This is a genomic window from Pseudarthrobacter sp. NamE2, assembly GCF_005796205.1.
Taxonomy (GTDB): Bacteria; Actinomycetota; Actinomycetes; order Actinomycetales; family Micrococcaceae; genus Arthrobacter.
The window spans coordinates 1-111,808 of record NZ_VAHN01000009.1 but is presented as its reverse complement, the minus strand read 5'-3'; the positions used below and the strand labels follow the sequence as shown (position 1 = coordinate 111,808).

The following is a 111,808-nucleotide window of genomic DNA, read 5'->3' as shown; positions in this document are numbered from 1 at the left end:
CACCCCAGCGGCGCAGCGGGGAATAGGTGGTGATGCCGGCGCACAGCAGCGGCGCGGCGACGTCGAGCTCGAGGCCCTCCGGGATGCTGAGCACGAAGTGCTCGGTGACCACAACGTGGGTGGAGTAGCCACCCTGGGTGATGGTGCCGTCGCGGTCAACCGCACCGTAGGTGCCCACCATGCCCTTGACGCAGTACTGCTCGTCGCCCTTCAGGCAGTTGGCGCACTCGCGGCAGGAGTTGACCATGCAGCCGACGCCCACGCGGTCGCCCACCTTGTGCTTTGTCACCTCGGAGCCAACCTCGGTGACGATGCCGGCGATCTCGTGGCCGGGCACCAGCGGGTACTGCTGCGGGCCCCAGTCGCCGCGGACAGTGTGGATGTCCGAGTGGCAGATGCCGGCGTACTTGATCTCGATCAGGACATCGTGCGGGCCCACTTCGCGGCGCTCGATGGTGGTGGAGACGAGGTCCTCGGTTGCTGACGGGGATGCATAAGCCTTGACGGTGGTCATGGTTCTCCTGTGGATCTCTTTGGGGGTCACTAGAAATGCTACCGGGAGGTAAACCCCGCAAAACCGGCGTTCATGCCGCTAGCGGTGGCCCTGTTGTAACTGGTTCTGGCAGTACCACCCTTGGCTTCTGCGATCCGTCGTAACGTTTTTCCTATGGATAACCGAGCCGAGATACGGCAGTTCCTCTCCACCCGCCGCGGCCGCATCACACCGGAGCAGGCCGGGCTGGAGCCGTACGGCGGCCGGCGCCGGGTGCCCGGGCTGCGCCGTGAAGAGGTGGCCCGGCTGGCCGGCGTCAGCGTTGACTACTACACGCGGCTGGAACGCGGGAACCTTTCCGGTGTTTCGGACAGCGTACTGGACGCTATCGCGCGGGCGCTGGAGCTGGACCGCGCGGAGCATGACCACCTCTACGACCTGGCGCGGGCAGCCAACACCTCCGGCAGGAAGCGGACGGCAACTCCCGCCGCCACACGTGTACGCCCCGAGCTCCAGTACCTCCTGGACACTATTACCGGCGCGCCCGCCTTCATCGGGAACAACCGGATGGACATTGTGGCCGCCAACACCCTGGGCTACGCCCTGTATTCGGACATGTACCGCGGACCGGCCCGCCCGGCCAACCATTCGCGTTTCATCTTCCTGGATCCCCGCGCGCACAACTTCTACACAGAGTGGGAACGCGCCGCGAACACCAACGTGGCCATCCTCCGCCGTGAGGCTGGCCGCAACCCCCACGACAAGGGCATCGCCGAACTCATCGGCGAGCTGTCGATGCGCAGTGACGATTTCCGGACCCTCTGGGCGGCGCACAACGTCCGGCGGCACTACGCGGGGACCAAGGTCTTCCGCCACCCGGTGGTGGGGCTCCTCGAGCTGAATTACCAGGTCCTGGGGCTGGAGGAGGACCCTGGCCATTCCCTGACGGTTTTTCCGCCGACCCCCGGCAGCCCCACCGAGGAATCGCTCAAGCTCCTCGCGTCCTGGGCTGCCACCGAGAACATCGTGGAGCTGGCCCTGGCGGGCACGCGGGGCTAAACCACGGGCCTATCCCAGGGGGACCTCGAGGATCCGGTCGTCGCCTGGCTCGGGGTCGCCGCGGCCGTCCGTGTTGTTGGTCAGGAACCACAGCCTGCCGTCCGGTGACACTGTTACATCCCGGATGCGGCCGTACTCCCGGTTGTAGTGCTCGGTGGATGTTGAGGGATCGGACACCGGGACGGACCGCAGTACCTGCCCGCGCAGGTTGGCGATGAACAGCGTGCCGCCGGCATGGGCCATGCCGCTGGGACTTGCTCCGCCCGGCTGCCACTGCTGCACGGGATCCACGAACCCTTCCCGGCCCGAAATCCCTTCCACCGTGGGCCAGCCGTAGTTGGCGCCGGCTTCAATGATGTTGAGCTCGTCCCACGTGTTCTGGCCGAACTCGGTGGCGAACATGGTGCCGTCGTCCGCCCAGGCCAGGCCCTGCGGGTTGCGGTGCCCGTAGCTGTAGACAAGCGATCCCGGGAACGGGTTGTCGGCGGGCACTTCACCGTCGGGAGTCATGCGCAGGATCTTGCCCGCCAGCGATTCCCGGTCCTGCGCACTGTCGCGCCGGCTTGCGTCCCCGGCCGTCACGTACAGCATGCCGTCGGGACCAAAGGCGATCCGGCCGCCGTCGTGGATACTCGCTGACGGGATGCGGTCAAGGAGGGTTTCCGGGTCTCCCAGCGACAGGGAACCCTGGGCGCCGGCGACGGAATAGCGTTGGACGCGGTTGCCGTCCTGCCCGGTGGAATAGACGTAGAGGTCCCCGTCTGTGCCTGCCGCCAGGCCCAGGAGCCCGGATTCCCCGCGGGCTGCCACACCTTGTACTGTGCCGATGGACCGGGAGGAGCCGTCCGGGGCGAGCTCAAGGATCTGCCCGCTGTTCCGCTCGCTCACCAGCGGAACCCCGTCGCGGAAGACCACGGACCACGGCGCGTCCAGGTCCGCCGCGACTTGCCGGGGCGTTCCGGCGATGGTGGCTGCAACGGTCGGCGATGGTTCAGCGGCAGGAGCGGACGTTGCCGGGGCTGACGCAGTGGGCGCCGGCTGCGTTGCGGAAGGGGAGCCGCTGGACGAGGGTTCGGGGGCCGGGTCGGCGGTGCAGCCCGCCAGCAGGATTGTTGCCCCGATGGCAGCTGCTGCAAGAACCGGTCCACGCACGTGTTTCCCCCTCCATTGCCGTCCTTCGAATCATCTTCCCGCACTTTCAAGCCACGTTATCGTCCGGTGTTGAGACGACGGCGGGACCTCCCGCCGTCGCCCGCTCCCTCTAAAGCGGCGCGTGGTCCGGGACCTGGACCCCAAACTTTCCTAGACTGGCGGGTGGACGCTAAGCCAAGACGGAAGGATTGCAGGATGAGCGGAGTAGTTGTCGTAGGCGTGGACGCCAGCGCATCAGCCCGGAAAGCCGCGGAAGTTGCCCTCGGCCTGGCGGAGTCGCTGGGCGCCTCGCTGCACGTGGTGACGGCCTTCGAGGCCGAGAATGCCGAGACTTTCGGCGTGGGCTCGGACCAGGTGACGGTCTACAGCGCGGACAGCGCCCAGCATGTCGCCGAGTCACTGGCAGCGTCGAAGCCGAATGTGGAAGTCACGCACTTCGCCGCCCGCGGCAAGCCGGCCGACTCCCTGATCAAGGAAGCCATCCGCCTGGATGCCCGGCTGATCGTGGTGGGGAACCGCAGGATGCGCGGCATCGGCCGGCTCCTGGGCAGCGTTGCCAACAGCGTGGCGCATAACGCCCCCTGCGACGTCTACATCGCCAACACCTACGACGAGTAGTCCCCAACTAACCCCCTCGAGTTTTTGTCCAGATATGCAGGGCAAAAGTGCCCGGAAGCCTGCATATCTGGACAAAAACTCCGTTGGGTTAAGGGAGACTGGCTCTCCGCCGGACCGGTTCGCGGTTCTCGCGGAGCTCCTTGTCGAGCTCGCTGAGGCAGTAATCCTTGAACCAGTGGCGGATGGCCCGCGGCAGTTTGGGGTACACGACGGCCAGGACCCGCAATGTGCGGTCGAAGCGGCGCTGCCGGCGTTCGTTCCACGGCAGGCCGAAGTCCTTCCGCAGCTGCTCCGGAAGGAACCCGGCGGTCAGGAACCGGGCCGGCGGGATGATAACGCGGTACCAGAGTGCCGTGTGCTTGGGGTAGAGCAGTCCGCGGCCCACGAGCACTCCTTCGTCCTCCGCCCGCAGCGTGGCGATGCGCCCGTCCCAGTAGCGGCGGAACGCGGCCCGGTCCTCGGGCCACAGCCCCGGCGGAAGCTGCAGGACGGTCCCGATCCGGGCATAGTCCCGGTACATTGCATCGGCGGACTCGTCGTCGAGCGGACCGTAAATCTTCTCGATGATGGTGACGGCGGTGTCGTAGAGCGTGGCCACCACCCACAGCTGCAGCTGAGGATCGTAGGCGTTGTAGCCGGGCGTTGTGTCGTTGTCGCCCCTGCGGACCGGCACGTGCGCCCGGTTCACCTTCCGCCGGACCGCCTTCACTTGTTCCTCGGTACCGTAGACGACGGCGTAGACGTAGGTCAGCGTCCCCATAAGCCGATTGATCGTCCGGCCAGCGTAAGTGCTGTGCTCATGCACTCCCCGGCCCACCGCCGGGTCGGCGAGCTGCAGCAGCAGGGCCCGTCCGGCCCCGGCAAGCAGGATGCCTTCCGCGCCGTAATCAGCCATTCGCCGAACCATTCCAACAGGGTACCGGAGCACAGCAGAAGCGGACGACGGCGGGACCCCCCTCCGTCGTCCGCCTGCCATGTATCGGGCTACTTCAGCGCGCCCTCGCGCACCTGCGCGGGCTCAAACCGGGCACCGGCGCCCGGGAATGAGGGCACCTCGATCCGGGCATGCGTGTGGATCTCCGTGGCAGTGGCTTTGATGTGCTGCGCGATGTGCTCCATGGTGGTGACCCACATGCCGTCCATGCCCTTCACCCGCTCGATCAGCTGCTCCAGGGCGACCGCCTTGGACGGCCGGCCGGAGATGAACGGGTGGTTGGTCAGGACGAAGCAGCTGCCCTGGGAATGGTGCGCCTCGGCCTCCAAGGTCCACATCTCCAGCACCTTCGCCGGGCTCTCAATGACGCCGCTGCCGGTCACGCCGGGGTAGAACGCGTACTGCTCCCAGTCATCCAGGGTCCAGTCCACCGGGATCTCAACGATGTCCCGCGGGTCATCGGCGGCCACTGCGAAGCGGTAGGGGGCGTCGCCGTCGAGCAGGCTCGAGTCGTAGAGGAAGCCGCGGTCCGCCAGCAGCCCCGGCGAATGCCAGTTCAGCTCCCACCACGGTGCCCGGTAGCCCACCGGGCGGACGCCGGCCACCTTTGCCAGGGCCTCCAGCCCGCGGTCAATGTAGCTGGCCTCGGTGGCGGCGCCGATGCCCTGCATCGGCTCGTGCAGGTAACCGTGGTGCGCCACCTCGTGCCCGCCGTCCACGATCCGGCGGACCACATCGGGATAGGACTCGGCAGTGAAGCCCGGGATGAAGAAGGTGGCCTGGATGTCCTGGCGCTCCAGGATCTTCAGCAGCCGCGGCACGGCCACCCTGGGGCCGTAGGACTGGTGCGTCATCAGCGACATCCGCCGCGTGCTGGCGGCATCGTGCGCGATGGTGCAGGATTCCGCGTCCACGTCGAAGGTAAAGGATGCGGCTGCCTTGTAGCCATGGGGCCAGATGATGGGGTGCAGGAGGTCAGCGATGGCGGGCTGGTTCACAGGAAAGTCCTTTCGGCGGGCGCCTCGGGGCGCCCGCCTGGAGTGAGTGGAAGGAAGGGGTTAGAGGACCGGGATGACCGTGGTGGTGCCGGAGCCTTCAGGCTGCGCGGCAACACGGTTCTTGGAGCCGACGTACCGGATGTGGGCGCGCGGGCCAAGGACCGCGTAGACGCCGGCGCTGGTCAGGCCGCCTGCCAGCCAGGACAGGTCCCAGCCGCCCAGGGCCACGGCGATGGGGCCCTGCATGACGGGAATCAGGCCGTACATAAACAGCCAGGTGGCGAAGATGCCGGCCAGGAGGGAGGTGACGCCCGCCCAGTTGACGCCGGGAAGCCGGGCGGTGCCGACGCCGTCGAACAGCCGCTGCGGATCGCCGGGCCAGCGCTTTTCCAGCCAGAAGTAGTGCACCAGCATGACCCCGCCCCAAGCGGCCACCCAGGCCACCAGGCCGATCAGCCAGGCGTCCAGGACAGCCGCGAAGTCCTCCTGGAAGATGAAGAATACGACGGCGGCGAGCGAGAAGACGCCGACGAACAGGTTCAGCTTGCGGCGGTTGATGGAGATGTCCAGCGCCTGGGTAGCGACGGAGAACGTGTAGATGTTCAGGATGTTGGTGGCGATGGGGCCGTGCAGGACCATGAGCAGCACCGGCAGGGCGAGGACACCGAAGTTCTGCACGATCAGCTTGCCGGGGTCAACCTCGCCGCTGTTCGTTGCAAGGCTGGCGCCGAGGATGCCCAGCCAGACCACGGGAATGAACTGGCCCAGGACCGAGGCCAGGTAGACCTTCTTCCGCGGGACCGAGGTGCTGACGAAGCGTGAGTAATCCGCGGCGTAGGTGAACCAGGTGATGCCCCAGCCGATGCCGATGGCGGTCATCACGGCGCTCATGGCGGCGATCCGCTCCGAGCCTTCGAGGATGGCGCCGGCAGGGCCTGCGTAGGCCCAGTCGATTTCCATGCCGAACCAGGCGACGGCGGACATGACGGCCAGGATGAGGATGGTGGGCGGCACGGTCCACTTTTCGAACGCGGCAATGGCCTTGTAGCCGAACCAGGCGATGGCCACCTGCGCGGCCATGATGCCGGTGGCGACGGCGATCTTCCAGCCGTAGTTCTGCGCGTTCGGGTCCACCCAGCCGAGGGTGCCGAACAGTGCCATCACCAGGTCCAGGATGATCCAGGTGTTGACGGCGCACCAGCCGATGACCAGCAGTGCCTGGATGGCGGCCGGGAGGTAGTTGCCGCGCCGGCCGAAGGCTGCGCGGGCCAGGACCATGCCGGTGGCGCCGGTTTTCTGGCCGAGGAGAACGAAGCAGCCGAAGAGGAGCATGCCGATCAGGTTGCCGAGGACCAGGACGGTGACGGTGTCCGCGAAGCCGAGGCCAAGGTGGATACCAAGTGCCCCGAGCACCCAGTTGATGGGGGCCAGGTTGGCGCCGGCCCAGATCCAGAACTGGCCGGAGACCTTGCGGGTGCGGGCGGATTCGGGGATGGGCTGGAGCCAGGCCTCGTGGTCCGTGTGGTCGGGGTGGTCTGCGTGGCCGTTTGCGTCAGCGGCAGTGCGCCCTTGCGCTGCCGCAGAAAGCTTGTCTTGCATGGGGAGCCTCCATGAGGTGGATGGATACCCAAAAGGCTATGTGGCCCCCGTCACAAGGAACAAGATACTATGTGTCGGATACATCGCGCTACTACTTTACGGACTGTCATGTCAGTGTTCCTTGGCCAAATACTCGCCCACCCCGCCCTGGCCGCCGCCGATCCGGTGGTCCATCCGCCGGGCGCACACACGGATGCCCGTCCGGTGCGCTGGGTGCACTCGAGCGAGGTGCTGGACATCGCTCCCCTGCTCCGCGGCGGTGAGCTGCTGCTCTGCGGCGGCATCACTCTGGCCTCGGCCACCCCTGAGAAACGAGAGGAGTATGTCAGCGCCCTGGCCCAGCGCGGCATTGCTGCTCTCGCCATTGAAACCGGGGGTGTCCTGCCCGAAATCCCGGCCGCCATGCTGGAGAAGGCCGAGGAATGCGGGCTTCCGGTGGTGGAGCTCCGCAAGGTGGTGCCGTTCGTTGGGGTCATGCAGGCCATCAATTCGATCCTGGTGAGCGAATCCGTGGGCCACCTCCAGCAGGCGGACGCGGCCACCCGGGCCATGGCCGCCGAGCTGGCCCACGGTGCTTCCCTGGACAAGATCCTTGGCGTGCTCGCGGGCACCACCGGCTCGGCGGTGCGGCTCACGTCCCCGTGGGGTGTTGCCCTGGGCAGCGCTGTGCCCGAGAGCTGGGAGGACGACGGCGGCGCGCGCGGCCCTGAAGGGGAGGCTGAAGGGCAGGGTGGGGTACTGATCAGGGTGGACATTCCGGTGCGCGGGGTACTGATGGCCCGGCTTGAGATCCAGTTGAAGGAGGGCGCTGACACGGCGCTCGCCCACGTGGCGGGGGAACGCGCCGTCGACATCCTGGGCCTGGCGCTGCTGCAGCACACCCCTCCCGGCCTGCATGCCCTGGCGGGTGCCGAGCTGATGCGCGCGGTGCTCACCTCGGCACCGGCGTGGCGCCTCGAGCAGCTGGCGCCGGGCGCCGGCTTCCCGGTGGACTCCCCCGCCGTGGTTGCGGCGATCCACGCCGCGTCGCCGCAAAAGCTGCGCGGCGCCGTCGAGACATTTTTGAACTCAAGCCGGATTCCGAGCGCCGCGTACCAGGACGACGCGGAGCTGGTGGTGATGATCGGACTGCATCCGGTTGATGCCGTGGGCCAGCGGCGGAAGCTGCTCGAGTCCCTGCAGGGGCTGGAAGGTGACCATGACGCGTCGCTGGCGGTGGGGCCGGTTGCCGGCAGGGTGGCGGAGGCCGCCTGGTCCCTGGCGGAAGCGCGCCGGGCCCTGGATGTGCGCCAGATCCGGCGCCGGAATGCGTCGCCGCGCAGGCGTCACCCGGACCACGGGCTGGTGGTGGTTGACGCGGAGGACACCGCCGTGGAGAGCCTCGCCCTGTCCGCCGTTGATGCGTCCGCCCGGGAGGCATTCGTGAACCGCCAGCTGCGCGCGGTCCTGGATCACGATGCGCAGCGCCAGTCCCAGCTGCTGGAGACGCTGCAGGTGTGGCTGGACTCGGGCTGCAACACCGCCCAGTCCGCGCGGGAACTGCACCTGGAGCGACAGTCCATGCACCACCGGCTGCAGCGGATCTTTGACCTGTGCGGCGGCGACCCGCGGGGCACGGGCAGGCTGGCTGCCCTGCACCTGGCGGTGCGGATGGCAGGCCTTTCCTGAGCGGTGGGTTACGACGACTTTGTGATGCGGTCCTTTCATGGCGGTGGGTTGCTCCCTGCCGGTGCCTGTTGCGTGCCTCTGGAGACCCCGTGATCGCACTGTTGGCCGGTGCGAAAATGCGCCTGGCGAGTAAACATCAGGGCTGGCCCCAACATGTCTCATAACTAACAGTTGCTACGCGGATTCGACCAGTTGGTTTCATGACATAGTTATGACAATCACTCTTGCCATTGCACGTCCCGAATTCCGCCGAAAATTGCGACGGTCCGAGTGAGAGGCTTTTTCGCTTGTTGAATTGTTGAGACGTCTCGTTTCCCAAGGGTTTCGGTACGATTTGGCGCGTAGCGTTTTAGGCACCCATACCGGAAGTTTTTGCGGGCGCGTCATACGGAATCCAGGAGCTTCCCGCCGTGGGCAGTTGGAGAGCGCAAGCGGTGCTTAGGTGGTGGCTGGCAAAGGGACCGGTTCATGGGCACCCTGCCCGTCTCGGAACAGCGTGAGTGCAGCCGATTCGGCCAGCCGGTCGCTCTTTTAGCGCAGCACGAACTCGTACCAGTCGTGACCGTCGCGAGTTTTGGCAGCAGGTTCCACGAGCCTGAAGCCGGCCCGAAGGGCTACTGCTGCGGATGACACGTTCGCCGGGTCGGCCCGAATCAGAGCCGAATGGACACTGGCCTCGGGCCGCAAGAACTTCAGGGCGAGGCGAACTGCCCGGGTGGCGAAACCATGTCCGCGCCATGCAGGATACAGCCCGTAGGCAATATTGGCTTGATCAGGGCGGTAAGCATCCTGGCAGAGTTGGACGTCTATGGTTCCGATGAGGATGTCTTCGGCCAGGAGCCGGACCGCGAAAGTAAATACGGGTCCGCCGTCCTGCCACATCTTCTCAACGCGCTCGATGTGCCTTAGAACTGACTCTTTAGTGCCAGGCCCTCCGTTCAGCCAACGCACCAGGTCAGCATCCTCCCCGGCAAGATGGTCGCCTGCATCCCCCATGTTTAGAGGGCGAAGCACAATGACTTCATCGCTGATTTCGATCTTGCCGGTCCCCAACATGGCTCAGATTCTAGATCCGCAGCAGCCGGTGTTGGTCTTAGCTAAAAACGTGTGCCACGGAGCCGGTTATTCTGGCCGGTGCAGTCGCCCTACGGAGATTCGATAAGCGGGCCGGCGTGGCCTGCAACGAGTTTCCAGGTTCCCTCGTGAACCCAGACTTGGGTCATCGGCATGCGGTAGTGCCTTCGCCCGGCACTGTTCGATACATCGTCTTTTACGGTGCAGGTAAGCACGGCCGCGGTTCCCAGGATCGTGATTTCCGGCTCTTCAAGAATCTGAGCGTGCCACGTGTTTTGGCCTTCGGTGTTGGATTTGAGGTACGAGTCGCGGTCAAAGTGGTCTCCTTTATGTGAAACCCATCGAAACTGCGGGTGCAGCAAGCGGCGTAACTGCTCACCATCTCGCCTCCTCAGAGCGTCGGCTCGCGCCAGCGCAGCGTCCAAGACTTCCTGTTTGAGCATGCTCACAGTGTGTCAGGCATAAGGCACCTCTAAAACGATCAAGGTGCCTTCCGACCATGCTGCGTCGTTGGCCCGGCGATACATTTCATGTTGACCAAAGTGCAGGCGGGTACGCGTGCAGAGACCGCTAACCTGTTCAGGTGGGACAAAAGCGTGAGGTCCGAATCAACCGGAGTACTGTTGAGCGACCGGCGAAGCCATGGACATCGACGGTGCACGCCCTGCTCAGGCATTTGCGTGGTTCGGGATTGCCCGTTCCCGAACCAATTAACATCCGTGCCGGCCTGGAGTATGTGACACTCATCCCCGGCGAGGCCGGCTCGGATGCATGGGACCACCAGCTCAGTCACGAGTCGGTTCGTTCTGCGGGTCAGCTGCTGCGCAGGGTGCACGATGCAACAGTCGGCTGGGAACCTCCCGCAGATGTGAAGTGGGCGGTGCCCTTCTCGCCCGGCGACGTGATTTGTCATGGCGACCCGCAGCCTGCGAACTTTGCGTGGCGCGACGGTGTTGCCGTCGGTCTGTTCGATTGGGACGTCGCCCGCCCCGGTGACAGGCTCAGCGATGTCGCATATGCCCTTGAATGGTTCACGCCGTTTGAGGACGACCCAACAGAGCTCCGAACCCGCGGATTCGATGAAACCTTGAACCGGGTAGCCAGGATCAGGGCGTTTCTTGATGGATACGGTTGGGACGGACCGCTTGATGTGGTGTCAGCAGTTACGGCCCGACAAAAGACAGCCATAGATGAGGTTGTTTATCTCGGCGGGCTGGGACACCAGCCCCAAGCGGAGTGGGTCGCGGCAAGCTGGCCGGATCGGTGGACTGCAAAGCTGGCCACCACTCGACGCGTGGGGACAAAACTCGGCGTCTAGCCATCAAGGGATCCTCTCGAAACAGCTGAACCCCCGTGTCTCATAACCTGCCCGCCTCGAATCCCTAGGGTTTCGAGACACCTGAGGTTTGAGGCAGGGCCTCAGAGCATTCCCTGTTAGAAGACTGGAGCTAGACGATGGCTCCATTATTGTGCTGTGAACGCCGGAAATGGCGTGGGGACTTCCAGGCCCAGTATGTGATCATGAGTCCAGCCGTCGCGGCCCCGCCTGCGTACATCCAGGGCGGGGACCATGACCCTTCGGGGGTGGGAATAGCAAAAGCAACCAGGACGGCAGCCAAGGCCAGAACGACCTCCACGGCCGCCTGTAGAAGCCTTGCCCGGTACTCGGGGTAGGCCAGCCGGACCAGAACAATGACCGGGAGCAGGAAAAGGCCGAGGCTGAAAATCACCCAGATGCTGTTCAACGTGAACACAGCAATGCCGAGTACCAGCAGCCCAAGGAATTTCAACACGTCCACAGCCCGGAGCGCATTCGCTGACGTCCATCGGTTCAGCATCAGCCCCCAGGCCGGAAGCCCGAGCAGCCAGCCGCCACACCAGAAACCCAGGTTCAGCAACGCCAGGACCACGAACAGGGCACCGGGAAGCAGGAACGACATGGCCTGCCGGAGTGACGGGAGTTTGCCGGTCGGGCCGAAGATACAGACCCCGATCAGCATGTAGGTGGCTACGTACCCGGGTGCTAGCTCAATCACGGGTACCTGCGTCAGGCCGAACACCAAAAGGGTCAGCGAGGTCACCATCACGCAGACCGCGGCGAACGTCCATGGCCGGTGGGCCGGCCGTTGCTGAATCACGGCAGTGACGCCAGGATGTCATGTGGCCATTCCCTGGTTAGCACCTCGTTCAGTTCCTTGCTCGAGTTGGAAACACAGTAAGGCGTCTGGTCCACGTTGAGGACGGCCAAATTACTGGCACAGCGAACAGACCCCCGGGCTGGATCCCACTAGCCAGCCAGGTACCCGGTGGGGTTTCAAGTCAGCGTACTGGGGCACGTTCCAGACCCTGCAGGCGTGCTGGAGGTCATAAGAATGGATGGCGACCCAGACCGAACCGGAACTCGTGGCCGCCCTCCAGCTTGATAGGAAGAAGGCAGGCGCGGGGATGCCCACGCTCGTGATGAATCTCGACCACACACTTGACCTCGTTAACCAAGACAAGCCTCAAGACTTCTGATAAAGCTATGGGCACGTCCACACTGTTTTGCCTGACCCGGCAGCGTCAAGTCGCTGTCCGGCCGCCGAGGCGTGTGGTCACCTGTGCGGCCGCGGCCACGCAGGCTTCACCCAGGGTCTCCAGCCGCTCCCGGGAAACGCGGAAGCGCGGGGCGGAGATAAGCACGACGGCGGCCACGTCGCCGCGGTGGTCACAGACGGGCGCGGCAACCCCCACCTCGTCGATGGAGGATTCGCCGTAGTTTTCCGCCCAACCCCGGCTGCTTACGTCCCGGAGCCTTGCCTCGTAAGCCTCGAGTCCGGCGTCATCCAGGCCGGGGAAACTGATGGAGCCGCTGCGCAACAGCTCGCGGACGCGTTCGGCGGGCTGGGCCGCCAGGAACACCTGCACGGAGGCGCTGACCGCGTCCCGGTACCGGGCGCCAAGGGGCGTGGTGTGCTTGATCTGATGGTGGCTGGCGATCTGCTCCACGCACACGGCTTCGCCGCCGCTCCACACCATCAGGGCGCTGGTCTCCCCCGTCTGCTCGGTGAGCTGCCGCAGCACGGGATAGGCCACGCGGCGCTCGTCCATCTCGGCCAGCAGCGGCCCGGCCACCGCGATCAGCCCCAGCCCCAGGCGGAAACGGCGCGTTTCCGGGTCCCGCTCCACCAGGTTCTCCTGCTCCAGGGTGGCAAGGATCCGCGAGACGCTGCTTTTGTGCATGCCCACCCGGCCGGCGATTTCGGTGACGCCCAGCAGGGGTTCTTCCGGAGTGAAGCTGCGCAGGACGGCTATGGCGTTGACGACGACGGAGGCGCCCTTCGCGTCAGCGGCACCATTCGTGCCGGTTCCGTTGGTCTCTTTGTCTGCAGCTGGAGTCATGGTAGCCATCATCTTTCCCTATCTTCGGTGCAGACGCCGAAAGCGGCGCCACGGATCGAAGTGCTCAATTCCGCGGCGCCGCTTCCTGCCTCTGGGTCCCTTAGGCGCCGATGATGTTGTGCTCGGGGCCGAACGGGAACTTGGTGATGTTCTCCACCTTGTCCTCGCCGATCACCAGGATGTCGTGCTCGCGGTACCCGCCGGCACCCGGCTGGCCGTCCGCGACCGTGATCATCGGTTCCATGGAAACCACCATGCCCGGCTCAAGCACGGTCTCGATGTCCTCGCGGAGCTCGAGTCCGGCCTCGCGGCCGTAATAGTGGCTGAGGACGCCAAAGGAGTGGCCGTAGCCGAACGTGCGGTTGGCCAGCAGTCCGTGGCTGATGTAGATCTCGTTCAGTTCCGCTGCGATGTCCTTGCAGACCGCCCCCGGCTTGATGAGCTCCAGGCCGCGCTTGTGGACCTCGACGTTGATGTTCCACAGTTCCAGCGAGCGCTCGTCCGGCTGGCCCAGGAAGAGGGTGCGCTCCAAAGCGGTGTAGTAGCCGGAGGTCATCGGGAAGCAGTTGAGCGAGAGGATGTCGCCCTGCTGCAGCTTGCGGGTGGTGGCCCAGTTGTGGGCGCCGTCGGTGTTGATGCCGGACTGGAACCACACCCAGGTGTCACGGACCTCCCGGTGCGGAAATGTCCTGGCGATCTCGTGCACCATCGCCTCCGTGCCGGCCAGCGCCACCTCGTATTCGGTGATGCCCTCGCGAATCGCGGCCCGGATCGCCTCGCCGCCAAGGTCGCCGATGCGGGCGCCCTGCTTGATAACCTCGATTTCCTCGGCCGATTTGATCATGCGCTGCCGCATGGCGTCCTGGGAGACGTCGAGGAGTTCGGCGCCCGGGAAGGCGGCGGCGATCTTCTCGCGGGTCAGGCCCGGAAGGAAATCGTCCTCGACGCCGAGCCGGGCGGCCTTGACGCCGCGCTGTCGCAGCGCCTCCTGCAGGCCGAAGTAGAAGTTGTCACGGCGCCAGTCCGTGTACACGATGTTCTCACCGTAGGAGGTGCGCCAGGGCATGCCGGCGTCGATGTTCGCAGTGATGGTGACCGAGTCGTCGGCGGTGACGACCAGGGCGTAGTTGCGGCCGAACGTGGTGTACAGGAAATCGGAGTAGTACTTGATGCCGTGGTAGCTGGTCAGGATGACCGCGTCCAGGTCCTTGGCGGCCATGATCTTGCGGAGGCCGCCGAGCCGGCGATCGAATTCCGCGTCGGAGAAGGTCAGCTTCTCCTTCTTGCCGTTGTGCAGGACCTTCAGCCGTTCGAGTTCGGCGATGGAGGAGGCGGTTTCGACTGTGGTGGTCATGGGTGGTGCCTTTCGTTAGTACGGTTTGTGGGGAAGGAAGTCAGTGCTAGTCGTGGCGCAGTGGTTCCTTGCAGGTCTCCCTGGAAAGGGACACGGCAACAAGGGAAACCAGGGCGGCAAGCGCGAGGTACCAGGCCGGTGCCAGGTTGTTGGCTGTGATTCCAATGAGAAGGGTTGCCACGAACGGTGCGGTCCCGCCGAACAGTGCGTTAGACAGGTTGAAGCTCACGGCGAAGCCGCTGTAGCGGACCCTGGTGGGAAACATTTCTGCAAGGAAACTGGGGAGCGTCCCGTCATTAAGCGTGAGCATGGCGCCTAGAAGGATCTGGACCAGGACGATGACCAGGAAGTTTCCGGTTCCCAGGAGTGCGAAGGCGGGCACTGTCAACAGGATGAAGCTCACGGAAGCAGCGATCAGGACCTTCTTCCGGCCGTACCGGTCCGAAAGCATCCCGGTCAGGAAAATGAACCCGATGTAGGTGGTCAAGGCAACGGTTGTGGCGAGGAATGATTCCGTTTCGCCCAGGCCCAGCTCCGAGGAGAGGTACGTGGGCATGTAGCTGAGGATCACATAGAAGCCGACGGCGTTGAGCAGCACGGCTCCGACGGCCTGGAGCAGTTGCCGCCAGTGGTTCCGGAAGAGGCTGGAGACTGGCGCCTTGTCCGCGTGGTCCTCGGCTTCCAGTTCCCGGAACACCGGAGTGTCTTCGAGCTTGGTCCGAATGTACCTGCCGATCAAACCCATGGGCGCGGCCAGCAGGAATGGCAGCCGCCAACCCCAGCTGTGCAGCGCTTCCGGACTGAGCAGGCCCGTCAGAAGTGCGGCGATCAGGGAACCGAGGAGGAGGCCGGCGGCGGTGCTCGCCGGGACCACGGCGGCGTACAGGCCCCGCCGGTTGCCGGGTGCGTATTCCACCAGGAACGCGGAGGCTCCCGCATACTCACCTGAGGCGGAGAAGCCCTGAACCACCCTGATCATCAGGAGCAGGACGGGGGCCCAGATGCCGATCGTGTCGTAGCCGGGGATAAGCGCTATGCAGAACGTTGCTGCGGACATGATGAGGATCGAGAGCGAGAGCGCTGTCCGCCGCCCCACTTTGTCGCCGATGTGGCCCCAGATGAATCCGCCGAGCGGCCGCACCAGGAATGAGATGGCGAAGAGCGCGAATGTCAGCAGTAGACCGGTCTGCGGATCGGATTCCGGGAAAAAGACGGTGGCAATCGTGACGGCAAGGTAGCCGTAGACGGCGTAATCAAACCATTCCACGAAGTTGCCGATGAAGCTCGCCGCAATCACCCTGCGGCGCGTGTCCTTGTCGGCTCCATTGCCGGCAGGGACGGAAGTGTGGCCGTTCATCGTTGTGCGGCCGGCGCGGGTCTTGTCATGGGTGCCATGCTGTTCCACGCCTGGGCCCGCAAAGGCGGGAGAGGGTGTTTCGTGATTCATGTTTCCACCAATGTCCTTGCGTTGCTTTTACTGCAACGCTGTTGCATTCAACAGTAAGGGTGACGCAGGGCACAGTCAACGGTATTTGCAAAGGGGATTGCGCGGTAGCACGCCAGTCGGAACTTTGGCGCAGGAACCGCACTGCAGGCATCGACAAGGTGCCCATACGTTGCGTGAAATGGTTGAGGGTTGCAGGAGAAGCTACACCTGCTGGAATCGTGGCATTCTCTGCCCAGGTGCCCGCGGCCAGCGGACGGCCGTTTCTACGAGTAGGCCGGAAACGGGCTAAGGGCACCGCCGCTTAACTAAAACGAACGACGGCGGGTGCGTCCCGCCGTCGTTCGCTTTACTGTGGATTGTTGTCCTGCCCGGGATCCCCGTCGTCCGGATGGCTCCGGTTGTGGGCTTCCTGGAGGTGCTGGTCCAGCTTTTCCTCCGCCTCGCGGCGGCGCTGGCCAATCGTGCGCATCTGCCCGGTGGTAATCGCCGAGTGTGCATGCAGATGCGGGCCTGGATCGTGCGGGTTGCCGCCTTTGCTTTCTTGCATAGTCACATCGTCCCACCCCGCAGGGTCCGCGGGAAGGCTGGATCGAGCCTGGCGGCTCAGCTCGAGGCGTCCTTCTCAATCTCCTCTGCGAGCTCGTCAACATCCTCGGGACGCATGTCAATGCTTTCTTCCTCGAGGCGTTCCTCGAGGACGTGGCTGACGTCGTCCTGGACGTGGCCCAGGAGGATCTCGCCGCGGATTTCATCGGCAATACTGTCCACGGTCTCGGCGGGTCCGCCCCCCGAGGTCATGTCGCCGTCGGAAGGGAGGCCTGTGGCATCGGCTGAATCAGTCATACCTTCCCGTTACCCCCTCCGCCGGACTGGCAAACAAGGGCGCGGGCCACCTGGACCATTGGTATTGCCCGGGTGGGCCATGCGCCCAACACGGCCAGCGCACTGGTCCAGGTTGTTACCTGCCGTTTCAGGCCCGCACATATCCACTGTAGGCGCACGACGGCGGGACCTCCCGCCGCCGTGCGCCTCCCAGACTTGTGGCTAGGTTGCCGCCTCCGCCTCCGCCAGCCGGATCATTCGGAGCTCATCGGCCACGGCGTGTGAAGGCCAGTGGTTGGCGGCCATCTCCCGGGCCAGGCTTTCGTCGGCCTCCGGAAACAGCTTTCGCAGCAGCCCCGCGGCATGGAGCAAGGAAATTAGTGCGGCAATTCTGGCATCCGGGGCCTCCCCGGACAACGCGCCCTCAATCCGCTTCCTGAGCGCCGCCTCCGGCGCATGGTCCTTTTCCGGGTACCGCACGGCGGTGAACAGGCCCAGGTGCTTCTCCCCCACATGCTCAACGATTTCCTGCGCAACCATTCCCTCGTAGATGCGGCGCACCTCGGCCCGGCTCTCGAATATGGAGACCCACCGCTTGGGGGTGTGGGGCCTGGACTTGTGCCGGATTGCATCAAGTTGGTGCCCGAAGTCCGATTCCGGAGCGGCGCCGGTGGCCTGCACGTTCTTGCCCTGCAGCTCGACGGCGCCCAGCAGTTCCAGCTCGGCCAGGATGGCTCCTGCAACGCCGGCCTGCAGGACGGGCTGCGGCACTTCCGGTCCGCCGTCCTCGTCATTCGTTGCCAAAAGGAGGAACGCTTGGGGCAGGTTCAGCTCCCGGCGGCCATGGAATTCAACGTCCATACCACCATGGTCCCGCTGCCGGCCGGGCTGCACAACGAGGATTTACATCCCGGAAACGAAAAGCGCTAGCAGCAAGAGAAATTGCAGAGTACATTTAATGCAATTCAACTTGCAGAGTGATCTGCGTTACAGAACGGGCATCCCTGTGAACACGAACGCTGCCGAGGTTGAAGCCGAATCCCCAGGGCAGGACTCTGCCTGGGATTCGTCCATGGCCTGGCTAGGCGACTCCTTGCCGGACGTCCCGCTGACAAAGGCGCAGAGCCGGGTTGTGGAGGTCATCGCCCGGAACCCGCAGCTCTCCTCCTACGCGGACATCGCGGAAATCGCCAAGCGCGCTGACGTCAACAGCTCCACGGTGGTCCGCGCGGCCCAGCATCTGGGCTACCGCGGCTGGCCGGACCTGCAGCGGGAACTGCGGTCGAAGTACCTGGTGATGATCTCCACCGAGGACACGCTGACCGAACACGGGGAACACCGGAGCCCGCTCCACGATGCCCTGAACCACGACATCGACAACCTGCGCCTGACACTGGAATCCAACACGGCCGGCGACGCAGAAGCTGCAATCGCGGCGATGGCTGCCGCCAGGTCAATCACCGTTGTGGGGATCGGATCCTTCGCCGGTCCGGCCAGCGTGATGGCACACCTGGGCTCCACCATGGGATACCCCATCAGCCTGGAGAACCGGGGCGGGGTGCATCTCGCCTCCAGCACCAACAGCCTGGGGCCCGGGGATGTCCTGGTTGTCATCAACATGTGGCGCTCGGTCCGTCAGATCATCGTGGCGGCAGAAGCCGCCAAACAGGCAGGGGCAACGGTGATCGCCATCAGCGACATGCGCCGCGGCCGCCTGGCAGCCGTCGCCGACCACCTCCTGGTGGTCGCCTCCGAAGGCATCTCCTTCTTCCAGTCCGTGACAGCCGCGAACTCCCTGGTCTACGGGCTGCTGGCGGGCATGGAAGCAGCGCACCCAGAGCGCAGCCGCGCCGCCATCCGCCGCACCCAGCAGCTCTGGAAAGACCTGGACATCTACCTCGACTGACCGCCAACACCCCCAGCACACCAACGGAGTACTTCATGAATGACAAGATCGACCGCCGCGTAGCCGTGATCGGCCTCGGCGCCATGGGCGGAGCAATGGCCGCCACCCTGCACAGGGCCGGCTGGGAGGTCACCGGCTTCGACCCGTCAGAGGCAGCCCGGACGGCCGCAGAAAAGGCCGGCATCAAGACCACCGCCGACCTCGCGGACGTGGCCGGATCACCCTACGCCGTCCTCTCCCTGCCGGCAGCGGGCATCGTGGAAACCACCGTGCCCCGGCTGCTCGGCACGCCCGGCACGGTGGCCATCATCGACACCACCACCTCGGAACCGGGAACCAGCAAGGCCATGGCGGAGCTCGCACAGGCACAGGGGGCAGCGTTCGTGGACGCACCGGTTTCGGGCGGCCGTGACGGCGCAGCCACCGGTTCGCTCAGCGCCTTTGTCGGCGCCACCGACGAGGCGCTCGCTGCTGCCGAGCCCGTCCTGTTGGCCCTGACCGGCGGCAAGTACAGCCACATCGGCGGCCCCGGCAGCGGCAACGTGGTCAAGCTCCTCAACAACGTCCTGGCGGCGGCAAACCTGGTCTCGGTCGGCGAGGCCCTCGGCGTCGCCAAGGCCTACGGCATCGACCCGGCCAAGGCAGCAGCCAGCATCAGCGAGGCCTCCGGCGGCAGCAAGGTCTCGGCAGCCATGTACCCCAACTGGGTGCTCACCGGCAGCCACGATTCCGGCTTCTCGATGGGTCTGATGGCGCGTGACGCTGCCCTCGCCGTGGACGTGGCCGCCCGGATCGGGGAACACCCGGCGCTCCTGGCGGCAGCGGCGAACCAGTGGCAGGACGCCCTGGCCGCCCTCGGACCGGCGGCTGACTTCACCGAGATTGCCCGCACCGTCGCCCCCGCCATCACGCCGGCCGGCGCTCCCACCTCACCCGTCGCCTGACCATTCCTGAAGGAACACCAGATTGAGCATCACCACAGCACCTACCTCATCCTCCGCGGCCACCGCCAAGGCAGTCCTGGCCGCCGCCTTTCCGTCCGGCCTGGGCAGCTTCCTTGACGGCCGCACCATCACCGGCACCGGCGAAACCATCACCCTTACCGCAGCCGCCACCGGCGAGCCCTTCGCCACCTACGCCGACGCCGGCGCCGAGGGTGCCGGCGCCATCCTGGAAAGCTCGACGGCGGGCGCCGCAAATTGGGGAGCGATGAACGGCTTCGAACGGGCGGCGGTCCTGCGCAACGTCAGCCGCGCGGTGGAACAGCATGCCGAAGAACTGGCCATCCTCGAGTCTGCCACCACCGGCAAGCCCATCCGCGACGCCCGCGCTGAAGCAGCCAAGGTGGCGGAAATGTTCGGCTACTACGCCGGCTGGGCGGACAAGCTGACGGGGCAGACCATTCCCGTCCCGGGCGCCTGGCACACCTACACCGAGCGCGTGCCGTGGGGTGTCGTCGTCGCGATCACCCCCTGGAACGCACCAATGTTCACGGCCGGCTGGAACTCCGCCGCACCCCTGGCCGCCGGCAATGCCGTGATCATCAAGCCCAGCGAATTCACCCCGGCCTCCTCCGTCCGGCTCGCCCAGATCGCCCACGAGGCGGGCCTGCCGGCCGGCGTCTTCAACGTGGCCGCGGGGCTGGGCCAGACGGTGGGCGCCACCCTCACCACGGACCGGCGGGTGGGCAAGGTCAGCTTCATCGGGTCCGTCCCCACCGGCCGCCGCGTGGCGGTGGCCGCCGCCCAGGCCGGGATCCCGGCACTGCTGGAGCTCGGCGGCAAGAGCGCGAACATCGTGTTCGCGGACGCGGACCTGGACCGCGCCGCCGACGGCGCCATCGCGGCAATTTTCTCCGGCGCCGGCCAGTCCTGCGTGGCAGGGTCGCGCCTCCTGGTGGAACGGAGCGTGCACGCGGAGTTCGTCGAAATGGTCGCGGCAAAGGCCGCCCGGCTCCGGGTGGGCGACCCGCTCAGCGCGGACACCGAAGTGGGCCCCATCATCACCGCACAGCAGTTCGCCACCGTGAACACGCTCATCGAGGCGGGAATGGACGACGGCGGCCGCCGGGTCACGCAGTCCGCGTTGCCGGAGTCACTGGCCGGCACGGCGCTGGCCGGCGGGCACTGGGTCATGCCAACCCTCCTGGACGGCGTCACCCCGGCGAACCGCCTGGAAACCACCGAGGTGTTCGGCCCGGTAGTGGGCGCGGACGCGTTCGACACGGAAGCCGAGGCCATCGCCCGCGCCAACAACACCAACTTCGGCCTGGCCGGCGCCGTCTGGACCTCGGAGGTGTCCCGTGCCCACCACGTGGCCCGGGAAGTGAAGGCCGGCACGTTCTGGATCAACTCCTACAAGACCATCCACGTGGCGGTCCCGTTCGGCGGCTTCGGGGATTCCGGCCACGGCCGCTCCTCCGGCCCGGGGGTGCTGGACGAGTACACGCAGACCAAGGCCATCTGGGTGCCCACCCACGCGGCCGGCGCCCCGTTCCCGTCGTTGTCCTACTAGGCCGGGGAGAAGAGAGACAGCATGGAACTGACAAACACAACCCCGGCGCTGGCGGCCCTCCGCAGCGCCCTGGCTGACGGCGTCGAGCACTGGAAGCCCCAGGTTACGGCGCTGTCCAAGGCCATCCACGGCTTCAAGGAAATCTCGTTCGAGGAGGTGCGCTCCGCCGAGGCCGTCGCCACCCTGCTCCAGGAAGGTGGCTTCGAGGTGGAACGCGGCACCAGCGGGCTGCCCACGGCCTTTACGGCGAGCGCCGGCTCTGGCGAACTGACCGTGGCGCTGTGCGTGGAGTACGACGCGCTGCCGGAGATCGGGCACGCCTGCGGGCACAACCTGATCGCCGGCGCCTCCGTGGCTGCCGCGCTTGCGCTGCGGCCACTGGCGGACGAGCTGGGCATCACGCTCAAGGCCATCGGCACGCCGGCGGAGGAGCACGGCGGCGGCAAGGCGCTGATGCTGGAGCGGGGAGCTTTCGACGGCGTCGGGCTGGCCCTGATGGTCCACCCCGTCCAGGACGGCATCACCTACAACCCCGCGGGCACCAGCGCCCAGGCCGTGGGCCGGTACAAGGCGACGTTCACCGGCAAGGCGGCGCATGCTGCAGCGGCCCCGCACCAGGGCGTGAACGCCGCGGACGCCGCGGTGCTCAGCCAGGTGGCCATCGGCCTGCTCCGCCAGCAGATCCCGGGCGACCACCGGATTGCCTGCTACGTGGCCGAGGCAGGGCACGTCACCAACATCATTCCGGAGAAGGCGGTGGTCGAGTTCGAATGCCGGGCCTTCACGCTGCCCGAGTACCAGGCCCTGCTGGAGCGGGTCCGCCGCTGCTTCGAGGGCGCCGCCCTGGCCACCGGCACCACACTGGTGATCGAGGAAGCCGAACCACTCTACGAACCGCTCCTGCAGGACGACGCCTTGGCCGCGCACTGGACCGAGGCCATGGACGCGTTCGGCAAAGACACATCACCCTCCGCCGGACTGGGCGGCGGCTCCACGGACATGGGCAACATCTCCCAAGTCATCCCCTCCCTGCACCCCTGGCTCAGCATTCCGGGTGCGGACGTCCCCATCCATTCGCATGCATTCGCAGCGCTTGCCGACACCCCGGAGGCCTACGCCGTGATGTTCGAGGCAGCCGCCGCGCTGGCCTGGACCGTTGCCGCGGCTGCCTCGACCCCCGCTGAGCGGGACCGCTTCATCAGCGCGGCGTACCGCCGTCGTACTTTCACCCAGGAAGGCACCTCATGAGCACCACCAAAGCAGCTCCGGTTGAGAAGGCCGGCCCCAGGCTGACAATCCCCATCGCCGCGCTGGCGCTGGTGATCGCCGTCGCCGTCCAGTTCATTGGGCAGGCGAAAATCGATCTGGGCATCGGCGCCATCATCATCTTCCCCATGGTGTGGGGCCTGATCCTGGGCCTGCTGGTGTCCGTCCAGAAGTTCAAGCCCCTGGGCCTTGACCTGCAGCGCGTTGCCGCCGCCCTGGTGGGCGTGGCCGTCCTGCTCCTGGTGGCGCGGCTGGCCTTCAACATCGGACCCAGCCTGCCCACCCTGCTCAAGGCCGGCCCTGCGCTGCTCCTGCAGGAGGTGGGGCACCTGCTGGGCACCATCGCGCTGGCGCTGCCCCTGGCCGTGCTGCTGCGGATGGGCAAGGCGACCGTTGGCGCCACGTTCTCGCTGGACCGTGAGCCGTCCTTCGCCATGGTGTCCGAGAAGTACGGGCCGGATTCGGACCAGTACCGCGGCGTCCTGGCCATGTACGTGTTCGGCACGCTGTTCGGCGCCGTGTTCATCACGCTCCTGACCTCCTTGGTGGCCAACTGGAAGATCTTCGATCCGCTGGCCCTGGCCATGGGCGCCGGCGTGGGCTCGGGTTCCATGATGGCCGCCTCCGCCGCCAGCATCGTCGCCGCCTACCCCGGCGACGAAGAAGCGATCCTGGGCATGGCCGCCGTCTCCAACCTGATCACCACGGTCCTTGGCGTCTACGTGGGCATCTACATCGCCCTGCCGCTGGCGGACAAGTTCTACAGGGCCCTTACCCGCAAGCAGACGGCCCGCGAAAATGCCGCCGTCACCACCGGCGCCCCTGCCCGAACGGCTGCCGACCTGGACCGTGACGCAGCGCAGGCCGAGGAGAACCGGCTGTTTCGCGAGCGCGTCGCCGAATCCTCCGCAGCCATCAGGCTGCCGCTATGGCTCTCGCTGTCAGTCCTCACGGTGCTGGGCATCGGCACGGCGTCGGTGGCGGCGAAGGGCTTCAGCCTTTCCATCGTGGCCGGGTACGCCGTCATGCTGGCGCTGGTGCTGGTCAGCATCGCGCTGGCCAAGGCCACCCGCAAGATCTCGGCGATCGTCTTCGTCACCACCATCGGCGCGTACATCTCCAGCCCCTGGTTCTTCGGCGCCGAGCCGCTGAACGCAGCTGTCAAGACCGTGGATTTCCTGTCCATCGCCACGGTGATGCTGACCCTGGCAGGCCTGTCGCTGGGCAAGGACATCCCGCTGCTGAAGAACATCGGCTGGAAGATCATTCCCGTGGGCCTGGTGGCCATCACGGCGTCCTTCCTGCTCTCCACGGTGATCGCGGAGTTCGCCCTGGGGCTCTGGAACTAGCCACACCTTCACCTTTTGGCACCAAAGGAAAGCGGACGACGGCGGGGCCTCCCGCCGTCGTCCGCTTTCGTTTTTGGGCGCCCGCGGCCCGTGAGCGCTTTACTGAGTGCGCTTGTTGCTTCTGCGTCCAATCGACAGGCCCGCCCAGAACGCCAGGACCAGCAGTCCGGCGACGGCGATGGCCAGGCCGGTCTGGGTTCCCGGGCTCAGGAACACCAGGCCTGTGCCGGAAAAGGGCTGGTTGCTCAGCGGTGCGTAGGCGAACCAGCCAAAGCTGATTTCATGGCTTTTGGTCCATGCAATCAGGCCCCCGACCAGCACCGCGACGATACCCAGCAAAGGCACGACGGCGGCGCGGGCCCGGGTGCGCCTGGAAGGTTGGTGTTCCTCAGGTGTGTTGTTGTCCCCCATGCAGGCGAGTCTAGCCTTCCCCGCCCGCCCCTTTTCGCGGCTGCCGGCCCGGTCTAGGCTGGGCGGATGCTGACCATCGGAACCATCGTCCTCGGCGTCAACCACGTCGCCCGCGCCACCGAGTTCTGGCACGCCGCCCTGGGCTACGTCCCGCGGGAACCCGGCGACGAGACGTGGGTGACCCTGGTGTCGGCGTCGGGATCCGGAGCCCAGTTGTCCCTCATGCTGAGCGAGACGCCGACGCAGGACCATCCGCGCATCCACCTGGACCTGTATGCGGATGACCAGGCCGCGGAGGTGGAGCGGCTCGTCTCGCTCGGCGCCCGGCACGTGGACTGGGACCTGTATCCGGAGGACCCGGACTTCATCGTCCTGGAAGACCCGGACGGCAACCGGTTCTGCGTCATCGACAAAAGCCCGGGATAGCGCCGCCAATAAACGCCCTGCCCTCTTCTGCCCCCCCCAATGCCCCGCATGCTAAGCGTGCTTAGTATATTGGAGTGACCTGTCCGAAACGACGGCCGGAGGATTCCGGTGGGAAGAGGTAACCATGGCCACGAATCCAGTTGTTGCGCCGAAGGGGACGGGGGAAGCATGGGCTCCGTAGTGATTTTTGCCCCGTCCCCGGTCCTGACCGTCACGGTAGAGGACGTGGAAGGCACCGCCGACATCCACCTTCACGCCGGGGGCCAGGGCGTGTGGCAGGCGCGTATGCTGAAAACGCTCGGCGCGGAAGTGACAATGTGCGCCGTGTTCTCCGGTGAAACCGGAAGTGTGCTGCAGCATCTGATCGAGGATGAGGGCGTGATGTTGTTGTCCGTTGCGGGCGAAGGGAGCAGCGGTGCCTATATCCACGACCGGCGCAGCGGCGAGCGGGACGTGGTGGCGGAATCGGCCGGCCACCGGCTCACCCGGCACGAGCTGGACGAGCTCTACGGGCTGACCCTGCAGGCAGGCATGAAGGCACGCACCGTGATCCTCAGCGGCACCGGCCGGGAGGATGCGGTCCCGCCAGACACGTACCGCCGGCTGACCGCGGACCTGCGCACCGCCGGCTGCACCGTCATCGCGGACCTGGCCGGCGAGCGGCTGAAGGGCATCCTGGAGGGCAAGCCGACCGTGGTGAAGATGTCCGACTCCGAAGTTGTCGAGAGCGGCCGTGCCAAAGAATCCGAAACCGGCCAGCTGGTTGATGCGATGCACGCCCTCAACAGGGAGGGCGCGGAAACGGTGATCATCACCCGCGCCCACGAGCCCTCCCTGCTCCTGCACGATGGCGAGGTCAGCGAAATCCACGTCCCGCAGTTCGAGACGGTGGAAACCAGCGGCGCCGGTGATTCCCTCACCGCCGGGGTTGCCGCGGTCCTGGCCGAGGGCGGCACCCTGCACGACGCCGTCGTCATGGGCACGGCCGCCGGCGCGCACAACGTGACGCGCCACGGTCTGGGTTCCGGCGAGGCATCAGTCATCCATGAGGTGGCCAAGCTCGTCAAGATCGTTCCCCTGGACACCAGCGGGACCGAACCTGCGCAGCAGGTCAGCCCGGATGAGCTGGCACGGAAGCTGAGGACATCATGAACCAGCGCACGCGTGTTTTGATCACCAATGACGACGGCATCGCCTCCCCCGGCCTGCACGCCTTGGCTGCCGCGGCAGTCCGCGCGGGCTTGGATGTTGTGGTGGCGGCGCCGGCCTCCGAGGCCAGCGGCAGCAGTTCCTCGATCACCGCGGTGGAGGAGGATGGCAGGATTTCGGTTGAAGAACGCGAACTGGAGGACCTGGACGGGGTGAAGGCCTTCGCCGTCCACGGTGCGCCCGCGTTCATCACCATGATCGCCACCCACGGCGCCTTCGGGCCCCCGCCGGACATCGTGCTGTCCGGGGTGAACCGCGGCGCGAACGTGGGCCGCGCGATCCTGCATTCCGGCACGGTGGGCGCGGCGCTGACGGCCGGCGTCAATGACGGCCGCGGAATGGCGGTCTCCCTGGATACCGGCCTCAATCCGGATGCACTCCACTGGGACACGGCCGCGCAGCTTGCCACCGGGCTGCTGCCGTTTTTGATGGAGCAGGACCCGGGGTGCGTGCTGAACCTGAACGTGCCCAACAGCGCCGGGCCTGACCTGCCCGAGTACCGGACGGCAACGCTGACCCGGTTCGGCATCGTGCAGACCACCCTGGCCGAACGGGGGCAGCAGCACGTTCGGCTGGCAATAGCGGATACGGCCGAGAAGCCTGATCCGGACAGCGATGCGGCGCTGCTGGCGGCCGGGTACGCCACGGTGACCGCGCTGCAGCCGGTCACCGGGACCACGCTCCCGTCCCTGGACTCGCTGCCGCGCGCCGCGTCAGGGGCTTAGGGCGGAAGGCTCCCCAACGGAAGAGGACGACGGCGGGACCTCCCGTCGTCGTCCGCTTTCTTCTTGTTTTGCTTGCTTCCGTTAAGCAGCGGGCCGCTCACAGCGTGGCGGCTTCTTCCTCGCCCAGCCTGGTCAGGCGGAGTTCGTCCTCCACGGCACGGGCCGGCCAGTAGTCCTTGGCCAGCTCATCTGCCCACACCCGGTCCGCGTCCGGGAAAAGCTTGGGGAGCAGCCCGGCTGCCTGCAGCAGGGCGATCAGGGCGAGTGTCCTGGTGTCCGGCCCCTTGGGTTTGCTGGAGCCGGGGGTGGCGGCGGGAGTTCCGGCGCCGGTGGCCTCCGCAGCCGGCTCATCGGCTACCCCGGTTTCGGGTGGGGCAGTGAAGACGGCCCGGATCCTGTCGAGGAGTGCTGCTTCGGGAGCGTGGTCCTTCTCCGGGTACCGCACACTCCGGAACAGGCCCAGGTGCTTGTCGCCGGTGCGTTCCACAATGCCCCGGGACACCATCCCCTCGTAAATGCGCTGCACCGGAGCATGGCCTTCCAGGATGGAAACCCACCGCTGCGGAGTGTGGGGACGCGATTTGCCGCGGATCACTTCCAGCTCGTGTTCGAGGTCGGTTTGCGGGGTGGTCCCGGTGGCCCTCACGTGCTTGCCCTGCAGTTCGATCGCGCCGAGCATGTCCAGCTCGGCCAGGATTGCCCCTGCCACCGCGGTCCTGAGGGCGAACACCGGCACCTCGGGCTTGCCGTCCCTGTCATTTGTCGCCAGGAGCAGGAGGGCCTGGGGAAGGCTCAGTTCCACAGGCTTCGGTAATTCCGTGTTCATAGCAATATGGTGCGCCGGTGGGGCGGCCACCACAATGGCCCGCATTATTCATCAGTTTTCCTGATCTGTATTGTGCAGAAAACATTGCTTTTGCATACGCCTGCTGAACGACATACTGGGAGGCATGGCCCACACCGGCCGATGCACGCGTCCCTGCCACACGAGCTCACGGAGTCACAAAGAAGTGATGAAGAACCGCACCCTCCGCCACCCGTTCCTCAGCAACACACGCTCATCGAGAAACCGGGAGGCGAGAACAGGCGAACATTGCCCCCTCACCGGCTGGTGGGCTCCGGGCGGCGACGAAGCAGAAGCGCTTTTTGTGGCGGAGGGAAGCATCATGCCGTCCCGGCTGGGGCACTCGACGTCCTGGTCTCTGGTGTCCGGCGGGCTGGCGTCGGGACAGCTGGCGTCCGCATCAGCCGGAGGAGCCCAGTGAACCCGTTTCGCCCTGACTCGAACCTGGACGGCTGCGAGGAAGGCTGCCACTTCTGCGACGGCCCGGAGACGGATTAGTCCCCTGCACAGACTCTGCGTGAGGTGGCCGCGGGTTGCCGGTAGATTTGTGGCGATGATTTCCATTGCCCGGGACGACCCCGCACGCGCCGATGTCCACCAGCTCCTGAACGAGCACCTGGCGGACATGTACGCCACATCGCCGGCCGAAAGCGTCCACGCCCTGGACCACTCAGCGTTGTCCGCTCCGTCCATCTCCTTCTGGACCGCCCGCCAGAACGGCGGCCTGCTGGGGTGCGGCGCGCTCAAGCTCCTTGATGCCGCCTCCGCTCCGGCCCGGCACGGCGAGATCAAGTCCATGCGCACCACGGCATCGGCGCGGGGACGCGGTGTGGCCACGCTTATGCTCCGGCACATCCTTGACGACGCCCGGACCCGGAACCTCGAGCGTGTCTACCTCGAGACCGGTACCGAGGACTACTTCGCTCCCGCCCGGCGCCTGTACGCCCGGAACGGCTTCACCGAATGCCCGCCTTTTGCCGACTACGTCATGGACCCCAACAGCGTTTTCATGGAGCTGCGCCTCTAACGAAGCGGTCGAAGCGGAGTTGTCTTTGCTCAGGCTGTCCGAATTTCCAGCTCCACGGGAATAGCACGGCGGACGGCATCGTCCACCGGGCAATGCCGCAGCCCCCACTCAACCATGTCCCGCGCTGCTTCCATGACGCCGGGCCCCACCCGGACCGTCACCCGCATGCTGGCCGGGCCGGCGGGAACCTCCTCGGCGATGCCGAGAATGCCACGGTCATCGGATTCGCTGTCCACGTCGACTTCCAGGCCCGTCAGCTCAATCCCCTGCTCCGCGGCACGCATAGCGATGAGTGTGGCGACGCAGGAGGCGTACGCGGCGCGGAACAGCCAGCCCGGCGAGGGAGCTGATCCGCCTCCGCCCACACCGGTGACCATGTCGGTGACGACTGTTGCGCCGTCGGGGCCGGTTACACGAATCCGGAGCCCGTCCTCCACGACGGCGGTAGCTGCGGAGTCACGGTAACCTGCCTCGTCGGGATGGGCGGCCAGGTAGGTCCTGGCGGCTGTCATTGCTTCCGCTATCTCTGCTGTTCCCATGTGCTTGTCCTCCGCCTCCTGCAGCCCTTTGCACTTACATTCCCTCGAGCGCACTGCGTGCGGCCCGGAGGTGCTCTAATGCTGAACCTGCAGAAACGTGCAGGCAAGAGGGGGAGCCTTGTGTGCGGAAGATGAAAAACGTAAGCGGACGACGGCGGGTGGGCACCCGCCGTCGTCCGCTTCCTGTTGGTTGGACCCCGCTAGTGAACCCGCTGGGACTTCTAGAGCTGCCCGGTGGGGCCGCTGTCCTTGACTTCGCCCCGCCAGCCGCCAGTTTCGGCTCCACGGGACTCGATGAAGTCCTTGAACTTCCGCATGTCCGCCTTGACCTGCATCTCGTCGATACTCAGGGCCGCACCGGCCTTTTCGGTGACGGTTTCCGGGGCCCACTCGAAGTGGACTCTGACCTTCGTGTGATTGGCATCCACCGGCGTAAACCTGACGATGCCGGCATGCGACTTGCCGTCGGTGCTGCGCCAGGCAATCCGGTCGTCAGGCTCCTGGTGGACGATTTCGGTATCGAACTCCCTCTGAACGCCACCCACTTTGGTGACCCAGTGGTTGGTGGTGTCCGTCAGCTGGGTTACGGATTCCACTCCGGACATGAACTGCGGAAAGGATTCGAACTGGGTCCACTGGTTGTACGCGGTCCGCACCGGGACTGCGACTTCAACCGTCTCTTCAACGTGTTCCATCTGCTGCCTCCTTAGAGCGGACGGCCGCAACAGCTAACCGGCAGGGCTTGCCATCCTGCCAGTCAGGCAGCCGCCACCTTTGCACGATAAATCCGGCAGCGGACTGTGTCCAGACCGCGGATTTCCGGAGCAGACGACACCGGGTGGGCGCCCGCCGTAGCCCGCTTTTCTTTGATGATTACGAGCTGAAGGGGACCTTTTCCCAGCTCAGCACGTCCGTGCCGTCGGCGCTGTTGCCGGCCACGGTAAACCGGACGTAGTTAGTGGCGTTGGCGGAACCGTCCACGGTGACGCGCTGCAGATCGTCCGCGGCGGGCTGGCCGTAGATGTCCAGCCAGGGCGAGCCTTCGGCGAGAGGCTGGTTCTCGGCGAAGACGTGGCTGTCGCCGTTGATGAGGTAGACCGGGGAGCCAAAGCTGTTGGTCTCCTCGACGATGGCCTGCACGATCTCCCGGAAGCCGGACATGATCTCCGGGTTGGCGGCGGCCGCATTGAGCAGCGAGGGGTCGAACATGTCGGCCTGGGTCATCAGGACCACGGCGCGGTCGTTGCGGCGTTCGGCGTCGTCAAAAGTCTCGCGGATCTGGGCCAGGACGGCGCCCGTCCGGTGCTCCACCTCAGCCAACTGCTCCGGCGTGGCGGCAGTTTCGCCGAGACCTGTCCAGGGCTGGAGGGAGTTGTTGCTGCCCTGGATGTTCAGCACGGAGAAGGCCACCCGGTTCTGGGTGAAGCGGACATTCTCGGGGAGGCCGAGCTCCTCCTGCGTTTTGACCGGCATGGTGGCGCCGAGGGCCTTGCCGGGTTCGTTGAAGAAGACCTCGCGCAGCTTGTCCAGCCGTTCCAGCGGGTTGTAGGCGCCGTTGTTGGTCCGGTGGCAGTCCACCCACTCGTTGTCGCCGGGGGTGAAGACCAGCGGATGGGTGAAGGTATCGAAGTCGGCGCGGATGTCGGCGAAGTACTCGTCGGAGCAGACCGAGGAGCCGTTCTTGATGTCGCCCACGTGGGTGACGAACTTCAGCGCACTGTCCGCGTTGATGTCCTGGATGCGGGCGGGGAACTTGGCGATCTCGGCCTCGCCGTAAGGGATGTCGCCGATGACGCCGAAGGTGAAGGCGTCGCCAGTGTTCTCCGCGGCGGTGGCGGGCTGCGCGGCAAGGAGGCCGAGCACCAGGACGGCGGCCGCCGTCGTCGTCTTTAGTGTCTTTGAAGGCATGGGGAAGGTCCTGTTTCTACTGAGTATCAGGCGGGGACTGCTGCAGGGCGTGCTGGAACGCCTTACGAGACTTCCTGCTGATCAAGAACGGGCCGAGGCACAGCGGTTGCGGGACGGTGAACAGAACGCGTCTTCACCCGGCATTAGCAGGCACGACGGGTTTCGGTTTCGGGATCGAGACAACCCGCGTATGCGACGCCGTCAATCAGCTCGGCGGACCGCGTGCGGGGGGAAGGCAGCCCAGCGGCACCGGCAACACTGAGTGTCAGGCGGCAAGGAGCGCCAGGATGACTTCCTCAAGGGGGCTGGCGGCCTCTGTCGGGTAATCCTGCGGCATGTGGGGCGGTTCGCGGTCAGGGTGTTCGGCTCGGTAGTACCGGCCTGTCGGTGAAATCCAGCCTGGTGGCTCGTCTTTCGTTGCAGGCGTCGGAGTCCAGGCGGACCGGTGTTTAAGGCGGTGGTGCTTCGGGCACACCTGTCCAAGGTTGCTGATCCCGGTGGTCCCCCCGTGCTGCCAGGCCGTGAGGTGGTCCGCCTCATTGTCCAGACTGTGGTTGCTGCAGCCCGGGAAGGTGCACCTGCCGTCCCGCATCCTGAGCCACCTCTTCAGCGATTCGGGGAGCCGGTAGCTGGTGCGTCCAATTTCCAGCGGCGCCCCGTCCCGGGGGTCGACCAGGACCCGGTAGAACGAGCCGGCACCGTTGGCAACGAGCTTGCGCGCCACTGAGGGCGGGACAGGCCCAAGCCCATCGACATCAGCGGGCTCGTCGGTGAGGCCGAGAAGGGAGAAAACCGGCACCGTGACAATCACGTCAACTTTGGGCGAGGGCACCTTTCCAATGTCCTGCTCCATACTGCCAAGCAACAGCCCCGCGCCAATGTCGGCACACAACTGGGCGAGGTTGCGGGGTTCAGACGGACCCTGAAGGCCGCGGGCGAGTGCCCTTGTTCTGTTCCACACGGCACAGGCAGTGTCCCCGGGAAGATAAAACGAGATCCAGGCCATTCCGTCCCGGTCCGGGCTGTACTCCATACGGCGGTCTGCCATGCTTTTCGCGTGGCGTTTCTCAATGGACTCGGGATGATGGCGTTCACGCCAGGTCCTGACTTTGCGCCGCAACCGGTAGGGCACCAGCTCGCCCGCTGGAGTACCTCGGGCGGGGTTGGGCGCGTTTGGGTCAAGGAAGTGCGCCTCCAGGGCAGAGGCTGCCGCAGGGGTGAGGCTGGTGCTTTCCTCGACCAGGACGCGGGCGTGCTGCCAGCTGATCGTACCGGCCTGAAGCGCGTCCAGTGCCGCCGGCAATGACGTGGTCAGCGCGTGGGCTTCTCCCAACAGGGCAGATGCAGCGCGTTCACCGATGGTGAGTACGCACGCGACTTCTGCCACCACGGTCATTTCCTGCGCAGAAGCTTCATACGCGCTGGCCGGCGGTCCTTCCACCGCAGCTGCGGCCTCCGCATAGGCAGCTACCAACCGCACCTTCGCCGCCGCCGTCACCGCCTCAAGCCGCGTCACAACCTTCAGCCCGTCCAGGTAAGCGGCAATGGACTCCCGCAGGGGATCATTGCCGGCACCTGTGACGGCACGGGCAGCAGGCCGAGGGCTGGTCGGGTCTGCCGCGGCTAATGGGCAGTCAAGAACACTGGAAAGTTCATCAACCAGGGCAGCCATTGCCGCCACGGCGGAGGACATGACGGCCCTGCCTTCCACGTCGACGACCACACCAGCTTCCATACGAAAAGCATGGCAGGAGGGTGTGACATTTTGTCCTGCGCGGGTGCGGAGGTGCAGGTCGCCGTCAGAGCCGGGACCGCTAGGGAGGGTGCACCTGGGAAACATCACGACTGCGGGCGCGCACCCGCCGTCGTACGCTGTGCTTTGGTGCAGGGGCACCTGCCAGGGCGGCACTGCCCTTCATCACGCTACGGCGGCTCAGGCGATGTGGGCGGCGAGGAACTGCTGCAGGCCGGCGAGGTCGTCGGTGTTGATGTGGTCAACGCCGGCGTTGGCGAGCTCGGTCCAGAGGGCGTCGCGGGCGGTGCCGGGCTGGTCCGGGGTGGCCCAGAAGCGGACGCGGTAGCCGTTGGCGTGCGCCGTAGCCACGTAGGCGTGCAGCTTGGCGCGCTCAACCTCGGGCATGGGGCCGACGCCCTGCCAGGTGAAGAGCCGGGTCCAGTTGTCGCTGACCAGCGGCATGAGGTCCGAGGGCTTGCCGGTGGCGAGGTCGGCAAAGCGGCCGTCATAGAAGCTGAAGCGCTTGTCCTGGGCCTGCATGGTGGCCAGCGGGCGGTTGCCGCTGATGACGGCGGTGACCGGGCCGGTCTTGACGGCGCCGTTAGTGTAGCGGCTCATGATGTCGCGGTGCTCGGCCAGTTCCTGCTCGATAACAGCGTAGGTTGCCTCGCCTTCGCTCTTGATGTCGATCAGGAGCTGCAGGCTGCCGCCCCAGTGCGGGTAGACGCCGTGGCCCTGCTGGCTACGGACCAGGTCCTGCAGCGGGTCGAGGTAGAGGCTTTCGAGTGTGACGCCGGGCTGCACGTCCTCCAGGTCGTGGGCCACCAGCAGTTCGCCGTCCACCAGCCACACGTCCGCCTCGACGCTGGTGAAGCCGTGCTCGAGCGCGTCGAACAGCGGGCGGTCATGCTCGTAGTCGTTGTGCGCGTGAGCCTGGCCCAGCGGCTGGCCGACGACGACGGGAGCTGGCTTGGACGCCTCGGCCTGGGCCGGCGCCACTGCAGTTCCCGCCAGGAAAGCGAGGACGGCGACGGCGGCAAGGGTGTTTTTCACGAACACGAAGTACTCCTGGTACAGGGGGATGTCCGCCGAGCGGGGGTGTGCCGGACGGAAGGGGGCGTGAAAAAGACTGCTTGGTGCAGGAAAACGGTCGAGGGCTTCTTGGTTGCTGAGGAGTGAACTGGAAGAAGCCGGGCAGGGCGACACAACGTGGCAGGCGATTCATTTGAGTGCCAATCAAGGCGATTGCATGTATTTTGTTGCTTCATCAGCGTGAATTGATGCTGCACTCCGTCGTGCAGCATCAGCGGTCTTGTAGGGGGACAAATGGAGTTCGCAGAAAAGCTCTCAGCTTTGGCAGCGAAGGTGCGTCAGCAGCGGGATGTTATCCAAACAGAAGAGGCGACCAAGAACGCGTTCGTGATGCCGTTCATCTCAACGATTCTCGGCTACGACGTATTCAATCCAATGGAAGTGGTGCCGGAATTTATCGCCGACGTTGGGCTCAAAAAGGGCGAAAAAATCGACTACGCCATCGTCAAAGACGGCGAGGTGCAAATGTTGATCGAGTGCAAAAAATCAACGGAACCCGTGAAGATTGAGCATGCATCCCAGCTCTTCCGCTACTTCGCTGTCACCAACGCTCGCATCGCAATTCTGACAAACGGCGAGGTGTACCAGTTCTTCACGGACCTCGACGCTCCAAACCGGATGGATGCAAAGCCCTTCCTGGTGTTGGACCTGAACGACATCGACCAGTCGCTTATCCCCGAACTGCAGAAGCTGTCCAAGGACGTCTTCGACCTCGATTCAATCATCAGCGCGGCCGGCGAGCTGAAATACATTGGCGAATTGAAGCGAACGCTGGCGGCCCAGTTCAAGGAACCTGAAGATGAATGGGTCAAGTTCCTAACGGCCAGGGTTTACTCAGGTCCGTATACGCAAAAGGTGCGCGAGCAGTTCACCGCGTTAGTCTCCAAAGCGACTAAGCAATTTCTTAATGACCAGGTCAACGAGCGACTGAAGAAGGCTCTCGGTAACCCCGGTTTCCCGCAGACAGAGGAAACGTCCGTACCGACGGCGGCTGTCACCAGCGCTCCAGTCGCCGAAGCGGATCTTGCCGAAGCCGATGAGTTGGAGACGACGCTTGAAGAGATCGAGGGCTACCAGATCGTGCGCGCGATCGTATGCAGCGAAGTTAAGCCCGCGCGTGTGGCCCAGCGGGATGCCAAGTCGTATTTTGCCGTCCTTCTGGATGACAACAATCGCAAGCCAATCGCCCGCCTGCACTTCAACCGGATGCAGAAGTACATCGGCATCTTCAATGACAGTAAAGAAGAGACTCGGGTCCCCATCAACTCGCTCGAGGAGATCTACGAGCACACGGAGGCGCTGCGAGCAACCGTAAAGAGTTACCTATGAGCGGGCACGCAAGCGACCTCGACCGGCTACTCGTCGCAATCGCAGCAATACCGACGCCGTGGAAAGAATGGCCTGGCGGATATCCCAATCGTCTCGATCTAGCCCTGATAGATGCTGTCATGTCTATCCGTTTCCGGTATGGCCGGGAGCGCAGTGATGGCACTTGGACGGGTGCGCGCGGCACAGTGTTGCGGTATCAAAAGCATGTCGAACATGTGGCTCCCGTAGCGAAAATGAGTCATTTGGCGAGCCAGGACCCGGTTGCTTTGGAAAAGGTTCTCAACCGTCAGAAGGTACATGCGGGGAAGACCAAGGTGCTTGCCATCGTGGAGGCTGCTAAAAATTTCACATCCGTTGGCATCACTGAACCTGAACACCTAAATCCGCATAACGATTCGCACAGGAAGCTTTACACCAGCGTTTCAGGCCTAGGTCCAGTCACCTGGGAGTACTTGACGATGCTTCTTAACCATGACGGGGTGAAGGCAGACACTTGGATCACGGCATTTGTCGGCCGCGCGCTGCTGCGTCAGGTGTCGTCAAAAGAGGCAGGGTTGCTCGTCAAGGAGGCCGCTGACAAGCTGGGTGTAGCCAAAAGGACTCTCGACCACGCAATTTGGGGATACGTCAGCACCACTGGGCTAAGAGATATGTCTGCCTAGTTGTCGTGATTCTGCCCAAACGTAGGGGACGACTGGCGGGAGGTCTGGCACACGTCCCCGACCTTCGGGCATTCCGCTGGAATTAGACACTTTCGAAAAATGGCGACTTTCAACAAAGTCAGTTCGACGCTGTTGTTCAGAGGCTGCGGCGGATCCGGGAGCGAGCACGGCGAACACCAGCGACACACTCGTGGCGTTCTCTTTTCCTGCCAGGGCTTCAAACAGGTCCCATTCAGGCTGGTTCCAGCTCCCTGTGCAACAGTCTGAAGCGGGCGTCGTCAGGTGTGCCCGCGCTACACAATCGAATGTGCCGCTAGCCCTCCGCCGCAGGCGCCGCGAACTGGGCCTCGTACAGCCGGGCGTAGGCCCCGCCGGCGGTCAGCAGCGAAGCGTGCCTGCCCTGCTCCACGATCCTGCCGGCCTCCATCACCAGCATGAGGTCGGCGTCTCGGATCGTGGACAGGCGGTGCGCGATCACGAAGGAGGGGCGGTCGGACCGCAGCGCACTCATGGCCTTCTGCACCAGCACCCTGGTTCGGGTATCCACGGAGGACGTCGCCTCGTCGAGTATTAGCACGGACGGCCGGACCAGGAACGCCCGGGCAATCGTCAGCAATTGTTCCTCCCCGGCGGACACGTTGGAGCCCTCGTCGTCCAACACGGTGTCGTACCCGTTGGGCAGTGACCGCACGAACCGGTCCACGTACGTCGCCCGCGCGGCCTCGAGAATCTCGGCTTCGGTCGCGGAAGGCCGCCCGTACGCGATGTTGTCCCGGATGGTCCGGCCGACAGCCATGTATCCTGCAGCACCATCCCCAATCGCGAGCGCAGCTCGCGCCGCGGCACTGTGGTGACGTCTACACGAGGTTCCCGATGAACGTCATGGCCGGCATGATCAGCCCGGAAATGAACTGCGCTCGAAACAGGCCTCGTCCCGGCGGGCTTCTTTCCCGCTCATCATGTCCTGGCCGGTGGCGTGATCCAGTCCGATGGCGTGGACGCCGATCGGCTCGAGCGCGACGAGCGCCGTAACGATCCCGGAGGAAGGCGCCCGTCCTCGCCAGGTTGTCGCGTCATCGACAGAAAATAAACAAGTTTATGACCGACTTTGTTTACTCAATAAACAATGTGGTGTTACTCTCGTCACTCCGAGAATCATTGGGGCGCGCAGTCTTCGAATTGCCGACACAGAGCCACAATGCCGTGTTTGAACAAAGGAGTTCCCATTGACCACCCCTGTGTCCCGCCGCACGTTCCTCACCGCCGGCACCGCCGTCATCGTCACCAGCCTCGCTCCCACCGCTGCTTTCGCGGAAGCTGGAGGTCACAGCCCCTCCCCTGGCTCCGTGCCCTTCACTCTTTACGCCACTGTCCTCAACGGAGGAGAGCAAGTCACCTCGGTGACGATCGACGCCTCCCGACAGGGCGGTCTGAAGGAGGGCGATCTGCCCACCTCGGCTTTTACCGTCCATGCTCGCGGAACCAATCCGCTCACTGGCACTGTGGCGTACGACGTGAACCGGACCGTCACGGCGGCGCGGGCTGACAGCCGCGGTCAGATCGTCCTTGAGCTCGAGCACAGCGTGGGTGTCTTGGGAGGCGCCACCCTTGGTTACATCGGCAGCGCAGGCCGCAACGTGATGCTTGACCTCGAATACACAATCACGCAGGTCCAGCCGCTCCCGCGGCACGGAAAGGGTGCACCTCAGATCACGTCGTTTACCCAGGGCCCCCTCCAGGACCCCGAAGTGGATGCATTCAGCCATCATGTGGCAGCTTCCGGCACCAAATATCGCCTGTTCACCCCTCCCGAGCGGGGTCGCTCCCAGAGCCGTCCGCTCATTGTGTGGCTGCATGGCGGCGGCGAAGGCGGCCTCCTGACCGGCGGATACAACTACTACGACAACGAAACCACTCTCCGCGCCAACCGCGGGGCCCTCGGGTTCATCACAGACGAGGCGCAGGATCTCTTCGGCGGCGCATACGTGGTCGCCCCGCAATGCCCCGCATACTGGTTGGCGGACGGACCCGCATACGCACCCCTTATTTCAGAAGTTATTGAGGAGGTATGCGCGGCACACCCGGTGGACCGCGACCGCATCCACGTGGTGGGCTGCAGCAATGGCGGCTATATGACCCTAAAGATGATCGTTGAGAACCCGGGTGCTTTTGCGTCCGCGGTGCCAATCTGCCCAGTCGTCGTCCCGTTCAATTCCATCGCCCCAATGGTGTCCGACGAACAGCTTGCCGCGATCGAGACCCCCACTTGGCTGATCACCGCTGCCGACGACACAACCATTGACCCGCAGGCTAACACCGTGCATGCCCACGAACTGATCCCCGGGTCGATCATGAGCCTGTACGAGAACGTCACGTGGGACGGGAACAGGTATCCCGGGCACTGGTCGTGGATCTATGCCGCCCGCAACGACCCGTCGCACCAAGGTGTAGACCTGTGGACATGGATGGCCGAGCAGCAGCGCTAAGGAACCCTCTCGAAATGCGGAGGGCAGAGTGCCTTGCCGGTGTCTAGTGAAAGCACCACTCAGGGTAGGTGAGCGGGTACAGCGGCGAGGTCCTCGATGGTAAGTACCAGGGCTACTGACGATCGAGGACCTCCACTTGACCGTACTGAGGCAGGGCCCGGGAGCTCACATTTTCACGGTACCCGGGGCGTCTGTTGCCAGGGCCCCTAAACCTCCGCCGCCGGCGCAGCAAACTGCGCCTCATACAGCCGCGCATACGCCCCTCCCGCGGCCAGCAACGTCGCGTGCGTGCCCTGCTCGACGATCTGGCCGGCCTCCATCACCAGGATGAGGTCGGCGTCGCGGATCGTGGACAGGCGGTGCGCGATCACGAAGGAAGTCCGGTCGGAACGCAGCGCGCTCATGGCCTTCTGCACCAGCACCTCTGTCCGGGTGTCCACCGAAGACGTTGCCTCATCGAGGATCAAAACCGAAGGCCGCGCCAGGAACGCCCGGGCAATCGTCAGTAACTGCTTCTCCCCCGCGGATACGTTGGTTCCCTCATCATCAAGCACCGTGTCGTACCCGTCCGGCAGTGACCGCACGAACCGGTCGACGTACGTCGCACGGGCAGCCTCCAGGATCTCGGCCTCGGTAGCCTCGGGCCGCCCGTACGCGATGTTGTCCCGGATGGTCCCACCGAACAGCCAGGTATCCTGCAGCACCATCCCCATCCGCGAGCGCAGCTCCCGCCGCGGCACCGTGGTGACATCCACGCCGTCGAGCGTTATCCGCCCCGACTCGATCTCGTAAAACCGCATTATCAGATTCACCAAGGTGGTCTTCCCGGCACCGGTGGGCCCCACGATAGCCACCGTCTGCCCCGGCTCCGCCACAAGGGACAGCGAGGAGATCAGCGGCTTGTCCGCCGAATAAGAGAAGGAGACGTCCTCGAACACCAGCCGCCCCCGCCCGAAAACAGGACCAGCAGAAGCAGCAGGCTCAGCAGACTCCTCGTCCTCATCCAACAACGAGAACACCCGCTCGGCGGACGCCACCCCGGACTGCAGCACGTTCGCCATCGACCCCAGCTGCGCCAGCGGCATGGTGAACTGACGCGAATACTGGATGAAGGCCTGCACGTCGCCCAGCTGCATGGCCCCGGACGCCACCTGCAGACCGCCCACCACGGCGATCCCCACGTACACCAGGTTCCCGATGAATGTCATGGCCGGCATGATCAGCCCGGAAATGAACTGCGCCCCGAAGCTCGCCTCATACAGCTCCGCGTTCTTCTGCCGGAACCGGTCCCCCACCTCCTGCTGCCGGCCGAACACCTTCACCAGCGCATGCCCGGTGTATGTCTCCTCAATCTGCCCGTTCAGCTCGCCGGTGTTCTTCCACTGCGCCACAAACAGCTTCTGCGAGCGCTTGGCGATCAGCGCCGTCAGCACCAGCGTCAGCGGGATGGTCACCAGCGCGATCAGCGCCAGCGTGGGCGAAAGGACCACCATCATCACCAGCACACCCACCACGGTCAGCACGGACGTGACCGCCTGGCTGATGGTCTGCTGCAAGCTCTGCGAGATGTTGTCCACGTCGTTGGTGACCCGGCTCAGCAGCTCGCCGCGCTGGATCGAGTCGAAGTACCGCAGCGGCAGCCGGTGGATCTTCGCCTCGATCTCCTCCCGCAGCCCGAACACGGTCCGCTGCACCACCCCGTTCAGCACATACGCCTGCACCCACATAAACGCCGACGACAGCACATACAGCACCAGCGCCCACGTCAGCACAGTCCCCAGCGCGGCGAAGTCGATCCCCTGCCCCGGCACCAGGTCCATGGCGCTGAGCATGTCCGCCCGCTGCCCCTCTCCGGACGCCCGCAGCTGTGCGATCACCTGCTCCTTGGTCGCCCCGGCCTGCAGTTCCCGCGACACCACCCCGGCGAAGATCAGGTTGGTGCCCTCCCCCAGCAGCCGCGGCCCGATCACCGAGAGCGCCACCCCGGTCACCGCCGTCGCGAACACCAGCAGCAGCCACGCCCGCTCAGGCTGCAGCGTCCCAATCAGCCGTTTGGCGGACGGCCAGAAATTCATCGCCTTCTCCGCCGGCACGTTCATCCCCGCGAACGGCCCGCCGCGCCCCGGACCGCCTGCCGGACGCGGGATGCGTACGACGGCGGCGCCTGCCGTTGGGGCGGCGGGCGCGGCTTTGGTACCGGAAGCGGGAGTGCCTTCCGGGCTCATACCGTCTCCTCCGCCGCGAGCTGGGACGACACAATCTCAAGGTACGTCTCCGACGTCTCCAGCAACTGGCTGTGCGTTCCGCGCCCCACGATCCTGCCGTCGTCGAGCACCAGGATCTGGTCCGCGTCCACGATGCTGGACACACGCTGGGCGATGACCACCAGTGTGGCACCCGCGGTGCTGCGCTTGAGTGCCTGCCGGAGCCGGGCGTCGGTGCCGGTGTCGAGGGATGAGAACGAGTCGTCGAAGATGTACAGCTCGGGCCGCTTCACCAGCGCCCGGGCGATGGCGAGCCGCTGCCGCTGCCCGCCGGAGACGTTGGTGCCGCCCTGGCTGATGGGCGCGTCCAGGCCGCCCTCCATCTGCTCCACGAAGTCGCGGGCCTGGCCAATCCGCAGCGCATCCCATAGCTCGTCCTCCGTGGCGTCCGGCTTGCCGTAGAGCAGGTTGCTCCGCACGGTGCCGCTGAACAGGTAGGGCCGCTGCGGCACCAGTCCGATGTGCCCCCACAACAGGTCCGGGTGCAGCTCACGAACGTCCACGCCGTCCATTCGGACGGAGCCGGAGGTGGCGTCGAACAGCCGGGGCATCAGGTTCACCAGGGTGGTCTTGCCCGCGCCGGTGCTGCCGATGATCGCCGTCGTCTGCCCCGCCCTGGCGGTGAAGCTGATGCCGGAGAGGACGGGCTGGTTGGCACCCGGGTAGGCGAATCCGACGTCGCGCATCTCCAACTCGCCGCGGCTGCGGCCGTCCTGCGCCGCGGTCGTACCCACCGGCCTGGCAGGTGGCCGGACGCTCGGCTCCGTCCGCAGCACCTCCCCGATCCGGTCCGCCGAGACCGCGGCGCGCGGGATCATCACCGCCATGAACGTGGCCATCATGACGGACATCAGGATCTGCAGCAGGTAGCTCAGGAACGCGATGAGCGTGCCCACCTGCATGGACCCGTCCTCGATCCGGAACGCCCCGAACCAGATCACCGCCACGCTGGAAACGTTCAGCACCAGCATCACCGCCGGAAACGCGAGCGCCATCAGCCGGCCGGCGCGCAGGGCGGTGTCCGTGACGTCCTCGTTGGCGCGGGCAAACCGCTCCGTTTCGATGTCCTCCCGGATGAACGCGCGGACCACCCGGATGCCGGTGAGCTGCTCGCGCAGGACCCGGTTGACGGTGTCGATCCGCTTCTGCATCTTCCGGAACAGCGGGACCATCCGCCAGGTGATCAGGCCGACGGCCACCAGCAGCACCGGGACGGCGACGGCGATCAGCCAGGACAGCTGCGCGTCCTGCCGGACCGCCATGATCACCCCGCCGATGCTGAGCATGGGTGCGGTGACCAGCATGGTGGCGGACATCAGCACCAGCTGCTGGACTTGCTGCACGTCGTTGGTGGACCTTGTGATGAGGCTTGGTGCGCCGAACCGGGTGACCTCCTGCTCGGAGAACTCCCCCACCCTGGTGAAGATCGCACCGCGCAGGTCCCGGCCCACGCCCATGGCCGCCTTCGCCGCGAAGTACACGGCGATGACCGCGCAGACGATCTGCAGCAGGGTGATCCCCAGCATCACGCCGCCCAGGCCGAGGATGTAGCCGATGTCCCCGGTGGCCACGCCATGGTCGATGATGTCCGCGTTCAGCGTGGGCAGGTACAGCGAGGCGATGGACTGCGCCAGCTGGAAAACCACGACGGCGGCGAGTGGCTTCCGGTGCGGCCGGACGTATTCAACAAGCAGCTTCCAGAGCATGGCGGCTCCCCGACTTCCTGCCCCACGGGACGTGATGCGAAGGTCAGTTTACGTCCGCGTGCCGGGGTTCATGCCGAGGGGGTGGCGGGATTCTCCGCCGGTTCTCGGAGAGCGTATCCGGCAAATCAGCCCAGTGCTACCGCCGTCCAGGAGACAGGCGGCAGTGTCACCGTGAGGATGCCGTGCTCCACCCGCGCCGTCGGGTTCGGCTGGAGCGATACCCTGTCCGGGGCGTCTCTCGTGTTTTTCGCATACACGTCCGGATCGGAAATCATCTGGCATTCAAGCAGCGACAGCTCTCCGAGCGCTGCCAGGTTCACGGTCACCGTGACGGCGTCAGTGAGCGAACGGTTGACGAGGAATACCGCGGCGCGTCCTTTCCCGGCGTCGTGCGTCGCACAGGCATCGACCAGCGGCACGCTGCCGAGGTCGTCGGTGTCGTATTGGCTGCTTTCCACCCGGACGTCCAAGGCGACACCAACAGCGAGCCTCGACGTGACTGCAAAGGGATAGTAGGTGGTCTGCCGCCAGGCGGGACCGCCAGGCTCAGTGGTGATTGGTGCAATGACATTCACGAGCATTGACATCGAGGCTGAAGTGACGCGGTCTGCATGCCGAAGCAGTGAAATGAGCAGGCCACCAACCACCACGGCATCCGCGACTGAGTAGACATCTTCGGCGAGCCGAGGCGCCTCCGGCCAGTCGTTCCCCTCGATCTCATCAGTCCGATAAAAGCGGTCCGCCTGACGCGGAAAACGCCGGAGATTGTCGCCCAGGTACCAGACGTTCCATTCGTCGAAGGAGATGTTGAGTGTCTTTTCGCTGCGCCTGGCCGCTTTCACGTAGTCGGCAGTCGCGATTACGGCGTCGAGGTACCGGTCCATCTTGACCGGCGCGGCCAGGAAGGAGCCAAGGTCGCCGTTCTTCTCCTCGTAGTAGCCGTGGCAGGAGATGTAGTCCACGTCCTCGTATGCGTGCTCGAGCACGACGCGGTCCCAGTGCGGGAAGGTCGGCATCGTCGGGTGGGAGGACCCCGATGCCACGAGTTCCACCCGGGGGTCCAGCTGCCGGAGTGCTTTGGCGGTGCGGGACGCTTTCTTGGCGTAGTCGTCAGCCGGCGAATGTCCCAGCTGCCATGGGCCGTCCATCTCGTTGCCCAGGTACCACATGGTGATGCCGAAGGGCCTGCTGCGGCCGTTCGCGATCCGCTCCTCAGCCAGGGTGGAGCCCTTGGGGATGTTCGAGTACTCCAGCACTTCAAGGCTTTCCCTCGTGTCCGCGGTGCCAAGATTAACCGCGTACATGAGCTCGCCGCCCACCTTCTCCACCCAGGAGGCAAACTCGTGCAGCCCCACCTGGTTCGTCTCCGTAGCCCGCCACGCCAGGCTCAGCCGCCGGGGACGCTGGTCCTTGGGCCCGATGCCGTCGCGCCAGTGGAACCCTGACACGAAATTGCCCCCTGGGTACCGGATACCGGTGACGCCCATTTCCCTGACCAACTCGATGACGTCCTGGCGGAAGCCTTCTTCATCCGCCGTGGGGTGGTCCGGTTCGTAGATGCCGGTGTACACGGCCCGTCCCATGTGCTCGATAAAGGACCCGAAAAGCCGTCGGTTCACCGGCCCCACCACGAAGTTGGGATCGACGTTGACGCGGGCGGTGGTGGTCATGCTGCTCCTTGCCTGGTTGGTGCCGGGACGTTGGATCCTGCTGCTACTTCAGGCTGCCGACCGACAGCCCGCCCTGCCAGTACTTCTGCAGCATGAGGAAGGCGATGATGAGTGGTATCACGGAGATCAGCGAACCGCTTGTGACCAGGTTCCAAATAAGGCTGTTGGCGGTGGCGGAGTTCGACTGAACCTGCCAGGCGTTAAGTCCAACGGTGACGGGAAGCAATGTGGGGTCCGAAATCATCGCGAGCGGCAGGAAGTAGTTGTTCCACCCGCCAACCACCGAAAGCAGCAGTACAGTCACCACGGCCGGGCGCATCAACGGCAAAGCGATCGTGGCAAATGTCCTGAATTCCCCCGAGCCGTCCACCCGCGCAGCATCAAGGAGCTCGTCCGGGATTGCGTCCTGGACATAGACGCGCATGAGGTAAACGCCGAACGGGCTCAGCAGGGACGGGAGGATCACTGCCCAGATCGTGTTGGTGAGGCCGAGGTTGTTGAACAGGACGTAGGTCGGGATGACGAGCGCCGTTGCCGGGACCATCACCGATGCCAGGAGGATCATGAAGGAGACGCCGCGGCCCCGGAAACGGTATTTTGCGAAGGCATAACCGGCCAGGACGGCAAGGACCGTGGCACCGACTCCTCCGGCAATCGCATACAGGAACGAGTTCCCGAGCCAGCGCAGGTAGATGCCGTTGTTGTAGGTGGCCAGTTGGGCGATGTTGTCGAACAATGCAAAGTTCCGGTCGAACCACAGGGGTCCTCCCGTCCCGGCGAACAGCCCTTGGGTGCTCTTGGTTCCCGCAACAATCAGCCACCACAGGGGAAGAAGGAAATAGAGCGATACGGCAACGAGGAGGATGTGCAGGCCGACCGACTTGCTGCGCCCTTTGGCGGGGTTCCCGTCTTTCTTCCGTGGGCCGGCGGCGGGGGTGGACTTGTCGAGGAGCCGTACGAGTGAAGTAGTCATCAGCGGAGTCCGCTCTTTTTGCGTGTGGCGATAAGGAAAACGATGGAGGCGAGGAAGACCAGGAGCCCAAGCGCGAAGGAGATGGCCGACGCATAGTTGAACTGCTGATACGAGAACGCCAGGTTGTAGGCATACAGGTTCGGGGTGTACGCCGCGTCGATCGCGTTGCCGGCGAGGGGGGCGAGAACCTGCGGCTCGGTAAAGAATTGCAGCGTCCCGATCAGCGCGAACACTATTGTCAGCACGAGCGATGACGCGATAATCGGAACCTTTATTTGCAGGGCGGTCTGCAGCTTGGAGGCGCCATCAATCCGTGCCGCCTCGTAAATCGAGGAGTCGATCGACTGCAGCGATGCGTAGATGATCACCATGTAGTAGCCCGTCCACTGCCACGTGACGATGTTGGTCAGGGACCAGAAGATCGAATCCCGGCTTAGCAAATCCGGCGCCTGCACGTTCAGGAAATCAAAGAATGACACCAACGGACCGAACGACGGGCTGTACAGGAAGCCCCACATGAGGGCACCGATTACTCCCGGAATGGCATACGGCGCGAAGATGAGAAGCCTGGAAAAGCGTGACAAGCGGGTCTTGACCTCGTCGAGAATCAACGCAAAGAGGAGTGCCAGCCCGATCTGCAGTGGCACGAAAACAAGGGCGAATGCCCCGACCCGTGCCATCCCGGAGAGGAAGCGCTGGTCATTGAACGCCGCGATGTAGTTCGCCAGGCCCGCGAACTTCTCTCCTGCGGCGAGGGTGTTGGTGTGCAAGCTCATCCAGAACGCGTAGACGAGGGGCAGGACGAGGAACACCAGGAACACGATGGCGAACGGGGCAAGGAACACCCACCCGAACCGCGCGTGTTTTCGCTCCAGTGTGACTCCCCGCCTGGTAGCAATTGGGGGCCTGGCCGTCTGTTGTAGTTGAGGGGAGGTGGTGGACATGTGTCACTTCCTTGGGACGCAAATTGGCAGGACGGCTGTGCGGGCGGGGTCTGCCCGCCCGCACAGGCCCGACTCATTTCAGGGTGAAGCCCTGTTCAGTGGCGTAGGTTTCAAGCGATTTCTGAAGCTGGTCCGCGGCCTCGGAAGCCGAAACGTTGCCAGCAATCGCCTCGGAAAGCAGGCGCTGCGACTCGTCGTAGTAGTACTGCGAGAACGGCGAGAACGTCACGCCTTTGTACTCAAGGGCAGCTTTGCCGAAGACGTCCTTGTTGAGCTTCTGGCCACCGTAAAATTCGTAGGGACGTTCCTGGAAGTACTCGGACTCGATCATCTCGGGGTAGGCCAGGAAGAGCCCGCCTACCTCGACCCCCAGCTTTTTGTTCTCTTCGGGGGCGTAAAGTTCAGCCGCCACCTTCGTGGCCAGTGCCGCATCGTCAGCCTGGGTCGTTACAGCCAGCGTGCTGCCGCCCCAGTTGACCTGCTTGGGATTGGCTGCGTCCCACTGGGGGATCGGAGCCGCACGCCACACGGCGGCAGGGTCGCCGTCCTGGAACGCGGAAATGTGGATGCTGTACCAGGCGGGGTAGATGGCGGTTGCATAACGGCCGCCGCCCAGGCCCGTGTTGAACTCGGGGGTCCACGCCTGGTCAGTGCCCACGAGGCCCTTATCAACCAGGTTGAGCCAGTACTCGTAAACCTTCTTGCTGGCTTCGTCGTTGTGGTTGATGCTGATTTCGGTGGGATTTCCGTTGTCGAATTCGAAAGGTGCGGCACCCGCCTGGTCAAGGAGCGCGTAGTGCTGGCCCTGGCCGTTGGGCGCGAAGTTGCCGATCAGGGTCTCGCCACCGGTCGCCTTGCTGAGCTGCTCGGCCGCGGCTGCGTACTCCTCCCAGGTCGTAGGAATCTTGATGCCGTGCTTGTCGAAGATGTCCTGCCGGTACCACATGCCCACCGGCCCCAGGTCGACCGGCACAGCGTAAACGCCGTCGCCGCTGGAGACGTCGCGCCACGCCCCCTCGGTGAAGTTGTCTTTGTACTCCTCGATGCCATGCTCGGCCATATTGACCAGGCCGCCCTGGATCAGGAAGCTGTTCAGCCAGTCGTACTCAACCTGGACGATGTCAGGGGCACCCGATTTGGACTGCAGCGACGTGGAGAGCTTGGTGTATGCATCAGCACCCTGGCCAGCGTTCGTCCAGCAGATTTGTACGTCGTCATGGCTTTCGTTGAAGTTATCCACCGTCTGTGCGGTGTCCTCGAACCAGCCCCAGTAGGTCACAACCGGGACGTCCTGCACCTTGATCTCGTTGGTGCAGTTGGTTTTGCTCGCTCCGGCGCCGCCCCCGCCGCCACTGTTATTACCGGTACAGCCGACAAGCGTGGCAGCGAGTGCCGCTGTCATTCCTGCTGCGAGCAGGGCTTTTTTCCTGGTCATGTGTTGCCGTTCCTTTCGCGGTGCAAAGACACCGTTGTCAGCGGCATCGAGCCGCAGTTGCTGCGAGAGAAGTGCGTTTCCTGCGACGCCTCCTGCCCTTTGTCGTCCGCATGGTGAAGCTCTGCGGGCGACGAAACAGCGTGTCGCCGGGAGTCGTAGAGTTTTCGAAAACTATTGCGAAACGCTTGGTAAAATAGTGATTGTTAGCGCTAACCATGTCAAGGGTTTTTTCAAGTAAGCCCCTGATCGCACGAAATGACGCCATTCCAGCCCCAGACGCTGCTACGGTTTCCGGTGAGAGGTTTTCGAAAATCAGGACGACGAGGACTCCAGTCATGCCACCCGAGGGACCGCGAAGAAGGGGCGCAAAGGGTGGACCCACAATCACCGAGATTGCCGCGAAAATTGGGGTCTCCGCCCCTTCTGTCTCCAAGGTTTTGAACGGGCGCTCGGACGTCGCTCCGGCAACAAGGCTGAAGATCGAAAAGGCACTTCAGGAGCACAACTACCAGCGTCATGCCAGCCAGACCGGAACTCCGTCGGCTCCGCTCGTGGATCTTGTTTTTCATGAACTCGATTCCGCCTGGTCTATCGAAATCATTCGCGGCGTGGAGAATGCCGCCGGGCGGCATGGGCTTGGAGTGGTGCTGTCCGACCTCGGCGGACAGCACAGCCCCCAGCCGCGCTGGATGGAGGAGGTCCTCGCACGGCGCCCGCTTGGCGTGATCCTGGTTCTTTCAGCCCTCACACCCGAACAGCGGCGCCAACTCGACACCCGAGGCATCCGTTATGTGGTCCTGGATACGGATGGCGAACCCCCCAGTGATGTACCGGCTGTGGGGTCAAACAACTGGTACGGCGGACTCTCTGCCACGCGGCACCTACTGTCCCTGGGACACCGCCGGATTGCCATCATTTCCGGACCGGAAGACGTGTTGTGCTCGCGCGCCCGGGTGGGCGGCTACAGGGCAGCACATGCCGAGGCCGGCGTTCCCGTGTTCGCGGACGCCATCCGGTGGAGTGACTTCTCGGTGGCCGGGGGATTTGAACACGGCAGCGCCCTCCTCACCCGGGCGGACAGGCCTACGGCCATCTTCGCCGGCTCGGACATGCAGGCGCTCGGGGTTCTGCGGGCGGCGAGGGAACTCAATATCGAAGTCCCGGGAGACCTCTCCGTCGTCGGATACGACAACCTCCCCCTCGCGGCCTGGGTGGCCCCGTCCCTGACCACCATCCACCAGCCACTCAACGAGATGGCAGAGACTGCCGTCAAGATGGTCCTCGACATGGCTCGAGGCACCGACCCACGCCCGCGGAGTGTCGAACTTGCCACGGAACTGGTTGTCCGCGAGAGCAGTGGCCCCGCGCCCCAGGAAAGCTAGGCCAGCTGGTGCAGGGCCCCAAACTTGGTGCGGTCAGTTCAGGCCGCGGGCGTCCGGTTCGATGGCCCAGGCGAGGCGGTGAAGCATGCTGGCCAGACGTCCCCGCCGGAGGTCCCACCTGGACAGCTGCGGCTTGCGGGCCCGTACCTGTTTTGGGGCGTGCGGAAGTGCACTGGTTGCTGTGTCGTCTTTCCCGGCCAGGAAGAGGGCTACGAAGCTTGATCCGTCCATGAAGAAACGTCCTGAAGTATTTATGGGAGCGTCCACGCCACCGTGGGACGCGATAGTGCAAGAGGGAGGGCGGGAATGGTGCCCGGATCCGAAGTTGATTATCGGATGGACCCGGGACGCCACGGTAATCGGTCGCCGCATTGTTAAGTTTCATGCCGCAGCCGCTCCCCCAATCCAAGCGCCGCCGCGGCATCACACTAGTAGACCGAGCCTTCGAGGAGCTCCGAAAGCCTGCCCGCGGCGCGCTTCAACTCCGGGACTCCCGCCTTAAGCGAGTCTTCGGTCGCCGCCTCCATGGGGCTGGTGAGCGAAATGGACTCGCTGGGCTTGCCGCCCCGGTTCGGGACAGCCACTGCCACGGACATCACGCCGGTGGCGCGCTCATCCGCGGAATAGGCATAAGGAGCTCCCGGCTCGGGCAGGCGTGAGCGCAGCGCCTCCAGCGTGAAGGCCCGGTCTTCATGCCCTGCCGCGACGGCGGCAGCCACAATCTGTTCAAGCTCCTCCTCGGGCTCGGCGGCGATCAGGATCTTTCCGGCCGCACTCGCCGTCAGCGGACCCGGTTTTCAGGTTTCTCGCCGTCAGAAGTAGGCCAGTGTGGGCTGGAAGCGTGCTGTGCGTGACACCCGGATGGCTCCTAAGCTCGTAGGAAGGGACTTCACCGCGCAGAAGGGACCAGCCATGGCGAACGATTCAGCCCACGATACAGTCACCCGGGTGCACGCGGAGCACCAGGAGAAGTTCAGGGCGCACCATGAACGGTTCGCCGCCCAGTCCTGGTACGACGTCGATCCCCGCCTGGCGCTGCTGCTGGCCCCCATATCCAAGGGTGACCCGGACGCAACCATCGAGCTCACCGTGGTGGCGGACGGCACCGTCATTTCCGGATCGGTCGTGTCCGAACAGGCGTGGGCAAGGCGGCAGCATGACCAAATCCGCCCCGGCAGTCCCGCAATAGCTGACGCCCTCGATGCGCTGCAGTCGGCAATGGACGAACAACGGCACAGGGCAGCGGCGGACACGGACGCGAACGCGCAGCCGAAAACCCAGGACCGGTACATCCACTTCCTTGCGCCGCTGCTGCTCTCGGGTGGAGAGCACGTGCACCTGCAGGCCACCAGGGTTGACCTCCGGAAGGTCTCCGCATGGAGCATCGGAAGGGTGCCTGCGGACCAGGAACTGTAGCCCCTCCCCACTTGCCGGAAATGCTGGACGCCGCGCCGCCCGGAGGTCCACACTGCCTAGATGGACGCATTCACGCGGGCCCTCGCCTTCCGGCATCAGCGAGACGTGGACCTGGTGGGCGGCCTGGCACGGAGCGCAGAGCTCTTCGCCGAATCCAGTGATCCCTCGGGCAGGCTGGATCGGCGACAGGATGGGTTCCAGCCGAGCTTTGCTGCGGCTTGGGGCGAAGCCCCCGCGCGAGTCAGGCTCCAGCGCGGGGGCTTTTGTGCTTCCGTGTTGGGGAACTGGAAACAGATAGAAATCTACCGGCCGGTAGCCTGGGCAGAATTCCAAAAAGGGCCCCTTCGGTGAATCTTGATGGAACCTTGAGAGAATATCCCCTACGGACTTTGCGGGTCCTCCGTGGCGTCCGGGTCCTCTTCCGGTTCGAAGGTGTTGGGCTCTGCGTCTACGGAAATGCCGATTCCGTCGCCACCCTGCGGGATCCCACCCTTTCCGCCCGTGCCTTCGGCACCTTCCTGGGACTCGTCGTCGGGCAGTGAATCCGGTGAATTGACAGTCATCGCTCCTCCTTCATTGGCCGGGCCTCCACGCTAACAGTCCTGCGGCTCAAAAGAGACGGAACAGGCCGAAGTTTTTACCGCCGCCGTTGCACCGGGGAGGCCGCCTTCAGGATGATGTCCAGCCCGGCGGCGGTTCCGGGCCAGTGCCTGCGCACAGCTTCTGCGCCGGCGCGCTTGATCACCGAGCGCAGCACCAGGGCGACGATCACGGCGTCGTCCGCGTAGCCGATGACGGGAACGAAGTCCGGCACCAGGTCAATGGGCGAGAGCAGATACGCCAGCAGCAGCACCAGCCGGACGCGGATTCCGACGGCGAGGGTGCGGTCCGCGGCCAGCCTCCGGACGAGCCGCAACAGGTCCGGAAGGAGCCGCAGGGCGTCCTTCAGGGTGGCGGTCTCCGGATTGCGGCGGGCGTACAGCCACAGCATCAACAACAGAACGGCATAGGGCAGCAGGATACCTACCGCGATCCCGGCGATGATTTCCCACGGCATTCTGGCCTCCCTCAGATGCGCGGCGGGTCCGGCTCACGAACGAGGATACGTGACAGTGTCCGGGAAAGAACCTGGCCGATCCGCTACTGCGTCATGCGGTAGCCCACTCCCCGCACGGTTTCAATCCAGCGCGGGTTCCGGGAGCTGTCCCCCAACCGCTTACGGAGGTTCCCCAGATGCACCTCGACTGCCCGCTCTTCCCCCGGACTGACGTACGAGTTTGTGCTGTAGGGCTCGTTGCGGAGCCGCCGGACAAGGTCTGCCTTGGTCTGGACCGTGCGGCCATTTTCCATCAGGACCAGGAGGATATCGAACTGGGTCCGGGTCAGGTCCACCTGACTTCCATTGATGGCCGCCTGCCGGGAACTCTCGTGCACAGTGAGGCCCTTATGGGCGAAGTCGCAGCACGCGGAGCGACCTGCTGCTCCGGGAGGAACTCGTCCCGCGGCTGGTCGCCCGGACTCGTCCGGCCACCGTCGTCCGTTGCAAGGTGCCCAGTCTGCTCCCTGTGGCGCCCGCCGGATAGAACAGGTTCAGCGCTGCGGGTGCTTAGGCTCCTGGGCCTGCGCAGCATGGCAGCGATCCGCGCCCGGAGTTCGCGGGGGCGGAAGGGTTTGGTGAGATAGTCGTCCGCGCCGGCTTCGAAACCCATCAAGGCATCGGCCTCGTCCCCCCGGCTGGTGACAATGATGAGGTAGGCATCGCTGAAGGTCCTGATCCGCCGCGAGGCCTCCAGCCCGTCGAAGTCTGGTAGGCCAACATCCATAGTCACAATGTCGGGGCAATGCATTCGAACCGCCTCAACACCATCAAAGCCGGAGGACGTGCCGTGAACTGCGAAACCTGACTGCTGCAGGGCGGCCCCGGCCACTGTGCCCCACAGCAGCGCCTGCAGCCAAAGCGGCATTTTTGACCCACTTTCCGGCTCCCCAGCAGAAGCCATTCCGGAGGGGCCGTACCCGCCGCCTGCGGTCCTGAAGCAGCCGTAATCCGGCGCGGCCGGCAGCGCCGCCAGAATTGATTCGATCTTGACCCAAACCTTGCCGGCCCCTGAAGTTGCAGGTCCACGCTGGAGGAACAAGGACAGACCAGCTTGTGGGGAGCAGGAAGTCATGCAACACGAAACAGCTTTTGACGACGACGTCACTACCGTGGGAGGCGTGCTGACCGATCAGCATCCGCTGGATTTCCACGCCTTGGGGCTGGCCGGCTGCATCGACCGGCTCACCGGGCCCCTCCGGCAGCGCGGGACAGCGATCCGCTGGGACACTCCGCACTGGGGCATCGAGATTCCGGTGGACTGCGCGTCCCTCCTGTACCAGTCGGCCCGGGAGGCGCTCAGCAACGCCTACAAATACTCGGCAGCATCGCACCTCACGGTTCAACTCGCCGCGGTGCACCACGGCATCCGGCTGGTGGTGTCCGACGACGGCACCGGCTTTGACAGCCGCCGCGCCACCTGCGGCCGGCACCACGGGTACGGGCTCCGGCTGATGGCGGTTGCTGTCCGCGAGGCAGGGGGGTCCGTGGAAATCGACTCCAGCCCCGGCCACGGCACCAGCGTGACGGTAACCCTGCCGCTGGACTGACGCCGTCACAACTACAAGGCCCGAAGGCCCGCCGTGCTGGGACGGCGGGCCTCTGTACGCTTGCCGGCCGGTCAGCGGGTCAGCTTGTCCTCATCGAGTTCAATGTCGCCGATGTGGCCGGGTGCGTTCGCGGCCAGGACGCGGGCCACGAAGGCGCCGTACTCGTCCATGTAGTGCCGCAGGAACTTGGCGGTGCTCCCGTTCCTGACCTCGCCGTCCTCACCGAACACCGCGGCGTCGTAATGGATGTAGGCCTCCGGGGCGTTCAGCTGCGGCGCGTCCAGGAAGCTCAGGACGCTCCGGAAGGAAGACTGCATCACGGCGGTGCCGATACTGCCCACGGAAGCGCCGATGATGCCGGTTGGCTTGCGGGCGAAGGAGTTGGACCCCCACGGCCGGGAGCCCCAGTCGATGGCGTTCTTCAACGGGCCCGGAATGGACCGGTTGTATTCGGGGGAGACGAAAAGGATGCCGTCTGAGGCCTCCACTGCGTCCTTGAGGGCCTGTGCCGGCGCCGGGAAGTCGGCGTCGAGGTCGTAGTTGTAGAGCGGGAGGTCCTTGATGGGGATCTCCGTGAACTCGAGGTCCTCCGGGGCGAGTTTGATCAGCGCCTTGGAGAGGACCCTGTTGATCGAGCCGGCCGAGAGGCTCCCCACGAAGTAGCCGATCTTGAACGGTGCCATGAGTGTTCCTTCCAATGGCCGGTGAGCGTCGGCCGTCCATGTTCTGCTGGAGATGGTGCCGGCGCTCCCCTTGGGCGGCGCCGGCAGTTGGTGGTGACTGCCCCATCAGTCCAACACAGAAGGCAGACCACGGCCAGAACCCCCCGGCGCTTACCCTGACGTCCTTGACAGGCCCGTTGCCGGGAGCGCTGAATAATCCTTAGCCGCAGGAGTTTTCCAGAAGCAGCCCAGAGTTTCGCGGTGTCCCGCAGCCTCCAAAGGAGCCAGCCAATGACCGAGAACCCCTTAGACGAGCGGGTCCACACCGAAGCGCCGGCCGAAGGCGATCCGGACGCGGACGTCACGGAAATCCGCGTCCATACCCAGGACCCGGCGGAAGGACCGGACGAGCCCGACGCAGCCGCACCCAAGAAGGCCTAGCCCCGGCCGCATCCCGGCCACCCCTTGCACCGTCACCGCTGCAGCAGTAGGTTGAAAGGATTCAAGAAAGCGCTTTCCCGCGAGGTAGCGGGAATCTCAATGCGCGCTCTACCAGCGGGAGTGGATGTTATGACGGACAGCACCCTTATCAGGTGGATCGACGGCGAGCCACCGGCAGCAATCAGCAGCGGGACCACATGGGGCATGCCCTTCGCGCGCGGCACGGTGCCCGGCACCGCAGCCCTGCAGGTGGCGGACGCGGCAGGAGCCCCGGTCCCCAGCCAGGCCTGGCCCCTGGCCACGTGGCCGGACGGGTCCCTCAAGTGGGCCGGCCTCGCGCTTCCCGCTACGGATTCACCGTCGGAGACCTACCAGGTGACGCACGACGGCGGCGCCTCCCCTTCCCAGGGCAACGTCCCGGCGTCGGGCGCTAACGGAAGTGCGGGCCGGGTTTCTGTCACCGAAACCACCGCGGCGCTAACGGTGGACACCGGCCGGCTTCGGATGGACATCAACCGCAGCGGCTCCATGCTGTTCAGCAGCCTGGTCCGCGACGGGCGCACCGTTGCCCGGGACGCGCGGCTGGTGAGCCTGCTGCAGGACGGCCTGCTGGAGGAGGCCGGGACGGCCAGCCGGACCGCCTTCACCGGCGAGGTCACCGCCGTCGAGCTTGAACAGGACGGACCCGTGCGCGCCGTGGTGCGGCTGGAGGGCAAGCACCGCGGAGACGACGCCGGCGGGGAACGGCGGGAATGGCTGCCTTTCGTAGTACGTTTCTACTTCTACGCCAACGCCCGCAGCGTCCGCATGGTCCACTCCTTCATCTGGGACGGCGACGCGGAGCGCGATTTCCTGGCCGGACTGGGCGTCCGGTTCACCGTGCCGCTGGAAGCCGGGCTGCATGACCGGCATGTCCGCATCGCCGGGGCCGACGGCGGTTTCCTCACCGAAGCGGTCCGCGGCCTCACCGGCCTGCGGCGCGATCCCGGCGCCGACGTGCGTGAGGCGCAGATTGCCGGACGCCCCACGCCCGCACTGTCCACCTGGAATCCGGAAGTCTCCGAACGGCTGCACCTGATACCCACCTGGGGCGACTACACCCTCAGCCAGCTCAGCGCTGACGGCTTTGAACTGCGCAAGCGGACGGCCGCAGGACACGGCTGGGTGGGCATCTCCAGCGGCACCCGTTCGGCCGGCTTCTGCTCGCTCAGCGATACCCGCGGCGGCCTGGGCGTGGGGATCAAGGATTTCTGGCAGTCGCACCCCGGGCAGCTGGACATCCGCGGGGCAGCCACCGGCGAAGCCTCGCTCACCGCCTGGCTGTACTCCCCCGAGGCGCAGCCCATGGACCTGCGCTTCTACCACGACGGCCTGGGCCAGGACACGTTTGAGGAACAGCTCGAGGGCCTCGAAATCACCTACGAGGACTACGAACCGGGCTTCGGCAACGCCACCGGCATTGCCCGCACATCCGAGTTGACTCTGTTCGCTTATGGCGCCACCCCCTCCATCGAGAGCCTGGCGGCGGACGCAGCAGCGTCCTCCACGCCGGCCCTGCTGCAGCCCACCCCGGAGTACCTCCACTCGGTGGGCGTCTTCGGCGACTGGGATCCGGTTGACCGCAGCACCCCGGCGCGGGCACGGCTCGAAGACCGGCTGGACTTCCTCTTCGACTTTTACGCCGGCCAGGTGGAGCAGCGCCGCTGGTACGGGTTCTGGAACTACGGCGATGTGATGCACACCTATGACTTCGACCGGCACGTGTGGCGGTACGACGTCGGCGGCTACGCCTGGGACAACTCCGAGCTCTCGCCGGACCTGTGGCTCTGGTACTCGTACCTGCGGTCCGGCCGGGCGGACATCTTCCGCTTCGCTGAGGCCATGACGCGGCACACCGGTGAGGTGGACGTCTACCATCTTGGGCCGTGGAAAGGCCTTGGTTCGCGGCACAACGTCCAGCACTGGGGCTGCAGCGCCAAGCAGCTGCGCATCAGCACGCCCGCCTACCGCCGGTTCTACTACTACCTGACGGGGGACGAACGCACCGGCGACCTGCTGACCGAACTGGTGGACAGCGACCAGAACTTCCTGGGCCTGGACCCGGTCCGCAAGGTCCGTCCGGACGCTGACACCTACCGGCCCAACCGCGGCGCCCTAGGCGTGGGGCTCGGGACGGACTGGGGCTCGCTTGCTGCCACCTGGCTCACTGACTGGGAGCGCACCGGCAACCCGCGTTCCCGCGACAGGCTGCTGGGCACCATGGCGGACATCGGCGCGCTGAAGTACGGCTTCCTCACCGGCGAAGCGCTGTATGACCTGGACAAGGGCAGGTTCGATACGGGCCGGGAACAGATCTCGGTATCGCACCTCAGCGCGGTGTTCGGGCTGGTGGAGATCTGCAGCGAGCTGGTGGACCTGGTAGACGATCCGGAGTTCGAGCGGGCGTGGCTGCAGTACTGCCGGCTGTTCCTGGCCAGCAAGGAGGAGCAGGTGGCGGAGGTCGGCGAGGCACTGTCCGGCATCTACCTCACCCAGGCGCACAGCCGGCTGACGGCGTATGCGGCAGCGAAGCTGGGGGATGCGGAACTGGCAGCCCGGGCATGGGAAAGCTTCGCCGAGGGCGGCGAGCACCTGAACCATGAGTCCGCCTTCACGCTGCGGAAGATCGAACCGCCGTACGTGCTGCTGCCCGTGGATGAGGCGCCCACCGTGTCCACGAACGACACCGCACAGTTCGGCCTGGCCGTCATCCAGAACCTGGCGCTGATCGGCGACCACCTCCGCTAACCCCACGCAACTAACCCGCACTTAACGCACTGAAAACGCCTTTTCGCGACGTTAACTGCGAGTTATGTGGGCGCTGTGGAACAGGCTCTGGAAACGTGCGCGCCCAAAAGGTATGTTGGTAAGCATGCTGATGATTTTTACCGACTCATCAGTTTCCGGTAACAAAGCGAAGGAGACGTTATGAGCACGAAGGTGGAAAAACGCATTCTGGTGAACGTACCGGTGAGCACGGCTTACAACCAGTGGACCCAGTTCGAGGAATTCCCGCACTTCATGGGTGGCGTCAAGAGCGTCACGCAGCTGACTGACGACCGGCTGGAGTGGGTCGCAGAGATCGGCGGCATCCGCCGGCAGTGGGAAGCAAAGATTCTGGAGCAGGTCCCGGACCGCCGCGTTGCCTGGGCCGCCACCGAAGGCGCCACCAACGCCGGCGCCGTGGACTTCGAGGACGTGGGCGGCGGCCAGACTTCCCTGCGGCTGACCCTCGAATATGAGCCCGAAGGGCTTGTCGAGAAGGTTGGTGACAAGCTCAACGTCGTGGAACGGCAGGCCGAGACAGACCTGCAGCGGTTCAAGGAATTCATCGAGGACGAGGGCTATGCGAGCGGCGCCTGGCGCGGCACGGTCAACCCCGGCGCCACGATGGGCACGCCCGGCGTCGAGGACGCAGGCGCATCCCGCGGTGACTCGGGCAAGGCAGGCATCTCCGGAAAGGTCGCGGCCGGCCTCGGCGTTGCGGCGGCCGCCGGTGCGGCTGCAGCCGTAGCCGCTGGCGGCAATAAGGACGAGACCGCAGCTGCTGCCGATGAGACCGTCACCCCCGTGGCGACAGGCGAGCCGGCCACCGTTACGCCAGTCACAACGGACACCACGGACACGGGCATTAGCGGAACCACTGGCACCACAACAACGGGTACGACGGCGGCAGCGGGCTCCACCGGTTCGGTCGCCGACCTGGGTAATGACCGGATCGGGCACGCCTTCGACCAGACCAACGGCCTGGTGGACACCACGGGCGAGTCGGACGAGACGCTGGAGGGCGAGAACCTCAGCGCTGCCGAGCGCCTGAGGGACGACCGCCGGCCCGATGGCGGTGTGCCGCCTGTGGGCGGCAACCTCGGCCAGCACTAACGCATTTGACAGCCGGCGCCGGGCCTTTCGCTCCAATGGCCGTCCGCCGCCGTCGTTATCCCATAAGAGCAAGCGCCGCCCGCCTCTCCCCCGAGGCGGGCGGCGCTTGCCGTTACTGCTTACTTGCCGGTGGCTGTTACTTGTCCGTGCCTGCGTAGGTCACGTTCGGCTTGGCCGGGGCTTCCATGCCCTCGCCGATGAAGAAGCTCGGGTGCGGCGGCTGGTTGTAGGCCACGTTCTCCCGGGCGACGGCCGTCCGGTAGACGGTGTCATGCATCAGGGTGCGGAGGCGGACCTCGGTGGGCGAGGTGCTGGTGTAGATCCGCAGTTCGGTGCTGTCCGACGACGGGAAGGCCAGTTCCTCACGCCAGTCACCCAGCAAGTCGGCCTGGAGCGACGGGTTGCCCTTGGTGTGGTTGTTGGTGCGGGCACCCGTGGCGGTCAGCAGGCGGTCGCTGGACTGGGTTTCCCAGTTCCACTTGGAGACGGTGGGCACGCCCACACCGGCGGCTGCGTCGAAGTCGTGGTCAACGATCTCGCGGAGCAGGTCGCCGTCCCACCAGGCCAGGAAGTTGGCGGCCGGGATCTTGTCCGCGATCCGCTCACCCTGGGCCGACATCAGGTAGCCGACCGGGGAATTCCAGGCAGCGTCGCCGCCCACGGCCCAGCCTTCGGCACCCGCGTAACGGGGGTCGATGTCGCCTGCAGCGCCGCGGCCGGTGTCCCGGGCGGCCGGGATGCTCCAGATAACTTCACCGGTGGCGGAGTCACGGAAGGTGGCGCCGCGGTTTCCGCTCTGGCTCATGCTCTCGTGCACGGCGAAGGTTTCCAGGCCGGGACGGGAGGGATCGAAGTCGCTGGTGTGGATTGCGTCGCCGTGGCCCAGCTTGGTGTTGTAGAGCGGCTTGCCGTCGTCGTCGATGGTCATGGAGCCGAAGACGAACTCGTCCTTGCCGTCCTGGTCCACATCCGCGACGGACAGGTTGTGGTTGCCCTGGCCCCTGTACTCGGCACCGGCAATATCGGAGTCGAAGCTCCAGCGCTTCACGAGCTTGCCGTCCACCAGGTCGTAGGTCACCAGGACGGTGCGGGTGTAATAGCCGCGGCTGAACATCAGGGACGGCTTTTCGCCGTCCAGGTAGGCCACGCCGGCCAGGAAGCGGTCCACGCGGTTGCCGTAGCCGTCGCCCCATGCGGAGACCCTGCCGCGCGGCGGGTCGTAGGGCACTGTGTCCATGACGGTGCCGGTGGCGCCGTTGAAGACGGTGAGGTACTCGGGGCCGGACAGGATGTAGCCGCCGCTGTTGCGGTGATCCGCTGCCGCGTTGCCGATCACGGTTCCGGCGCCGTCCGTGGTGCCGTCGGCCGTCTTCATGGAGACTTCGGCCTTGCCGTCGCCGTCGAAGTCGTAGGCGAGCAGCTGGGTGTAGTGGGCGCCGGCGCGGATGTTGCGGCCCAGGTCGATGCGCCACAGCTTGGTGCCGTCCATCTTGTAGGCATCCACGTACACGTTGCCGGTGAAGCCGGACTTGGAGTTGTCCTGGGCGTTGGTGGGGTTCCAGAGCTGGATGATCTCGTAGCTGCCGTCGCCGTCCAGGTCCGCAACACTGGCGTCATTGGCGGTGTAGCTGTAGGCCTGCCCGGTGGGGGTGACGCCGTCGGCAGGTTTGTCCAGCTTGATGGCCAGGTAGTTCTGGGCCAGCGGGGTGAATTCGGCGCTGAGCCTGTCCTGTCCGTTGCCGTTACCCACGGTCTTGATGACGTACTTGGATGCGGCAGTGCCGGCCGGGTCAACGTACGTGGTGGTGTCCCGGATAGGTTCTTCCGTGAGCTGGACGCCGTCGCGGATCACATGGAAGCCGACGCTGTCCTTGTCCAGGCCAAGCATGCGCCAGCCGAGTGTGACGCCTTGGTCCGTGAGCACGGCCACGGGTGCCCGGTCCAGGTTCTCCACCTGGCGCTTGGTCTCCGCCTTGCCGGAAACGGCCGGAAGGTTGGGGCCGCCCGGGTTGGCCTGAGCGAGGGGAACCCCCGTGAAGGCGATAGCGGCCGCGGTCAGTGAGGCGGCGGCCGTCAGGGGAGCAGCTTTCCAGGCTCGGCCGGCGCGGGATTTGTAGGAACATTTCGAGGGAAAAGCCAAAGTACATCTCCTTTGATGCGTCGGCAGCTGAGTCTGCCGGACGACAGTTTGGAACGTTTCACACATGTTCGCAAGTCCACTCCGTCGGGAGTTGGAGGGGAGTTTCAGGAAGGTGGAAAACGCTTTCTGCCCTTTAGGTTTATCAGTGGGCCTGCAGCCGGGTCAAGGGTTATTCCGGTACTAAGTGGTAGAAATTGTTCTTTTTCGGTGCCTGTGGTGGCGGTTGTTCTACCTCCTGCCCGCCACCGCTTCCAGCAGCGGCACGGTCCGGGCGGGCATGACCTCCACCAGGGACATGGCCGTGCTGGTTCGTACGACGCCGGCAATTGCCAGCATCGCGTTCGTCACCCGGTGGAGGTCGGCCGGGTCCTTCGCGGCCACTTTGGCGAGCAGGTCCGCGTCGCCCGTGGTGGCGTGCATTTCGATGATTTCCGGGATGGTCAGCAGGGCCGCCATCGCCTGGTCGCTTGAGGACTGGCTGATGGAAATCGAAATGAAGGCCGTCAGCGGGAGGCCCAGCGCCTCGGTGCGGACCCGCTGGCTGAAGGGCGCCAGGGTGCCGTCACTGACGAGTCGCTTGAGCCGCGCGTGGACGGTATTACGGGCCACTCCAAGCGTCCTGGACAGGGACAGCACTGTTGCCTGGGGGTCCTGGTCAAGTGTGAGGAGGATCTCGGCGTCAAGAGCATCAATGGGGTGCATGTTGAGCATTCTGCCACTTGGCGGCAACCGAGAGCCCTGATCTGTCCTGCTGACTTCCGCTGTGTTGCGCAGGCCGGACGCACTGCCGCACCATGCTGGCATGACCAGCACCCTTCCCGAAGCCTCCGCACCCGGGCTGCGCGCCGCCGTCGAACATCTTCCCGCCTATGTGGCCGGCAAGAGCGCAGCAACGGAACTCACTGCCGCCCTTGCCTCGAACGAGAGCCACTTCGTTCCGCTGCCGTCGGTCGTCGATGCCATCTCCGCGGAGACGGCCCGGATCCACCGCTACCCGAACATGGGTGTGGTGGACGCACGCGAGGCGATTGCCCGGCACCATGGAGTGTCTCCGGAAGAAGTCGCGGCCGGTCCCGGAAGCTCGGGTGTGCTGCAGCAGATCATCTTCGCCGTCTGCGATGCGGGCGACGAGGTGGTTTTTGCGTGGCGCTCCTTCGAGGCCTACCCCATCCTGGTCACCATCGCCGGCGCGCGGCCCGTCCCGGTCCCGCTGCTGGACAACGAGCACCACGACCTTGAGGCCATGGCCGCGGCCATCACGGACCGCACCCGCCTGGTGCTTCTCTGCTCGCCCAACAACCCGACCGGCGTAGCCATCGCGGCGGGAGCGCTCGAGGACTTCCTCAGCAAGGTGCCGCCGCACGTGCTGGTGGTGCTGGACGAGGCGTATATAGAGTTTCAGCGCGGACCGGGCGTGGACTTCCTGGAGCTGTACCGGCGGTATCCCAACCTGTGCATCCTGCGGACCTTCTCCAAGGCCTACGGGCTGGCCGGCCTGCGGATCGGATACGCCATTGCCCGGCCTTCCCTGGCGGAGGGGCTGCGGCGCACCGCCATTCCGTTCGGGGTGAACCGGATGGCGCAGGCCGCTGCCGTGGCGTCGCTGGCGGCGGAGGATGAGATTGCTGCGCGGACCGAAGCGGTGGCGCTGGAACGCACGCGGGTTATCGGCGCCCTCCGGAGCTTCGGCTGGGAGGTCCCGGACAGCCAGGCCAACTTCTACTGGCTCCGCGCTTCTGACGAACTGCGTGAACAGTTGCTGGCTGCCCTGTCCGAGGCGGACATCCTGGCCCGGGGCTACGCGGGCGACGGCGTCCGCATCACCCTGGCCGGCAGGGAAACGAATGACCGCGTGCTGGCAGTCCTCACGGACCGCGGGCGGTTTGCAGCACAGTGAGTACTTCCACCCTTCCCAGCCCGGCCACGACTAACGCGGGTACAGAGCAAAGCATGACGACGGCGGCACCGGCCGCGCCGCCGTCGGCCGTCCGCCATTCCCCGCTTGAGGATGTGCTGGGCTTCATAACCGGGACGTTCGCCGCGTCCCTCGGGCTGTACCTGCTGAACTCCAGCGAAGCCGTGACCGGCGGGACCGCCGGCCTGGCGCTGCTGCTCAGCTACACCCTCCCGCTGCCGTTCGGCGCCATTTTCTTCGGTGTGAACCTGCCGTTCTTCGGCCTCGCCATTTGGAAGAAGGGCTGGAACTTCGCCCTCCGTACCGGTCTGGCCATCGCACTGGTTTCCACCCTGGCGAGCCTGCATCCTTGGGCGCTGGGCTCCCTTGACATCCACCCGGCTTACGGGGTGCTGGGCGGAAATTTGCTGGCCGGCGTCGGACTGCTCATCCTGTTCCGGCACAAATCCAGCCTGGGCGGCTTCAACATCCTGGCTTTGCTCCTGCAGGAGAAGCTGAAGTGGCGTGCCGGGTATGTGCAGATGGTGCTGGACGTGGCCATTGTTTTGGCGGCTCTGGTGCTGGTGTCACCCCTGATGGTGCTGCTCTCGGCGGCGGGCGCCGCCCTGCTGAACCTCATCGTGGCGCTGAACCACCGCCCGGGCCGGTACCTCGGGAAGTAGCCGCGTGAGCCAAATAAAACTGGCTGGCAGCAGACGTTCCGAACCCGTGGCTTGGGGACGTTTACTGCCAGCCAGTTTGGGTTTTAAGGGTCAGTCGTGCCCATGGTGGTGGTGCCGGGCCGGGACCAGGACCACTTCATGCGGGCCCGGGGGCTGCCCGAACTGGGCGTTCACGGCTGCCAGGGTGGCCCCGAAGAGCGCGGCAGTTGCGGGGACGTTGAAGTCCGGGCTCTTGATGACTTCCCTGACCTCGCCGGAAGCCAGATCGTGGCTGAGCCTGATCCGGCTGATTTGATTCAGCTGGTTTTGCACTGCCCACACCGTCTTGCCGCGGACCACGATGCCGTCAACGTTAGGCAGGGCCCCGGTCTCGATCCGCGAGGTCTCCTTCGTCCTGGGCTCGTAGGTGTACAGGGCCTGGTTGAATGAATGCGCCACGATCAGGACCCGCCCGTTCCTGGCGGAAGCGATGCCGTTGAGGCCGAACTGCGTTGCCGGATCCTTGAGGACCAGACTTGGGTCATCGAGCGTCCGCGTTTTCGGGGTGCCGGTACCGCCTTCGCGATCGACGGAGACAAAGTACAGTTCGGGGTACTTGGAGTTCGTGAACCACGCGCCATCCCTGGTCAGGGTCACATCGTTGATGAACGAATTCTCCTTTGTAGTGAGGGCAATTTCCGGCAGTGCTTTCCTGGTCCCCGTGTCGTAGACGTAGGCCTTACCCGACATGCCGCCCGCCACGAACAGCAGGCCGTTGCGGTGGTCGAACTTCATCCCAACTGCCATCCGGCCTTCCGGCGCATCAATGAACCGCTTGGCCTTCCCCTCCCGGATGTCCCCCTTGAAGATGTCGCCGGTACGCAGCTCACCGGCATAGAAAGTAGTTCCCCGCCCGGCTGTGATGCCCTCGGCGGAGGTGGCACCCTCGAGCACTATGACGCCGGATCTGGACGACTCCCCGGCCGAGGCGGGAACAGCGGTGGGAAGGACCAGGGCCATCAAGGCGATGAGCCCTACAACTGCGCGGCGGTGTACTGTTCGGCGCATGATGCATCCTTGATTGGGCTGATGCGCGGGGCCGATCTGCGGCAGCTCCGCACGATGGTGCTGCCAGTTTAAGTAGCGCCGGGAGGGCCCGCCAAGGCATGGGAGCCCCCATTCTGCTTACAATCGAAAGGTCAATCCACTACTGAGGGACCCATGAAGAAACTCGCCACAGCCCTGCTCGCCGCCGGCCTCCTTGCCTCTGCAACGGCCTGCTCCGAATCGCACCAACTCTCGACCGCCGAAACCTGCGAGCGGATCCAGTCCGTTGTGTCGAACCCCGCTAACAACGCCGGTAAGACGGGTATGAACCGCCTCGCCAACCAGATCCGTCCCATCCACGCCGTTGCTTCGGATGACCTGAAGCCTGCGCTCGCGTCAATCCTTGAATACACGGACGAGCAGGCGAAGGAATCCCCGGACGAGGCCAAGCTCGCCGAGCTCCAGGCCGGTTACCAGCAGGCCGGCAACACCTACAGCCAGTTCTGCAGCTAACAGAAGGTTCGCCCAACCTGCCCGGCCGCCTGGTCTACAGGCTGGCCGGGTCCGTGTTGGCGCCGCACAGGATCACGGCCACGCGTTCGTCCGGGTGCGGCACGTACGCCCCGCTGGTGAGGGCGGCATAAGCCGTCGCGGCACCATGCTCCACCACCATCCGGTAGCCGTGCCAGAGCCCGGAGCGGGCGGCGACGATGTCGTCGTCGGACGCCAGGACGCTTTCGACGCCGGCGCGGACCGCCACGGAGAAGCCGATGTCGCCGATGCGCCGGGCGCCCAGCGAGTCGGCGGCCACGCCGGACACCGGTACATCCACCGGTTTCCGGGCGGCAAGGGCGGCGTTCAGGGTGGGCGCAGTGGCCGGCTCCACGGCCACCACTTTGGCCTTGCCTTCCACGGCGGCCGCAATGCCTGCCATCAGCCCGCCACCGCCAACGGCGACCAGGATCGTGTCCAGGCCGGGCACCTGCTCCAGCACTTCGGATCCTACTGTTCCCGCACCGGCTGCGATCTCCGGTTGATCGTAGGCGTGGCAATAAACGGCGCCTGTTTCCTGCGCATGCCTGACGGCAGCCTGGTAGGCCTCGGCGTACTCGGTACCGCCTTGCACAACGTTCGCGCCGATGGCCTTGAGCTTCCGGACCTTGACCTCAGGAGCGGCGGCCGGAACAAAGACCGTGGCGGAAACGCCCAGCTGGGCTGCCGCGTAGGCGTTGGCAAGGCCCGCGTTACCACCGGACGCCACCACCACGCCGACGTCCGGCCGGAGTTCACCGCGTTCCTTGCTCGCCAGGATGCGGTTCAGGGCTCCGCGGGCCTTGAAGGTGCCGGTGTGCTGCATGAATTCGCACTTGAACCACAGCTGCCCGGGGAATTCTCCCGGGTCAGCTTGGAGTACCGGGGTAAGCCGGGTCAGTCCGGTGGTGCGGCGGGCCGCCTCACCAACCTCGGCGCGGGTGATCACCTCAAAGCTCGTCGTCCCAGGTGCCCTCTTGCAGGGCTTCCTCGGGTTTGTGCTCCTGGCCGGGATCCCCGCTGCCAACGTACGACGCAGGGATGGCACCGCCAGCGTGGGTCTGCTGCTCCTCCCGGATGTTGGACGCGTTGGGAAGCTCCGGATGCTGCCCGCTCTGCGGCGCTTTCTTTTCTTTGCCGGCCCCGTCCTGGACTTCGTCAGGGTCGCCGGGGCCGCGAAGGTCGGCAGTGTTCAGGGGCTCATCGTTGGAAGTGGTCATGGTCCTGCCTTTCACCGTGGATACTGGCCGTTCCGGACCGGGTTGCCGCCCGGCTCCGGCTCCCAGCCTACGGGCTGGCCGCCGGACCTGCCGGGCAATCCGGCAGCCGGAACCTCTGTTACCCGCCAGAAACCTGTGAAAACCGCCTTCTTACCTGTGAGTTTCCCCGCAGCCGGGACTTTGCGGGAGTTGGAGGCGTTTAATCGGTAGCGGAAGGAGACAGGTGATCTTAGTTCTTTCCGGAATCGACGGTTCCGGCAAGTCGACGGCGGCCCGCGCCCTGGTTGCGGGAGTGCGGGCCGGAGGCGGCAAGGCGGTGCTGCTGAACAACCATGCCGGCCGCCGCACGATGTCCGTCGTCAGCAGCCGCCTGGGCGTCCGGCTGCCCGGCCGCCTGGCCGATTGCATCGAAACAACCTTTCGGGTGTGGAATGTCCTGGTTTCCCACGCGCGTGCCAGCCGGTTCGAAGGGCTGGTGGTGATGGACCGGCACCTGTACTGCCAGTTGGCGCTGCGGAATACCAAGGGACTAGCCCGCGGCCGGTTCCTGCCCTGGCTCCTGTCGGCACTGCCCCGCCCTGCCGCCGCCGTCCATCTGGAGCTGGACCCGGCAGAGGCGCACCGCAGGATTACGGCCCGCGGCACAGACGCCGAAACCCTGGAGGACCTCACCGCGTTCCGCGACGGCTACAGGAACCTGCCTGAGTACGAAAGCTTCATCAAAGTGGACGCGGCAGTCCCAGCGCAGGATCTGGTTCGCAGCTTGCAGCGTGTTCTCCACAACCTCGACCCCGCCACCCCCGTCCACCGCGGAGCAGTCACAAAGCGGAATTAGCAATTTCGCATAGTGGAAATTGAATTTCCTCTTGCGGAAGAAGTGTGACCGGGATTACGTTGAACCTAGGCCCGCAAAGCGGGACGTCCCCCACCGGATAGGTAAAGGTCAATGAAGATCCCAAACCCTGAGGCACTGAAGGCGAGTTCGGTGCCCGGGAAGAAAAAGCCGCTGTACAAGTCGCTTTTCTTCCAAATTCTGATCGCCGTCGTGGCTGGTGTCCTTTTGGGACATTTCTGGCCGGACCTCGGCTCCCAACTGAGGCCGCTCGGAGATGGCTTCATCAAACTCATCAAAATGATCATCGCGCCGCTGATTTTCCTGGTGATCGTCACCGGTATTTCAGCCGTAGGCGACGTCAAAGCGGTTGGAAGGGTTGGGGTCAAGGCCCTGGTCTATTTCACGGCAGCAACACTTTTCGCCCTGGTCTTCGGACTAGTGGTCGGCAACGTCGTGCAACCCGGGGCCGGCCTGAACATCGATCCCGCCACCCTGTCCCAGGCAGACCTCGACGCCAAAACAGGATCCGGTGCACCCAAGGATGCGGCAGCCTTCATCCTGGATGTTATCCCGGCCAGCGTCATTGGAGCCTTCGCCAACAACAGTCTGCTGCAGGTGCTGTTCTTCTCCGTGTTCTTCGGGGCGGCCATCGTGGTCATCGGCCGCGAAAAGTGCATGCCGGTCATCAGCCTCATGGAGACCGTCCTGGAACTGGTTTTCAAGATCATGTCCTGGATAATGAAGGTCGCGCCCATCGGCGCATTCGGAGCCATGGCGTTCATCATCGGCCAGTACGGGCTGGATACGCTCAGCACTTACGCCCTCTTGATCGCCGCCTGCTACGGCGCCGCCGTCGTCTTCATCGGCCTGCTGTTCATCGTCGCCTGGGCAACGGCCCGTGTTCCCCTCTGGCAATTCCTTAAGTACACCCGTGAAGAGTTCCTGTTGGCCTTGGGCACCGCGTCCACCGAAGCTGTTATGCCACGGATCATGACCAAGTTGACCAACGCCGGCTGCTCCCGCGCCACCACGGGCCTGGTCGTTCCTACCGGCTACTCCTTTAACTTGGACGGGGCGGCCATCTACCTTTCGATCTCCCTGCTTTTCCTTGCCCAGGCCTTTGGCCACAACCTGGATTTCGGCCAGCAACTGGCTGCCCTCGGTGTCCTGCTGCTGACGTCGAAGGGAATGGCCGGTGTTCCCGGCTCCTCGTTCCTGGCTCTCTCGGCAACCGCCGCGGCGCTGGGCATCTTCCCGGTTGCCGGCGTCGCGCTCCTCCTTGGCGCAGACCGGTTGATGGACTCCATGCGTGTCGTCGTCAATCTGCTGGGCAATTGCGTCGCCACGTTCGTCGTCTCCAAGTGGGAGGGACAGTTCGACCGGAGCGTTATGTTGCGCGCTTTCAAAGGCGAGATCACCAATCATGATTCCGCGGTCATGCTGGGCAAGGAAGAAGCCTTTGAGGACCAGGAGCTGCAGCGCATCAGCGAGGGACAGCAGCCGTCGCCCAAGTTCCGCGGCGGCCCAAGTCCGGCGGACATTCCCCAGTTTCACATGAGCAAGACTGCCCGGAGTGGAACGGGCAACAGTCCGGACTGACGAAGCTTCCGCTCAGCCCAGATGCGCAAAAGGCGGGCAGAACCACCAGGGTCCTGCCCGCCTTTCGGGTTCTGTTAGCGCGAGGCGGTCGGCGAAGCCGTCGACGTCGCACTGTCCTCCGTTTCGGTGTCCGTCGCCGTCGGTGACGCGGATTCGTCGGGCGAGGCCGTGCCCGTGGAAGTGGAGGTGGAGGTGGACGTCGGGCTGGACGTTGCGCCGCCGTGGTCCGCCTGCTCAAGCACCTCATTAATCAGGTCCTCAAGCTCCTTCTGGTCGGTATCGCCCAGGTCCGCGCCGCTCTTGGTGGCAACCACCAGCAGCCGTCCCTCGGCGGCGGAGACCTGCATCAGCTTCTGCTGGTTCTCGCCGCTGCGGGTGCTGAGCGTGGCAAAGGTTTCCGCGGCGTCCGTCTCGGCCTGGAGCTCCTCGCTGGACACTTCGTAGCTCTGGCCCAGGGCGTCAACGGTGAAGGTGGAGCACTGGCTCATCTTGCCCTTGATCTCCGTCAGGACCTGCTCCGCATTCTCCCCCTCCGCGCTGGACTGGGCGGACAGCGTGCGCGGCTGGTTGCCCTCGGAAATCGCGACGGCGATCTCGCCTTCCTCCACCGTGTCCAGAAGCCCTGCGGTGGCAATGTCCTTGCAGTCCTCGGGGTCAACATTGGCGGTGCTCAGCAGCAGGTTGGCAATGTTTCCGCCCTGGTCCACCTGCTCCTTCGAGTAGAGCTTGAGTTCGTTGCCGTCCGCGTCGGCCTTACCAGAGATGAGGTTGCGCAGCTCATCTTCGGTGTACGCCTTTTCCTGGGCCGTTTCCGTCGCGGAAGCTGTGGCGGTAGCCGTTGCCGTGGGGCTGGCAGCGCCGCCGCCACCTCCGGTGCAGCCGGCCAGGGCCAGCATCGCCGCGGTCATCAATCCAAGCGCTGGTACTTTCCGCATCAGGTGGACCCTTTCGAAATAGGAAGCATGCTTAGCGTTTCCTAGCGTAAAGGTTCTGGACTGAGACGCAAATACCGGCGGCTTCGTGGCCCGGCGTCCACCCCGCACCGCTGTGGAATAATCCGTGGCTGGAGGCCTGCAATCATGAGCGATGAATTGGTGCTGCGCGGCCGCCTGGTCACCGGCAGCAGGGACGTCGCCGATGGCGTTGTAGCGGTCGACGGCGGCCTGGTCACCTATGCGGGACCGGCATCGGAATACCCCGGTTCAGCGGGGCCCGCGGATACCGGGCGCATTCTGCTGCCGGGCCTGGTGGACCTGCATTGCCATGGCGCGCTGGGCTCGGATTTTTCCGGAGGGTCGCTTGAAGCCTCACAATCCGCCGCACGTTACCTGCACAGCCGCGGAACCACCACCCTGCTGGCCAGCCTGGTGAGCGGGTCCCCCGAAAGCCTGGTTCGGAACCTTATGGTCCTCCGGAATATGGCTGGCGAGGGAATGATTGCAGGGTCCCACCTGGAGGGCCCCTTCCTCGCCGCCGCACAGTGTGGCGCGCACGACCCCTCACTGTTGCGGGAGCCGGACCCTGCACTGGTAACCAAACTGCTTGATGCTGCCGGGCCTACATTGGCGTCGATGACCTTGGCGGCCGAGCTTCCTGGGGCATCCGCCGTGGTGGACCTGCTCGCTTCCCGGGGAATCGTCCCCTCGCTGGGGCACACCGCCGCGGATACTGCCGCCGCAGCCGAATTCCTGGAGCAGGCGGCAGCCGGGCTTGCAGCTCCTACCAACCGCACAGGCAGGTTCCGCCCCACCGTCACCCACCTGTTCAACGCCATGCCCAGCCTGCACCACCGCTCTCCCGGCCCGGTCGCGGCCGGCCTCAGCGCCGCCCGGAACGGCAACACGGTGGTGGAGCTCATCGCCGACGGCGTCCACCTGGCGGCCGAGACCATCAAGCTGGTTTTCGATCTTGTGGGGGCCGCCAACATCGCCCTGGTCACCGATTCCATGGCGGCAACCGGACTGGCGGACGGTCACTATCGCCTCGGTAGCCTGGCTGTCACCGTGGACCAGGGAATTGCCCGGGTGGACAGCACCGGTGCCATCGCAGGCGGGACCGCTACCCTGCTGGACGTCGTTCGCACAACGGTGGCCGCCGGGGTCCCGCTCCAGGACGCGGTTCTCGCCGCAACCGCCGTCCCCGCCGACGTCCTTGGATGGTCCTCCCGGGCCGGTGACCTTCGGGCGGGGATGCGTGCCGACGTCGTCGTGGTGGACGCTGAATTGGCGCTTGCCGGGGTGTTGCGGCGGGGTGAATGGGTGAATGGGCTGGAGCGGTCCAGCCTCAATCCCGGGCCGAGCAACTCGAAAGACTAGCTTGCTCCGGGCAAACATACCTCCACGAGCCCGCCGGTGATCCGGGTGTCGAAGCGCGGCTGGCGGGAGGTGGCAGGACCGGCCTGGACTTCGCCGGTTCGCAGCGAGAATGTGCTGAGGTGCCACGGGCAGACGACGCACGGCTCACTGTCGTCGTTGACGCTGCCTTGCTTGAGCTTGCCCTCGTGCAGCGGGCCGGAGAGGTGGCTGCACACGTCGGACAGCACATTGACCCGGTCGCCCTCGCGGTGGACAAGGAGCGGCAGCCCGGCAACCTCGCGCTTGGACAGCTGCCCGTCAGGCAGGTCGGACAGCTGAGCCATCGGATGCCAGCCGGAGGGGAAACGGTGGGGTACATCTTCGCTGTGGTTTACCCCGGCTGCCTGGCGGTAACTCAGGTGGCCGCCCAGAAAGCCACCCCCGCCAACCGCAGCGAGCCCTAGGTAACCAAGCACCTTGCCGCTGGTTTCCCGGCCCCGGGCACGCTGCACCAGCGATGCGGCGTACAGTGTGGTCGCCGTGATGTTCGCGGCAGCATGAACCAAGCCCACCCGCTGCTGCTGGCTGTGCAGCTGCGACCAGTCGGTAAAGCCGGCGATCGCAGACGGGACGGCGCTTAGCGTTCCCACACCAACCAACACTTTGGCAGCATGGCCGGTGCCGGGCAGCGCATCCAGGACGCCCGCTGAGACCCACGCCCCGATCGGCACCTGCACCGCCAGCGGGTGCACAGGGTGCCCGATCGGAACCCCGTGCAGGATGTCCCGCGCCCAGCGTGGCCGGATCACCTTCTTCACGGATTTCCGGACGCTCTTGGCGATCGGGTCAAGCCAATCGGCATCTTCCAGGCGGGTCACAAGCTCAAGTGCAGGCAGCGGCTTCATGGGATCTCCCTTACCCGGTTTCCCGGTATCCAGTCGTTGCCCGGAAGCCTAGCGGTACAGCGGCCCGGACAACAGGGGCAGCAGGACGGAAGCGGGTGCCCCTGTAAGAGCCCTGCTAACGCAGCGGCGATCCCAGCACTGTGAACTGGTTGCCGCCCATCTCGCCGGACAACCGGGGCATGGCTTCGGCAATCGCGGCCCGAACACTGTCCAGCTGCAGCGAGTTCCGGTGCGCCTCCGGCGATTCCCAAAGTTCGCTGACAAATACGGTGTCCGGTGCGTCGTCATTGACGCCCACTTCGTACAGCAGGCACCCGGCCTCCTTCAGGCCCGGCATCGGCCGGAGCAGGATGGATACGACGGCGTCGCGCTGGCCGGGCTTGGTTCCCAGGCTTCCCACATTGGCAAAAGTCATGGCAACAGTCTGCAGCACGGAACAACAAGACACGGCGGGCGCCCTGGGAAAAGTTGCAAAATACCCCGTGACCGAACGGGCCGGATTGGGTATAAACAAAATTGGCTAAAGCAGTCGGCCAACCGGCGTCACTGGAAGCATGAGCCATGAAAGCCAACGCCAACTTCCCCAGCACATACCGGGCTGGGCAGCACTACCTCATTCGAGGCATGCCATCGCCTTCCCCGCCTTGATGCGATTCCCACAACAAACCTTTTCTGCCCCGCGGTCCGGCGCCTTTGATGCCCGGGCACCGGTCCGCGGCCACACCCAAACCCACAGCGAAAGGAGCAAAGCAATGAACAACGGCATCCTCCGCCGCACCGGCACGGACTTCACCGAGCCCCTCCGGCGCTTCTTCGAAGGTGACCTGGACACCTGGCTGCGGACCGAGGAGTACAAGGAAAACGGCACGCTGGTGATCAAGGCCGAAGTCCCTGGCATCGACCCGGACAAAGACGTAGACATCACCATGACCGGTGATCAGCTGCGGATCACCGTCCGGCACGAGGAAAAGACTGAACACACGGGCAAGGAGGGGTACCGCTCGGAATTCCGTTACGGCACCTTCTCCCGTGCCGTTACTGTTCCGGCAGGCGCCGACCAGACTGCCATCAAGGCAACCTATATCGATGGAATCCTGGAAGTCCGCGTCCCCCTGCCCGAGCAGGATCCTGCCGAGCGGCGGAAGATCCCCATCAGCCGGGCGTAGGAATAACGACGGCGGCGCTGGGCCGCCGTCGTACGCCCGCCTCCGTCTTGTCCCGCCGCCCAGTTGAAGCCCGCCCTCCCCCTCTGCCGGTGTCGTACCCCTGTGGTTGGATGGTGTTCTCATTGGGGATGGAGGCGGGACATGGAAGTCTGGACGGGGAGCCCTTATCCGCTGGGTGCCACCTACGACGGCAGCGGCACGAACTTTGCGGTGTTCAGCGAGGCGGCCCACGCTGTCCACCTCTGCCTGTTCGGCGACGACGGCACGGAGCAGCGCATCCGGCTTGAAGCAGTGGACGGCTTTGTCTGGCACTGCTACCTTCCCCATGTCCTGCCCGGCCAGCTTTACGGCTACCGGGTAGACGGCCCGTACAACCCGGGCCAAGGCCTGCGCTGCAACCCCAACAAGCTGCTGATGGACCCGTACGCGAAAGCCCTGAGCGGGGACATCACATGGGGCCAGCCAATGTTTTCGTACAACTTTGGTGATCCCCTGTCCCTCAACACCGAGGATTCGGCGCCCAACACCATGCGGTCTGTGGTCATCAGTCCCTTCTTCGACTGGCAGCACGACCGACCGCCTAGGATCCCTTACAACGACACCCTGATTTACGAGGCCCACGTGAAGGGCCTCACCATGACCCACCCGGAGGTGCCGGAAAAGGAACGGGGTACGTACGCCGGGATAGCCCACCCTGCCGTGATCGAGCACCTTAAGAAGCTGGGGGTCACGGCCATTGAGCTGATGCCGGTGCACCAGTTTGTCCAGGACAGCGTGCTGAAGGACAGGGGCCTGGGCAACTACTGGGGCTACAACACCATTGGCTTCTTCGCCCCGCACGAAAGCTACAGTTCCAGCTTCCGGCCCGGGCAGCAGGTCCAGGAATTCAAGGCGATGGTCCGGTCGCTGCATTCCGCGGGCATCGAGGTGATTCTCGACGTCGTCTACAACCACACGGCCGAGGGCAACCATATGGGTCCCACGCTGTCATTCAAGGGCATCGACAACCAGGCGTACTACCGGCTGGTGGACCACGAGAAACAGCACTACCTGGACTACACCGGCACCGGCAACACCATCAACGTCCGGCACCCGCATGCCCTGCAACTGCTGATGGACTCGCTGCGCTACTGGGTGCTGGAAATGCACGTGGACGGGTTCCGCTTCGACCTCGCCTCAGCGCTGGCCCGGGATTTCTATGAGGTGGACCGGCTGTCCAGTTTCTTCGACCTGGTGCAGCAGGACCCGGTAGTATCGCAGGTCAAGCTGATTGCGGAGCCGTGGGACGTCGGCCCCGGCGGCTACCAGGTGGGCAACTTCCCGCCCCTGTGGACGGAGTGGAACGGAAAATACCGCGACGCCGTCCGCGACTTTTGGCGCGGCGCCCCCGCCACCCTGGGCGAATTCGCCTCGCGGTTGGCCGGCTCCTCGGACCTGTACGAAAGCTCGGGACGGCGCCCGGTGGCATCCATCAACTTCGTCACCGCCCACGACGGCTTCACCCTGCGCGACTTGGTTTCCTACAACAACAAGCACAACGAGGCCAACGGCGAGAACAACAACGACGGTGAATCCCACAACCGCTCATGGAACTGCGGGGTGGAAGGCCCTACCGACGACCCTAAAATCCTGGCCCTGCGCGCCCGCCAGCAACGCAATTTCCTTGCCACCCTCCTCCTTTCCCAGGGTGTGCCGATGGTGGCGCACGGCGACGAGCTGGGGCGGACCCAGCTGGGCAACAACAACGTTTACTGCCAGGATTCACCGCTGTCCTGGATCAACTGGGACAAAGTCGACCAGCCGCTCAACGAGTTCCTGGCCGCGGTCAGCGCCCTGCGGCGTGAACACCCCACCTTCCGCCGCAACAGATTTTTCGACGGCCGTCCGGTCCGGCGGGCCCTCAGCCAGCCACTTCCGGACATCGTCTGGCTGAATACTGATGCAACCGAAATGGTCCCCGAGGACTGGGGCAACCCGCTGGCCCGGGCACTGGGGGTGTTCTACAACGGAGAGGCGGTGGGCAAGGACCACCGTGGCCGGGTGATCCGGGACCACCACTTCCTGCTGTACTGCAATTCCGGGGACCATCCGGTCGACTTCACACTGCCGAACACCGAGTACGCGCCGGCATGGGAGCAGCTGATCGACACAGCCGGTGAACACGCGGACCAGGGCTTCCTCGAGGCAGACGGCACGGTGACACTGGCCGCCAAGTCGCTGCTGGTCCTTCGGGCATACGCCAAACCGCCGGAGAAGCCCGACCACTCCGTGGCGGCGTCGCTGGCCCTGATCACGGCACCCGAGTCCACCAGGCTGCCGAAGCCCTAGCTTCGGCGGCGACGGGAAGAGATCCGGCTGGAGCCCGTCAGATCAGGGCATGCATTCCGTAACTGCGGGGACGCCCAAACGAGGCAGCCCCCAGGAACTCGACGGCCACGAACGGCTCATCGCCGGCCACCCACTCGTCATGCCCGGGAGGGAGCGCATAAGTGTCATTCGCGCGGATGGTTGTGTGTCCGCCGTCGGGCATTTCAATCTCCAGTTGGCCTGCGATGCAGTAGCCCAAGTGGTGGTGCTCGCAAAAGGCTGTCAGCTCCACGGGTTTGGCGCACTCGGACCAGCGCCAGCCCGGGGCGAGGATCAGCCGGGCCACCGAATAGTCATCAACTGTGACGAGGTCGAACTCCGCCTTGTCCGGGCAGCGTTTCCTGTCGGGAACGTCGAACGACTTAACAGCCAAAGCCCGGATGAAGTTTGCGGTCATTGGGACACAACCTGAGGGATTCGAAGTACGTCTGCCTGGCCGGAACCAGGCAATGGGTTTGATACCGCACAAGCGGTGAAGTATGGCGAGACCTGTTGCAGCGTGCGCCTTTCCCCAGGTGCGCGCCCGTTCACCAGCTGCGGGCTGGCGTATTTCCAACCGTATCCCTTGTGAATGTGGAGTCAAGGGGGCAAAGTTTTCCACCTTGTTCCCTGTGGTCCGGCGCGCTTCAGCTGCCAGCGCCCAAGGTTCCCGGATGGACGACGGCGCCGCTCGCCGTTGTATCTTCGTTCAGCATCCAGCCCACGCGCTTCACGGTCCGCAGCATCACCACGCTCTCCACCAGCTCGATGCCCGGCACCTTTTGCTGCAGCGCCAGCTCAGCAGTCATCACGTCCGCGAGCGACTGCAGCCACATGATGATCACGAAGTTGGTTGCGCCCGTGGTGGAAGCACTGAGCCGGACGTTGCTGATGGTGCGGAAGGCCGCCGCTGCTTCCTCGTGCCGGCCTGCCGGCACATTGGCGAACCACTGGCAGGTCACCGGAAACGACGAATAGCCCTGCGCCAGTTCACAGCGGAAGAGCAGCAGGCCGCTGGCGAGGACGCGGTTCAGCTGCCGCTGCACAGTGGCAGGATGCCGTTCAAGGTCCCGGGCTATCTCGGCCGCCGTAGCCCGGCCGTCCCTGGCCAGATACGGGAGCAGATCGAGGTGGCTCTGTGGGAGCGGGGCTGTTGCTGCCTCCCTGCCGGCACCCGACAAACCCTGCCCCAGCGAGCGGAGCGTTGCGAGCTGGGACTTGTCCAGGATGTTCAGCCGCCACTCGTCGGCACTGGTGTGAAGCCTGGTGCACAGCGCCGTCTGGTATTTCGTCAAGCCCTTGATGGCTTTCAGCCGCGACACCACGTTGGTGCTGAATCCCTCGAGGGATCCGGTGATGACCGTCAGCATGAGGTCCCGGTTGCTCGCCGCCTCCTCCACCGTGACGATTTCCGGGATCGCCGCCAACTGTGCCGTCACACTGTCCCTCAGGTTCATGTCACAGTCCACGGCCACGAAGGCGAGCAGCATCTGGCGCGGATCGCCCGCGAGGTGCGCCGTCACCCAGGCCGAACCGCTGGCCCTCAGCCGTTCCCACCGGGCCGCCAGCGTGGTGGCATGCACGCCAAGGACCCTCGCCGCATCCGCCCAGCCAAGCCGGGGATGCGCCTGAAGGACCTGGATGAGTGCCAGGTCTTCCTCGCCGAGCTCCATTGACGGACCCTTTCTGTGCATGATTCCTGCTTCTGACCCGGTGCAGCAGCACATTTCCTGCGCTTCCGTCGACTGTGAACCAGGCCACTTCAGAATAAACCTCAAGCCCGACCGTACAAGTGGAGGAGAACAAGTGCCCATTACCGACGACGCCCGCGATCTGCAGGAAGACCTCATCCGCCTCCGCCACGACCTGCACCGGGAACCGGAAATCGGCCTGCACCTTCCCCGCACCCAGGAGCGTGTCCTCCAGGCGCTCGACGGCCTGCCCTATGAGATCACCCTGGGCAAGGAAACGACGTCGGTCACCGCGGTTCTGCGCGGCGGTGCCGGTTCCGGGGACGGCAACGAAGGCCGCAGCGGGGAAGGCAGTGCCGGGAACAGCACCGAACGGCCGGCCGTCCTGCTCCGCGCCGACATGGACGGGCTGCCCGTCCAGGAAAAGACCGGCGTGGAATACACCTCCCGGACCGACGGCGCCATGCACGCCTGCGGCCACGACTTGCACACCTCCATGCTCGCAGGAGCCGCCTCTCTCCTGGCAGGGAAGAGGCACCTGCTCGCCGGCGACGTCGTGCTCATGTTCCAGCCCGGCGAGGAAGGCTGCGATGGAGCCGGCTACATGCTCCGCGAAGGTGTCCTGGACGCCGCCGGCCAGCGCGTCCAGGCGGCCTACGGGATGCACGTGTTCTCGTCGCTGGAGCCGCACGGCACGTTCTGCACCAAGCCCGGGGTGATGCTCAGCGCCTCCGACGGACTCGAGGTCATCGTCTTGGGCGCCGGCGGCCACGGCTCTGCTCCGCACGCGGCGAAGGACCCGGTGACCGTGGCGGCGGAGATGGTGACCGCCCTGCAGGTGATGGTCACCCGGCAGTTCAACATGTTCGATCCCGTCGTACTGTCCGTCGGCGTGCTGCACGCCGGGACCAAACGCAACGTCATCCCGGAATCGGCACGGATCGAGGCGACAGTCCGGACATTTTCCGAAACCTCCCGGCTGAAGATGATGGAGGCGGTGCCGCGCCTGCTCCAGGGCATCGCCGCCGGGCACGGCGTCGAGGTCCACGTCGACTACCAGCCGGAGTACCCTCTCACCATCACCAACGAGGACGAAACACACACTGCCGAGAAAGTGATCACCGAGCTGTTCGGCGAGCGCCGCCTGTCCCGCTGGGCCACCCCGCTCAGCGGATCCGAGGACTTCTCCCGGGTGCTGGCGGAGGTGCCCGGCACCTTCGTGGGGCTCAGCGCCGTCGCCCCGGGCGGCGACCCGTCCACCTCACCCTTCAACCACTCCCCCTACGCAACGTTCGACGACGGCGTGCTGGCTGACGGTGCCGCGCTCTACGCGGAGCTGGCCATCTCCCGGCTGGCCACACTGTCCGCAACCGCCTGACCGCCGCCTGGCCACAACCGCCTGACCGCCGGGCAGCAGCGCCGCTGCCCGGCGCCTCCCCTCCACACCGACCACCAGGAAGCAACCATGTCCATTGCAGCAACAAAACAGCAGACTGAACGGGTGTCCACCGCGAAGACCATTGTCGGCACCGGCATCGGCAACGCGGTTGAATGGTACGACTGGGCCATCTACGCTACGTTCACGCCGTTCATCGCCAGCCAGCTCTTCAGCAAGGCCGACCCGGCGTCGGCCGTGCTGTCCACCCTGGCGATCTTCGCCGTCGGCTTCGTTGCCCGGCCCTTCGGCGGTTTCCTGTTCGGCTGGATCGGCGATAGGGTGGGCCGAAAGACCTCGATGACCCTCGCCGTCGGCCTCGCTTCGCTGGGCAGCCTGATGATCGGTATCGCGCCGACGTTCGCCAGCATCGGGGCGTGGGCATCGCTGATGCTCCTGGTGGCCCGGCTCATCCAGGGCCTGGCGCACGGTGGCGAGCTGCCGTCGTCACAAACCTACCTGTCCGAGATGGCACCCAGGGAACACCGGGGGTTCTGGGCGACGCTGATCTACACCTCAGGCACCGTGGGCATCCTGTTCGGCACGCTGCTCGGCGCGGTGCTGAACATGACGCTGACCGCTGAGGCCATGAACGCGTGGGGCTGGCGCATCCCGTTCCTGCTGGGTGCCGCAATGGGCCTGTACGCGCTGATCATGCGGGCACGGCTGCATGAGACCGATGCGTTCGAGGGCGAATCCGCCTCCCAAAAGCGCGCCCCCATCTGGCCGCAGGTTGTCCGCTACCGGAAGCAGGCGCTGCAGGTGATCGGGCTGACCGTGGGTTTAACGGTGATCTACTACATCTGGGGCGTGGTGGCGCCGAGCTATGCCACGACAGCACTGAAGATCGACCGCGGCGAGGCGCTGTGGGCCGGCGTCATCGCCAACATCGTCTTCATCGCCGCCCTGCCGGCGTGGGGCAAGCTTTCCGACCGGATCGGGCGGAAGAAGGTCCTGTGGGCCGGCGCCGTCGGCTCCGCCGTCTTCCATTTCCCCATGACGTGGCTGCTGAAGGACTCCGCCTGGCAGCTGGCCGTCAGCATGTCCGTAATGCTGGTCTTCATTGCCGCGAGCGCAGCCATTGTCCCGGCCGTGTACGCCGAGCTGTTCCCGACGTCGATCCGCACCGTGGGCGTCGGGGTTCCGTATTCGATCTGCGTGGCTGCCTTTGGCGGGACCGCGCCTTACCTGCAGCAGTGGCTGGGCGCGTCCTTGGGCGCGCCGCAGGTTTTCAACATCTACGCGGTTTTTCTGCTGGTCATTAGCGCCGCATTCGTCTTCACCATACCCGAAACAAAGGGCAAGGATCTCACACAGTGAACATAGGCGGCAGGGGGTTCAGTGCGCACTTCCGCCCATGTTCAAATGGGAGGGTTGAAGCGGCTGCCCGAGTCCGACCGCGGCCTCGGCCATAGGGAAGGAAACACATGACGGACCCCCAGGACCATCCCCCTGTCCCCACCCCGGGAAGCGCCCAGGGGCTGGACCAAAAGGTGGAAGGCGGCTGCCCGGTCGCCCATGACAGCGTGACCTCGCACGGCAGCGAGAGTGAAAACCCGGCGATTGACTCTCCGCAACCCAAGGGCCACCGGCCCCGGACGGTCACCGACTGGTGGCCAAACCAGCTCGACCTCTCTGTCCTCCACGCGCACCACCCGGCTGCCAACCCGCTGGGACCCACCTTCAAGTACTCGGAAGAGTTCCAAAAGCTCGACGTCGAGGCGCTCAAGCAGGACATCATCGAAGTCCTGACCACCTCCCAGGACTGGTGGCCCGCGGACTTCGGCCACTACGGCGGCCTGATGATCCGTATGAGCTGGCATGCCGCCGGCACCTACCGCGTCCACGACGGCCGCGGCGGCGCAGGGGACGGCGGCCAGCGGTTCGCGCCGCTGAACAGCTGGCCGGACAATGCCAACCTGGACAAAGCCCGCCGGTTGCTGTGGCCGGTCAAGCAAAAATACGGCCAGAAGCTTTCCTGGGCGGACCTGCTCGTCCTCGCCGGAAACGTTGCCCTCGAATCCATGGGCTTCAAGACCTTCGGTTTTGCGTTTGGCCGCGAGGACGTCTGGGCGCCCGAGGAGATTTTCTGGGGTCCCGAGGACACGTGGCTCGGCGACGAACGCTACGTTGGCGAAGGCCAGATGGCTGAAGATGTGGGGTCCACCGAGATGGGCCTGATTTACGTCAACCCCGAAGGCCCGATGGGCAACCCGGACCCGAAGCTTGCCGCCGCCTTCATCCGCGAGACCTTCAAGCGCATGGCGATGAACGACGAGGAGACCTTCGCCCTGATCGCCGGCGGACACACCTTCGGCAAGACGCACGGCGCTGCTGAGGCCGACGCGCACGTCGGCCCCGAGCCTGAGGCCGCGAACCTCGAGGCGCAGGGCCTGGGCTGGCTGAGCACCTACGGGTCCGGCAAGGGTGCGGATACCATCACCTCCGGCCTTGAGGTCACCTGGACCGACCGGCCGACCCAGTGGAGCAACCGCTTCCTGGAAATTCTGTTCGAGCACGAGTGGGAGCTCGTCAAGAGCCCGGCAGGCGCGCACCAGTGGGTGGCCAAGGACGCCGAGAAGATTATCCCGGACGCCCACGACCCCGAGAAAAAGCACCGGCCCACCATGCTCACCACGGACCTGTCGCTGCGTTTCGATCCGGTTTACGAGAAGATCGGCCGCCGGTTCCTGGAGAACCCGGACGAGTTTGCCCTTGCGTTCGCCAAGGCCTGGTACAAGCTGCTCCACCGCGACATGGGACCCGTCGGCCCGCACATGCTCGGCCCGTGGGTGCCCGAACCGCAAATCTGGCAGGACCCCGTCCCGGCAGTGGACCATGAGCTGGTTGACGAGCAGGACATCGCCTCGCTCAAGGCACAGCTACTGGACTCCGGCCTGTCCGTCTCCCAGCTGGCCAGGACCGCGTGGGCGTCGGCGGCAACCTTCCGCAAGACCGACAGGCGCGGCGGCGCAAACGGGGCGCGGATCCGGCTGGAACCGCAGCGCGGCTGGGAATCCAACGAGCCCGAACAGCTGGATGCTGCCCTGCAGGCAATCGAGGGTGTACAGCAGAAGTTCAACTCCGCTCAAAGCGGCGGCAAGAAGGTATCCCTGGCAGACCTGATCGTCCTCGGCGGCTGCGCCGCAGTGGAGAAGGCCGCCGCCGACGCCGGGTTCCCGGTCACCGTGCCGTTCCGGCCCGGCCGCACAGATGCGACCCAGGAACAGACCGACGTCGAGTCCGTCCAGTACCTGCAGCCGCGGGCGGACGGGTTCCGAAACTATGTGCGTCCCGGCAACAAGCTCCAGCCGGAAACCCTCCTGCTGGACAAGGCATACATGCTGGACCTTTCCGCGCCGGAAATGACCGTCCTGGTGGGCGGTATGCGCGCCCTTGGCACCAACGTCGGTGGTACCAGCCACGGCGTGCTCACGGACCGCCCCGGGGTCCTCACGAACGACTTCTTCGTCAACCTGTTGTCCCCCGGCACCCGTTGGAAGGCATCGGAAAACGAAGCTGACGTCTACGAGATCAGCGATGTCGCAACCGGCGAACTGAAGTGGACCGCAACGCCGGTGGACCTGGTGTTCGGCTCCAACTCGCAGCTCCGTGCCCTGTCCGAGGTGTACGCCAGCGAAGACGGCCGGGAAAAGTTCATCACCGACTTCGTGGCCGCGTGGACCAAGGTCATGGAGCTTGACCGCTTCGACCTGCGTTAATAGTCACCCCCGAAAAAGGCCGGCTGCATTGCAGCCGGCCTTTTTCTTGCCCTCTGACCCGGGCCTGCTGCCCTGCACACAGGCTTCCCCTTGACTCCCGTCGCCACCCTTCCCTACACTTTTCATAAAGCAGAATCTAAATTCCACAAAGCGGAAACCGCTAAGACGCCGGAAGCACGGGAAGATAGATCAAAGCCCCTCCTCGGAAGGACCTACGATGACGTACACAGTGAACTGCTCCATCCTCCTCACGGAGCTGCCCCTGCTCGAGCGCCCCGCGGCGGCCAAGGCAGCAGGCTTCGACGCCGTCGAGTTCTGGTGGCCCTTCGACACCTCCGTTCCCGCCGACAGCGACATCACAAGCTTTGAGAACGCCATCAAGGACGCCGGCGTCCAGCTGACCGGCCTGAACTTCAACGCGGGCAACATGCCGGGCGGCGACCGGGGCCTGGTTTCCTGGAAAGGCCGCTGCTCCGAGTTCAAGGACAACATCGACGTCGTCGCCGGCATCGGCGAGCGCCTCGGATGCAAGGCCTTCAATGCCCTCTACGGCAACCGGCAGGACGACTTCACCCCGGAAGAGCAGGACGAACTCGCCGTCAAGAACCTGGCGGCGGCGGCCGAAGGCGTCGCCCGCATTGGCGGCACCGTCCTCCTCGAACCGGTCAGCGGCGCACCCAAGTACCCGCTCCTTACCGCCGACGACGCCCTCAAGGTCATCGCCCGCGTAAAGGCAGAGTCCGGCGCCGCCAACATCAAGCTCCTCGCCGATTTCTACCACCTCGCAGTCAACGGCGACGACGTCGAATCCGTCATCGAAAACCACGCCAAGGACTTCGGCCACATCCAGATCGCCGACAACCCCGGCCGCGGCGCTCCCGGCACCGGCACCCTCCCCCTCGGGGAATGGATCGCCCGCAGCCGCGAACTCGGCTACGGGGGTTACATCGGCCTCGAATACAAGGAACCGCAGGAAACGGCCTTCAGCTGGGCCATCCGCGAACGAATCGCCCGTTAATCCCGGCCACTCCTCAGACCCGCGCTCCCCGCACCGCCACAAAGACTTCAGGAAAGAGAACCATTATGAGCAACGTTGCAGTTATCGGCCTCGGAATCATGGGCCTGCCCATGGCCATCAACCTGGTCAAGGCCGGCCACACCGTCACCGGCTTCAACCGCAGCCAGGACAAGATCGACAAGCTCGTCTCCGAAGGCGGCAAGGGCGCCTCCAGCATCGCTGACGCCGTCAAGGATGCCGACGTCGTCATCACCATGGTGCCGGACTCCCCCGACGTTGAAGGCGTCGTCACCGGCAAGGACGGCGTCTTTACCAACGCCAGGCAGGGCACCCTGTGGATCGACGCCTCCAGCATCCGTCCCGACGTCGCCAAGCGCCTCTCCGACGAAGCCCGCGAAGCCGGCATCCGCCCCCTTGACGCTCCGGTCTCCGGCGGCGAACAGGGCGCCATCGACGCCGCCCTCTCCATCATGGTCGGCGGCGACAAGGAAGACTTCGACGCCGCACAGGACGTCCTTAACGCCGTCGGCAAGACCATCGTCCACGTCGGCCCCTCCGGCTCCGGCCAGACCGTCAAGGCCGCCAACCAGCTCATTGTCGCGGTCAACATCGAAGTCCTCGGCGAAGCCATCGCCTTCCTCGAAGCCTACGGCGTGGACACCGACGCCGCGCTCAAGGTCCTTGGCGGCGGCCTGGCCGGCTCCAAGGTCCTGGACCAGAAGGGCCAGAAGATGCTCGACCGCAACTTCGACCCCGGCTTCCGCCTCGCCCTCCACCACAAGGACCTGGGCATCGTCACCTCAGCAGCCCGCGAAGCCAACGTCGCCGTCCCCCTCGGCGCCGTCGTCGCACAGCTCGTCGCCGCCACCGTCAACCAGGGCGACGGCGCACTGGACCACTCCGGACTCTTCAAGCAGGTCCTCCAGCTTTCCGGCCGCAAGTAAGGCCCGGCCCGCAGCAGCCATCGCACCAGCCGAAGTTTTTGGCCAGATAAGCGGACTTAGGACCCCCTAAAGCCTGCATATCTGGACAAAAACTCCCTTCAGCACACCCAAAAACAGACTTTCCAAGGAGCACCCCATGAGCAAGATGCGTACCGTTGATGCAGCGGTAGCCATCCTGGAAAAGGAAGGCGCCATCGAGGCGTTCGGCCTGCCAGGAGCCGCCATCAACCCCTTCTACTCCGCCATGCGCGCCCACGGCGGCATCCGCCACACCCTGGCCCGCCACGTTGAAGGCGCCAGCCACATGGCCGACGGTTTCAGCCGCGCCAAGGACGGCAACATCGGCATCTGCATCGGCACCTCCGGCCCGGCAGGCACGGACATGATCACCGGCCTCTACGCGGCATGGGCAGATTCCATCCCCATGCTCTGCATCACCGGCCAGGCCCCGGTGGCCAAGCTGCACAAGGAAGACTTCCAGGCCGTGGACATCGAGTCCATCGCCAAGCCGGTCACCAAGATGGCCATGACCATCCTGGAACCCGGCCAGGTTCCCGGCGCCTTCCAGAAGGCCTTCCAGCTGATGCGCTCCGGCCGCCCGGGCCCCGTGCTGCTGGACCTGCCCATCGACGTGCAGCTCGCCGAGATCGAGTTCGACATCGACGCCTACGAGCCCCTGCCCGTCGAAAAGCCGAAGGCCTCCCGCAAGCAGCTGGAAAAGGCCCTGGACATGCTGACCGCCGCCAAGCACCCGCTGATCGTGGCCGGCGGCGGCATCATCAACGCCGGCGCCTCCGCGCAGCTGGTTGAACTGGCCGAGACCCTGAACGTGCCGGTCATCCCCACCCTGATGGGTTGGGGCACCATCCCTGACGACCACCAGCTCATGGCCGGCATGGTGGGCCTGCAGACCTCCCACCGCTACGGCAACGAGAACTACCTGCAGAGCGACTTTGTGATCGGCATCGGCAACCGCTGGGCAAACCGCCACACCGGCGGCCTGGAGACCTACACCGCCGGCCGCAAGTTCGTGCACATCGACATCGAGCCCACGCAGATCGGCCGCGTGTTCTCGCCGGACCTGGGCATCGCGTCCGACGCCGGCGCGGCGCTGGCCGGGCTGGTTGAGCTCGCCAAAGAGCGCAAGGCGGCAGGGTCCCTGCCGGACTACAGCGCCTGGATCGCCGAATGCCAGGACCGCAAGGCGTCCCTGCACCGCAAGACGCACTTCGAGAACATCCCCATCAAGCCGCAGCGCGTGTACGAGGAGATGAACAAGTCCTTCGGCCGCGACACCATCTACGTGTCCACCATCGGCCTGTCCCAGATCGCCGGCGCCCAGATGCTGCACGTGTTCGGCCCGCGCAAGTGGATCAACGCCGGCCAGGCAGGTCCCCTGGGCTGGACCGCCCCGGCAGCCCTCGGCGTCGCGCGTTCCAACCCGGACCAGACCGTGGTGGCCCTCTCCGGCGACTACGACTTCCAGTTCATGATCGAGGAACTGGCCGTGGGCGCGCAGTTCAACCTGCCGTACATCCACGTGGTGGTGAATAACTCCTACCTGGGCCTGATCCGCCAGTCCCAGCGCGGGTTCAACATGGAACAGAACGTGTCCCTGGCGTTCGAGAACATCAACAGCGCGCACCTGTCCGAGGACACCCGCGGCTACGGCGTGGACCACCTCAAGGTGGCCGAGGGCCTGGGCTGCAAGGCCGTCCGCGTGGAGGACCCCAACGACCTCGCCGCCGCCTTCGACAAGGCCAAGGCCCTGATGGGCGAATTCCAGGTTCCCGTGGTGGTGGAAGTGATCCTGGAAAAGGTCACCAACATCTCCATGGGCGTGGAAATCAACGCCGTGAACGAGTTCGAGGAACTGGCCGAGACCGCCGCGGACGCCCCCACCGCCATCCTGGCACTGCAGGGCTAACCATGCGGATCGTGATTGCCCCGGACAAGTTCAAGGGGTCGCTTTCCGCCCCCGAGGTCTGCAGCCACTTGGAAAAGGGCCTGCAGCGCGGAGCGGGCGGCAACCTTGAAGTGGTCCGGATTCCGGTGGCCGACGGCGGCGAGGGCACCCTCGAAGCCGCCGTCGGCTCCGGCTTCACCCGCCGCACGGCACTGGTCAGCGGACCCATCGGGCACCAGGTGGAGGCGGAGTTCGCCGTCCGGGGACACGAGGCCGTCATCGAGATGGCCACAGCCTCCGGGCTCGCCCTCGTGCCGAACGTCCGGAAGGGCGGGCGGCCGGAATCAACGGACGCCACCACCGCCACCAGCCTGGGTACCGGGCAGCTGATCCGGGCCGCGCTGGATGCGGGCTGCCGCCGCATCGTGCTGGGGGTTGGGGGCAGCGCGAATACCGACGGCGGCGCGGGGCTCCTGCAGGGGCTCGGCGCCAGGTTCCTGGACGCAGGGAACAATGAACTTCCACCGGGCGGAGCGGCGCTGGCCAACCTGCACAGCATCGACTTCACCTCCTTTGAACCCCGCCTCGTGGACACACGCTTTGTGCTGGCATCCGACGTCGACAACCCCCTGCTGGGCGCCCAGGGCGCCGCGGCGGTGTTCGGCCCGCAGAAGGGTGCCACACAACAGGACGTCGGCATGCTCGACGCCGCCCTGGCCAGGTTTGTCGAAGTCCTGGCCAGGGAAATCGGATTCCGCGCCGTCAAGGCTGCCGAGGCTCCCGGAGCCGGGGCAGCCGGCGGCGTGGGCTACGCCGCCATCGCGGCACTGGCCGCAACGCGGCGGCCCGGCATCGACGTCGTCCTCGAATTCACCGGGCTGGCCGAGCGCCTTGCCGGAGCCGACCTGGTGATCACCGGCGAAGGCAGCCTGGACGAGCAAAGCCTGCTGGGCAAGACGCCCATGGGCGTCGCCCGGGCCGCGGCAGGCCAGGGCGTCCCGGTCATCGCAGTGTGCGGCCGGACCACCCTGGAGCAACACCAGGCGGCGGAAGCCGGATTCGAGGACGTCTACTCTTTGACCGAACTCGAAAGCGATGTAAACAGGTGCATATCAGAAGCTGGACCGCTTCTGCAGCAGCTGGGCACCCAAATCAGTGGAAGGCTGGCGGCCGGCAGGCTTGCCCGCACCCCAAGCACCAAGGAGGACCTCCGTGTCTGAAGAACGATTTGACCTGGTCATCCGGGGCCAGCGCATCCTGACCACCGCCGGCATCGCGCCGCGCGAAGTGGGCGTCCGCGGCGGGAAGATCGTGGCCATCGAGCCGCTGGGCAACGGCCTGGCCGGTTCCGAGGTTATCGAACTGGCCGACGACGAAACCCTGCTCCCGGGACTGGTGGACACCCACGTCCACGTCAACGAGCCCGGCCGCACCGAGTGGGAGGGCTTTGCCTCCGCCACCCGCGCCGCCGCGGCCGGCGGCGTCACCACCATCATCGACATGCCGCTGAACTCCGTCCCGCCCACCACCACCGTGGCCAACCTGAAGCTCAAGCGCGAGGTGGCCGAGGACCAGGCGTTCATCGACGTCGGGTTCTGGGGCGGTGCGATCCCGGGCAACAAGGCGGACTTGCGCCCGCTGCACGACGACGGCGTGTTCGGTTTCAAGTGCTTCCTGCTGCATTCCGGCGTGGACGAGTTCCCGCACCTGGACGCGGATGAGATGGAGGAGGACATGGCCGAGCTGAAGTCCTTCGACTCGCTCATGATCGTGCACGCCGAGGACTCCCACGCCATCGACCGAGCGCCGCACCCCGGCGGTGACCACTACCAGACCTTCCTGGCCTCCCGCCCGCGCGGCGCCGAGAACAAGGCCATCGCCGAGGTCATCGAGCGCGCCCGCTGGACCGGTGCGCGTGCGCACATCCTGCACCTGTCGTCGTCGGACGCGCTGCCCATGATTGCCAGTGCAAAGCGCGACGGCGTCAAGCTCACCGTGGAGACGTGCCCGCACTACCTCACGCTGATGGCCGAGGAAATCCCGGACGGCGCCACCGCCTACAAATGCTGCCCGCCCATCCGCGAAGCCTCCAACCGTGAGCTGCTGTGGCAGGGCCTGCTGGACGGCACCATCGACTGCATCGTCTCGGACCATTCCCCCTCCACCCTTGATTTGAAGGACCTGGAAAACGGCGACTTCGCCGTGGCCTGGGGCGGGGTCTCCTCACTGCAGCTGGGACTGTCCCTGATCTGGAGCGAGGCCCGGCACCGCGGCATCCCGCTGGAGCGGGTGGTCTCCTGGATGGCGGAGAAGCCCGCCGCGCTGGCCCGCCTCACCAACAAGGGGCAGCTGGCACTGGGCTACGACGCCGACTTCGCGGTCTTCGCCCCGGACGAGGCCTTCGTGGTGGACGTCTCCAAGCTCAAGCACAAGAACCCCATCACCCCCTACGACGGCAAGACCCTCTCCGGCGTGGTGCGCAAGACGTTCCTGCGCGGTGCCGTGGTGGACGGCCAGACCCCCACGGGCAAGCTGATCCGCCGCGGCGGCGTATAGGCCCCGCCATGGCAGTGGAAGTCCACCATCCGCGGCCGGCGCACCGGCCGCGGATGGTTCCACCCAAGGCTGCCGCGCGCGGCCTGGCCGTCTGGGTGGTGCCGGCGGAAGGCACCAGCCCTGAACTCCTGCGCCAGGCCGCCCAACTGGTCCTGGCCAGGGCCCTGCAGACTGCTCCGGAGGCGGAAGTCCATTGGCCTGCTGCCGGAGCTCCCACATCCGCCGCGGAAGGAGCCGCAGATTACTCCTCCCGCACTCCTTCCGCGGCGGAGGCACCAGGTCTTTCTCCCGCGGCACCTGAGGATGACGACGGCGCCACCCGGCTTCCGCCGTCGGCCGGCCCCGTCAGCCGCATGGCCGTGGACCTGGCGGCCGACGTGGTCCTGCTGGACGGACGGCCCGTGCCGCTCACCGGCGTCGAATTCAAGGTGCTGCGGTACCTGGTGACGCACCTGTCCCGTACGGTGGGACGCGAGGAACTGCAGGAGTTCCTGGAGTCCCTCGATTTCCCCGGCGCCACGGCCCGGTCCATCGACGTCTACGTGGGCCGGATCCGGCGGAAACTGGGCAACGCACGCCATGCAGTTGCCACCGTCCGCGGCGGCGGATACCAGTTCGTGCCCGGCAAAAACGCCACCGTCCGCGGTCCGGCGGAATACTGCATATGACGCCGGAGTTGTACCACTGAACGCGAAACCGCTTCACTAGATGCTTGGCCATTATTGACCGACCCTTCCAAAGGAACACCATGAGCCCCACCCTGACCAACAGGTTGCTGCCCGGAATCGAGGCCCCTGAGTTCACCCTCAAGGACGCCCAGGGCCGCGAGACCGCCTTGGCCGACTACCGTGGCAAGAACGTCATCGTGTACTTCTACCCCAAGGCAGCCACCCCCGGCTGCACCACCGAGGCCTGCGACTTCCGCGACAGCCTGGCCTCCCTGCAGGGCAAGGGCTACGAAGTCATCGGCATCTCCCCCGACGCCCAGGAGGCCCTCGCCGGCTTCAGCGGCGACTTCTCCCTGACCTTCCCGCTGCTCTCCGACGAGGACCACGCCGTCGCCCTGGCCTATGGCGCCTGGGGAGAAAAACTGGTCAACGGCGAAATTGTCGAGGGCATCGTGCGCTCCACCGTTGTGGTGGACCCCGAAGGCAAGGTCACCCTGGCCCAGTACCAGGTCCATGCCGACGGCCACGTTGCAGCCCTCAAGGAAGCCCTGGGGCTCTAGCTTCCCCCGGACGCCCTCCCCGCCGGAACCTTTCCGCGAACGCTCCTGCAGTGCGACCTGCAGGAGCGTTCGGCGTTAATCGCGCCCTTTTAGGCTCCGGCCATTGTGGGTAAGGGCACCGCATGGAGCACACAGTGGACAACAATCAGGGACAGCTGCGCGGCCGGCTGGGGAAACTTGGCTTTGGCGGCACCGGGGTGGGGAACCTGTACAGGGCGATCTCCGATGAACAGGCGGCGGCAACCATCCGGGCTGCCTGGGATGCCGGCATCCGCTACTTCGACACGGCTCCGCACTACGGACTGGGCCTGTCCGAGCGGCGCATTGGGGAGATCCTCAAGGACAAGCCGCGGGAGGAGTTCGTCCTGTCCACCAAGGTGGGCAGGGTCCTGGTCCCGTCGCCGGCCACCCAGGACTCGAAAGACCCCGAGGGCTTCGATGTCCCCGCCAGCCTCCGGCGCGAGTGGGACCCGTCCGAGGCAGGGGTCCGGCGGAGCATCGAGGACTCGCTGGAACGGCTGGGCCTGGACTACATCGACATCGCCTACCTCCATGATCCGGACGTCTACAGCATGGAGGACGCGGTGAAGACGGCGCTGCCCGCGCTGGAGAAGGTCCGGGCCGAGGGTCTGGTAAGGGCCATCGGCGTGGGTACCAACACCGCGGGCGCCGCCATGGAGTGCGTGGAGGCTGCCGACCTGGACCTGCTCATGCTGGCCGGCAGGTTCACCATGCTGGAACAGCCGGGAGCGGACGGGCGCCCGGGCGCCGGGCTGCTGGACCGATGCCGGGAACTCGGTACCGGGGTGGTGAGCGTGGGCGTTTACAACTCCGGCATCCTCGCCAAACCCGAGCTGCCGGACGACGCCCACTACAACTACTCCCAGGCCAGTGACGAAATCCTGGCGCGCGCACGGAAGCTGGCGGACATCTGCAAGGAGCACGGCGTGGAACTGCCCACCGCCGCCATCCAGTTCCCGTTCCGCCACCCCGCCGTCGTGAACGTCACCGTGGGGGCCAGCAAGCCGGAGCAGATCACGGAAAGCGCAGGCCGCATGGCCGAACAGGTTCCGCAGGGGCTGTGGCAGGACCTGCAGGAGCGGGGCCTCCTGCCCGCCTGAGGGCCGCCGGCGGATCCGTTGCCCGTTACCGGCGGCGGTGACAGGATGGCGCCATGGTGATCGAAGTCCGTCCCGCAACCGCTTTCGAAGACGTCAAGGCGCTGGTGGGGCCCAAGCGGCCCGACGCGAATGTCTGCTGGTGCCTGAGCTACCGCATCCCCTCGAAGCAGAACCAGGCGTTGCACGGAACCGAACGCGGCGAGCTGGTAAAGCAGCTGGTGGCACAGGACCCGCCGCCGGGTGTGTTGGCGTACGACGGCGCCGAGCCGGTGGGGTGGGCTGCGGTCCACCCCCGTGCCGGCACCAGCTTCGCCGGGAACCGGAAAATCCCACACGTGGACACCTTGGACGTCTGGTCCGTGTGGTGCATCCGCGTACGGCCGGGCCACCGCGGCAAGGGCATCTCGCACGCCCTGCTGGCAGGTGCGGTGGACTTCGCCCGTTCCTACGGGGCGCCCGCCGTCGAGGGCTATCCCGTGGACAATGCGGGATCGAAAGTGGACCTGACCATGGCCTACGTGGGCACCCGCAAGCTTTTCGAGGACGCCGGCTTCACCAAGGCCGCGGACACCGCGTCGGTGCTCAACGGGTTCCCGCGCGTGCTGATGCGGCTGGAACTCGCCTAATCGCCCACCCCGTCCGGCCGCTCGGTAACGCTGTCGTAACGGCCATTTTCCTAGTCTGCCGCCGTAACCCGGAAACCCCCTTTCAGGACAACCAAGGCCAGGGAGAATCATGGAATCGGCTGCCGAAGACCTGCTCCACCGCATCGCTGACGGCTTCGTCTGTGCCACTGAGGGCCGCGGGCACGCGACCCCCGGAGGACGCCCGCCCAGCGAAATAGTTGTTGATGCTACGGAGGGATTCGTCCCGCTGTGGCACGCCGGAACCATCCTGAAGTGGCGCTTCCAGGAGCGCTCCTTCGCGCTGGCCCCCAACCCGGAACAGAGCAAGCAGGAAGTGGGCGACCTGATGGGTGAGTCGCTGCTGCGGTGGGGTTCCGCCGCCCCCGTGAGGTTCACCCGGGACGACGACCTGTGGGATTTCGAAATCGTGCTGCGGAATGCGCCGGACTGCACTCCTGCGGGCTGCGTTTTGGCCAGTGCATTTTTCCCCGACGGCGGCAGGCACCAGCTGACCATCTACCCCACCATGTTCCAGCAGGTCCGCGAGGAGCAGATCGAGACGATGATCCACGAGTTCGGGCACGTCTTCGGGCTGCGGCACTTCTTTGCCAATGTCCGTGAGACGGCCTGGCCCTCTGAGATCTTCGGCACCCACGAACCGTTCACCATCATGAACTACGGGTCGATGAGCAGACTCACCGACGCGGACCTTGGCGACCTGAAGGAACTGTACCGCCTGGCGTGGAGCGGCCACCTTACCAATATCAACGGCACGCCGATCCGCCTGGTCCACCCCTACAGCTTCACCGGATCATTCGTCCTGGATGGTGCGGGGGCAGTTCCGTCAGCCCTGCAGCCGGCTGCCCGGTAACCCGGCAGTCAGGGTTTCTTCCACCATTTGCCGGGCCAGTCCTCGTCGATGGCCCACAGCGCCAACAGCAGCGCGTCAACGGTCATAAGTCCTGCGATCAGATACGCCCACCCGGTATACCAGTGCACTGCAATCTCCTGACTGTCTCCCCCAGCCACTCGATTGCTCCTTAGTGTCGCACCTAAACCGCTGCGGCGGAACGCCCCATCTCCACAGACCTGAACAGCGCCTCCAGCCGGTTGTGGGCCTCGGTCTCCAGCTTGAGCCGGCGCGTCAGCCTTTCAACCTGTTCTGACATCGCCGCGCCCACCGGAAGGCGGTCGCCCGGCCAGCTGGACACCTCCCGCGATTCGGCGAGCGCAGCGGCCAGGGCCTTTGCTGCGGCCCGCACCTTCCGCGAATGGAGGTAGAGGCGCAGCAGCGCCCTGCCCTTGTCAGTGATATTTTCCATGTGGCTGCCCTGCTTTCCCGCAAGCCTTCTGCTTCCGGCAGGGTCGCCGTCGACCTTTCCACTGCCCAGGAAGCTGTTCCCGCTTCGAGTGTCCCGAACCTTCCTCAACGTCCGGGCAAGCAGATCCCAAGATTGACGCAAGATCCTGTCAGGCCCTGCTGCAGCCCCTGTGACATGCCCCGCGCGTGATACCTGTGACATGCCCCCTTGCGGTTAATGGGGTAGAAGTAGAGCTATGGTCTCAACCTCCGAAAGCCGACGTGCCGTTGTCATCGAGGACGACCCTGACATCCGGGGGCTGCTGGTCCGCGTCCTGCAGAAGCAGGGCTTCGAGGTTTCTTCGGTGGGCGCGGGACTGCCCGGGGTGGAGGAGGTCCGCCGCCTCCAGCCGGACCTGGTGACCCTGGACCTCAACCTGCCGGACCTGGACGGCCTGGAGGTCTGCAAGCTGCTCCGGGAATTCTCGGATGCCTTCATCATCATGCTGACCGCCCGCGCCGATGAGCTGGACAAGCTGACCGGGCTGGACAACGGCGCCGATGAATACATCAGCAAGCCATTCAGCCCCCGCGAGCTCCAGTCCCGCATCAATGCCCTGTTCCGCCGGCGGCCCAACGCCGCTGCGGAGACCGCGGTCCGGAACGAGCTGCAGCGGGCCACCGAGGTCCAGCAAAGCCTGCTGCCTAAGGAGGACATCCGGGTGGAGGGCTACGACGTGGCCGGGCTGTTCCGCCCCTCCCGCAGCGTGGGCGGCGACTTCTACGACTGGTACCAGAGCGCGGACGGGCTGCACCTCACCTTCGCCGATGCCATGGGCAAGGGCATGGGCGCGGCCCTGATCGCCGCCACGGTCCGCGCCGTCATGCGCTCCACCGGCCACCGGCACGACCTTGACGCCGCCTTCGCCTCCGCCAGCAAGGCCATCGCCACGGACCTGCATTCCTCCAACTCCTTTGTCACCCTGTTCCACGCCCGCCTTGACGCGTCGTCCGGCAAGGTCAGCTATGTCGACGCCGGACACGGCCTTGCGCTGCACGTCCAGGCAGGCGGGAATGCGGACCGCCTCCCTTCCGGAGGTCCGCCCATCGGCGCCTGGCCGGGAACGGAATGGCCGCAGTCCGCCCTGGAACTTGCGCCCGGCGACTCCCTGGTAGTGATGAGCGACGGCGTCCTGGACGTGTTCGATGCGGTGGAGGACTTCACGGAAGCCGTTCGGGCCGCTACCCAGGCAAATGAATCCGCGCAGGCCGCCAGCAGCGCCATCCTTGCCCTTGCCCCCGCCGAAACAGCGGAGGATGACGTCACGGTGGTCGTGGTCCGCAGGCGGCCCGAGGAAGCTACCGCGTGACCCGTTTTTGGACCCGCCTGGTGGTGGTGCTGACCATCATCACCGGCGTCAACTACATCACGTGGCGCTGGCTGGCATCCCTCAACTGGGAAGCCTGGTGGATCGCCCTGCCACTGGTGATCGCCGAAACCTACAGCCTCATCGACGTCATGCTCTTCGGCATGACCGTCTGGCGGCTCAAGGTCCGCAAGGGCGCCCCGCCGCCACCGCCGGACGCCACCGTGGACGTCTTCATCACCACGTACAACGAAGACATTGACATGGTGATGACCACCGCGCTGGCGGCGCAGAAGATCCGGCATCCGCACAGCACCTGGATCCTGGACGACGGCAACCGGCCGGAGCTGAAGGCACTGGCGGAAGAACACAGGCTGGGCTACGTCACCCGCAGCGACGACTGGACTCCGGACCTTCCCCGGCACGCCAAGGCGGGCAACCTCAACAACGCGCTGATGCAGACGCACGGCGAGTTCCTCCTGATTTTGGACGCGGACCAGATCCCGGAGCCGGACATCCTCGAAAAGACGCTTGGCTACTTCAACAACCGCCGGGTTGCCCTGGTCCAGACACCCCAGTACTTCAGCAACGTCCCTGCCGACGATCCGCTCGGCAGCCAGGCACCGCTCTTCTACGGCCCCATCCAGCAGGGCAAGGACGGCTGGAACGCCGCATTCTTCTGCGGCTCCAACGCCATCCTGCGCCGCGAGGCCCTGATGCAGCTGGGCCTGGCGGGCTACGTCAAGGAAACCGAAAAGAGCATCCGCCGTGCCCTGGCCGCCTCGCAGGCGGCCATCAGGAAGGCGCGGAAGTCCGCGGACATGGACACCCCGCTGGTAGCGGAAGTGCTGGACGAGGTGGAAGCAGCCACCCGCCATGCCCAGGACGAACTCGAGGCCGGCCAGCCGCTCAGCGAGATCACGTACCGTGTCCGCCGCCGCGTCGACGCCGCCGTGCAGACCCTTGTGCAGGCCGACGTCGAGGCCCTGCAGGCCGACCTGGAGGAGATCGCCGCCATGGAACTCGCCTACGTGGGCGAGGCCGGCGTGCCCGTGGTTGCCGATGACGCCGTGCAGCGCATGTCCCGCCGCGACTGGTCACCCCTGGGCGCCCTTGAATCCGTGCAGGCCGTCCTGGACGCGCTCTCCGTCGAGCGCAACGACGAAGCCCAGCCGGTGATGCCGCTGGCCACCATTTCCGTCACCGAGGACATGGCCACCGCCATGCGGATGCACGCCATGGGCTGGCAGAGCGTCTACCATCACGAGATCCTGGCCTACGGACTGGCGCCGGAGGACCTCAAGACCATGCTCACCCAGCGCCTCCGCTGGGCGCAGGGAACCATCCAGGTGCTGCTCCGCGAAAACCCCCTGGTGCAAAAGGGCCTCAAGATCGGCCAGCGGCTGATGTACTTCGCCACCATGTGGACGTACCTCAGCGGATACGCGGCCGTGGTCTACTTCGCTGCCCCCATCATCTACCTGCTGCTGGGCATCCTGCCGGTCACCAGCCTGAGCTGGGACTTCTTTGTCCGGTTCATCCCGTTCATGGTGGTAAACCAGATCCTGTTCGCCGTCGCCGGCCGGGGCATCCCCACGTGGCGCGGGCAGCAGTACAGCCTGGCGCTGTTCCCCACCTGGATCAAGGCGTGTTCAACGGCGGCCAAGAACGTTTGGTTCGGCCGCCCCCTCGGGTTCGCCGTCACCCCCAAAGCCCGCCAAAGCGGCGGACCCAGCTGGAGCCTGATCCGGCCCCAGATCGTGGTGTCCGTGCTGCTGGCCGTGGCCGCCGTCGTCGGAATCATCCGCCTGGCCACCGGCCTGGCAGAGCCCCTCGGCACCCTGGTGAACGTCGCCTGGGTCATCTTTGACCTGGTGGTCATGAGCGTCCTGGTCCGCGCCGTGCTCTACAAGGGCTACGACGCGGCCGCAGAAACCGCAGTTGCAGAAAAGGAGTCCTGATGGAATTCAGTTACGAAGTGCGAGATTCATTTGCAGAGGTCAGGGCGGAAGGGCGGCTCAACATGGTCTCCGCGCCCAAGCTCCGCGAGTTCGTTACCGATGTTATCGCCGGCGGTTCCAACCGGATCGTGGTCAACCTGGAGAAGACCGCATTCATGGATTCGTCAGGACTCGGTGCGCTGATCGGATGCCTCAAGGCGGCCCGGCAGTCCGGCGGCGACCTCCGCATCGCCGCCGTCCAGCCGCAGGTAAAGATGGTGTTGCAGCTGACCAGCATGGACAAGGTCCTCACGGCCTACGATTCGGCGGAAGAGGCGTTCAGCAATGACTGACGTCCTGGCCTCGCGCAGCTTCCGGGGACCGGCAGCCGAGGACGCCGTCGAAGCCATCCACAACGATCTGGACAGCTTGTGGCTGGACGTCCCGTTCGTGCAGGACCTGGACCAGATGACCTTCACGACGGCGGTCATCGAGTCAGCGTCCAACATCGTCCAGCACGCGGAGCCAGCCGGCGGGGAGCCGGTGGAGCTGGGAGTGGACATCACGGTCCAGCCCACACTGCTCCAGGCCCGCGTCAGCGCGTACAACGCCAAACCGCCATTCGGTCCCATGGAGCCGATGACCCCCGGCGAGGAAGCCGAATCCGGACGCGGCCTGGCACTGATCGAAGCGCTGGTCACCACCGTCACGTTCGAACGGCAGGACGGAACCAACACCTGGGTCCTGTCCCGGACCTCGTCCCAAGGCTAGCCCCTGGAGTTTTTGTCCAGATATGCAGGCTTCCGGGCCGCTGAAGTCCGCATATCTGGACAAAAACCCGTGTCAGGCGCTTAGGGCTCCGCCGGAAAGAGCACTGACACCGTGGTCCCGCCGCCGGGGGTGTCACTGATGGACAGCTCACCGCCATGTGCCTGCGCGATCCGGCAGCAGGTTGCCAGGCCAAGTCCCGTGCCGGGGCCGTCGCCGGGACGGTTGAGCCGGACCAGCGGTTCCACGGCGCGTTTCCGGTCCGCCGGAAGGATGCCTTTCCCGTTGTCTGCCACGCGGACAGTGACGCCGCGGGGGCAGGTTTCGGCGGTCACGGTAACTTCGAGCTGCCGCCCGGGGTCCCGGTAGTTGAGCGAATTGGCCAGCAGGTTCTGCACCAGGGTGCGCAGCTGTGCCCGGTCCGCGTAAAGCCCGGCGTCCTCGCACAGGATGCCGCTGCCCAGCCCCAGGTCCACGCCCAGGTCCTGGGCCGCCTCGGCAGTAACCGCCAGGAGGGACACGCGCTCCCGTTTCAGAACTCCGTCCGCCCGGGAGTAGTCCAGCACGTCTTCGAGCGTCGCCAGCATGCGCAGGCCGCCGCTTTCGATGAGCCCCAAGTATTCCAGTGACGGGTGTCCCGGCGGGATCTCCGGATCATCCTCCGCAAGCTCCACGTAACCCAGGATGGTGGTGAGGGGCGCCCTCAGGTCGTGGCTGACGCGGCCGGCGAACTCCGCCAGCATCGCGTTGCTGCGTTCCAGCTTCTCCAGGGCTGCATTGAGCTCCAGGGTGCGGTGCTGCAGTTCGAGGAGCTCCACCACCTGCTGGGCCAGGACCTCAAGCAGCCCGATCTGATCGGGTGTTGGGAGTTCCGCCTGGTCCGAGAAGACGCACAGCGAACCGAGCACCCACCCGCCAGATGTCTTCAGCGGCACGGATGCATAGAACCGGACGTCGGCGATTTCACCGGTAACGAAAGGGTTGGCCGAGAACCGCGGATCACGCGACGCGTCCCGCACCACGGTGGTTCCGCCGCTCAGGAACACGGTGGCGCACATTGAGTCGTCACGGGAACAGATGCCTGCGTCGATGCCGGACGCGGCAATCTGCAACTGCTGGTCCGAGCTGATGATGTTGACCACGCTGTAGGGCACCCCGCAAAGGGAGGCGGCACAGCGGACCACATTGTTCAAGGTGTTTTGCGCCTGTTCGTCGGCGAGGACCGGCAGAATCCCTGGTTCAGCGGGCAGCAACCCGTATTCCCGCAGGCCAAGGTCACGCCCGGTGTCCTGATCGGTCAGCATTTGCATAGCCGCACCGTCCATACTCTGCACTTCCCCCAGTATCTTCGCCATGGGCCAGCGGCCCTTTCCGTGATGATATCGGGTGTGCTGTATTCTCTTGACACCATCCGGCGTCTCGCCTTAGATATTACGTATGCTGAAATAACAGTTCCATGATGCGGAAGCTTTCTGGTTGGGGTTGCCCAATGGAGAGTGCCGGGCTGTCCGGCGTCCGCATAGCCGTCACCATGGATGCCAGCATTTGCCACAAGGAACAAGCGCATGAAGCTTGCCGAATTTAACGCCGCGGACCACGCTGAGGCCGCGGACGCCCTCCGGCCCTGCATCGACGTCACCCGGTGGGTGGATACAGTTGCGGCGGCCCGTCCGTTCGCGAGCAAGGAGGACCTCCTCGCGTTCGCGTCCGGCGCCGCCGAGCCCTTCACCCCGGACGAGGTTGAGGCTGCCATGGCCCACCACCCGAGGATCGGAGAACGCCCGACGGCGGCCACCGCCGAGGCGTCCATGTCCCGCTCCGAGCAGGCCGGGGTTGACCCTGCGGATGCTGCCGCCGCGGAAGCACTCGCCAAAGGAAACCGCGAATACGAGGAAAAGTTCGGCCGCGTATTCCTGATCCGCGCCGCCGGACGCACCGCCCCGGAAATCCTGCAGTCCCTCAATGAGCGGCTCACCAACTCCCCTGCGCAGGAAGACGCCATCGTGGCCCGGCAGCTGCGTGAAATTGCCGTACTGCGGCTGGAAGGACTGATCACCGAATGAGCATCTCCCACGTCACCACCCATATCCTCGACACCGGTGCCGGACGCCCGGCGGCGGGGGTCGCCGTCGTGCTTTTCAAGAACGACGGCGGCACCTGGCGGGAGCTGGCAGCTTCCACCACCGACGCGGACGGCAGGGCAAAAGACCTGGGTCCGGAACAGCTGGATCCCGGCCACTACAAGCTCAACTTCGCCACGGGAAAGTACTACGCAAACCTGCAGACAGCCACCTTCTTTCCTGAAGTGGACCTGGTATTCGAGGTGACCGGCGACGAGCACTACCACGTTCCGCTCCTCCTGAGTCCCTTCGCCTACTCCACCTACCGCGGCAGCTGACCCCACAGGTCAATTAAGGGTCAATCACGTTAACGCAATGTCACGACGGTCGCGTTTCCCGGCATAGGATCAGGAAGTATGGCTCCTAAACATGACCCGGAACCCGATACCGACGCCGAGGGTGGCCAGAGCGGCGGCGTGCAGTCGGTGGAACGCGCGCTGACGGTCCTGGAGATCCTGGCACGGGACGGCCACGCCGGCGTGAGTGAAATTGCCGAGGAGATGGGCATCCACAAATCCACGGTGTCGCGCCTGATGGGCTCGCTGGTGAGCCGGGAGATGGTCCACCAGAACAGCGAGCGGGGAAAGTACCAGCTGGGTTTCGGCATCCTGCGGCTGGCAAGCTCCATTCCGGGGCGGCTGAGCCTGGTCCACGAAGCGCGGCCCGTTTTGGAGAGCCTTGCCGAGGAGTTCAAGGAAACCGTCAACCTTGCCGTCCTGCGGTCCAACTTCGCCGTGAATGTGGACCAGGCGATGGGACCTTCCACGCTTGCCACCTACGACTGGGTGGGGAGCCTCACTCCCCTGCATGCCACCTCGAGCGGCAAGATCCTGCTGGCCGCCCTCAGTGCCGACGAACGTGACCGGATCCTGAAAGAGACCGGGCTGCCGGCCCGCACCTCCCGCACCATCACCAGCCGCAAGGAACTCGATCAGGACCTGTTGGAGGCGGCCGGCAAGGGCTACGCCGTGGTGCGGGAGGAGTTTGAAATTGGCCTCAACGCCGTCGCCGTGCCTGTCTACAACCATCAGGGCACGGTGGTCGGCGCACTCAGCATCTCCGGCCCGGCGTTCCGTTTCGACCCCGAGCAGATACCCGGGCTGGTGGAGACACTCAAGGAAGCGGGCCTCAAGGTCAGCGCCAACATGGGGTACACGCGGCGCTGATCCGGTACTGATTCAGCGCACACGAAAGGGCACTCCGCCTGGTAATACCGGCGGGGTGCCCTGTTTGTGTTGCCCGGCTACCCCTCTCTATGTCGCAAGCATTACAGCGGAACTCCCGAAAACCTTGACTTTTGATTGTGGCGTAGGCCACTCTGTTGCTTAGTGCGAGATCTGTTGATTCTTGCGGAACACCTCCCCATTGGGGCTTTCCGGCCCGGATAAACGAATAAGACCTGACATAAAAGAGGTGCACCTTGCACAGAGCCTGCTTGCTCAGTGAACTTGCCCCGGGGGAGGCAGTACGGCTGGATACAACTCCGCCATAGCCGTTTCCCATGCCGAAGATGGCGGGATATCAGCTATCGACGACGTCGCCGGCACCACCATGGTCATCCCACCGGACGGAGCCCCAACCTTCCGCCCGGACTTACGCCTACCGGCCGTTTACAACCCCAAGCCCATGACAAGCCAAGCAAAGGACCCGCTCATGGCTCTAAACAGTGAAATAACATCCCCTAAATCCTCGGAGCCGCCCGCGGAGAACGATCCGCGGGAAGCTCCCGGGAAACCAGCAACAGGAAGCACCGACACAGAGCGTTCCGCTGCCAACCCTTCCAGCCCGGCAGCGACAACGTCCGAAGAAGCCGGGACAGCAGTCCCGCCGGAAACGGAAGAATACGAGCAGATCCTGGAGGAACTGCGCCAAACCAAAACCGAACAGGCAGTCTCAGAACGCCGCAACCGGAAGCTCACCCTCGACAAGACCATCTTCGGAATCACGGGCGCCATCGCCGTCGCCTTTGTGATCTGGGGATTCCTGGGCAAGGACAGCCTCTCCACAACATCCGCCGAAGCCCTCGACTGGGTGATGGAGTACACGGGCTGGCTCTTTATGGTCCTTGCCTCCCTTTTCGTTGTCTTCGTCCTGTGGCTGGCCCTCGGCAAATTCGGAAATATTCCCCTCGGCAAGGACGGGGAAAGGCCCGAGTTCCGCACCGTTTCCTGGATTGCCATGATGTTCGCGGCGGGCATGGGCATTGGCCTGATGTTCTACGGCGTGGCCGAACCGTTGTACCACTTCGTCACTCCCCCGCCCGGCACCGTTGAAGGCCGCACGCCTGCTGCCATCCAGACGGCCATGGCCACGTCCATCTTCCACTGGACGCTGCACCCCTGGGCCATGTACGCGGTGGTGGGCATTGCCATGGCCTACGGCACCTACCGGCTGGGCCGCAAACAGCTGATCTCGGCCGCCTTCACGTCCCTCTTCGGCATCCGCACCGTGGAAGGGCCGGTGGGCAAGTTCATCAACATCCTCGCCATCTTCGCCACCCTCTTTGGCACGGCCGCATCCCTTGGACTGGGTGCCCTGCAGATTGGCAGCGGGCTGACGTCCAACGGCTGGATGGGCGAAATCGGAACCCCGGTACTGGTTGCCATCGTCGCCATCCTCACAGCCTGCTTCGTGGCCTCGGCGGTGTCCGGCATCAGCCGCGGCATCCAGTGGCTGTCCAACATCAACATGGTCCTGGCCGTGATCCTGGCCCTGATCGTCTTCGTTGCAGGCCCCACCCTGTTCATCCTCAACCTCATCCCGGCCGCCGTGGGAGACTACGCCCGGGACCTGGCAACAATGTCCTCCCGGACCGAGGCCGTGGGTGATGAGGCGCTCCGGGCATGGATGTCCGGCTGGACCATCTTCTACTGGGCCTGGTGGATTTCCTGGACGCCCTTCGTGGGCATGTTCATCGCCCGCATCAGCCGCGGCCGCACCATCCGGCAGTTCGTTACCGGCGTCCTGCTGGTGCCGAGCATCGTCAGCGTAATCTGGTTCGGCATCTTCGGCGGCACGGCCTTCAACATCCAGCAGGAAGCCGACAAGGCTAACCAGCCGGGCCTGATGACCGTCACCGACGGCGTGGCCTCCATCGACTTTGACGGAGCCCTCTTCAACCTGGTCAAGAACCTGACACTGCCGGGCTGGCTCACCGCGGCTGTCATCGTCCTGGCCATGGTGCTGGTGGCCATCTTCTTTATCACCGGCGCCGACTCGGCCTCCCTGGTGATGTCCTCGCTGAGCTCCAACGGTTCCGCCGAGCCGAAGCGCGGCCTGGTCATCTTCTGGGGCAGCCTGACCGGAGCCGTGGCGGCTGTGATGCTGCTGGCGGGCGGTGACGAGCCCTCCGAGGCGTTGTCGGGCCTGCAACGGATCACCATCGTGGCGGCGCTACCCTTCGTGGTGGTTATGCTGCTGCTTTGTTTCGCCCTGGCCAAGGACCTGCGGCGCGATCCGCTGTCCCTGCGCCGCCGCCTCGCCACTTCCGTGGTGGAGCGGGCAATCAAGACCGGCGTGGAACAGCACCGCGGAGTCCAGTTCGACCTTGTCACGCGGCACGATTGCGCCGAGAAGTGCCCGGACCCGGAATCCTGCCCGGGAGCCGGTGCCGCGCTGGAGACAGAGCGCAAGTAACCGGCGCCCAAGCAGGCAAGCAAAGATCCGGCCCCTGGTGGGAAACCACCAGAGCCGGATTTTTGTTGTTCCGACAGGCTCGAGGCGATGGGTGGTACCGCGTGCGGAGGCGGCGCCAACAGAGCGGCGGCCCCACCTTTGCAGGTGGAGCCGCCGCTGTTCCTGAGGGAAAAGGGCCAGTTGATGGCAGCCTGGAGTTCCTTGGCGGCCAGGGCCGGGTCTGCAGCGCCGTAGATGGCACCTCCGGCCACAGCGACAGCTCCTGCCCTTTTGCCCGAACCGGCGGCGCCGTGGCCGCTCCTTAATGCCATCGCCCGGATTGGCGATGCGCCGCGCAGCAGGATCGCCGAGCGTTTGCGGGAGGCGGTCCTGCCGTTCGCGGGCGGGGATGCCCTGGTCATCTTTACCGAGGAATGCACGGGCCGGCCGCAGAAGAAGGCAGGGTCCGAGGAGGTAGTCGCCAAAGTGTCCATCGCGGAACTGCAGCACCTCAGGTCATCACTTGATGGGGATGCCGCCTGGTCGGGAACGGCCCGGATAGCCGGCAGGGAACGCCGGGTGCTGGCCCTGACCTATCCGCCGAGCAACGCGCTCCTGGTCATCACCTGCCCGGACAGGACAGCAGGCAGCGAAGCGGGCTCCCTTGATATGGTCCGGTATCTGTGGCACCTCACGGCGCGCCGCATCCAGGAGAAGGTCAACGACGCCGCTCCCTCCTACCTGGTGGAGTCGCGGGCAGCGTCGGCGGAGCGGCTAAGGGTTACCAGCGAGCTGGTGGACCTGCATTCCACTACACTCGAAACGCTCCTCGCGGCCACGCGGTCTTCCGCCCTCGACGACGCTGCCGCACGCGCCTCCGTCACGGACGTGGCGGCAAGGGCGTTGGTTGAGCTCCGCACCCATAACGACAGGACAACCGACCTGATCGAGGAACCGGTGGCGTCCGCCTTTAAACGGTTGCGGGACGACCTGCGCCCGCCCACGAGATTCAGCGGGATCGAGGTGCAGTTCATCGAGCCGCCCCTGAACGGCAGGGCACTGCCGGGAGAGGTTGCCATAGCCGCCAGGGCCATTGTCCGGGGCTTGTTGCTGGCCATCATGGAACAACCGGAGGTCCGCGGCATCCGCACGCAGTGGGACTGCGACGGTGAGAATTTCTCATCAACGTCAGGGACGACGGCAATGGCGGTCTGTCCACGGACGCCCCGGCCATGGGCAGGCTCCAGCGCAGGGTGCAGGCGCTTGCCGGGCGGATGGAGATCGACCTGCTGCAGGGCTGGGCAGCTGATATCTCCGTTACCCTGCCCCTCGACCCGCCTGCCGGGCCCGGGGACGTTTCGGGCTGGAACCTCGGCAGCAGGGAGCTGGAAGTGCTTCAGCTCCCGGCAGCAGGACAGCGGAACCGCAACATCGCGGCGGCCCTGAATATCAGTGAGAACACGGTCAAGTTCCACGTCCGGAACCTCTTCAGGAAGCTGCAGGTGGCGTCGCGGAGCGAAGCGATCGCCCTGGCCCACAGCAGGGGCCTTCGATGAACGGTGGTTGAGCTTGTCAAAACCACGGGCTTGTCGAAACCGCAGCCGTTCCTAGACCCACACCTGGTAGCCGGTGCCCTTGTCGAAGAGGCGGCGGGTGTCCGCGCCGGCGCCTGCGAGCCACAGGACAGAATCGTCCTCCGCCGCCTGGTCAACAACGCCCGTGGCCACGTGCTCACCCATCAGCCAGACTTCCACCGTATGGCCGGGAAGCTTGGCCCAGTCAGGACGCAGCCCCAGTCCGCTGTCCTTCTTGGCGCCGCGGCCCGTCTTTTCGACGACGCCATGACCCGCGGTGGTTTCTTCTACGGTGGGTGCGCTTGGGCTCACAATGTCCTCCGGTGGTGTGACGCGGCAATCGGCATAACCGCTGATATTCCTTTGATATATCAGGTGATGAGGAAAGTATGGTCCACGTCACATCGGGTGTCAACGAGGGTGCAGGCAACTCCTGCCTCAGGCGCTGAAAAGCGCTTCCCGCACGGCATGCTCAAAGCCGCTGACGTGGACCCTTGCCAGGTCGGCGGCCTTGTCCTCATCGCCGTCGATAATCGCCCGCAGCAGGTTTACGTGTTCGTGCACATGCAGGGACAAGTCCGGCAGCCGGTCCATCACCATGCACCAGATGCGGGTGGCCAGGTTGTCATAGCGGATCAGGATGTCTTCCAGGTGCGGATTGCCGGCAGCCGCATACATGCCCTGGTGGACCCGGGCATCCAGCTGCAGCGTCTCGACGACCGAGGCCGCCTGCACGTCGAAGGCCTGCACTTCGTCGAGTACGTCCTTCAGGTGCGCCCTGACCGTGCCGGAAGCCACGCGCGCGGCACGAGCGGCAGCAAGGGGTTCCAATTGCGCGCGGATTTCCGAGATGTAGGAGAGGTCCGTGACGTCCACACGCGTTGCGAAAGTGCCCCGGCGCGGGTAGGTAACCACCAGCCGGTCCAGTTCCAGGCGCTTCAGGGCCTCCCGGATGGGGGTGCGGCCGACTCCCAGCGCCTTGGCCAGAGCGTCGTCGTTCAAGAGTTCCCCGGGCTTGATGTCGAGCATCAACAGCCTGTCGCGGATGCTTTCATAGGCCATATCCGCGAGCGACTTCCTGCCGGTATCTTCCGAGACTGCCAAAGTTTCGAACGCCACAGCAGAACCTCTTTCTTCGAACCCGGAAAAAACTGTTGACCTCACCCAGGGACCAGTATACGCTGATCTGCAACCTAATATATCAGTCGGATGTTCAGGAATATATCTAAGGAGGAGGGCGACATGACCCTTGTGGAGACCGCAGCATCGACGGCCACACTGCCGAAGCTCGATGAGGAGCAGCAGCAGACCCAGAAATTCGTGCTCACCCTGTCATGCGGCGAGCGCGCCGGCATTGTCCAGGCCGTCACAACGTTTTTGTTCGACCGCGGCTTCAACATCGATGAGCACCAGCAGTTCGATGACAGCCTCCGTGAGACGCTGCACCTGCGCACGGCGTTCTCCGGCTCCCCGGCCTACACCCCGGACATGCTCGAGGAAGAGTTCCGTCCGATCGCCGACCGTTTCGGCATGAAGTTCAGCTTCCACGACCAGACGCAGCAGCGGGTCCTGGTAATGGTCTCGAAGTTCGGGCACTGCCTGAACGACCTCATCTTCCGCTGGCGTGGCGGCAGCCTGGGCGGCGAACTGGTGCTGGTGGTCTCCAACCACGAGACCCACCGCGCCATGGCCGAGGCCGCCGGCCTGCCGTTCATCCACATTCCCGTCACCCCGGACACCAAGGCCGACGCCGAGCGCCGCCTGCTGGAGCTCGTGGAGGAATACGACGTCGACCTCGTCGTGCTGGCACGCTACATGCAGGTCCTGTCCGACGACTTGTGCCGCGCCCTGGAAGGCCGTGCCATCAACATCCACCACTCCTTCCTCCCCGGCTTCAAGGGTGCCAAGCCCTACCACCAGGCACACGCACGGGGCGTCAAGCTGATTGGTGCCACTGCCCACTACGTCACCGCCGACCTGGACGAGGGGCCGATCATCGAGCAGGAAGTCATCCGCGTGGACCACAGCTACGGCCCCAGCACCCTGTCCACCGTTGGCCAGGATGCCGAGGCCCTCGCCCTGTCCCGCGCCGTCAGGTGGCACTGCCAGCACCGGGTCCTGCTGGACGAGACCAGCACCGTGGTTTTCCGCTAGCCGGCACCGCGCAACCAGCAGAACAACAACAAAGATTCAGCAGGAGAACCACATGGAATCGACGCCACGCATTGTCATCATCGGAGCCGGCATCGTCGGAACCAACCTGGCCGACGAACTCGTCACCAGGGGCTGGAACAACATCACCGTTTTGGACCAAGGCCCGCTCAACATGCCGGGCGGCTCCACGTCCCACGCCCCCGGCCTGGTCTTCCAGACCAACCCCTCAAAGTCCATGGCACTTTTCGCCAAGTACACGGTGGAAAAGCTGCTGTCGCTGACCGAGGACGGCGTCAGCTGCTTCAACCAGGTGGGCGGACTGGAAGTTGCCACCACGGAGACCCGCCTCACCGACCTGAAGCGCAAGCTCGGTTACGCAGCATCCTGGGGCATTGAAGGCTCCATCCTCTCCCCCGCCGAATGCAAGGAGCTGTACCCGCTCCTGAACGAGGAAGAGATCCTGGGCGGCCTGCACGTCCCAAGCGACGGCCTTGCCAGTGCTGCCCGCGCCGTGCAGCTGCTGATCAAGCGCACCGAAGCCGCCGGCGTGAAGTACATCGGCAACACCGAAGTCACCGGCATCGAGCAGTCCGGCCGCCGGGTCACCGGCGTCCAGACGCCCGACGGCGTGATCCCGGCTGACATCGTGGTGTCCTGCGCCGGGTTCTGGGGCGCGAAGGTCGGCGAGCTGATCGGCATGTCCGTACCGCTCCTGCCGCTGGCGCACCAGTACGTCAAGACCACCCCCGTTCCGGCGCAGCAGGGAAAGAACGAGCTTCCCAATGGCGCACAGCTGCCTATCCTCCGCCACCAGGACCAGGACCTTTACTACCGCGAGCACGGCGACCGCTACGGCATCGGCTCCTACGCCCACAAGCCCATGCCCGTGGACCTGGACGAACTCGGCACCTTCACGCCGAACGAGATCAGCGAACACAACATGCCGTCCCGCCTGGACTTCACCGTTGAGGACTTCCTCCCGGCCTGGGAAGCCACCAAGCAGCTGCTTCCCGCCCTGCGCGAGAGCGAAATCGAGGACGGCTTCAACGGCATCTTCTCCTTCACCCCCGACGGCGGCTCCCTGGTGGGCGAGTCCAAGGAACTGGACGGCTTCTTCGTGGCCGAAGCCGTGTGGGTTACCCACTCCGCCGGCATCGCCCGCGCCGTGGCCGAACTGCTCACCACCGGTAAGTCCTCCATCGACCTGGGCGACTGCGACATCCACCGCTTCGAGGAAGTACAGCTCACCCCGGAGTACGTCAGCGAGACCTCGCAGCAGAACTTCGTGGAGATCTACGACGTCCTGCACCCGCTCCAGCCCAAGCTGTCCCCGCGCAATCTGCGCGTCAGCCCGTTCCATGCACGGCACAAGGAGCTGGGCGGGTACTTCCTGGAGGGTGGCGGTTGGGAGCGCCCCTACTGGTTCGAGGCCAACGCCGAGCTGCTCAAGGAAATGCCCGCAGAGTGGCAGCCGAAGGCACGCGACGCCTGGTCCGGCATGTTCAGCTCACCCATCGCGGCCGCTGAAGCATGGAAGACCCGCACCGCCGTCGCCATGTACGACATGACCCCGCTCAAGCGCCTGGAAATCTCCGGCCCGGGCGCCCTCAAGCTCCTGCAGGAGCTCACCACGGCGGACCTGAACAAAAAGCCCGGTGGGGTCACCTACACCCTCCTGCTGGACCACGCCGGCGGCATCCGAAGCGACATCACTGTGGCGCGCCTGAGCGAGGACACCTTCCAGCTGGGCGCCAACGGCAACATCGACACCGCCTACTTCGAGCGCGCCGCCCGCCACCAAACGGAAAGCGGAAGCGCCAGCGACTGGGTCCAGGTGCGCGACACCACCGGCGGCACCTGCTGCATCGGCCTCTGGGGCCCCCTTGCCCGTGAGGTGGTCGGCGCGGTCAGCAGCGACGACTTCTCCAACGACGGCCTGAAGTACTTCCGGTCCAAGCAAGTCGTCATCGGCGGCGTCCCGGTCACCGCCATGCGGCTGTCCTACGTCGGTGAGCTCGGCTGGGAACTGTACACCAGCGCCGACAACGGCCAGCGCCTCTGGGATGCCCTATGGAAGGCCGGCCAGCCCTTCGGCATCATCGCCGCAGGCCGCGCGGCATTCAGCTCGCTCCGCCTGGAAAAGGGCTACCGTTCCTGGGGCACCGACATGACCACCGAGCACGATCCCTTCGAGGCAGGCCTCGGCTTCGCCGTCAAGATGGCCAAGGACAACTTCGTCGGGAAGGCTGCCTTGGAAGGCCGCACCGAGGAGAACTCCTCGCGCCGGCTTCGCTGCCTGACAGTCGACGACGGCCGCAGCATCGTGCTGGGCAAGGAACCGGTGTACTACAAGGACGCGGTTGCCGGTTACGTCACCAGCGCGGCCTACGGCTACACCGTGGCAACTCCCATCGCCTACGCGTACCTGCCGAGCACGGTGTCAATCGGCGACTCGGTCGAAATCGAGTACTTCGGCCGCCGCATCCCGGCGACCGTGACCGAGGACCCGCTGTACGACCCCAAGATGACCCGGCTCCGCGGCTAAAGGCCAGGCCGGTGCCGGTGCACCGGCCACCACAAGGGCGGCGGCCCGGACTCATCCCTCGCAACCGAGTCCGGGCCGCTGCCCTTTATCCGGCCATCAAAGCTCCCAGCCCAGGAACGGACACATGATCAGTTCAGAGACAATCAACAGCTACCTCACCCGGCTCGCCTCCCGGCAGCCCACGCCCGGCGGCGGGGCCGCAGGCGCCCTGCACGCCGCACAGGGCGCGGCCCTGGTGGCCATGGTTGCCCGCTACACCACGGGCAGCAAGTTCGAGCAGCACGCCGCGCTGGTGCAGCGGATCACGGAGGCCGCAGACCAGCTCACCACTGATGCACTTCGCCTTGCCGACGCCGACGAAGATGCCTTCCAGGCCGTCATCGACGCCTACAAGCTCCCGTCCGACAGCCCGGAACTGAAAGCCGCAAGGACGGCAGCTGTCCAGGAAGCCCTTATCCAAGCGGCGCAAACGCCCGCGCAGCTCATCGGGGTGGCCGGTGGAGTGGTCGACCTCGCCACCGAACTCTTCGACGTTGCCAACGTGAACGTCATCAGCGACGTCGCAGCCGCGGCCGACGCCGCCCGCGCAGCCGCAACCACCGCACGGGTGAACATCGACATCAACGTTGTGGCCATCAAGGACCAGGCTGCGCGTTCATCGCTTGCCCGCCAGACCGACGGCCTCGAGGACAAAGTGGTCCTGGCAGCAGACAACCTCGTCGCCCGTGTACGCGAAAGGATCCTCAGTTGAGCACAGTAACCCTTCCAGGAAAGCCCCTCGCCGCGGTTATCCGGCAACGGGTCCAGGACGAGGTGCGCAGCCTGGACCACGAAGGCCTGCGCCCCGTCCTCGCCGTTGTCATAGCAACCGACGACGAATCAACCCACTGGTACGTCCGCTCCATTGAGCGGGCAGCGGAAGCCGCCGGCATCGGCTGCCGGATCGTGGACCTCGGCCATGACGCAACGGAACAGGTCCTGGCCAGTGTCCTTCGCGACCTGAGTGCAGAGCCTTCAGTCAGCGGCATCATCCTGCAGACACCGCTGCCCGCGGGGGTCCGGGCCGATGCGCTGGTGGGCCTGATCGCGCCGGAAAAGGACATCGATGGGGCAAACCCCCTGAGCCTTGGCCGCCTTGCCGTGGGTCAGCCGGCCTTTGCGCCCGCCACCGCCCGCGCCGTCGTCGAAATCCTGGACCACTACTCGGTCCCCGTCGCGGGGCGCGACGTGGTGGTTGTTGGCCGCTCCGCCGTCGTCGGAAAGCCGCTGTCCCTGTTGCTGCTGGAACGGGACGCCGCCGTCACGGTCTGCCATTCGCGGTCCGGCCCGCTGGAGCGGCACACCAAGGACGCGGACGTCGTCGTGGTGGCCGCCGGCAGGACAGGCCTGCTTCATGGCAGCCACATCTCCGCCAAGGCAACGGTGATTGACGTCGGCACGAATGTGCTGCCCGACGGCTCACTGGTGGGGGACGTGGACGCGGCAAGCGTCAATGGCGTGGCTGCCGCTTTGACCCCGGTCCCCGGCGGTGTCGGTTCGGTGACCACCGCGCTGTTGCTGCTCCATACTGTGGAAGCGGCCCGGAAGCAGGCACCTGCCCTCATTCTCGAAAATGCCTAGACACAGCTTCCACTTTCCGCCTAATATCTAACTGATATATCTTTCATGAAACAATAGATATTCAACCCCCCGTTGCCCGAGACTGGTGCTTCGATGGCCTGAAACCTGGGGAGGTATTCCTCATCGAAGCACCGCTCCCGGGCAACGGGGGCGGCGGCAAAAAGCCCCAAACCAGAAGCCCCGGCACCGTTGCCGGGGCGTTCCACTTGTATGTAGGGGGCACCAATGACCGCCAGTGACACAGTCGCCGCTCCTGCCTCCCGGAAACCGGCGGGACTACACTCGGCTTCCTGGGCCGAGGCCAGGCAACTGGCATTCCGGTGCGCCGCTCCCCTGCCGTCCGTCTCCGTCCCTCTTCGGGAGGCCGCCGGACGCACCTTGGTCCGCCCGGTAACCGCGCTGCAGGACCTGCCGCACTATGTCTCTGCCGCGATGGATGGCTGGGCCGTCAATGGCACCGGGCCATGGGAGCTCGTGCCGGCGGGCCTGCCCCTCTCGCCGGGACAGGCCAGCACCATCGCCACCGGGGGCCTGGTGCCCAACACTGCCGCCGCAGTCCTCCGCAAGGAAAGCGGACACATCATTGACGGCTCCGCAGGGAAACGGATCCTGACGCTCCGTTTGGATGCAAAGCCCGGCGAACCGCGCCGGGGCCAGCACATCCGCCCCGCCGGGACCGAGGCGCTGGAAGGCGAAGTACTGATCCCCGCCGGTACCGTCCTCAACCCCGCGCACACCGCCCTGGCCGCTGTGGCAGGCCTGGACGAACTTGAAGTGAAGGCCAAACCGGTGGTCGCCGTCGTCCTGACCGGTTCGGAAGTGGTGACGCAGGGTGTTCCTGCTCCTGGCCAGGTCCGGGACACCTTCGGACCCCAACTGGATACGGTCATCACCCAGCTGGGCGGCATCCCCGGGGTATCCCGCAGGATTGGCGATTCCTTCAGCGAGTGGACCACGGCCCTCCGGGAAACGTCCGCGGATTCCGCTGCCCGCGCCGATGTGGTGATCACCACCGGCGGAACCGGGAAGTCAGGAACCGACCACTTCCGCGCCGCTGTCGCAGCGCTCGGCGGCCGGCTGCTCCTGGATGGCATTGCCATGCGTCCCGGCCACCCTGCCGTCCTGGCTGAACTCGCCGACGGCCGGTTCGTCGTCGGACTGCCGGGCAATCCCCTGGCCGCCATGATGGCACTGACCACTCTCGGCGCGCCCCTGCTGGCCGCCCTCGCCGGCGCACCCCTGCAGGAAGTGGAGCAGGTTCTTTCCGGCAGCGACGTGGAGGCAGACAGCGGCTTCAGCGAGGGACGGGGCCGGACGCGCCTTATGCCCTGCCGGGTCCTTTCCGGGCTGGTGTTCCCCGTTGCCCACACCGCTCCCGGCATGATGCGCGGCCTCGCCGGGGCGGATGGCGTTATGGCTGTACCTCCCGGCGGCGTTGACTCAGGCCAACCGGTTCCGGTGCTCCCCCTTCCCTGGACCCAGGCACCCGCACCCACGTATTCCACGAGCAGCCAAGGACGGAACACCCCATGGCACGCATGACCCGGCGCCGCAAGATCCACCGCTTCCACCTGGACGGCTCCGGCACCGAGTATCCTGTCCGCCACAAGGAAGACTTCCTTGCCGCCGAGGAGCCGCTCGAGATCCGGCTGGGAGGGAGTCCCTTCGCCGTCACCATGCGGACCCCCGGGGACGACTTCGACCTGGTGGCCGGATTCCTCGTTTCGGAAGGCATCATCCGCCATCAGTCGGAGCTAACGTCCCTGCGCTTCTGCGCCGGCCCTGAGCAGGAGCAGACCCTGAATGTGGTGGACGCGCAGCTCCGGCCAGACGTCCCGCTTCCGGACACCATGCGGCACGTCTACACCTCCAGCTCCTGCGGCATCTGCGGAACGGAGTCCATTGAGGCGGTCCGCAAGACCCTGCACTACAACCCCGGCCAGGACGGGGTGCGGATACCCGTGGACGTCCTTGCCGGGCTGCCCGAACGGCTGCGCGAAGCCCAGGCGGTGTTCGACAAGACCGGCGGTGTCCATGCCGCCGGCCTGTTCCGCGTACAGGACGGCGAACCCGAACTGCTGTGCCTCCGCGAGGACGTGGGCCGGCACAATGCCGTGGACAAGGTGGTGGGCTGGGCGCTGCGGCAGGGACTGCTGCCGTTGAGCGGCACCGTCCTCCAGGTGTCCGGCAGGGCATCCTTCGAGCTGGTCCAGAAGGCGGCACTGGCCGGTATTCCCGTCCTCTCCGCCGTCAGCGCGCCATCAAGCCTGGCAGTTGACCTTGCCGCCGAGACGGGGCTGACCCTGGCGGGGTTCAGCAGGGGCCACAGCCTGAACGTCTACGCGGGCCGGGAGCGGCTTGAACGTCCCCGCACAGTGCCCCGCGACGAGGAGTACGCGCCGCTTTGAGCGTGCTCCCGCTTCCTTCTTTCCCCT

Annotated in this window: 108 protein-coding genes and 2 pseudogenes (1 of these 110 cut by a window edge); 60 read left to right on the top strand and 50 right to left on the bottom strand. The window is 65.4% G+C overall.

Annotated elements, in window-relative coordinates:
- Positions 1-514, bottom strand: partial view of an NAD(P)-dependent alcohol dehydrogenase gene (locus FDW83_RS12190; RefSeq protein WP_138138352.1) — the 5' portion only. 527 nt of this gene lie to the left of the window's left edge; 514 of the gene's 1,041 nt are visible here — the first part of the coding sequence; it begins with the start codon at positions 512-514; its stop codon lies beyond the left edge, outside the window.
- A 153-nt stretch (positions 515-667) separates the two neighbouring features.
- Between FDW83_RS12190 and FDW83_RS12185 the strand changes: the two genes are divergently transcribed.
- Positions 668-1,552, top strand: a complete 885-nt coding sequence (locus FDW83_RS12185) for a helix-turn-helix transcriptional regulator (protein ID WP_138138351.1) — start codon at positions 668-670, stop codon at positions 1,550-1,552.
- Between the two features lie 9 nt (positions 1,553-1,561).
- Here the strand turns inward: FDW83_RS12185 and FDW83_RS12180 are convergent, their stop codons facing one another.
- Complete coding sequence (locus FDW83_RS12180; protein WP_171027548.1) at positions 1,562-2,704, bottom strand: sorbosone dehydrogenase family protein; 1,143 nt, start codon at positions 2,702-2,704, stop codon at positions 1,562-1,564.
- A 195-nt stretch (positions 2,705-2,899) separates the two neighbouring features.
- On the opposite strand from FDW83_RS12180, the gene FDW83_RS12175 reads away from it, so the two are divergent.
- The gene (locus FDW83_RS12175) at positions 2,900-3,322 is read left to right on the top strand and encodes a universal stress protein (protein ID WP_138138350.1); all 423 of its coding nucleotides are present in this window, start codon (positions 2,900-2,902) and stop codon (positions 3,320-3,322) included.
- A gap of 88 nt (positions 3,323-3,410) precedes the next feature.
- Here FDW83_RS12175 and FDW83_RS12170 read toward each other — a convergent pair whose 3' ends face one another.
- The 3 genes from FDW83_RS12170 to FDW83_RS12160 all read right to left on the bottom strand — a co-directional run bounded on the left by FDW83_RS12170 (position 3,411) and on the right by FDW83_RS12160 (position 6,853).
- Positions 3,411-4,217 carry an oxygenase MpaB family protein gene (locus FDW83_RS12170; protein WP_240720970.1) on the bottom strand — a complete coding sequence of 269 codons (807 nt, stop codon included), beginning with the start codon at positions 4,215-4,217 and terminating at the stop codon, positions 3,411-3,413.
- An 89-nt stretch (positions 4,218-4,306) separates the two neighbouring features.
- A complete protein-coding gene (locus FDW83_RS12165) occupies positions 4,307-5,254 on the bottom strand; it encodes a polysaccharide deacetylase (protein WP_138138348.1) in 948 nt (315 codons plus the stop codon).
- 60 nt (positions 5,255-5,314) lie between these two features.
- On the bottom strand, positions 5,315-6,853 hold the full coding sequence (locus tag FDW83_RS12160; protein WP_138138347.1) for a cytosine permease: 1,539 nt from the start codon (positions 6,851-6,853) through the stop codon (positions 5,315-5,317).
- 108 nt (positions 6,854-6,961) lie between these two features.
- On the opposite strand from FDW83_RS12160, the gene FDW83_RS12155 reads away from it, so the two are divergent.
- Complete coding sequence (locus tag FDW83_RS12155; RefSeq protein WP_138138346.1) at positions 6,962-8,521, top strand: PucR family transcriptional regulator; 1,560 nt, start codon at positions 6,962-6,964, stop codon at positions 8,519-8,521.
- Between the two features lie 531 nt (positions 8,522-9,052).
- Here FDW83_RS12155 and FDW83_RS12150 read toward each other — a convergent pair.
- Both FDW83_RS12150 and FDW83_RS12145 read right to left on the bottom strand, forming a co-directional pair.
- The gene (locus tag FDW83_RS12150; RefSeq protein WP_138138345.1) at positions 9,053-9,577 is read right to left on the bottom strand and encodes a GNAT family N-acetyltransferase; all 525 of its coding nucleotides are present in this window, start codon (positions 9,575-9,577) and stop codon (positions 9,053-9,055) included.
- A gap of 89 nt (positions 9,578-9,666) precedes the next feature.
- On the bottom strand, positions 9,667-10,038 hold the full coding sequence (locus FDW83_RS12145) for a nuclear transport factor 2 family protein (protein WP_138138344.1): 372 nt from the start codon (positions 10,036-10,038) through the stop codon (positions 9,667-9,669).
- A gap of 212 nt (positions 10,039-10,250) precedes the next feature.
- Between FDW83_RS12145 and FDW83_RS12140 the strand changes: the two genes are divergently transcribed.
- Positions 10,251-10,913 (top strand): phosphotransferase, encoded by a 663-nt coding sequence (locus FDW83_RS12140; RefSeq protein WP_171027547.1) that lies wholly within the window; start codon positions 10,251-10,253, stop codon positions 10,911-10,913.
- Between the two features lie 130 nt (positions 10,914-11,043).
- Here the strand turns inward: FDW83_RS12140 and FDW83_RS12135 are convergent, their stop codons facing one another.
- Positions 11,044-11,733 carry a hypothetical protein gene (locus tag FDW83_RS12135; RefSeq protein ID WP_138138342.1) on the bottom strand — a complete coding sequence of 230 codons (690 nt, stop codon included), beginning with the start codon at positions 11,731-11,733 and terminating at the stop codon, positions 11,044-11,046.
- 238 nt (positions 11,734-11,971) lie between these two features.
- Here FDW83_RS12135 and FDW83_RS19185 point away from each other — a divergent pair, with 238 nt between their 5' ends.
- On the top strand, positions 11,972-12,112 hold the full coding sequence (locus FDW83_RS19185) for a hypothetical protein (RefSeq protein WP_171027546.1): 141 nt from the start codon (positions 11,972-11,974) through the stop codon (positions 12,110-12,112).
- Positions 12,113-12,157: 45 nt separating this feature from the next.
- On the opposite strand, the gene FDW83_RS12130 is transcribed toward FDW83_RS19185, so the two are convergent.
- The 6 genes from FDW83_RS12130 to FDW83_RS12105 form a co-directional block, all read right to left on the bottom strand.
- A complete protein-coding gene (locus FDW83_RS12130; RefSeq protein WP_240720969.1) occupies positions 12,158-12,976 on the bottom strand; it encodes an IclR family transcriptional regulator in 819 nt (272 codons plus the stop codon).
- Positions 12,977-13,076: 100 nt separating this feature from the next.
- The gene (locus tag FDW83_RS12125; RefSeq protein WP_138138340.1) at positions 13,077-14,330 is read right to left on the bottom strand and encodes a M24 family metallopeptidase; all 1,254 of its coding nucleotides are present in this window, start codon (positions 14,328-14,330) and stop codon (positions 13,077-13,079) included.
- A gap of 46 nt (positions 14,331-14,376) precedes the next feature.
- Entirely contained in the window at positions 14,377-15,687 is a 1,311-nt protein-coding gene (locus tag FDW83_RS12120; RefSeq protein ID WP_138138428.1) for an MFS transporter, read from the bottom strand.
- 436 nt (positions 15,688-16,123) lie between these two features.
- The gene (locus tag FDW83_RS12115) at positions 16,124-16,324 is read right to left on the bottom strand and encodes a hypothetical protein (RefSeq protein ID WP_138138339.1); all 201 of its coding nucleotides are present in this window, start codon (positions 16,322-16,324) and stop codon (positions 16,124-16,126) included.
- 56 nt (positions 16,325-16,380) lie between these two features.
- Complete coding sequence (locus FDW83_RS12110; protein WP_240720968.1) at positions 16,381-16,620, bottom strand: hypothetical protein; 240 nt, start codon at positions 16,618-16,620, stop codon at positions 16,381-16,383.
- Between the two features lie 201 nt (positions 16,621-16,821).
- The gene (locus tag FDW83_RS12105) at positions 16,822-17,460 is read right to left on the bottom strand and encodes a GPP34 family phosphoprotein (RefSeq protein WP_138138338.1); all 639 of its coding nucleotides are present in this window, start codon (positions 17,458-17,460) and stop codon (positions 16,822-16,824) included.
- Between the two features lie 145 nt (positions 17,461-17,605).
- On the opposite strand from FDW83_RS12105, the gene FDW83_RS12100 reads away from it, so the two are divergent.
- From FDW83_RS12100 to FDW83_RS12080, 5 genes are read left to right on the top strand one after another with little or no spacing between them, the layout of a single operon-like run.
- On the top strand, positions 17,606-18,505 hold the full coding sequence (locus FDW83_RS12100) for a MurR/RpiR family transcriptional regulator (RefSeq protein ID WP_138138337.1): 900 nt from the start codon (positions 17,606-17,608) through the stop codon (positions 18,503-18,505).
- A gap of 35 nt (positions 18,506-18,540) precedes the next feature.
- Positions 18,541-19,449, top strand: coding sequence for an NAD(P)-dependent oxidoreductase (locus FDW83_RS12095; protein WP_138138336.1), 909 nt, complete (start codon positions 18,541-18,543; stop codon positions 19,447-19,449).
- 22 nt (positions 19,450-19,471) lie between these two features.
- Positions 19,472-21,019, top strand: a complete 1,548-nt coding sequence (locus FDW83_RS12090; protein WP_138138335.1) for an aldehyde dehydrogenase — start codon at positions 19,472-19,474, stop codon at positions 21,017-21,019.
- Between the two features lie 21 nt (positions 21,020-21,040).
- Complete coding sequence (locus FDW83_RS12085) at positions 21,041-22,267, top strand: amidohydrolase (protein ID WP_138138334.1); 1,227 nt, start codon at positions 21,041-21,043, stop codon at positions 22,265-22,267.
- Positions 22,264-23,634 carry a DUF3100 domain-containing protein gene (locus tag FDW83_RS12080; protein ID WP_138138333.1) on the top strand — a complete coding sequence of 457 codons (1,371 nt, stop codon included), beginning with the start codon at positions 22,264-22,266 and terminating at the stop codon, positions 23,632-23,634. The genes FDW83_RS12085 and FDW83_RS12080 overlap by 4 nt, the downstream gene beginning before the upstream one ends.
- A 99-nt stretch (positions 23,635-23,733) precedes the next feature.
- Here FDW83_RS12080 and FDW83_RS12075 read toward each other — a convergent pair whose 3' ends face one another.
- Positions 23,734-24,045, bottom strand: coding sequence for a hypothetical protein (locus tag FDW83_RS12075; protein WP_138138332.1), 312 nt, complete (start codon positions 24,043-24,045; stop codon positions 23,734-23,736).
- A 66-nt stretch (positions 24,046-24,111) separates the two neighbouring features.
- On the opposite strand from FDW83_RS12075, the gene FDW83_RS12070 reads away from it, so the two are divergent.
- From FDW83_RS12070 to surE, 3 genes are all read left to right on the top strand, one after another.
- A complete protein-coding gene (locus FDW83_RS12070; RefSeq protein WP_138138331.1) occupies positions 24,112-24,471 on the top strand; it encodes a VOC family protein in 360 nt (119 codons plus the stop codon).
- A gap of 168 nt (positions 24,472-24,639) precedes the next feature.
- The gene (locus FDW83_RS12065) at positions 24,640-25,623 is read left to right on the top strand and encodes a 1-phosphofructokinase family hexose kinase (protein WP_138138330.1); all 984 of its coding nucleotides are present in this window, start codon (positions 24,640-24,642) and stop codon (positions 25,621-25,623) included.
- On the top strand, positions 25,620-26,405 hold the full coding sequence (gene surE / locus FDW83_RS12060) for a 5'/3'-nucleotidase SurE (protein WP_138138329.1): 786 nt from the start codon (positions 25,620-25,622) through the stop codon (positions 26,403-26,405). Before FDW83_RS12065 ends, surE begins: the two co-directional genes overlap by 4 nt.
- Positions 26,406-26,502: 97 nt before the next feature.
- On the opposite strand, the gene FDW83_RS12055 is transcribed toward surE, so the two are convergent.
- Positions 26,503-27,231: a GPP34 family phosphoprotein gene (locus FDW83_RS12055; RefSeq protein WP_138138328.1), complete on the bottom strand. Its 729-nt coding sequence runs from the start codon at positions 27,229-27,231 to the stop codon at positions 26,503-26,505.
- A 187-nt stretch (positions 27,232-27,418) separates the two neighbouring features.
- On the opposite strand from FDW83_RS12055, the gene FDW83_RS12050 reads away from it, so the two are divergent.
- Positions 27,419-27,670: a hypothetical protein gene (locus FDW83_RS12050; RefSeq protein WP_138138327.1), complete on the top strand. Its 252-nt coding sequence runs from the start codon at positions 27,419-27,421 to the stop codon at positions 27,668-27,670.
- Positions 27,671-27,802: 132 nt separating this feature from the next.
- On the top strand, positions 27,803-28,276 hold the full coding sequence (locus tag FDW83_RS12045; RefSeq protein ID WP_138138326.1) for a GNAT family N-acetyltransferase: 474 nt from the start codon (positions 27,803-27,805) through the stop codon (positions 28,274-28,276).
- A gap of 29 nt (positions 28,277-28,305) precedes the next feature.
- On the opposite strand, the gene FDW83_RS12040 is transcribed toward FDW83_RS12045, so the two are convergent.
- From FDW83_RS12040 to FDW83_RS12015, 6 genes are all read right to left on the bottom strand, one after another.
- The gene (locus tag FDW83_RS12040; protein WP_138138325.1) at positions 28,306-28,815 is read right to left on the bottom strand and encodes an OsmC family protein; all 510 of its coding nucleotides are present in this window, start codon (positions 28,813-28,815) and stop codon (positions 28,306-28,308) included.
- Between the two features lie 221 nt (positions 28,816-29,036).
- Positions 29,037-29,510, bottom strand: coding sequence for an SRPBCC family protein (locus FDW83_RS12035; protein ID WP_138138324.1), 474 nt, complete (start codon positions 29,508-29,510; stop codon positions 29,037-29,039).
- A gap of 178 nt (positions 29,511-29,688) precedes the next feature.
- Positions 29,689-30,723 carry a metallophosphoesterase gene (locus tag FDW83_RS12030; RefSeq protein WP_138138323.1) on the bottom strand — a complete coding sequence of 345 codons (1,035 nt, stop codon included), beginning with the start codon at positions 30,721-30,723 and terminating at the stop codon, positions 29,689-29,691.
- Positions 30,724-30,988: 265 nt separating this feature from the next.
- The gene (locus FDW83_RS12025) at positions 30,989-32,458 is read right to left on the bottom strand and encodes an HNH endonuclease signature motif containing protein (protein WP_138138322.1); all 1,470 of its coding nucleotides are present in this window, start codon (positions 32,456-32,458) and stop codon (positions 30,989-30,991) included.
- A gap of 79 nt (positions 32,459-32,537) precedes the next feature.
- Positions 32,538-32,642, bottom strand: a complete 105-nt coding sequence (locus FDW83_RS19775) for a hypothetical protein (RefSeq protein ID WP_370281250.1) — start codon at positions 32,640-32,642, stop codon at positions 32,538-32,540.
- 14 nt (positions 32,643-32,656) lie between these two features.
- Positions 32,657-33,517 carry a phosphatidylinositol-specific phospholipase C/glycerophosphodiester phosphodiesterase family protein gene (locus FDW83_RS12015; protein WP_138138321.1) on the bottom strand — a complete coding sequence of 287 codons (861 nt, stop codon included), beginning with the start codon at positions 33,515-33,517 and terminating at the stop codon, positions 32,657-32,659.
- Positions 33,518-33,784: 267 nt separating this feature from the next.
- Here FDW83_RS12015 and FDW83_RS12010 point away from each other — a divergent pair, with 267 nt between their 5' ends.
- On the top strand, positions 33,785-34,879 hold the full coding sequence (locus FDW83_RS12010) for a type I restriction endonuclease (protein WP_138138320.1): 1,095 nt from the start codon (positions 33,785-33,787) through the stop codon (positions 34,877-34,879).
- On the top strand, positions 34,876-35,541 hold the full coding sequence (locus tag FDW83_RS12005) for a hypothetical protein (RefSeq protein ID WP_138138319.1): 666 nt from the start codon (positions 34,876-34,878) through the stop codon (positions 35,539-35,541). Before FDW83_RS12010 ends, FDW83_RS12005 begins: the two co-directional genes overlap by 4 nt.
- Before the next feature lie 313 nt (positions 35,542-35,854).
- Here FDW83_RS12005 and FDW83_RS12000 read toward each other — a convergent pair.
- A pseudogene (locus FDW83_RS12000) lies at positions 35,855-36,402 on the bottom strand (ATP-binding cassette domain-containing protein); the annotation flags it as partial.
- A 365-nt stretch (positions 36,403-36,767) separates the two neighbouring features.
- Between FDW83_RS12000 and FDW83_RS11995 the strand changes: the two are divergent.
- Positions 36,768-38,027, top strand: coding sequence for a prolyl oligopeptidase family serine peptidase (locus tag FDW83_RS11995; RefSeq protein WP_138138318.1), 1,260 nt, complete (start codon positions 36,768-36,770; stop codon positions 38,025-38,027).
- A gap of 206 nt (positions 38,028-38,233) precedes the next feature.
- On the opposite strand, the gene FDW83_RS11990 is transcribed toward FDW83_RS11995, so the two are convergent.
- The 6 genes from FDW83_RS11990 to FDW83_RS11965 all read right to left on the bottom strand — a co-directional run bounded on the left by FDW83_RS11990 (position 38,234) and on the right by FDW83_RS11965 (position 47,019).
- A complete protein-coding gene (locus FDW83_RS11990) occupies positions 38,234-40,252 on the bottom strand; it encodes an ABC transporter ATP-binding protein (RefSeq protein ID WP_138138317.1) in 2,019 nt (672 codons plus the stop codon).
- A complete protein-coding gene (locus FDW83_RS11985; protein ID WP_138138316.1) occupies positions 40,249-41,997 on the bottom strand; it encodes an ABC transporter ATP-binding protein in 1,749 nt (582 codons plus the stop codon). The genes FDW83_RS11990 and FDW83_RS11985 overlap by 4 nt, the downstream gene beginning before the upstream one ends.
- 125 nt (positions 41,998-42,122) lie before the next feature.
- Positions 42,123-43,667 carry an alpha-N-arabinofuranosidase gene (locus tag FDW83_RS11980; protein ID WP_138138315.1) on the bottom strand — a complete coding sequence of 515 codons (1,545 nt, stop codon included), beginning with the start codon at positions 43,665-43,667 and terminating at the stop codon, positions 42,123-42,125.
- Positions 43,668-43,710: 43 nt separating this feature from the next.
- Positions 43,711-44,640 carry a carbohydrate ABC transporter permease gene (locus FDW83_RS11975; RefSeq protein WP_138138314.1) on the bottom strand — a complete coding sequence of 310 codons (930 nt, stop codon included), beginning with the start codon at positions 44,638-44,640 and terminating at the stop codon, positions 43,711-43,713.
- Entirely contained in the window at positions 44,640-45,584 is a 945-nt protein-coding gene (locus FDW83_RS11970; RefSeq protein ID WP_138138313.1) for a carbohydrate ABC transporter permease, read from the bottom strand. The genes FDW83_RS11975 and FDW83_RS11970 overlap by 1 nt, the downstream gene beginning before the upstream one ends.
- A 73-nt stretch (positions 45,585-45,657) precedes the next feature.
- Complete coding sequence (locus tag FDW83_RS11965) at positions 45,658-47,019, bottom strand: ABC transporter substrate-binding protein (RefSeq protein ID WP_138138312.1); 1,362 nt, start codon at positions 47,017-47,019, stop codon at positions 45,658-45,660.
- A gap of 335 nt (positions 47,020-47,354) precedes the next feature.
- Here FDW83_RS11965 and FDW83_RS11960 point away from each other — a divergent pair, with 335 nt between their 5' ends.
- Positions 47,355-48,401: a LacI family DNA-binding transcriptional regulator gene (locus tag FDW83_RS11960; RefSeq protein ID WP_138138311.1), complete on the top strand. Its 1,047-nt coding sequence runs from the start codon at positions 47,355-47,357 to the stop codon at positions 48,399-48,401.
- A 33-nt stretch (positions 48,402-48,434) separates the two neighbouring features.
- Here FDW83_RS11960 and FDW83_RS11955 read toward each other — a convergent pair whose 3' ends face one another.
- Both FDW83_RS11955 and FDW83_RS11950 read right to left on the bottom strand, forming a co-directional pair.
- The gene (locus FDW83_RS11955) at positions 48,435-48,632 is read right to left on the bottom strand and encodes a hypothetical protein (protein WP_138138310.1); all 198 of its coding nucleotides are present in this window, start codon (positions 48,630-48,632) and stop codon (positions 48,435-48,437) included.
- A 197-nt stretch (positions 48,633-48,829) separates the two neighbouring features.
- Complete coding sequence (locus tag FDW83_RS11950) at positions 48,830-49,186, bottom strand: IclR family transcriptional regulator C-terminal domain-containing protein (RefSeq protein WP_138138309.1); 357 nt, start codon at positions 49,184-49,186, stop codon at positions 48,830-48,832.
- Between the two features lie 127 nt (positions 49,187-49,313).
- Between FDW83_RS11950 and FDW83_RS11945 the strand changes: the two genes are divergently transcribed.
- Positions 49,314-49,817: a hypothetical protein gene (locus tag FDW83_RS11945; protein WP_138138308.1), complete on the top strand. Its 504-nt coding sequence runs from the start codon at positions 49,314-49,316 to the stop codon at positions 49,815-49,817.
- A 380-nt stretch (positions 49,818-50,197) separates the two neighbouring features.
- Here FDW83_RS11945 and FDW83_RS11940 read toward each other — a convergent pair whose 3' ends face one another.
- The 4 genes from FDW83_RS11940 to FDW83_RS19770 all read right to left on the bottom strand — a co-directional run bounded on the left by FDW83_RS11940 (position 50,198) and on the right by FDW83_RS19770 (position 51,781).
- A complete protein-coding gene (locus tag FDW83_RS11940) occupies positions 50,198-50,380 on the bottom strand; it encodes a hypothetical protein (RefSeq protein WP_138138307.1) in 183 nt (60 codons plus the stop codon).
- A gap of 74 nt (positions 50,381-50,454) precedes the next feature.
- Positions 50,455-50,874, bottom strand: coding sequence for a YkvA family protein (locus FDW83_RS11935; RefSeq protein WP_138138306.1), 420 nt, complete (start codon positions 50,872-50,874; stop codon positions 50,455-50,457).
- Positions 50,875-50,957: 83 nt separating this feature from the next.
- On the bottom strand, positions 50,958-51,209 hold the full coding sequence (locus FDW83_RS19525; RefSeq protein WP_240720967.1) for a helix-turn-helix domain-containing protein: 252 nt from the start codon (positions 51,207-51,209) through the stop codon (positions 50,958-50,960).
- Complete coding sequence (locus FDW83_RS19770) at positions 51,200-51,781, bottom strand: response regulator transcription factor (protein WP_370281246.1); 582 nt, start codon at positions 51,779-51,781, stop codon at positions 51,200-51,202. Before FDW83_RS19770 ends, FDW83_RS19525 begins: the two co-directional genes overlap by 10 nt.
- A 205-nt stretch (positions 51,782-51,986) precedes the next feature.
- On the opposite strand from FDW83_RS19770, the gene FDW83_RS11920 reads away from it, so the two are divergent.
- Positions 51,987-52,463, top strand: a complete 477-nt coding sequence (locus FDW83_RS11920) for a sensor histidine kinase (protein WP_138138304.1) — start codon at positions 51,987-51,989, stop codon at positions 52,461-52,463.
- A gap of 71 nt (positions 52,464-52,534) precedes the next feature.
- Here the strand turns inward: FDW83_RS11920 and FDW83_RS11915 are convergent, their stop codons facing one another.
- Positions 52,535-53,146, bottom strand: a complete 612-nt coding sequence (locus tag FDW83_RS11915; RefSeq protein ID WP_138138303.1) for an NADPH-dependent FMN reductase — start codon at positions 53,144-53,146, stop codon at positions 52,535-52,537.
- Positions 53,147-53,416: 270 nt separating this feature from the next.
- Between FDW83_RS11915 and FDW83_RS19180 the strand changes: the two genes are divergently transcribed.
- The 3 genes from FDW83_RS19180 (at position 53,417) to FDW83_RS11905 (ending at position 57,484) form a co-directional block, all read left to right on the top strand.
- Complete coding sequence (locus FDW83_RS19180; RefSeq protein ID WP_171027545.1) at positions 53,417-53,566, top strand: hypothetical protein; 150 nt, start codon at positions 53,417-53,419, stop codon at positions 53,564-53,566.
- Positions 53,567-53,695: 129 nt separating this feature from the next.
- On the top strand, positions 53,696-56,353 hold the full coding sequence (locus FDW83_RS11910; RefSeq protein WP_138138302.1) for a Tat pathway signal sequence domain protein: 2,658 nt from the start codon (positions 53,696-53,698) through the stop codon (positions 56,351-56,353).
- 180 nt (positions 56,354-56,533) lie between these two features.
- Complete coding sequence (locus FDW83_RS11905) at positions 56,534-57,484, top strand: SRPBCC family protein (RefSeq protein WP_138138301.1); 951 nt, start codon at positions 56,534-56,536, stop codon at positions 57,482-57,484.
- 136 nt (positions 57,485-57,620) lie between these two features.
- Here the strand turns inward: FDW83_RS11905 and FDW83_RS11900 are convergent, their stop codons facing one another.
- Together FDW83_RS11900 and FDW83_RS11895 are read right to left on the bottom strand one after the other, a co-directional pair.
- Positions 57,621-59,624 (bottom strand): rhamnogalacturonan lyase, encoded by a 2,004-nt coding sequence (locus FDW83_RS11900; RefSeq protein ID WP_138138300.1) that lies wholly within the window; start codon positions 59,622-59,624, stop codon positions 57,621-57,623.
- Between the two features lie 228 nt (positions 59,625-59,852).
- Positions 59,853-60,335, bottom strand: coding sequence for an Lrp/AsnC family transcriptional regulator (locus tag FDW83_RS11895; RefSeq protein WP_138138299.1), 483 nt, complete (start codon positions 60,333-60,335; stop codon positions 59,853-59,855).
- A gap of 91 nt (positions 60,336-60,426) precedes the next feature.
- Here FDW83_RS11895 and hisC point away from each other — a divergent pair, with 91 nt between their 5' ends.
- On the top strand, positions 60,427-61,521 hold the full coding sequence (hisC, locus tag FDW83_RS11890) for a histidinol-phosphate transaminase (RefSeq protein ID WP_138138298.1): 1,095 nt from the start codon (positions 60,427-60,429) through the stop codon (positions 61,519-61,521).
- Positions 61,522-61,574: 53 nt separating this feature from the next.
- Positions 61,575-62,201, top strand: a complete 627-nt coding sequence (locus FDW83_RS11885) for a YitT family protein (RefSeq protein ID WP_138138297.1) — start codon at positions 61,575-61,577, stop codon at positions 62,199-62,201.
- A gap of 90 nt (positions 62,202-62,291) precedes the next feature.
- Here the strand turns inward: FDW83_RS11885 and FDW83_RS11880 are convergent, their stop codons facing one another.
- Entirely contained in the window at positions 62,292-63,248 is a 957-nt protein-coding gene (locus tag FDW83_RS11880) for a hypothetical protein (protein WP_138138296.1), read from the bottom strand.
- A 153-nt stretch (positions 63,249-63,401) separates the two neighbouring features.
- Between FDW83_RS11880 and FDW83_RS11875 the strand changes: the two genes are divergently transcribed.
- Positions 63,402-63,740, top strand: coding sequence for a hypothetical protein (locus FDW83_RS11875; protein ID WP_138138295.1), 339 nt, complete (start codon positions 63,402-63,404; stop codon positions 63,738-63,740).
- A 34-nt stretch (positions 63,741-63,774) separates the two neighbouring features.
- On the opposite strand, the gene FDW83_RS11870 is transcribed toward FDW83_RS11875, so the two are convergent.
- Both FDW83_RS11870 and FDW83_RS11865 read right to left on the bottom strand, forming a co-directional pair.
- Entirely contained in the window at positions 63,775-64,707 is a 933-nt protein-coding gene (locus FDW83_RS11870) for a threonine/serine dehydratase (RefSeq protein ID WP_138138294.1), read from the bottom strand.
- Position 64,708: 1 nt separating this feature from the next.
- Entirely contained in the window at positions 64,709-64,978 is a 270-nt protein-coding gene (locus FDW83_RS11865) for a hypothetical protein (RefSeq protein WP_138138293.1), read from the bottom strand.
- Positions 64,979-65,201: 223 nt separating this feature from the next.
- On the opposite strand from FDW83_RS11865, the gene FDW83_RS11860 reads away from it, so the two are divergent.
- Both FDW83_RS11860 and FDW83_RS11855 read left to right on the top strand, forming a co-directional pair.
- Positions 65,202-65,813 carry an AAA family ATPase gene (locus tag FDW83_RS11860; RefSeq protein WP_138138292.1) on the top strand — a complete coding sequence of 204 codons (612 nt, stop codon included), beginning with the start codon at positions 65,202-65,204 and terminating at the stop codon, positions 65,811-65,813.
- 111 nt (positions 65,814-65,924) lie between these two features.
- Entirely contained in the window at positions 65,925-67,412 is a 1,488-nt protein-coding gene (locus FDW83_RS11855) for a cation:dicarboxylate symporter family transporter (RefSeq protein ID WP_138138291.1), read from the top strand.
- A 74-nt stretch (positions 67,413-67,486) separates the two neighbouring features.
- Here FDW83_RS11855 and FDW83_RS11850 read toward each other — a convergent pair whose 3' ends face one another.
- Positions 67,487-68,347, bottom strand: coding sequence for a hypothetical protein (locus FDW83_RS11850; RefSeq protein ID WP_240720966.1), 861 nt, complete (start codon positions 68,345-68,347; stop codon positions 67,487-67,489).
- Between the two features lie 144 nt (positions 68,348-68,491).
- Here FDW83_RS11850 and FDW83_RS11845 point away from each other — a divergent pair, with 144 nt between their 5' ends.
- A complete protein-coding gene (locus FDW83_RS11845) occupies positions 68,492-69,727 on the top strand; it encodes an N-acetylglucosamine-6-phosphate deacetylase (protein WP_138138290.1) in 1,236 nt (411 codons plus the stop codon).
- On the opposite strand, the gene FDW83_RS11840 is transcribed toward FDW83_RS11845, so the two are convergent.
- Positions 69,724-70,611, bottom strand: a complete 888-nt coding sequence (locus FDW83_RS11840; RefSeq protein ID WP_138138289.1) for a Rieske (2Fe-2S) protein — start codon at positions 70,609-70,611, stop codon at positions 69,724-69,726. The genes FDW83_RS11845 and FDW83_RS11840 overlap by 4 nt on opposite strands.
- A 115-nt stretch (positions 70,612-70,726) precedes the next feature.
- Positions 70,727-71,026: a putative quinol monooxygenase gene (locus FDW83_RS11835; RefSeq protein ID WP_138138288.1), complete on the bottom strand. Its 300-nt coding sequence runs from the start codon at positions 71,024-71,026 to the stop codon at positions 70,727-70,729.
- Between the two features lie 337 nt (positions 71,027-71,363).
- Here FDW83_RS11835 and FDW83_RS11830 point away from each other — a divergent pair, with 337 nt between their 5' ends.
- Together FDW83_RS11830 and glgX are read left to right on the top strand one after the other, a co-directional pair.
- Positions 71,364-71,777 (top strand): Hsp20/alpha crystallin family protein, encoded by a 414-nt coding sequence (locus FDW83_RS11830; RefSeq protein WP_138138287.1) that lies wholly within the window; start codon positions 71,364-71,366, stop codon positions 71,775-71,777.
- A 141-nt stretch (positions 71,778-71,918) separates the two neighbouring features.
- Positions 71,919-74,105, top strand: a complete 2,187-nt coding sequence (gene glgX, locus FDW83_RS11825; protein WP_138138286.1) for a glycogen debranching protein GlgX — start codon at positions 71,919-71,921, stop codon at positions 74,103-74,105.
- A gap of 37 nt (positions 74,106-74,142) precedes the next feature.
- Here the strand turns inward: glgX and FDW83_RS11820 are convergent, their stop codons facing one another.
- Together FDW83_RS11820 and FDW83_RS11815 are read right to left on the bottom strand one after the other, a co-directional pair.
- Positions 74,143-74,541, bottom strand: coding sequence for a cupin domain-containing protein (locus FDW83_RS11820; RefSeq protein ID WP_138138285.1), 399 nt, complete (start codon positions 74,539-74,541; stop codon positions 74,143-74,145).
- A 229-nt stretch (positions 74,542-74,770) separates the two neighbouring features.
- Positions 74,771-75,796 (bottom strand): Lrp/AsnC family transcriptional regulator, encoded by a 1,026-nt coding sequence (locus tag FDW83_RS11815; protein ID WP_138138424.1) that lies wholly within the window; start codon positions 75,794-75,796, stop codon positions 74,771-74,773.
- Between the two features lie 133 nt (positions 75,797-75,929).
- On the opposite strand from FDW83_RS11815, the gene FDW83_RS11810 reads away from it, so the two are divergent.
- The 13 genes from FDW83_RS11810 to FDW83_RS11750 all read left to right on the top strand — a co-directional run bounded on the left by FDW83_RS11810 (position 75,930) and on the right by FDW83_RS11750 (position 91,241).
- The gene (locus FDW83_RS11810) at positions 75,930-77,192 is read left to right on the top strand and encodes a M20 family metallopeptidase (protein WP_138138284.1); all 1,263 of its coding nucleotides are present in this window, start codon (positions 75,930-75,932) and stop codon (positions 77,190-77,192) included.
- A gap of 87 nt (positions 77,193-77,279) precedes the next feature.
- Positions 77,280-78,569 carry an MFS transporter gene (locus FDW83_RS11805; RefSeq protein ID WP_138138283.1) on the top strand — a complete coding sequence of 430 codons (1,290 nt, stop codon included), beginning with the start codon at positions 77,280-77,282 and terminating at the stop codon, positions 78,567-78,569.
- Between the two features lie 107 nt (positions 78,570-78,676).
- On the top strand, positions 78,677-80,971 hold the full coding sequence (katG, locus tag FDW83_RS11800) for a catalase/peroxidase HPI (RefSeq protein WP_138138282.1): 2,295 nt from the start codon (positions 78,677-78,679) through the stop codon (positions 80,969-80,971).
- A 217-nt stretch (positions 80,972-81,188) separates the two neighbouring features.
- Positions 81,189-81,989 (top strand): hydroxypyruvate isomerase family protein, encoded by an 801-nt coding sequence (locus FDW83_RS11795; RefSeq protein WP_138138281.1) that lies wholly within the window; start codon positions 81,189-81,191, stop codon positions 81,987-81,989.
- Positions 81,878-82,933: a 2-hydroxy-3-oxopropionate reductase gene (locus FDW83_RS11790; RefSeq protein ID WP_370281241.1), complete on the top strand. Its 1,056-nt coding sequence runs from the start codon at positions 81,878-81,880 to the stop codon at positions 82,931-82,933. Before FDW83_RS11795 ends, FDW83_RS11790 begins: the two co-directional genes overlap by 112 nt.
- Before the next feature lie 136 nt (positions 82,934-83,069).
- Complete coding sequence (gcl, locus tag FDW83_RS11785) at positions 83,070-84,860, top strand: glyoxylate carboligase (RefSeq protein WP_138138279.1); 1,791 nt, start codon at positions 83,070-83,072, stop codon at positions 84,858-84,860.
- Between the two features lie 2 nt (positions 84,861-84,862).
- Positions 84,863-86,059 carry a glycerate kinase gene (locus tag FDW83_RS11780; protein ID WP_138138278.1) on the top strand — a complete coding sequence of 399 codons (1,197 nt, stop codon included), beginning with the start codon at positions 84,863-84,865 and terminating at the stop codon, positions 86,057-86,059.
- A complete protein-coding gene (gene allB, locus FDW83_RS11775) occupies positions 86,052-87,395 on the top strand; it encodes an allantoinase AllB (RefSeq protein ID WP_138138277.1) in 1,344 nt (447 codons plus the stop codon). Before FDW83_RS11780 ends, allB begins: the two co-directional genes overlap by 8 nt.
- Positions 87,396-87,403: 8 nt before the next feature.
- Entirely contained in the window at positions 87,404-88,063 is a 660-nt protein-coding gene (locus FDW83_RS11770; protein ID WP_138138276.1) for a winged helix-turn-helix domain-containing protein, read from the top strand.
- A gap of 80 nt (positions 88,064-88,143) precedes the next feature.
- A complete protein-coding gene (bcp, locus tag FDW83_RS11765; protein WP_138138275.1) occupies positions 88,144-88,623 on the top strand; it encodes a thioredoxin-dependent thiol peroxidase in 480 nt (159 codons plus the stop codon).
- Positions 88,624-88,745: 122 nt separating this feature from the next.
- Positions 88,746-89,744 (top strand): aldo/keto reductase, encoded by a 999-nt coding sequence (locus tag FDW83_RS11760; protein ID WP_138138274.1) that lies wholly within the window; start codon positions 88,746-88,748, stop codon positions 89,742-89,744.
- Positions 89,745-89,797: 53 nt separating this feature from the next.
- A complete protein-coding gene (locus FDW83_RS11755) occupies positions 89,798-90,370 on the top strand; it encodes a GNAT family N-acetyltransferase (RefSeq protein ID WP_138138273.1) in 573 nt (190 codons plus the stop codon).
- A 109-nt stretch (positions 90,371-90,479) separates the two neighbouring features.
- Complete coding sequence (locus FDW83_RS11750) at positions 90,480-91,241, top strand: matrix metalloproteinase-11 (protein ID WP_138138272.1); 762 nt, start codon at positions 90,480-90,482, stop codon at positions 91,239-91,241.
- Positions 91,242-91,422: 181 nt separating this feature from the next.
- On the opposite strand, the gene FDW83_RS11745 is transcribed toward FDW83_RS11750, so the two are convergent.
- Entirely contained in the window at positions 91,423-91,692 is a 270-nt protein-coding gene (locus tag FDW83_RS11745) for a hypothetical protein (RefSeq protein ID WP_138138271.1), read from the bottom strand.
- A 235-nt stretch (positions 91,693-91,927) separates the two neighbouring features.
- On the opposite strand from FDW83_RS11745, the gene FDW83_RS11740 reads away from it, so the two are divergent.
- From FDW83_RS11740 to FDW83_RS11725, 4 genes are read left to right on the top strand one after another with little or no spacing between them, the layout of a single operon-like run.
- Positions 91,928-93,040: a PP2C family protein-serine/threonine phosphatase gene (locus tag FDW83_RS11740; RefSeq protein ID WP_138138270.1), complete on the top strand. Its 1,113-nt coding sequence runs from the start codon at positions 91,928-91,930 to the stop codon at positions 93,038-93,040.
- Positions 93,037-94,998: a glycosyltransferase gene (locus FDW83_RS11735; protein WP_138138269.1), complete on the top strand. Its 1,962-nt coding sequence runs from the start codon at positions 93,037-93,039 to the stop codon at positions 94,996-94,998. Before FDW83_RS11740 ends, FDW83_RS11735 begins: the two co-directional genes overlap by 4 nt.
- Positions 94,998-95,330, top strand: a complete 333-nt coding sequence (locus FDW83_RS11730) for an STAS domain-containing protein (protein WP_138138268.1) — start codon at positions 94,998-95,000, stop codon at positions 95,328-95,330. Before FDW83_RS11735 ends, FDW83_RS11730 begins: the two co-directional genes overlap by 1 nt.
- Positions 95,323-95,748, top strand: coding sequence for an ATP-binding protein (locus FDW83_RS11725; protein ID WP_138138267.1), 426 nt, complete (start codon positions 95,323-95,325; stop codon positions 95,746-95,748). Before FDW83_RS11730 ends, FDW83_RS11725 begins: the two co-directional genes overlap by 8 nt.
- An 80-nt stretch (positions 95,749-95,828) precedes the next feature.
- Here FDW83_RS11725 and FDW83_RS11720 read toward each other — a convergent pair whose 3' ends face one another.
- The gene (locus FDW83_RS11720; RefSeq protein ID WP_138138266.1) at positions 95,829-97,055 is read right to left on the bottom strand and encodes a GAF domain-containing sensor histidine kinase; all 1,227 of its coding nucleotides are present in this window, start codon (positions 97,053-97,055) and stop codon (positions 95,829-95,831) included.
- A gap of 255 nt (positions 97,056-97,310) precedes the next feature.
- Between FDW83_RS11720 and uraD the strand changes: the two genes are divergently transcribed.
- The 5 genes and pseudogenes from uraD (at position 97,311) to FDW83_RS11690 (ending at position 103,036) form a co-directional block, all read left to right on the top strand.
- Entirely contained in the window at positions 97,311-97,808 is a 498-nt protein-coding gene (uraD, locus tag FDW83_RS11715) for a 2-oxo-4-hydroxy-4-carboxy-5-ureidoimidazoline decarboxylase (RefSeq protein WP_138138265.1), read from the top strand.
- The gene (uraH, locus tag FDW83_RS11710; RefSeq protein WP_138138264.1) at positions 97,805-98,143 is read left to right on the top strand and encodes a hydroxyisourate hydrolase; all 339 of its coding nucleotides are present in this window, start codon (positions 97,805-97,807) and stop codon (positions 98,141-98,143) included. The genes uraD and uraH overlap by 4 nt, the downstream gene beginning before the upstream one ends.
- A gap of 78 nt (positions 98,144-98,221) precedes the next feature.
- Entirely contained in the window at positions 98,222-99,031 is an 810-nt protein-coding gene (locus FDW83_RS11705) for an IclR family transcriptional regulator (RefSeq protein WP_138138263.1), read from the top strand.
- A 487-nt stretch (positions 99,032-99,518) separates the two neighbouring features.
- Positions 99,519-101,501, top strand: a complete 1,983-nt coding sequence (locus tag FDW83_RS11700; protein WP_138138262.1) for a BCCT family transporter — start codon at positions 99,519-99,521, stop codon at positions 101,499-101,501.
- A 234-nt stretch (positions 101,502-101,735) separates the two neighbouring features.
- Positions 101,736-103,036, top strand: a pseudogene (locus FDW83_RS11690) (response regulator transcription factor).
- A gap of 51 nt (positions 103,037-103,087) precedes the next feature.
- Here FDW83_RS11690 and FDW83_RS11685 read toward each other — a convergent pair.
- The gene (locus FDW83_RS11685) at positions 103,088-103,366 is read right to left on the bottom strand and encodes a hypothetical protein (protein ID WP_240720964.1); all 279 of its coding nucleotides are present in this window, start codon (positions 103,364-103,366) and stop codon (positions 103,088-103,090) included.
- Between the two features lie 126 nt (positions 103,367-103,492).
- Positions 103,493-104,173: a GntR family transcriptional regulator gene (locus FDW83_RS11680; protein ID WP_138138261.1), complete on the bottom strand. Its 681-nt coding sequence runs from the start codon at positions 104,171-104,173 to the stop codon at positions 103,493-103,495.
- Positions 104,174-104,296: 123 nt separating this feature from the next.
- Between FDW83_RS11680 and purU the strand changes: the two genes are divergently transcribed.
- The 6 genes from purU (at position 104,297) to fdhD (ending at position 111,781) form a co-directional block, all read left to right on the top strand.
- Positions 104,297-105,208 (top strand): formyltetrahydrofolate deformylase, encoded by a 912-nt coding sequence (purU, locus tag FDW83_RS11675; protein WP_138138260.1) that lies wholly within the window; start codon positions 104,297-104,299, stop codon positions 105,206-105,208.
- 52 nt (positions 105,209-105,260) lie between these two features.
- Entirely contained in the window at positions 105,261-107,753 is a 2,493-nt protein-coding gene (locus FDW83_RS11670) for an FAD-dependent oxidoreductase (protein WP_138138259.1), read from the top strand.
- 124 nt (positions 107,754-107,877) lie between these two features.
- A complete protein-coding gene (locus FDW83_RS11665) occupies positions 107,878-108,504 on the top strand; it encodes a cyclodeaminase/cyclohydrolase family protein (protein WP_138138258.1) in 627 nt (208 codons plus the stop codon).
- Complete coding sequence (locus FDW83_RS11660; RefSeq protein ID WP_138138257.1) at positions 108,501-109,373, top strand: bifunctional 5,10-methylenetetrahydrofolate dehydrogenase/5,10-methenyltetrahydrofolate cyclohydrolase; 873 nt, start codon at positions 108,501-108,503, stop codon at positions 109,371-109,373. The genes FDW83_RS11665 and FDW83_RS11660 overlap by 4 nt, the downstream gene beginning before the upstream one ends.
- Before the next feature lie 225 nt (positions 109,374-109,598).
- Positions 109,599-110,915, top strand: coding sequence for a molybdopterin molybdotransferase MoeA (locus tag FDW83_RS11655; RefSeq protein ID WP_138138256.1), 1,317 nt, complete (start codon positions 109,599-109,601; stop codon positions 110,913-110,915).
- On the top strand, positions 110,903-111,781 hold the full coding sequence (fdhD, locus tag FDW83_RS11650) for a formate dehydrogenase accessory sulfurtransferase FdhD (protein WP_138138255.1): 879 nt from the start codon (positions 110,903-110,905) through the stop codon (positions 111,779-111,781). Before FDW83_RS11655 ends, fdhD begins: the two co-directional genes overlap by 13 nt.
- Positions 111,782-111,808: the final 27 nt, after the last annotated feature.

Excerpts from the sequence above, each read along its gene's own strand:
- FDW83_RS11845 (WP_138138290.1), top strand. The coding sequence starts at position 68,492 with ATGAGCGATGAATTGGTGCTGCGCGGCCGCCTGGTCACCGGCAGCAGG.
- FDW83_RS11815 (WP_138138424.1), bottom strand. The coding sequence starts at position 75,796 with ATGGAGCTCGGCGAGGAAGACCTGGCACTCATCCAGGTCCTTCAGGCG.
- FDW83_RS12105 (WP_138138338.1), bottom strand. The coding sequence starts at position 17,460 with ATGGACGTTGAATTCCATGGCCGCCGGGAGCTGAACCTGCCCCAAGCG.
- FDW83_RS11935 (WP_138138306.1), bottom strand. The coding sequence starts at position 50,874 with ATGCCGTGGGAAATCATCGCCGGGATCGCGGTAGGTATCCTGCTGCCC.
- FDW83_RS12120 (WP_138138428.1), bottom strand. The coding sequence starts at position 15,687 with ATGAACGGCCACACTTCCGTCCCTGCCGGCAATGGAGCCGACAAGGAC.
- uraD (WP_138138265.1), top strand. The coding sequence starts at position 97,311 with ATGAAGCTTGCCGAATTTAACGCCGCGGACCACGCTGAGGCCGCGGAC.
- FDW83_RS11955 (WP_138138310.1), bottom strand. The coding sequence starts at position 48,632 with ATGGACGGATCAAGCTTCGTAGCCCTCTTCCTGGCCGGGAAAGACGAC.
- FDW83_RS11755 (WP_138138273.1), top strand. The coding sequence starts at position 89,798 with ATGGTGATCGAAGTCCGTCCCGCAACCGCTTTCGAAGACGTCAAGGCG.
- uraH (WP_138138264.1), top strand. The coding sequence starts at position 97,805 with ATGAGCATCTCCCACGTCACCACCCATATCCTCGACACCGGTGCCGGA.
- FDW83_RS11875 (WP_138138295.1), top strand. The coding sequence starts at position 63,402 with ATGAAGAAACTCGCCACAGCCCTGCTCGCCGCCGGCCTCCTTGCCTCT.
- FDW83_RS11665 (WP_138138258.1), top strand. The coding sequence starts at position 107,878 with ATGATCAGTTCAGAGACAATCAACAGCTACCTCACCCGGCTCGCCTCC.
- FDW83_RS11795 (WP_138138281.1), top strand. The coding sequence starts at position 81,189 with ATGACGTACACAGTGAACTGCTCCATCCTCCTCACGGAGCTGCCCCTG.
- FDW83_RS11730 (WP_138138268.1), top strand. The coding sequence starts at position 94,998 with ATGGAATTCAGTTACGAAGTGCGAGATTCATTTGCAGAGGTCAGGGCG.
- FDW83_RS11770 (WP_138138276.1), top strand. The coding sequence starts at position 87,404 with ATGGCAGTGGAAGTCCACCATCCGCGGCCGGCGCACCGGCCGCGGATG.
- FDW83_RS11750 (WP_138138272.1), top strand. The coding sequence starts at position 90,480 with ATGGAATCGGCTGCCGAAGACCTGCTCCACCGCATCGCTGACGGCTTC.
- FDW83_RS11745 (WP_138138271.1), bottom strand. The coding sequence starts at position 91,692 with ATGGAAAATATCACTGACAAGGGCAGGGCGCTGCTGCGCCTCTACCTC.
- FDW83_RS12055 (WP_138138328.1), bottom strand. The coding sequence starts at position 27,231 with ATGAACACGGAATTACCGAAGCCTGTGGAACTGAGCCTTCCCCAGGCC.
- FDW83_RS11945 (WP_138138308.1), top strand. The coding sequence starts at position 49,314 with ATGGCGAACGATTCAGCCCACGATACAGTCACCCGGGTGCACGCGGAG.
- FDW83_RS11725 (WP_138138267.1), top strand. The coding sequence starts at position 95,323 with ATGACTGACGTCCTGGCCTCGCGCAGCTTCCGGGGACCGGCAGCCGAG.
- FDW83_RS12050 (WP_138138327.1), top strand. The coding sequence starts at position 27,419 with ATGAAGAACCGCACCCTCCGCCACCCGTTCCTCAGCAACACACGCTCA.
- FDW83_RS19770 (WP_370281246.1), bottom strand. The coding sequence starts at position 51,781 with ATGCCGCTTTGGCTGCAGGCGCTGCTGTGGGGCACAGTGGCCGGGGCC.
- FDW83_RS11970 (WP_138138313.1), bottom strand. The coding sequence starts at position 45,584 with ATGTCCACCACCTCCCCTCAACTACAACAGACGGCCAGGCCCCCAATT.
- FDW83_RS11670 (WP_138138259.1), top strand. The coding sequence starts at position 105,261 with ATGGAATCGACGCCACGCATTGTCATCATCGGAGCCGGCATCGTCGGA.
- FDW83_RS11655 (WP_138138256.1), top strand. The coding sequence starts at position 109,599 with ATGACCGCCAGTGACACAGTCGCCGCTCCTGCCTCCCGGAAACCGGCG.
- FDW83_RS11920 (WP_138138304.1), top strand. The coding sequence starts at position 51,987 with ATGCAACACGAAACAGCTTTTGACGACGACGTCACTACCGTGGGAGGC.
- FDW83_RS11790 (WP_370281241.1), top strand. The coding sequence starts at position 81,878 with ATGGATCGCCCGCAGCCGCGAACTCGGCTACGGGGGTTACATCGGCCT.
- gcl (WP_138138279.1), top strand. The coding sequence starts at position 83,070 with ATGAGCAAGATGCGTACCGTTGATGCAGCGGTAGCCATCCTGGAAAAG.
- FDW83_RS11965 (WP_138138312.1), bottom strand. The coding sequence starts at position 47,019 with ATGACCAGGAAAAAAGCCCTGCTCGCAGCAGGAATGACAGCGGCACTC.
- FDW83_RS11985 (WP_138138316.1), bottom strand. The coding sequence starts at position 41,997 with ATGCTCTGGAAGCTGCTTGTTGAATACGTCCGGCCGCACCGGAAGCCA.
- purU (WP_138138260.1), top strand. The coding sequence starts at position 104,297 with ATGACCCTTGTGGAGACCGCAGCATCGACGGCCACACTGCCGAAGCTC.
- FDW83_RS12025 (WP_138138322.1), bottom strand. The coding sequence starts at position 32,458 with ATGGAAGCTGGTGTGGTCGTCGACGTGGAAGGCAGGGCCGTCATGTCC.
- FDW83_RS11830 (WP_138138287.1), top strand. The coding sequence starts at position 71,364 with ATGAACAACGGCATCCTCCGCCGCACCGGCACGGACTTCACCGAGCCC.
- FDW83_RS12185 (WP_138138351.1), top strand. The coding sequence starts at position 668 with ATGGATAACCGAGCCGAGATACGGCAGTTCCTCTCCACCCGCCGCGGC.
- FDW83_RS11760 (WP_138138274.1), top strand. The coding sequence starts at position 88,746 with ATGGAGCACACAGTGGACAACAATCAGGGACAGCTGCGCGGCCGGCTG.
- FDW83_RS12125 (WP_138138340.1), bottom strand. The coding sequence starts at position 14,330 with ATGACCACCACAGTCGAAACCGCCTCCTCCATCGCCGAACTCGAACGG.
- FDW83_RS19775 (WP_370281250.1), bottom strand. The coding sequence starts at position 32,642 with ATGAAGGGCAGTGCCGCCCTGGCAGGTGCCCCTGCACCAAAGCACAGC.
- FDW83_RS12115 (WP_138138339.1), bottom strand. The coding sequence starts at position 16,324 with ATGCAAGAAAGCAAAGGCGGCAACCCGCACGATCCAGGCCCGCATCTG.
- FDW83_RS11915 (WP_138138303.1), bottom strand. The coding sequence starts at position 53,146 with ATGGCACCGTTCAAGATCGGCTACTTCGTGGGGAGCCTCTCGGCCGGC.
- FDW83_RS12005 (WP_138138319.1), top strand. The coding sequence starts at position 34,876 with ATGAGCGGGCACGCAAGCGACCTCGACCGGCTACTCGTCGCAATCGCA.
- hisC (WP_138138298.1), top strand. The coding sequence starts at position 60,427 with ATGACCAGCACCCTTCCCGAAGCCTCCGCACCCGGGCTGCGCGCCGCC.
- FDW83_RS12040 (WP_138138325.1), bottom strand. The coding sequence starts at position 28,815 with ATGGGAACAGCAGAGATAGCGGAAGCAATGACAGCCGCCAGGACCTAC.
- FDW83_RS11940 (WP_138138307.1), bottom strand. The coding sequence starts at position 50,380 with ATGACTGTCAATTCACCGGATTCACTGCCCGACGACGAGTCCCAGGAA.
- FDW83_RS11865 (WP_138138293.1), bottom strand. The coding sequence starts at position 64,978 with ATGACCACTTCCAACGATGAGCCCCTGAACACTGCCGACCTTCGCGGC.
- FDW83_RS11805 (WP_138138283.1), top strand. The coding sequence starts at position 77,280 with ATGTCCATTGCAGCAACAAAACAGCAGACTGAACGGGTGTCCACCGCG.
- FDW83_RS12085 (WP_138138334.1), top strand. The coding sequence starts at position 21,041 with ATGGAACTGACAAACACAACCCCGGCGCTGGCGGCCCTCCGCAGCGCC.
- FDW83_RS11880 (WP_138138296.1), bottom strand. The coding sequence starts at position 63,248 with ATGCGCCGAACAGTACACCGCCGCGCAGTTGTAGGGCTCATCGCCTTG.
- FDW83_RS12095 (WP_138138336.1), top strand. The coding sequence starts at position 18,541 with ATGAATGACAAGATCGACCGCCGCGTAGCCGTGATCGGCCTCGGCGCC.
- glgX (WP_138138286.1), top strand. The coding sequence starts at position 71,919 with ATGGAAGTCTGGACGGGGAGCCCTTATCCGCTGGGTGCCACCTACGAC.
- FDW83_RS11975 (WP_138138314.1), bottom strand. The coding sequence starts at position 44,640 with ATGACTACTTCACTCGTACGGCTCCTCGACAAGTCCACCCCCGCCGCC.
- FDW83_RS11910 (WP_138138302.1), top strand. The coding sequence starts at position 53,696 with ATGACGGACAGCACCCTTATCAGGTGGATCGACGGCGAGCCACCGGCA.
- FDW83_RS11980 (WP_138138315.1), bottom strand. The coding sequence starts at position 43,667 with ATGACCACCACCGCCCGCGTCAACGTCGATCCCAACTTCGTGGTGGGG.
- FDW83_RS11885 (WP_138138297.1), top strand. The coding sequence starts at position 61,575 with ATGACGACGGCGGCACCGGCCGCGCCGCCGTCGGCCGTCCGCCATTCC.
- surE (WP_138138329.1), top strand. The coding sequence starts at position 25,620 with ATGAACCAGCGCACGCGTGTTTTGATCACCAATGACGACGGCATCGCC.
- FDW83_RS19185 (WP_171027546.1), top strand. The coding sequence starts at position 11,972 with ATGGCGACCCAGACCGAACCGGAACTCGTGGCCGCCCTCCAGCTTGAT.
- FDW83_RS12035 (WP_138138324.1), bottom strand. The coding sequence starts at position 29,510 with ATGGAACACGTTGAAGAGACGGTTGAAGTCGCAGTCCCGGTGCGGACC.
- FDW83_RS11705 (WP_138138263.1), top strand. The coding sequence starts at position 98,222 with ATGGCTCCTAAACATGACCCGGAACCCGATACCGACGCCGAGGGTGGC.
- FDW83_RS19180 (WP_171027545.1), top strand. The coding sequence starts at position 53,417 with ATGACCGAGAACCCCTTAGACGAGCGGGTCCACACCGAAGCGCCGGCC.
- FDW83_RS11780 (WP_138138278.1), top strand. The coding sequence starts at position 84,863 with ATGCGGATCGTGATTGCCCCGGACAAGTTCAAGGGGTCGCTTTCCGCC.
- FDW83_RS12110 (WP_240720968.1), bottom strand. The coding sequence starts at position 16,620 with ATGACTGATTCAGCCGATGCCACAGGCCTCCCTTCCGACGGCGACATG.
- FDW83_RS11720 (WP_138138266.1), bottom strand. The coding sequence starts at position 97,055 with ATGCAAATGCTGACCGATCAGGACACCGGGCGTGACCTTGGCCTGCGG.
- FDW83_RS11850 (WP_240720966.1), bottom strand. The coding sequence starts at position 68,347 with ATGCGGAAAGTACCAGCGCTTGGATTGATGACCGCGGCGATGCTGGCC.
- FDW83_RS12130 (WP_240720969.1), bottom strand. The coding sequence starts at position 12,976 with ATGACTCCAGCTGCAGACAAAGAGACCAACGGAACCGGCACGAATGGT.
- FDW83_RS11820 (WP_138138285.1), bottom strand. The coding sequence starts at position 74,541 with ATGACCGCAAACTTCATCCGGGCTTTGGCTGTTAAGTCGTTCGACGTT.
- FDW83_RS11740 (WP_138138270.1), top strand. The coding sequence starts at position 91,928 with ATGGTCTCAACCTCCGAAAGCCGACGTGCCGTTGTCATCGAGGACGAC.
- FDW83_RS12075 (WP_138138332.1), bottom strand. The coding sequence starts at position 24,045 with ATGGGGGACAACAACACACCTGAGGAACACCAACCTTCCAGGCGCACC.
- FDW83_RS11895 (WP_138138299.1), bottom strand. The coding sequence starts at position 60,335 with ATGCTCAACATGCACCCCATTGATGCTCTTGACGCCGAGATCCTCCTC.
- FDW83_RS12070 (WP_138138331.1), top strand. The coding sequence starts at position 24,112 with ATGCTGACCATCGGAACCATCGTCCTCGGCGTCAACCACGTCGCCCGC.
- FDW83_RS11700 (WP_138138262.1), top strand. The coding sequence starts at position 99,519 with ATGGCTCTAAACAGTGAAATAACATCCCCTAAATCCTCGGAGCCGCCC.
- FDW83_RS12080 (WP_138138333.1), top strand. The coding sequence starts at position 22,264 with ATGAGCACCACCAAAGCAGCTCCGGTTGAGAAGGCCGGCCCCAGGCTG.
- FDW83_RS12030 (WP_138138323.1), bottom strand. The coding sequence starts at position 30,723 with ATGCCTTCAAAGACACTAAAGACGACGACGGCGGCCGCCGTCCTGGTG.
- FDW83_RS12155 (WP_138138346.1), top strand. The coding sequence starts at position 6,962 with ATGTCAGTGTTCCTTGGCCAAATACTCGCCCACCCCGCCCTGGCCGCC.
- FDW83_RS12175 (WP_138138350.1), top strand. The coding sequence starts at position 2,900 with ATGAGCGGAGTAGTTGTCGTAGGCGTGGACGCCAGCGCATCAGCCCGG.
- FDW83_RS11835 (WP_138138288.1), bottom strand. The coding sequence starts at position 71,026 with ATGACTTTTGCCAATGTGGGAAGCCTGGGAACCAAGCCCGGCCAGCGC.
- FDW83_RS11960 (WP_138138311.1), top strand. The coding sequence starts at position 47,355 with ATGCCACCCGAGGGACCGCGAAGAAGGGGCGCAAAGGGTGGACCCACA.
- FDW83_RS12170 (WP_240720970.1), bottom strand. The coding sequence starts at position 4,217 with ATGGCTGATTACGGCGCGGAAGGCATCCTGCTTGCCGGGGCCGGACGG.
- FDW83_RS12045 (WP_138138326.1), top strand. The coding sequence starts at position 27,803 with ATGATTTCCATTGCCCGGGACGACCCCGCACGCGCCGATGTCCACCAG.
- FDW83_RS12065 (WP_138138330.1), top strand. The coding sequence starts at position 24,640 with ATGGGCTCCGTAGTGATTTTTGCCCCGTCCCCGGTCCTGACCGTCACG.
- FDW83_RS11990 (WP_138138317.1), bottom strand. The coding sequence starts at position 40,252 with ATGAGCCCGGAAGGCACTCCCGCTTCCGGTACCAAAGCCGCGCCCGCC.
- FDW83_RS12010 (WP_138138320.1), top strand. The coding sequence starts at position 33,785 with ATGGAGTTCGCAGAAAAGCTCTCAGCTTTGGCAGCGAAGGTGCGTCAG.
- FDW83_RS12150 (WP_138138345.1), bottom strand. The coding sequence starts at position 9,577 with ATGTTGGGGACCGGCAAGATCGAAATCAGCGATGAAGTCATTGTGCTT.
- fdhD (WP_138138255.1), top strand. The coding sequence starts at position 110,903 with ATGGCACGCATGACCCGGCGCCGCAAGATCCACCGCTTCCACCTGGAC.
- FDW83_RS12160 (WP_138138347.1), bottom strand. The coding sequence starts at position 6,853 with ATGCAAGACAAGCTTTCTGCGGCAGCGCAAGGGCGCACTGCCGCTGAC.
- FDW83_RS11840 (WP_138138289.1), bottom strand. The coding sequence starts at position 70,611 with ATGAAGCCGCTGCCTGCACTTGAGCTTGTGACCCGCCTGGAAGATGCC.
- bcp (WP_138138275.1), top strand. The coding sequence starts at position 88,144 with ATGAGCCCCACCCTGACCAACAGGTTGCTGCCCGGAATCGAGGCCCCT.
- FDW83_RS11855 (WP_138138291.1), top strand. The coding sequence starts at position 65,925 with ATGAAGATCCCAAACCCTGAGGCACTGAAGGCGAGTTCGGTGCCCGGG.
- FDW83_RS11905 (WP_138138301.1), top strand. The coding sequence starts at position 56,534 with ATGAGCACGAAGGTGGAAAAACGCATTCTGGTGAACGTACCGGTGAGC.
- FDW83_RS12145 (WP_138138344.1), bottom strand. The coding sequence starts at position 10,038 with ATGCTCAAACAGGAAGTCTTGGACGCTGCGCTGGCGCGAGCCGACGCT.
- katG (WP_138138282.1), top strand. The coding sequence starts at position 78,677 with ATGACGGACCCCCAGGACCATCCCCCTGTCCCCACCCCGGGAAGCGCC.